Annotated in this window: 91 protein-coding genes; 62 read left to right on the forward strand and 29 right to left on the reverse strand. The window is 70.2% G+C overall.

Translation table 11 applies throughout. From position 1 onward, the window contains the following. Window positions 1-98: 98 nt before the first annotated feature. Window positions 99-905, reverse strand: coding sequence for a TVP38/TMEM64 family protein (locus ACWDR4_RS28880; protein WP_450413020.1), 807 nt, complete (start codon window positions 903-905; stop codon window positions 99-101). A 466-nt stretch (window positions 906-1,371) separates the two neighbouring features. Between ACWDR4_RS28880 and tuf the strand changes: the two genes are divergently transcribed. Both tuf and ACWDR4_RS28890 read left to right on the forward strand, forming a co-directional pair. Further along, entirely contained in the window at window positions 1,372-2,541 is a 1,170-nt protein-coding gene (tuf, locus tag ACWDR4_RS28885; protein WP_450413021.1) for an elongation factor Tu, read from the forward strand. Between the two features lie 154 nt (window positions 2,542-2,695). Then, a complete protein-coding gene (locus ACWDR4_RS28890) occupies window positions 2,696-3,487 on the forward strand; it encodes a spermidine synthase (protein ID WP_450413105.1) in 792 nt (263 codons plus the stop codon). A gap of 28 nt (window positions 3,488-3,515) precedes the next feature. Here the strand turns inward: ACWDR4_RS28890 and ACWDR4_RS28895 are convergent, their stop codons facing one another. Both ACWDR4_RS28895 and ACWDR4_RS28900 read right to left on the reverse strand, forming a co-directional pair. Beyond that, entirely contained in the window at window positions 3,516-4,817 is a 1,302-nt protein-coding gene (locus ACWDR4_RS28895; RefSeq protein WP_450413022.1) for an MFS transporter, read from the reverse strand. Window positions 4,818-4,922: 105 nt separating this feature from the next. Further along, a complete protein-coding gene (locus ACWDR4_RS28900) occupies window positions 4,923-6,035 on the reverse strand; it encodes a hypothetical protein (RefSeq protein WP_450413023.1) in 1,113 nt (370 codons plus the stop codon). Window positions 6,036-6,121: 86 nt separating this feature from the next. On the opposite strand from ACWDR4_RS28900, the gene ACWDR4_RS28905 reads away from it, so the two are divergent. Both ACWDR4_RS28905 and ACWDR4_RS28910 read left to right on the forward strand, forming a co-directional pair. Further along, entirely contained in the window at window positions 6,122-6,559 is a 438-nt protein-coding gene (locus ACWDR4_RS28905; RefSeq protein WP_450413106.1) for a DUF4442 domain-containing protein, read from the forward strand. 51 nt (window positions 6,560-6,610) lie between these two features. After that, the gene (locus tag ACWDR4_RS28910) at window positions 6,611-7,273 is read left to right on the forward strand and encodes a formylglycine-generating enzyme family protein (RefSeq protein ID WP_450413024.1); all 663 of its coding nucleotides are present in this window, start codon (window positions 6,611-6,613) and stop codon (window positions 7,271-7,273) included. Between the two features lie 16 nt (window positions 7,274-7,289). Here ACWDR4_RS28910 and galU read toward each other — a convergent pair whose 3' ends face one another. Beyond that, window positions 7,290-8,240 (reverse strand): UTP--glucose-1-phosphate uridylyltransferase GalU, encoded by a 951-nt coding sequence (gene galU, locus ACWDR4_RS28915; protein WP_450413107.1) that lies wholly within the window; start codon window positions 8,238-8,240, stop codon window positions 7,290-7,292. A 552-nt stretch (window positions 8,241-8,792) separates the two neighbouring features. On the opposite strand from galU, the gene ACWDR4_RS28920 reads away from it, so the two are divergent. The 3 genes from ACWDR4_RS28920 to ACWDR4_RS28930 all read left to right on the forward strand — a co-directional run bounded on the left by ACWDR4_RS28920 (window position 8,793) and on the right by ACWDR4_RS28930 (window position 12,972). Continuing rightward, window positions 8,793-10,715, forward strand: a complete 1,923-nt coding sequence (locus tag ACWDR4_RS28920; protein ID WP_450413025.1) for an RICIN domain-containing protein — start codon at window positions 8,793-8,795, stop codon at window positions 10,713-10,715. A gap of 67 nt (window positions 10,716-10,782) precedes the next feature. Further along, window positions 10,783-11,772 carry a carboxylesterase family protein gene (locus ACWDR4_RS28925; RefSeq protein ID WP_450413026.1) on the forward strand — a complete coding sequence of 330 codons (990 nt, stop codon included), beginning with the start codon at window positions 10,783-10,785 and terminating at the stop codon, window positions 11,770-11,772. Between the two features lie 555 nt (window positions 11,773-12,327). After that, window positions 12,328-12,972 carry a DedA family protein gene (locus tag ACWDR4_RS28930; RefSeq protein WP_450413027.1) on the forward strand — a complete coding sequence of 215 codons (645 nt, stop codon included), beginning with the start codon at window positions 12,328-12,330 and terminating at the stop codon, window positions 12,970-12,972. A 61-nt stretch (window positions 12,973-13,033) separates the two neighbouring features. Here the strand turns inward: ACWDR4_RS28930 and ACWDR4_RS28935 are convergent, their stop codons facing one another. Further along, complete coding sequence (locus ACWDR4_RS28935) at window positions 13,034-13,561, reverse strand: gamma carbonic anhydrase family protein (RefSeq protein ID WP_450413028.1); 528 nt, start codon at window positions 13,559-13,561, stop codon at window positions 13,034-13,036. A 107-nt stretch (window positions 13,562-13,668) separates the two neighbouring features. Here ACWDR4_RS28935 and ACWDR4_RS28940 point away from each other — a divergent pair, with 107 nt between their 5' ends. Then, window positions 13,669-14,436 carry an acyltransferase gene (locus ACWDR4_RS28940; RefSeq protein WP_450413029.1) on the forward strand — a complete coding sequence of 256 codons (768 nt, stop codon included), beginning with the start codon at window positions 13,669-13,671 and terminating at the stop codon, window positions 14,434-14,436. Window positions 14,437-14,542: 106 nt separating this feature from the next. On the opposite strand, the gene ACWDR4_RS28945 is transcribed toward ACWDR4_RS28940, so the two are convergent. Continuing rightward, a complete protein-coding gene (locus tag ACWDR4_RS28945; protein ID WP_450413030.1) occupies window positions 14,543-15,400 on the reverse strand; it encodes an EamA family transporter in 858 nt (285 codons plus the stop codon). 142 nt (window positions 15,401-15,542) lie between these two features. Between ACWDR4_RS28945 and ACWDR4_RS28950 the strand changes: the two genes are divergently transcribed. Beyond that, complete coding sequence (locus tag ACWDR4_RS28950) at window positions 15,543-16,115, forward strand: XRE family transcriptional regulator (protein ID WP_450413031.1); 573 nt, start codon at window positions 15,543-15,545, stop codon at window positions 16,113-16,115. A 43-nt stretch (window positions 16,116-16,158) separates the two neighbouring features. Continuing rightward, complete coding sequence (locus ACWDR4_RS28955) at window positions 16,159-16,716, forward strand: YbaK/EbsC family protein (RefSeq protein ID WP_450413032.1); 558 nt, start codon at window positions 16,159-16,161, stop codon at window positions 16,714-16,716. A gap of 39 nt (window positions 16,717-16,755) precedes the next feature. Here the strand turns inward: ACWDR4_RS28955 and ACWDR4_RS28960 are convergent, their stop codons facing one another. Next, window positions 16,756-17,991 (reverse strand): 4-hydroxybenzoate 3-monooxygenase, encoded by a 1,236-nt coding sequence (locus ACWDR4_RS28960; RefSeq protein ID WP_450413033.1) that lies wholly within the window; start codon window positions 17,989-17,991, stop codon window positions 16,756-16,758. 148 nt (window positions 17,992-18,139) lie between these two features. Here ACWDR4_RS28960 and ACWDR4_RS28965 point away from each other — a divergent pair, with 148 nt between their 5' ends. Both ACWDR4_RS28965 and ACWDR4_RS28970 read left to right on the forward strand, forming a co-directional pair. Beyond that, a complete protein-coding gene (locus ACWDR4_RS28965) occupies window positions 18,140-19,606 on the forward strand; it encodes an alginate lyase family protein (RefSeq protein ID WP_450413108.1) in 1,467 nt (488 codons plus the stop codon). A 217-nt stretch (window positions 19,607-19,823) separates the two neighbouring features. Beyond that, on the forward strand, window positions 19,824-20,339 hold the full coding sequence (locus ACWDR4_RS28970; protein WP_450413034.1) for an SgcJ/EcaC family oxidoreductase: 516 nt from the start codon (window positions 19,824-19,826) through the stop codon (window positions 20,337-20,339). An 88-nt stretch (window positions 20,340-20,427) separates the two neighbouring features. Here ACWDR4_RS28970 and ACWDR4_RS28975 read toward each other — a convergent pair whose 3' ends face one another. After that, window positions 20,428-20,841 carry a CoA-binding protein gene (locus ACWDR4_RS28975; RefSeq protein ID WP_450413035.1) on the reverse strand — a complete coding sequence of 138 codons (414 nt, stop codon included), beginning with the start codon at window positions 20,839-20,841 and terminating at the stop codon, window positions 20,428-20,430. 143 nt (window positions 20,842-20,984) lie between these two features. Between ACWDR4_RS28975 and mftR the strand changes: the two genes are divergently transcribed. Then, window positions 20,985-21,638 carry a mycofactocin system transcriptional regulator gene (mftR, locus tag ACWDR4_RS28980; RefSeq protein WP_450413109.1) on the forward strand — a complete coding sequence of 218 codons (654 nt, stop codon included), beginning with the start codon at window positions 20,985-20,987 and terminating at the stop codon, window positions 21,636-21,638. Window positions 21,639-21,905: 267 nt separating this feature from the next. Here mftR and mftG read toward each other — a convergent pair whose 3' ends face one another. Next, complete coding sequence (gene mftG / locus ACWDR4_RS28985) at window positions 21,906-23,465, reverse strand: mycofactocin dehydrogenase MftG (protein ID WP_450413036.1); 1,560 nt, start codon at window positions 23,463-23,465, stop codon at window positions 21,906-21,908. A gap of 43 nt (window positions 23,466-23,508) precedes the next feature. On the opposite strand from mftG, the gene mftA reads away from it, so the two are divergent. The 9 genes from mftA (at window position 23,509) to ACWDR4_RS29030 (ending at window position 31,308) form a co-directional block, all read left to right on the forward strand. After that, complete coding sequence (gene mftA / locus ACWDR4_RS28990) at window positions 23,509-23,646, forward strand: mycofactocin precursor MftA (protein WP_450413037.1); 138 nt, start codon at window positions 23,509-23,511, stop codon at window positions 23,644-23,646. 8 nt (window positions 23,647-23,654) lie between these two features. Next, window positions 23,655-23,951 (forward strand): mycofactocin biosynthesis chaperone MftB, encoded by a 297-nt coding sequence (mftB, locus tag ACWDR4_RS28995; RefSeq protein ID WP_450413038.1) that lies wholly within the window; start codon window positions 23,655-23,657, stop codon window positions 23,949-23,951. After that, window positions 23,948-25,192 carry a mycofactocin radical SAM maturase gene (gene mftC / locus ACWDR4_RS29000; RefSeq protein ID WP_450413039.1) on the forward strand — a complete coding sequence of 415 codons (1,245 nt, stop codon included), beginning with the start codon at window positions 23,948-23,950 and terminating at the stop codon, window positions 25,190-25,192. The genes mftB and mftC overlap by 4 nt, the downstream gene beginning before the upstream one ends. Next, the gene (gene mftD, locus ACWDR4_RS29005) at window positions 25,185-26,396 is read left to right on the forward strand and encodes a pre-mycofactocin synthase MftD (protein WP_450413040.1); all 1,212 of its coding nucleotides are present in this window, start codon (window positions 25,185-25,187) and stop codon (window positions 26,394-26,396) included. The genes mftC and mftD overlap by 8 nt, the downstream gene beginning before the upstream one ends. Window positions 26,397-26,398: 2 nt before the next feature. Continuing rightward, on the forward strand, window positions 26,399-27,130 hold the full coding sequence (gene mftE, locus ACWDR4_RS29010; RefSeq protein ID WP_450413041.1) for a mycofactocin biosynthesis peptidyl-dipeptidase MftE: 732 nt from the start codon (window positions 26,399-26,401) through the stop codon (window positions 27,128-27,130). Between the two features lie 127 nt (window positions 27,131-27,257). Further along, window positions 27,258-28,655 (forward strand): mycofactocin biosynthesis glycosyltransferase MftF, encoded by a 1,398-nt coding sequence (gene mftF, locus ACWDR4_RS29015; protein WP_450413042.1) that lies wholly within the window; start codon window positions 27,258-27,260, stop codon window positions 28,653-28,655. A gap of 123 nt (window positions 28,656-28,778) precedes the next feature. Then, window positions 28,779-29,960, forward strand: coding sequence for a hydroxylase (locus ACWDR4_RS29020; RefSeq protein WP_450413043.1), 1,182 nt, complete (start codon window positions 28,779-28,781; stop codon window positions 29,958-29,960). After that, window positions 29,957-30,529 (forward strand): flavin reductase family protein, encoded by a 573-nt coding sequence (locus tag ACWDR4_RS29025; protein ID WP_450413044.1) that lies wholly within the window; start codon window positions 29,957-29,959, stop codon window positions 30,527-30,529. The genes ACWDR4_RS29020 and ACWDR4_RS29025 overlap by 4 nt, the downstream gene beginning before the upstream one ends. Before the next feature lie 146 nt (window positions 30,530-30,675). Next, window positions 30,676-31,308: a hypothetical protein gene (locus ACWDR4_RS29030; protein WP_450413045.1), complete on the forward strand. Its 633-nt coding sequence runs from the start codon at window positions 30,676-30,678 to the stop codon at window positions 31,306-31,308. An 80-nt stretch (window positions 31,309-31,388) separates the two neighbouring features. On the opposite strand, the gene ACWDR4_RS29035 is transcribed toward ACWDR4_RS29030, so the two are convergent. The 3 genes from ACWDR4_RS29035 to ACWDR4_RS29045 are packed head-to-tail and all read right to left on the reverse strand — an operon-like array spanning window position 31,389 to window position 34,099. Then, a complete protein-coding gene (locus ACWDR4_RS29035) occupies window positions 31,389-32,156 on the reverse strand; it encodes an SDR family NAD(P)-dependent oxidoreductase (RefSeq protein ID WP_450413046.1) in 768 nt (255 codons plus the stop codon). Between the two features lie 13 nt (window positions 32,157-32,169). Then, window positions 32,170-32,934 (reverse strand): SDR family NAD(P)-dependent oxidoreductase, encoded by a 765-nt coding sequence (locus ACWDR4_RS29040; protein ID WP_450413047.1) that lies wholly within the window; start codon window positions 32,932-32,934, stop codon window positions 32,170-32,172. A gap of 28 nt (window positions 32,935-32,962) precedes the next feature. Further along, a complete protein-coding gene (locus ACWDR4_RS29045; protein WP_450413048.1) occupies window positions 32,963-34,099 on the reverse strand; it encodes an acyl-CoA dehydrogenase family protein in 1,137 nt (378 codons plus the stop codon). Window positions 34,100-34,219: 120 nt separating this feature from the next. On the opposite strand from ACWDR4_RS29045, the gene ACWDR4_RS29050 reads away from it, so the two are divergent. Together ACWDR4_RS29050 and ACWDR4_RS29055 are read left to right on the forward strand one after the other, a co-directional pair. Continuing rightward, the gene (locus ACWDR4_RS29050; RefSeq protein WP_450413049.1) at window positions 34,220-35,392 is read left to right on the forward strand and encodes a thiolase family protein; all 1,173 of its coding nucleotides are present in this window, start codon (window positions 34,220-34,222) and stop codon (window positions 35,390-35,392) included. Window positions 35,393-35,397: 5 nt separating this feature from the next. Next, complete coding sequence (locus ACWDR4_RS29055) at window positions 35,398-36,159, forward strand: enoyl-CoA hydratase-related protein (RefSeq protein ID WP_450413050.1); 762 nt, start codon at window positions 35,398-35,400, stop codon at window positions 36,157-36,159. A gap of 111 nt (window positions 36,160-36,270) precedes the next feature. Here the strand turns inward: ACWDR4_RS29055 and ACWDR4_RS29060 are convergent, their stop codons facing one another. The 3 genes from ACWDR4_RS29060 to ACWDR4_RS29070 are packed head-to-tail and all read right to left on the reverse strand — an operon-like array spanning window position 36,271 to window position 39,802. Further along, window positions 36,271-37,002 carry an ABC transporter ATP-binding protein gene (locus ACWDR4_RS29060; RefSeq protein ID WP_450413051.1) on the reverse strand — a complete coding sequence of 244 codons (732 nt, stop codon included), beginning with the start codon at window positions 37,000-37,002 and terminating at the stop codon, window positions 36,271-36,273. Next, window positions 36,999-37,862, reverse strand: a complete 864-nt coding sequence (locus ACWDR4_RS29065) for an ABC transporter ATP-binding protein (RefSeq protein WP_450413052.1) — start codon at window positions 37,860-37,862, stop codon at window positions 36,999-37,001. The genes ACWDR4_RS29060 and ACWDR4_RS29065 overlap by 4 nt, the downstream gene beginning before the upstream one ends. Further along, window positions 37,859-39,802, reverse strand: coding sequence for an ABC transporter permease (locus ACWDR4_RS29070; protein ID WP_450413053.1), 1,944 nt, complete (start codon window positions 39,800-39,802; stop codon window positions 37,859-37,861). The genes ACWDR4_RS29065 and ACWDR4_RS29070 overlap by 4 nt, the downstream gene beginning before the upstream one ends. Before the next feature lie 220 nt (window positions 39,803-40,022). Between ACWDR4_RS29070 and ACWDR4_RS29075 the strand changes: the two genes are divergently transcribed. Further along, window positions 40,023-41,276 carry an ABC transporter substrate-binding protein gene (locus tag ACWDR4_RS29075; protein WP_450413054.1) on the forward strand — a complete coding sequence of 418 codons (1,254 nt, stop codon included), beginning with the start codon at window positions 40,023-40,025 and terminating at the stop codon, window positions 41,274-41,276. 125 nt (window positions 41,277-41,401) lie between these two features. Here ACWDR4_RS29075 and ACWDR4_RS29080 read toward each other — a convergent pair whose 3' ends face one another. Continuing rightward, window positions 41,402-42,880, reverse strand: coding sequence for an aldehyde dehydrogenase family protein (locus tag ACWDR4_RS29080; protein ID WP_450413055.1), 1,479 nt, complete (start codon window positions 42,878-42,880; stop codon window positions 41,402-41,404). Between the two features lie 205 nt (window positions 42,881-43,085). Between ACWDR4_RS29080 and ACWDR4_RS29085 the strand changes: the two genes are divergently transcribed. Further along, window positions 43,086-44,363 carry an amidohydrolase family protein gene (locus tag ACWDR4_RS29085; RefSeq protein WP_450413056.1) on the forward strand — a complete coding sequence of 426 codons (1,278 nt, stop codon included), beginning with the start codon at window positions 43,086-43,088 and terminating at the stop codon, window positions 44,361-44,363. Between the two features lie 84 nt (window positions 44,364-44,447). On the opposite strand, the gene ACWDR4_RS29090 is transcribed toward ACWDR4_RS29085, so the two are convergent. Together ACWDR4_RS29090 and ACWDR4_RS29095 are read right to left on the reverse strand one after the other, a co-directional pair. Then, window positions 44,448-45,452, reverse strand: a complete 1,005-nt coding sequence (locus tag ACWDR4_RS29090; RefSeq protein WP_450413057.1) for an LLM class flavin-dependent oxidoreductase — start codon at window positions 45,450-45,452, stop codon at window positions 44,448-44,450. Between the two features lie 90 nt (window positions 45,453-45,542). Then, window positions 45,543-46,316, reverse strand: a complete 774-nt coding sequence (locus ACWDR4_RS29095; protein ID WP_450413058.1) for an enoyl-CoA hydratase/isomerase family protein — start codon at window positions 46,314-46,316, stop codon at window positions 45,543-45,545. A 135-nt stretch (window positions 46,317-46,451) separates the two neighbouring features. Between ACWDR4_RS29095 and ACWDR4_RS29100 the strand changes: the two genes are divergently transcribed. The 3 genes from ACWDR4_RS29100 to ACWDR4_RS29110 are packed head-to-tail and all read left to right on the forward strand — an operon-like array spanning window position 46,452 to window position 49,355. Then, window positions 46,452-46,763 (forward strand): hypothetical protein, encoded by a 312-nt coding sequence (locus ACWDR4_RS29100; protein WP_450413059.1) that lies wholly within the window; start codon window positions 46,452-46,454, stop codon window positions 46,761-46,763. Between the two features lie 16 nt (window positions 46,764-46,779). Beyond that, window positions 46,780-48,318 (forward strand): class I adenylate-forming enzyme family protein, encoded by a 1,539-nt coding sequence (locus ACWDR4_RS29105; protein WP_450413060.1) that lies wholly within the window; start codon window positions 46,780-46,782, stop codon window positions 48,316-48,318. 11 nt (window positions 48,319-48,329) lie between these two features. Beyond that, window positions 48,330-49,355, forward strand: coding sequence for a phosphotransferase family protein (locus tag ACWDR4_RS29110; RefSeq protein ID WP_450413061.1), 1,026 nt, complete (start codon window positions 48,330-48,332; stop codon window positions 49,353-49,355). Between the two features lie 68 nt (window positions 49,356-49,423). Here ACWDR4_RS29110 and ACWDR4_RS29115 read toward each other — a convergent pair whose 3' ends face one another. Both ACWDR4_RS29115 and ACWDR4_RS29120 read right to left on the reverse strand, forming a co-directional pair. Further along, on the reverse strand, window positions 49,424-50,170 hold the full coding sequence (locus ACWDR4_RS29115) for an SDR family NAD(P)-dependent oxidoreductase (RefSeq protein ID WP_450413062.1): 747 nt from the start codon (window positions 50,168-50,170) through the stop codon (window positions 49,424-49,426). Beyond that, on the reverse strand, window positions 50,167-51,486 hold the full coding sequence (locus ACWDR4_RS29120; protein WP_450413063.1) for an acyl-CoA dehydrogenase family protein: 1,320 nt from the start codon (window positions 51,484-51,486) through the stop codon (window positions 50,167-50,169). The genes ACWDR4_RS29115 and ACWDR4_RS29120 overlap by 4 nt, the downstream gene beginning before the upstream one ends. A 111-nt stretch (window positions 51,487-51,597) precedes the next feature. On the opposite strand from ACWDR4_RS29120, the gene ACWDR4_RS29125 reads away from it, so the two are divergent. From ACWDR4_RS29125 to ACWDR4_RS29165, 9 genes are all read left to right on the forward strand, one after another. Continuing rightward, the gene (locus tag ACWDR4_RS29125) at window positions 51,598-52,830 is read left to right on the forward strand and encodes a CaiB/BaiF CoA transferase family protein (protein WP_450413064.1); all 1,233 of its coding nucleotides are present in this window, start codon (window positions 51,598-51,600) and stop codon (window positions 52,828-52,830) included. A 58-nt stretch (window positions 52,831-52,888) separates the two neighbouring features. Continuing rightward, window positions 52,889-54,088: a cytochrome P450 gene (locus ACWDR4_RS29130; RefSeq protein WP_450413065.1), complete on the forward strand. Its 1,200-nt coding sequence runs from the start codon at window positions 52,889-52,891 to the stop codon at window positions 54,086-54,088. An 8-nt stretch (window positions 54,089-54,096) separates the two neighbouring features. After that, window positions 54,097-54,573: a VOC family protein gene (locus ACWDR4_RS29135; RefSeq protein ID WP_450413066.1), complete on the forward strand. Its 477-nt coding sequence runs from the start codon at window positions 54,097-54,099 to the stop codon at window positions 54,571-54,573. Then, window positions 54,566-55,723, forward strand: coding sequence for an acyl-CoA dehydrogenase family protein (locus ACWDR4_RS29140; RefSeq protein WP_450413067.1), 1,158 nt, complete (start codon window positions 54,566-54,568; stop codon window positions 55,721-55,723). The genes ACWDR4_RS29135 and ACWDR4_RS29140 overlap by 8 nt, the downstream gene beginning before the upstream one ends. Window positions 55,724-55,843: 120 nt before the next feature. Then, window positions 55,844-57,358, forward strand: a complete 1,515-nt coding sequence (locus ACWDR4_RS29145) for a class I adenylate-forming enzyme family protein (RefSeq protein WP_450413068.1) — start codon at window positions 55,844-55,846, stop codon at window positions 57,356-57,358. Continuing rightward, window positions 57,355-58,647: a MaoC family dehydratase gene (locus tag ACWDR4_RS29150; RefSeq protein ID WP_450413069.1), complete on the forward strand. Its 1,293-nt coding sequence runs from the start codon at window positions 57,355-57,357 to the stop codon at window positions 58,645-58,647. Before ACWDR4_RS29145 ends, ACWDR4_RS29150 begins: the two co-directional genes overlap by 4 nt. Before the next feature lie 2 nt (window positions 58,648-58,649). Next, complete coding sequence (locus tag ACWDR4_RS29155) at window positions 58,650-59,414, forward strand: crotonase/enoyl-CoA hydratase family protein (RefSeq protein WP_450413070.1); 765 nt, start codon at window positions 58,650-58,652, stop codon at window positions 59,412-59,414. A 65-nt stretch (window positions 59,415-59,479) separates the two neighbouring features. After that, entirely contained in the window at window positions 59,480-60,610 is a 1,131-nt protein-coding gene (locus ACWDR4_RS29160; RefSeq protein WP_450413071.1) for a CaiB/BaiF CoA transferase family protein, read from the forward strand. 53 nt (window positions 60,611-60,663) lie between these two features. Further along, window positions 60,664-61,806, forward strand: coding sequence for a thiolase family protein (locus tag ACWDR4_RS29165; RefSeq protein ID WP_450413072.1), 1,143 nt, complete (start codon window positions 60,664-60,666; stop codon window positions 61,804-61,806). A 99-nt stretch (window positions 61,807-61,905) separates the two neighbouring features. Here the strand turns inward: ACWDR4_RS29165 and ACWDR4_RS29170 are convergent, their stop codons facing one another. Then, complete coding sequence (locus tag ACWDR4_RS29170; protein ID WP_450413073.1) at window positions 61,906-63,081, reverse strand: acyl-CoA dehydrogenase family protein; 1,176 nt, start codon at window positions 63,079-63,081, stop codon at window positions 61,906-61,908. 217 nt (window positions 63,082-63,298) lie between these two features. Here ACWDR4_RS29170 and ACWDR4_RS29175 point away from each other — a divergent pair, with 217 nt between their 5' ends. From ACWDR4_RS29175 to ACWDR4_RS29195, 5 genes are all read left to right on the forward strand, one after another. Continuing rightward, on the forward strand, window positions 63,299-64,771 hold the full coding sequence (locus tag ACWDR4_RS29175) for a FadR/GntR family transcriptional regulator (protein WP_450413074.1): 1,473 nt from the start codon (window positions 63,299-63,301) through the stop codon (window positions 64,769-64,771). 102 nt (window positions 64,772-64,873) lie between these two features. Next, on the forward strand, window positions 64,874-66,022 hold the full coding sequence (locus ACWDR4_RS29180; RefSeq protein WP_450413075.1) for an acyl-CoA dehydrogenase family protein: 1,149 nt from the start codon (window positions 64,874-64,876) through the stop codon (window positions 66,020-66,022). Window positions 66,023-66,032: 10 nt separating this feature from the next. Further along, entirely contained in the window at window positions 66,033-66,800 is a 768-nt protein-coding gene (locus ACWDR4_RS29185) for an SDR family NAD(P)-dependent oxidoreductase (protein ID WP_450413076.1), read from the forward strand. Next, on the forward strand, window positions 66,797-67,984 hold the full coding sequence (locus ACWDR4_RS29190) for an acyl-CoA dehydrogenase family protein (protein WP_450413077.1): 1,188 nt from the start codon (window positions 66,797-66,799) through the stop codon (window positions 67,982-67,984). Before ACWDR4_RS29185 ends, ACWDR4_RS29190 begins: the two co-directional genes overlap by 4 nt. Next, a complete protein-coding gene (locus tag ACWDR4_RS29195) occupies window positions 67,981-68,961 on the forward strand; it encodes an NADPH:quinone oxidoreductase family protein (RefSeq protein ID WP_450413078.1) in 981 nt (326 codons plus the stop codon). Before ACWDR4_RS29190 ends, ACWDR4_RS29195 begins: the two co-directional genes overlap by 4 nt. A 38-nt stretch (window positions 68,962-68,999) precedes the next feature. Here ACWDR4_RS29195 and ACWDR4_RS29200 read toward each other — a convergent pair whose 3' ends face one another. Then, the gene (locus tag ACWDR4_RS29200) at window positions 69,000-69,863 is read right to left on the reverse strand and encodes a mycofactocin-coupled SDR family oxidoreductase (protein ID WP_450413079.1); all 864 of its coding nucleotides are present in this window, start codon (window positions 69,861-69,863) and stop codon (window positions 69,000-69,002) included. A gap of 175 nt (window positions 69,864-70,038) precedes the next feature. Here ACWDR4_RS29200 and ACWDR4_RS29205 point away from each other — a divergent pair, with 175 nt between their 5' ends. The 4 genes from ACWDR4_RS29205 to ACWDR4_RS29220 are packed head-to-tail and all read left to right on the forward strand — an operon-like array spanning window position 70,039 to window position 72,472. After that, entirely contained in the window at window positions 70,039-71,184 is a 1,146-nt protein-coding gene (locus ACWDR4_RS29205; protein WP_450413080.1) for an amidohydrolase family protein, read from the forward strand. Further along, a complete protein-coding gene (locus ACWDR4_RS29210) occupies window positions 71,181-71,441 on the forward strand; it encodes a hypothetical protein (protein WP_450413081.1) in 261 nt (86 codons plus the stop codon). The genes ACWDR4_RS29205 and ACWDR4_RS29210 overlap by 4 nt, the downstream gene beginning before the upstream one ends. Window positions 71,442-71,456: 15 nt before the next feature. Next, window positions 71,457-72,269: a mycofactocin-coupled SDR family oxidoreductase gene (locus ACWDR4_RS29215; protein WP_450413082.1), complete on the forward strand. Its 813-nt coding sequence runs from the start codon at window positions 71,457-71,459 to the stop codon at window positions 72,267-72,269. Between the two features lie 14 nt (window positions 72,270-72,283). Further along, window positions 72,284-72,472, forward strand: a complete 189-nt coding sequence (locus ACWDR4_RS29220; protein ID WP_450413083.1) for a ferredoxin — start codon at window positions 72,284-72,286, stop codon at window positions 72,470-72,472. Between the two features lie 55 nt (window positions 72,473-72,527). Here ACWDR4_RS29220 and ACWDR4_RS29225 read toward each other — a convergent pair whose 3' ends face one another. Next, window positions 72,528-73,406 carry a VOC family protein gene (locus ACWDR4_RS29225; protein WP_450413084.1) on the reverse strand — a complete coding sequence of 293 codons (879 nt, stop codon included), beginning with the start codon at window positions 73,404-73,406 and terminating at the stop codon, window positions 72,528-72,530. Window positions 73,407-73,563: 157 nt separating this feature from the next. Between ACWDR4_RS29225 and ACWDR4_RS29230 the strand changes: the two genes are divergently transcribed. Both ACWDR4_RS29230 and ACWDR4_RS29235 read left to right on the forward strand, forming a co-directional pair. Beyond that, window positions 73,564-74,433: an alpha/beta fold hydrolase gene (locus ACWDR4_RS29230; protein WP_450413085.1), complete on the forward strand. Its 870-nt coding sequence runs from the start codon at window positions 73,564-73,566 to the stop codon at window positions 74,431-74,433. A 43-nt stretch (window positions 74,434-74,476) separates the two neighbouring features. After that, complete coding sequence (locus ACWDR4_RS29235) at window positions 74,477-75,085, forward strand: TetR/AcrR family transcriptional regulator (RefSeq protein ID WP_450413086.1); 609 nt, start codon at window positions 74,477-74,479, stop codon at window positions 75,083-75,085. Window positions 75,086-75,140: 55 nt separating this feature from the next. Here the strand turns inward: ACWDR4_RS29235 and ACWDR4_RS29240 are convergent, their stop codons facing one another. Beyond that, window positions 75,141-76,742 carry an FAD-dependent oxidoreductase gene (locus tag ACWDR4_RS29240; RefSeq protein WP_450413087.1) on the reverse strand — a complete coding sequence of 534 codons (1,602 nt, stop codon included), beginning with the start codon at window positions 76,740-76,742 and terminating at the stop codon, window positions 75,141-75,143. A gap of 342 nt (window positions 76,743-77,084) precedes the next feature. Between ACWDR4_RS29240 and ACWDR4_RS29245 the strand changes: the two genes are divergently transcribed. From ACWDR4_RS29245 to ACWDR4_RS29260, 4 genes are all read left to right on the forward strand, one after another. Then, window positions 77,085-77,921, forward strand: coding sequence for a 2-keto-4-pentenoate hydratase (locus ACWDR4_RS29245; RefSeq protein WP_450413088.1), 837 nt, complete (start codon window positions 77,085-77,087; stop codon window positions 77,919-77,921). Then, window positions 77,918-78,910, forward strand: a complete 993-nt coding sequence (locus tag ACWDR4_RS29250) for an acetaldehyde dehydrogenase (acetylating) (RefSeq protein ID WP_450413089.1) — start codon at window positions 77,918-77,920, stop codon at window positions 78,908-78,910. Before ACWDR4_RS29245 ends, ACWDR4_RS29250 begins: the two co-directional genes overlap by 4 nt. After that, window positions 78,907-79,923, forward strand: a complete 1,017-nt coding sequence (gene dmpG, locus ACWDR4_RS29255) for a 4-hydroxy-2-oxovalerate aldolase (protein WP_450413090.1) — start codon at window positions 78,907-78,909, stop codon at window positions 79,921-79,923. The genes ACWDR4_RS29250 and dmpG overlap by 4 nt, the downstream gene beginning before the upstream one ends. 268 nt (window positions 79,924-80,191) lie before the next feature. Continuing rightward, a complete protein-coding gene (locus ACWDR4_RS29260; RefSeq protein WP_450413110.1) occupies window positions 80,192-80,914 on the forward strand; it encodes an IclR family transcriptional regulator in 723 nt (240 codons plus the stop codon). Window positions 80,915-81,011: 97 nt separating this feature from the next. Here ACWDR4_RS29260 and ACWDR4_RS29265 read toward each other — a convergent pair whose 3' ends face one another. Both ACWDR4_RS29265 and ACWDR4_RS29270 read right to left on the reverse strand, forming a co-directional pair. Beyond that, a complete protein-coding gene (locus ACWDR4_RS29265) occupies window positions 81,012-81,782 on the reverse strand; it encodes an SDR family NAD(P)-dependent oxidoreductase (RefSeq protein WP_450413091.1) in 771 nt (256 codons plus the stop codon). A 2-nt stretch (window positions 81,783-81,784) separates the two neighbouring features. Further along, window positions 81,785-83,317, reverse strand: coding sequence for an acyl-CoA synthetase (locus tag ACWDR4_RS29270; RefSeq protein ID WP_450413092.1), 1,533 nt, complete (start codon window positions 83,315-83,317; stop codon window positions 81,785-81,787). A gap of 239 nt (window positions 83,318-83,556) precedes the next feature. Between ACWDR4_RS29270 and ACWDR4_RS29275 the strand changes: the two genes are divergently transcribed. The 3 genes from ACWDR4_RS29275 (at window position 83,557) to ACWDR4_RS29285 (ending at window position 86,658) form a co-directional block, all read left to right on the forward strand. Next, window positions 83,557-84,336 (forward strand): enoyl-CoA hydratase/isomerase family protein, encoded by a 780-nt coding sequence (locus tag ACWDR4_RS29275; protein WP_450413093.1) that lies wholly within the window; start codon window positions 83,557-83,559, stop codon window positions 84,334-84,336. A gap of 107 nt (window positions 84,337-84,443) precedes the next feature. Further along, window positions 84,444-85,502: a zinc-binding dehydrogenase gene (locus ACWDR4_RS29280; protein WP_450413094.1), complete on the forward strand. Its 1,059-nt coding sequence runs from the start codon at window positions 84,444-84,446 to the stop codon at window positions 85,500-85,502. Window position 85,503: 1 nt separating this feature from the next. After that, entirely contained in the window at window positions 85,504-86,658 is a 1,155-nt protein-coding gene (locus tag ACWDR4_RS29285; RefSeq protein WP_450413095.1) for an acyl-CoA dehydrogenase family protein, read from the forward strand. Between the two features lie 73 nt (window positions 86,659-86,731). Here the strand turns inward: ACWDR4_RS29285 and ACWDR4_RS29290 are convergent, their stop codons facing one another. Continuing rightward, window positions 86,732-87,439 carry a TetR family transcriptional regulator gene (locus ACWDR4_RS29290; RefSeq protein ID WP_450413096.1) on the reverse strand — a complete coding sequence of 236 codons (708 nt, stop codon included), beginning with the start codon at window positions 87,437-87,439 and terminating at the stop codon, window positions 86,732-86,734. A gap of 218 nt (window positions 87,440-87,657) precedes the next feature. On the opposite strand from ACWDR4_RS29290, the gene ACWDR4_RS29295 reads away from it, so the two are divergent. Next, the gene (locus ACWDR4_RS29295) at window positions 87,658-89,661 is read left to right on the forward strand and encodes an alpha-ketoacid dehydrogenase subunit alpha/beta (RefSeq protein WP_450413097.1); all 2,004 of its coding nucleotides are present in this window, start codon (window positions 87,658-87,660) and stop codon (window positions 89,659-89,661) included. A gap of 70 nt (window positions 89,662-89,731) precedes the next feature. Here the strand turns inward: ACWDR4_RS29295 and ACWDR4_RS29300 are convergent, their stop codons facing one another. Next, window positions 89,732-90,778, reverse strand: coding sequence for a cyclase family protein (locus tag ACWDR4_RS29300; RefSeq protein ID WP_450413098.1), 1,047 nt, complete (start codon window positions 90,776-90,778; stop codon window positions 89,732-89,734). 162 nt (window positions 90,779-90,940) lie between these two features. Here ACWDR4_RS29300 and ACWDR4_RS29305 point away from each other — a divergent pair, with 162 nt between their 5' ends. Together ACWDR4_RS29305 and ACWDR4_RS29310 are read left to right on the forward strand one after the other, a co-directional pair. After that, complete coding sequence (locus ACWDR4_RS29305) at window positions 90,941-91,339, forward strand: nuclear transport factor 2 family protein (RefSeq protein ID WP_450413099.1); 399 nt, start codon at window positions 90,941-90,943, stop codon at window positions 91,337-91,339. Window positions 91,340-91,450: 111 nt separating this feature from the next. After that, a complete protein-coding gene (locus ACWDR4_RS29310) occupies window positions 91,451-91,858 on the forward strand; it encodes a nuclear transport factor 2 family protein (protein ID WP_450413100.1) in 408 nt (135 codons plus the stop codon). Between the two features lie 76 nt (window positions 91,859-91,934). Here the strand turns inward: ACWDR4_RS29310 and ACWDR4_RS29315 are convergent, their stop codons facing one another. Next, window positions 91,935-93,593, reverse strand: a complete 1,659-nt coding sequence (locus ACWDR4_RS29315) for a flavin-containing monooxygenase (RefSeq protein ID WP_450413101.1) — start codon at window positions 93,591-93,593, stop codon at window positions 91,935-91,937. A gap of 185 nt (window positions 93,594-93,778) precedes the next feature. On the opposite strand from ACWDR4_RS29315, the gene ACWDR4_RS29320 reads away from it, so the two are divergent. The 3 genes from ACWDR4_RS29320 to ACWDR4_RS29330 form a co-directional block, all read left to right on the forward strand. Next, window positions 93,779-94,171 (forward strand): carboxymuconolactone decarboxylase family protein, encoded by a 393-nt coding sequence (locus tag ACWDR4_RS29320; RefSeq protein WP_450413102.1) that lies wholly within the window; start codon window positions 93,779-93,781, stop codon window positions 94,169-94,171. A gap of 83 nt (window positions 94,172-94,254) precedes the next feature. Next, on the forward strand, window positions 94,255-94,995 hold the full coding sequence (locus ACWDR4_RS29325) for an SDR family NAD(P)-dependent oxidoreductase (protein ID WP_450413103.1): 741 nt from the start codon (window positions 94,255-94,257) through the stop codon (window positions 94,993-94,995). 158 nt (window positions 94,996-95,153) lie between these two features. Continuing rightward, window positions 95,154-95,364 (forward strand): FAD-dependent oxidoreductase (locus tag ACWDR4_RS29330; protein WP_450413104.1); only part of this gene is annotated, 211 nt, incomplete at its 3' end.

Below are 95,364 nucleotides of genomic sequence, written 5' to 3' on the forward strand. Positions count from 1 at the left end.
CCGCCGCGCCATGGCCACACCCCACAGAACACGGGAACACATACACCTCCACCGTGCCACAGCGAGATCATTCTGCAAGGACTCTTAAGGGGCGCCTTTTAGAGAGGTTGCGAGGGTGCTCCGTGGCCGCGCAGGTGATGCCGCTTGCGCCAGGCCACGACGGTGCCCGCGACGGCCGGTACGGCGATGAAGGCCATCGCGATCAGGAAGGCGGGGGAGGTCGGCGACGAGGCGCGGGCGCCCGCGACGACGTACGCGGCGGTGTTGGGGATGGACCCGAGGGCGGTCGCGAACAGGAACGGCAGCCAGCCCATGCGGGAGACGGCGGCGCAGTAGTTCGCGGCCCAGAAGGGCACTCCGGGGAACAGTCTCGCCGCCATCATCGAGCGGAAGCCGTGTCGGCTGAGCTGGCCGTCCGCAGCCTGGAGCCAGCGGGCGCGCAGCAGCGGGCGCAGCGCGTCCTGGCCCAGGACGCGGCCCAGGCCGAAGGCGGCCCCGGCGCCCAGGACCGTGCCCGCGAGCGCGGTGGCGAGGCCCACCTGGGAACCGAACAGCGCGCCCGCCGCGAGATTCAGCAGCGGGCGTGGCACGAACGCCACGGTGCACACTCCGTACGCCGCTCCGAAGACGACCGCCGCCGCGGCACCGCCGACCTGGGGTGGCCAGCCGTCGGCCAGCAGCCGCTGCGGTTCGAAGAGCAGGACGCACGACGCCGCGGCGCCGAGCAGGGCCACGAGGAGCGACAGCCGTGACCACGGCGAGAGCAGTGCTCTCGTGCAGCGCGCGGTGAGGCCGCCGGGTGGGGCGACGAGGACTGCGGCCGTGGAGAGCGGGGGAAGCTCCGTGGCGATGGCCGGGGGAGTGGCCGTGGCGGTGCCCCCAGAACGGGTGGTGGCATCGAGCATTGGCCGAGGCTATCCGAGGAGTATGTGTGATCGCCGTATGGTTCGGCTCAACGGGGGAACAGTGAGCGGAACTCTCGGTGAGTCGGGTGACACGTGCGCCCACACCCTGCGGAAACGGCACACCGGTGACATGCGCCACTGCGGCGGCGGTCCCTGCCCTCGTCGGAGCCCTCGTCGCCGGAGCCGGCGGAAAACCATTCGACGTGGCGTGACGCGTCGGCGATGATCGGCCTCATGTTCCGGTACGCCTTCCCTCTCGCAGCATCCGCGGTCGCGGATGCCCCGAAGGCTGCCGTCCCGATCATCGTGGCCACCGTAGACGGCGCCCGAAGCTGACCCTTCCCGGATCGTCCGGCGGACCCCGCAGGGGGAGGGTCGGCGAACTTCCTCGGGGTCCCCGTCCCGGCCGCGTTCTCCGCGCCGGGGCCTTCACTCAGTACCGCTGGAAAAGGCTTCGAGGTACCCCATGCCCAAGACGGCATACGTCCGCACGAAACCGCATCTCAACATCGGCACGATGGGCCACGTCGACCACGGCAAGACCACCCTGACCGCCGCCATCACCAAGGTGCTCGCCGAGCGCGGCTCCGGCACGTTCGTCCCGTTCGACCGGATCGACCGCGCCCCGGAGGAGGCCGCGCGGGGCATCACCATCAACATCGCGCACGTCGAGTACGAGACCGACACCCGCCACTACGCGCACGTGGACATGCCCGGCCACGCCGACTACGTCAAGAACATGGTCACCGGGGCCGCGCAGCTCGACGGGGCGATCCTCGTCGTCTCCGCGCTCGACGGGATCATGCCGCAGACCGCCGAACACGTCCTGCTGGCCCGGCAGGTGGGCGTCGACCACATCGTCGTCGCCCTCAACAAGGCCGACGCGGGCGACGAGGAGCTGACGGACCTCGTCGAGCTGGAGGTCCGCGACCTGCTCACCGCGCAGGGCTACGGCGGCGACGCGGTACCCGTCGTACGGGTGTCGGGGCTGAAGGCGCTCGAAGGCGACCCGCGCTGGACGGCGTCGATCGACGCGCTGCTCGACGCGGTGGACACGTATGTGCCCATGCCCGAGCGGTATCTGGACGCGCCGTTCCTGTTGCCGGTCGAGAACGTGCTCACCATCACCGGCCGGGGGACGGTGGTCACGGGCGCGGTCGAGCGGGGCACGGTTCGCGTGGGCGACCGGGTCGAAGTGCTCGGCGCGGGGCTGGAGAGCGTGGTCACGGGGCTGGAGACGTTCGGCAAGCCCATGGAGGAGGCGCAGGCCGGGGACAGCGTGGCGTTGCTGCTGCGCGGGGTGCCTCGGGACTCCGTCCGGCGCGGGCATGTGGTCGCGGCGCCGGGCAGTGTTGTCCCGAGCCGTCGCTTCTCCGCGCAGGTGTACGTGCTGTCGACACGGGAAGGTGGGCGTTCGACGCCCGTCTCCACCGGGTACCGGCCCCAGTTCTACATCCGTACGGCGGATGTGGTCGGGGACGTGGACCTGGGGGAGGTCGCCGTGGCGCGGCCGGGGGAGCGGGTTTCCATGACCGTCGAACTCGGGCGCGAGGTGCCTCTGGAGGCGGGGCTCGGGTTTGCCATTCGTGAGGGTGGGCGGACTGTGGGGGCGGGGACCGTGACTGCCGTCGAGTGAGGGTGGTTTGGGTGCGTGGGGGGCTGCCGGCCGAGTGTGGCTGGTCGCGCAGTTCCCCGCGCCCCTTCCCGGCGCTCCTCCCAGGCACAATGAGAAAGTGAACGACGAGCCCATACCCGTCACCCGAGCCGTCGACCACGGCGTTGCCAAGCTCATGCCTGACATCGACCGGAAGCGTGCCTGGTTGCTTACCGTCGACGGGGCTCCTCAGTCCTATGTCGATCTGGATGAGCCGACGTATCTGGAGTTCGAGTACGCGCGGCGGCTCGGGCATGTGCTGGACACCGTCGCGGAGGCGGGGCGGGCGCTGGACGTGGTGCATCTCGGTGGGGGTGCGCTCACGCTGCCCCGGTATGTCGCCGTCACCCGGCCCGGATCCCGGCAGGATGTCGTCGAGGCCGATCGGGGGCTGCTCGATCTGGTCGTGGAGCATCTGCCGCTGCCTGTCGGCGCGGGCATCGCCCTGCACGCGGCCGATGCCCGTGCCTGGCTCGAAGGCGCTCCCGACGACTCCGCCGACGTGCTCGTCGCCGATGTGTTCGGCGGGTCGCGTGTTCCGGCGCATCTGACGTCTCTCGCGTACGCCGAAGAGGCCGAGCGGGTGCTGCGCGGTGACGGGGTCTACCTCGCCAACCTGGCCGATGGTGCGCCCTTCGCCTTTCTGCGGTCCCAACTCGCCACGTTTTCCGTGGTGTTCGAGGAACTGGCGCTGATCGCCGAGCCGGGTGTCCTGCGGGGGCGGCGGTTCGGGAACGCGGTACTCGTCGCCGCGCACCGGCCCTTGGAGGCGGCTGCTCTTGCCCGTCGGGTTGCCTCCGACGCCTTTCCGGCCCGTCTTGAACACGGGCCCGCGCTACGGGACTTCATCGGAGGCGCCGCACCCGTACGGGACGAGGAGGCGGTGCCGTCACCGGAGCCGCCGGAGGGGGCCTTCGGTATCGGCTGAATGTCGGTGGGCGTGGGCGGTGGGCGGATCAGCCACCGGTGCTCTCCAACTCGCCCTTCACCGGGGCCTCCTGAGCCGGGTCCCGGGTGACCTTCGTTGTGCGCCGGGTGAGGTTCCGCACGTCCGGTACGCACAGGGCCGCCGCCGTCACCAGCACGACCAAGGCCGCGCAGCCCCACAGGGACGGGGCGCGGCCGAAAGTGTGTTCCGCCGGGCCCGCCAGGGCCATGGCGAGGGGGAGCATCGCGACCGAGCCGAACCAGTCGTACGCGGCGACACGGGAGAGCTTGTCCTCGGGGATCTCCTGATGCAGCGCGGTCATCCAGCTCACGCCGAACACCTCGATCGTCAGGCCCGTCACGAACATCACCGCGCAGAGCACGGCCACCGGTACCGGTACGGCGAGCGCGGCTGCGGGCAGGGCCAGGGGGAACACGCAGAGGGTGCCGGCGAGGAGCAGACGGCGTGGTTTCCAGCGCATCATCAGCGCGGCACCGGCGACCGTGCCGCCCCCGAACACGGCCAGCGCCAGCCCCCAGGGCCCCGCCCCGCCGAGGCTGTCGCGGGCCACGAGCGGGCCGTAGACCGACTGGGCGGCACCGATCACCGCGTTCGCGACGGCGAACTGGACGACGATCACCCACAGCCACGACCGTCCGGCGAACTCCCGCCAGCCCTCCCGCAGATCGGAGAGCATCCCGCCGCCCGGTTCGCGTGCCGGGATGTGACTCACGTCGAGGAAGGAGCGCATCGCCCCGGCGACCGCGAACGCCGCCGCGTCCACCGCGAGGACCCAGCCGGGCCCGAGTGCGGCGACCATCGCACCGCCGAGGGCCGCGCCGCCCATCGCCGCGCTCTGCATCGCGATCCGGAACACCGCGAAGGCACGGGCGGCCTGTTCGCCCTCGACCGAGGAGAGCAGCATGCCCTCGGCCGCCGGGCTGAAGAACGCGTGCGCGGTGCCGCCGAGCGCGGTCAGGAGCATCATCTGCCACAGTTGGGGCTCGCCGGCCAGGACGAGCACCGCGAACGCCGCCTGCGAGAGGCAGTTGAGGGCGTTGGCGGCGACCATCACATGGTGCCGGGGGAGCCGGTCGGCGACCGCGCCGCCGATCAGCAGGAACAGCACCAGCGGCAGGGTCCGTGCCGCCGCCACCAGCCCCACGTCACCGGCGTCGCCGCCCGCCTCCAGCACGGCGAACGCGGCGGCGACCAGCGCCCCGTTGCTGCCGAGGTTCGTCACGCCCGCCGCGGCGGTCAGCAGGACGTAGTTGCGGCCTGCCCAGGAGGGGCGCCGCGGGCGGATGGCGGGGGAGTCGGCGGAGGTCACCGGGCGACTATCGCGGCCCGCCGCCGACTTGCCAATCCGTTTTCCGACCCCTCGTGACCGGGACGGCCGGTTTCAGCCGGTCGTCGCCGCCCCAGCACCCGCCCCTCACGCCCCGGTGGGGTCCCCGTGCAGCCGTACCGTGCTCAGGATCTGCATGATCGTCTTTTCGGGGACCTCGCCGGTGACTCCCGTGGCGCCGTACAGGCTCCACGCCACGTAGTCGCCGGCCGAGTTCTTGAAGCCGAAGGTGACGGCCTTGCCGTCGCTCGCGCACTTGCCCGTCTTGGGCGTGTTCTTCGAGTGGGCCCGGGCGAGGCTCCCCGTGATGCCGGACTTCGTCGTGTACGGCGTCGCCTTCTCGTCGAAGACCAGGCTCTTCTTGTCCGGCTGTGTGTAGCCGCCGTAGACCCACCAGGGGACCTGGTTCAGCGCGACCTCGTCGGCGTTCTTCGCGCCGCTCGCGCCCTTGGTGCCCACGGCCGAGAGCGCGGTGTCCGACGTACGGCCGTCCTTGTCGTCGTCCGACACGCACCACTTCGGCTTGTAGTACGCGGGCGCCGACATGGTGATGAGCGGCTTGGCGCCGGCCTTGGCGTCGGTGTCCTCGAAGCCGATCAGCGTGCCCGGCGACTTCACCTCCCACTCCGCCGGTACGTCGAAGGCCGTGCCCCACTTCGGATTCACGACCACCTTCCAGCCGGCGACGGTCGGCTGCTCGGCCTGCGAGTCCCGCGGGTTGTCGTCCGGGGCCGTCGCGGAAGCGGACGCGGAGGCCGAGTCGCCGGGGTCCGTGGAGGCCGACACGGACGTCGAGGCGGGCGCCGACTGTCCGGACTGCTTGCCGTTGCCGCCCGAGTTCGCCGTCTCCTCCTTGTCACCGCCCAGGACGAGGAACCCGGTCACCCCGGCCGTGATCACGACGGCGGCGGCTGCGACGATCGCGGTGATCTTCGTCCGGTTCCCGCCGCCGTCTCCGCCCGACGGCGGCTGCGGAGTGCCCATCGGCGCCGGAGCGCCCCATCCGGGCTGGGGATAGGGATTGGGACCGGGATTGGGCTGCGGATACCCGGTCTGTTGGTATCCGGGCTGCTGGTACGGGTTCGGCTGCTGATAGCCCGGCTGCTGGTAGGGATTGTGCGGCGGGACCTGCGCGTGCTGCGGGCTGTGCGGGTCCTGCGGGTTCTGCTCGCCCCCGGGCGGCTGCTGTTCTGGCCACATGGCCGGTAACGATACGGGGATCGACCCGCCGCATCTGGTCAGAATTGGCTACCCATGGGTAACATGCGGTCATGAGCGCAGACCAGATGTCGATCGGCGAACTTCTCACCGCCACGGTGCCGATGGTTCGTACGCTGAACCTCGAATACCTGGAGACCACTCCGGAGAAGGCCGTCCTGGCTCTGCCCGACCAGGGCGAGTACCGCAACCATGTCGGCGGACCGCACGCCGGAGCCATGTTCACGCTCGGCGAGTCGGCCAGTGGCGCGATCGTGCTCGCCGCCTTCGGCGATCAGCTCTCCCGGGCCGTGCCGCTGCCCGTCACCGCCGAGATCGCGTTCAAGAAGATCGCGCTCGGCCCGGTCAAGGCCACCGCGACCCTCGGCCGCTCCGCCGCCGAGGTCGTCGCCGAACTCGACGAGGGCAAGCGCCCCGAGTTCCCGGTGACCGTCGCCATCCAGCGCGAGGACGGCGCCGTCACGGGCGAGATGACCGTCATCTGGACCCTCCGCCCGAACAGCTGACGGCCCCTCAGAAGCCGTTCGTGGGGCGGTCCTTGATACGATCGGCCGCTCATGGACGTCAGCCCGGAACCCGAGATGATCGCTGTCCCGCCGGGACGCGTGGCGCTGTCCGACCGGCGCACGCAGCGCAGTTGGCCGGTCGACCTTTCCCCTTACCGCCTCGCGGCCTGTCCGGTCACCCGGATCCAGTACGAGCGGATCGCCGGCCACCCGCCGAGCACCGCGCCGGGCGACGGGCTGCCTGTCGAGAGCGTCTCCTGGCTGGACGCGGTCCGGTTCTGCAACGCGCTTTCCCGGAGTGAGGGACTGGCCCCCGCGTATCGGCTGAGCGCCGCCGACGTCGCATGGGACACCTCGGCCGACGGGTATCGGCTGCCCACCGAGGCCGAGTGGGAACACGCCTGCCGGGCCGGTACGGACGGCGCCCGCTACGGCCCGCTCGACGACATCGCCTGGCATCGCGGCAACTCGGACGGGCGGCTCCGCGCGGTGGGGGGCCGACAGGCCAACGCGTGGGGTCTGTACGACATGCTGGGCAATGTGTGGGAGTGGTGCTGGGACCTCTACGACGCAGAGGTCTACGGCACCTACCGGGTGCTGCGCGGCGGCGGGTGGTTCGACGAGCACTGGAGCTGCCGGGCCTCGGTACGCCGCCGAAGCCACCCGACCTTCCGTGTCGACGACGTGGGCTTCCGCGTCGCACGGTCCGGCTGAGCCGGTCCCCGACCTCTCAGGCCGCGATCACACCCGCACGGTCGGCGTCCGTGGACGGCCCGCTCGCGCTGCCGAGGCCCGCCACGAACTCCTTGAGCCAGGACACGAATTCGGGACCCAGGTCCGGGCGGTCGCAGGCCAGGCGGACGACGGTGCGCAGGTAGTCCGCCTTGTCGCCGGTGTCGTATCGGAGGCCGTCGAAGACGACGCCGTGGACCGTGCCGCCCGTGGCCAACTCCTGTAGGGCGTCGGTCAGTTGGATCTCGCCGCCACGGCCCGGCGGGGTGCGCTCCAGGACTCCGAAGACGGCCGGGTCCAGGACATAGCGGCCGATGACGGCGTACCGGCTCGGCGCGTTCTCGTGCGACGGCTTCTCCACCAGGCCCGTGACGCGCACGACCCCGTCCTCGCCGGTCGGCTCCACGGCCGCGCAGCCGTAGAGGTGGATCTGCGCCGGGTCGACCTCCATCAGCGCGACCACGCTGCCGCCGTACCGGGCCTGAACGTCCAGCATCGAGGCGAGCAGGGTCTCGCGCGGGTCGATCAGGTCGTCGCCGAGGAGGACCGCGAAGGGCTGGTCGCCCACGTGGTTGCGGGCGCAGAGCACCGCGTGGCCGAGGCCCAGTGGATCGCCCTGCCGGATGTGGTGGATGTTCGCCAGGCGGGCCGGATCGCGTACCGCGTCCAGCCGTACGGTGTCGCCCTTCGCGGCCAGCGCCTGTTCGAGTTCCGCCGCGTTGTCGAAGTGGTCCTCGATGGCCCGCTTGTGGCGTCCGGTGACCATCAGGATGTCGTCCAGCCCGGCCGCGGCGGCCTCCTCGACGACGTACTGGATGGCGGGCTTGTCGACGACCGGCAGCATCTCCTTCGGCGTCGCCTTCGTCGCGGGGAGGAAGCGGGTGCCGAGACCGGCGGCCGGGACGACCGCCTTGCGGACGGTCCTGGGTGAGGTGTGGGGGACGATCATGCGGCTCATGCTGGCCCACCGGGATGAGAAACCCCCGAAGGAATGGTGGGCGCGGCCTGTGGGCCTGCCGTGAGTCGTTCACAGGTCGGCCTCGGTGACCTACATCGGTGACCTACACCCCTCGCCGGGCCGGAAGTTGAAGATTGTGTGTGCCATCGGGGTGCTCATGCACACAACTTGACTCCTGTCCGGGGTGCGATTTCGAAAGCCGGTGCGGATACCGGTGGTAACACATCTGAATTCGCTTCGTTTTGAACTTCGGTCACTCGAACTGCTTGTTTCCTGTGAGACGGGTGTGCGAGTGTGAGCCTCCTCGCGCGGGGGCAGAGGTCAGACCCCCTTTTCCCTCCGCTCGGGATTCCGTGCCGGTCGACCCGAAGTCCCACAGGTGACGAGTCGTAGGTACGCACCAATCAGGCACCTGCTTTCCGGTGGATGTGCAATTCGCTCGCGCCGTCCTGCGGCTTGGAAGGAATTGGTTCTGTGCAATCCCCTCACCCACCGCGCCCGCCCTACCCGCCTCGTCCTGGCGCGAGCCCGGGGGAATCCGACATGAACCTCGCCGCGCGACTGCGCGGACGGGCGGAGGGCGAGAGCGCGTACGCCGTCGCACTGCTGCTGGCACGGCACTGGCAGGCGGCATACGACTACGCGGCCATCTGCCTCGCGGCCGAGGGGGACCTCGCGACCATGGCGGCCACGTCGGCCTTTCACCGGGTGTTCGGGCGGCTGGAGCGCGGGGAGTCGAATCGGGCGCTGCGGCCCCAACTCCTCGTGGCAGTACGGGAAACGGTCCGGGAGTGGTCCGCCGAGGACGGAATTTCGGTGCTGCTTCCGGAACTCCGCAAACCCACCGGTGCGCGTGGTCTACGCGCGGCGAGGGCCCGGACATCCGAAAAGCGGCAACTGGCCGAGCGGTCATTCGGCATCCTGCCGAGAGCGGCCCAGTGCCTCCTCTGGCACACCGAGGTCGAGGCCGAGCCCATATCCGTACCGGCCGGTCTGCTGGGGGTCGACTCCGGAAGCGCTTCGACAGCGTTGGAGCAGGCACGTGAGCAATTCCGGATCGCTCTTGTACACGCTCATCGCGAACTCGCGCCGACCAAGGAATGCCGCTTCTACAACCGTCTCCTCGACGTCCCGATCCGACGCGGCGGCGCTCTGCTGCCCGATGTCGAACAGCATCTGCTGACGTGCCGTCACTGCCGGCACGCGGCCGAGCAACTCAGCCATTTCGACGGCGAACTCGGCACGCTGCTCGCCGAGGCGGTGCTCGGCTGGGGAGCCCGCCGCTATCTCGACTCCCGCCCGGGCCGCGGCGGCCCGGGCACCTTCCCCCGCAAGCAGACCGGCCGGGGCGGGCGTCCCGGCAGCGGTGGCCGCCATCGCCTCATGGCCCATCTCCCGCTGCCCGACGAGCGGTTCGGTCCCCCGAGGCGGCGCACGCGCGCCGTGGCCGTCGGGGTCGGTGTCCTGTCCTTCGCACTGCTCGCGACCGTGCTCACCGCCCGTGGCTGGTCGGACGAGAGCACCGTCCCGATGGCCACCTGGGGCGCGGCGAGCGGCTACTCGTCCGACCCGGGCTCCACGTCCCCGGGCTCCACCGCCCCGGGGCGGGACTCCCGGCCGCCGAGCGGTGACACGCCCTCGGCCACCGCCGCCGCCTACCCCGGCATGGCCGAACGCGGCAGGCTGCGCCACCTCGCGACGGGCCTGTGCCTGGACGTCCAGGGCGGCCGGGTCGTGGCCGGCGCCGGTACCCGGCTGGCCGTGTGCTCCTCCGCCGCGACCCAGCGGTGGTCGTACGAGTACGACGGCCTCCTGCGCAGCCTCGCCGACCCCAGCCTGTGCCTCGACTCGCACGCCCCCGACGGAGACGTCGTCCTCGCGGGTTGCGTCGGGTCCGACGCGGCGGAGGCCGACGAGGTCCGCTACGACCTCACCGTCCAGGGCGAACTGCTGCCCCGCTGGCGCGAGGAACTGGTCGTCGCGCCCGTCTCGCTCCGCGCCGGCGCGGACGTCGTGGTCAGAACGAGATCCGGGGCCGCGGGGGAGACCTGGACGCTCGCCTCCGAGCCGTCCACGCCCGACGACTCCACCGCCGGGACGGGTGACCGGCCGGGGAGCGGCGCGGCAAAGGACGACAAGGGGACGAAGGACGGGGAGTCCGAGCAGCGGGAGAAGGATCAGCAGGGGCCCAAGTCCGATGCCGGTGACGGGAGTTCGGTACCGGCCGGGTCGCCCGTGCCCACACCCGCACCCTCACCCGAGTCCACTTCTGACGAGCAGTTCGAGACTCGCTACGTCGTGGACGACTGCTGCGACGAGCCCGCGCCTGCGCCCGCCCCTGCCACGGCCGCGCCGCCGCAGCCGCTGGACGCGGTGGGCGCCGTGGAGCCGGTCATCGTCTCGGTCGTGCAGACGGTCGGGTCGGTCACAGGGGCTGTCGGGTCACTCCTGCGCCCAGGTGATTGACACGAGTCACTGTCGGTCCTGGTTTCCCCGGCGCGATCACCTTCCCCCACAGAAGGAGCGACGGCCGATGACCGACATCGATCACCGGGGTGAACAGGGCGTACGGGGTGCACGGGGTGAACAGGGTGGAGGCGGTCGCGCGCTGCGTCGGCTGGCGGTCGGGCTCCTGGCCGTCGTCGCCCTGTTCGTGGCCCCCGTTCCGGCGGCGCAGGCCGCGAGGGACGGGGCCCTCGTCCGTACCGACGCGGGCTGGGTACGGGGTGAAGTCACCGCCGAGGGACGGCAGTTCCTCGGCATCCCCTACGCCGAGCCGCCCGTCGGTGCCCTCCGCCGGCGGGCCCCGCGGAGGGTCGAGCCGTGGCAAGGGGTGCGTGCCGCAGGGGAGTTCGGCAACAGGTGCGTACAGACGTCGAGTTGGGACCCCGGCTACGAGCAGCCGAGTCACACCGAGGACTGTCTGGACCTCAATGTGTACGTCCCACCAGGCGCCGTACGCACTCCTGTGCTGGTCTGGCTGCACGGCGGCGGGCTCACCGCGGGCGCCGGCGAGGATGTCGTGCCGGACACCTTCGCCCGGCGTACCGGGGCGGTCGTCGTGACCGTCAACTACCGCCTCGGAGCGATGGGGTTCCTCGCCACGGGCGCCCTCGACGGCGAGGCGCGCGACGGGGTCTCCGGCAACTTCGGCATGCTCGACCAGCAGGCGGCCCTGCGCTGGGTACGGGCCAACATCGGCCGTTTCGGGGGCGATCCGGGCCGGGTGACCATCGCCGGCGAGTCGGCCGGCGGCCGTTCGGTGTGCACACAGCTGGCCTCGCCGACCTCAACGGGCCTGTACCGGGCGGGAATTGTGCAGAGCGGCGCGTACAACGACTGCGCGGCGCGTCCGCACACGTCGGCGACGGCACAGGGCGCGGCCTTCGCGGAGAAGCTGGGCTGCACCGGTGCCGACGCTGTCGGCTGCCTGCGGTCCAGGTCCGCCGCCGAGATCCTGGCCGCGCAGGGCGGCTTCGACTGGGCCCCGGTGACCGGCGGGGCCTTCCTGCCCGCGCCCTAGCTCGCTGTCGAACGCTTGCCCAGTGGTCCACCCTTCAGGGTGGAGGGGGTAGGGCATTTTCGCCATCGCGGCCTGGAGGGGTGCGGTGCCAGGGCTAGGATCGCCTTGTCGGACAACGGAGTTGTCCGGCCTACCGCCGGGCGGGCGTTCACGCAGACGAGGGCGTCAACCGCTGTCGGCGTGCCCCTCACCGAGCATCGCCCACGGCACCGCCCAAGGCGACGGACTGTTCGCCTGCCCCGCGCCGCGGCTCGATACGGTGCTGGCGAAGCGCGGTCCGGTCTGCACGTACGAGTTCGCCGACCGGACCTCGCCGCCCTTCGCCTCGCTACGGAACCCTGGGTACGGACTTCGACAGTCGCCGTTCGACGCCGATCGGCGGGTGCTGTCGCCGCAGATGGTCGAGTACCGGGGGCGGGAACGTCCTGAGTGCCGCTACTGGGCGGGAACACCAGTGCGACCTGTGGGACTCGGAGGCGGCCTCGGTGTCACCGTGACCCGGTAGGCTTCCCGCAGACTTACCCGGCGTACGGCGAGATCGGAAGGAAACCGGCGTTGCACGTGCAGGAATGGCTGGAGACGATCCCGGCGGTCAGTATCTACGCGCTGGTGGGACTGGTCATCGGGCTGGAGAGCCTGGGCATTCCGCTGCCGGGCGAGATCATCCTGGTCTCCGCCGCGCTGCTCGCCTCCCAGCACGGGGAGATCGACCCGTTCGTCCTCGGTGCGTGCGCGAGCGCCGGCGCGATCATCGGTGACTCGATCGGCTATGCCATCGGGCGCAAGGGTGGCCGGCCGTTGCTGGCCTGGCTCGGCGGGAAGTTCCCCAGGCACTTCGGCGAGGGGCACATCGCGACTGCGGAGCGGTCGTTCGAGAAGTGGGGCATGTGGGCCGTCTTCTTCGGCCGCTTCGTTGCCTTGCTGCGGATCTTTGCGGGGCCCCTCGCGGGGGTGCTGCGGATGCCGTACTGGAAGTTTCTGATCGCCAATGTGCTGGGTGGGATCGTTTGGGCGGGTGGGACGACTGCCGTCATCTACTACCTGGGGATCGTCGCCGAGTCGTGGCTGAAGCGGTTCTCTTGGCTGGGGCTGGTGTTGGCGGTGTTGTTCGGGCTTACGTCGATGCTGGTGCTGAAGCGCAAGGCCAAGAAGGCGCAGGAGGTTGTGCGGGACGTTGAGACCGTGGGGGCTTCTGAGTGACTTCGGGCGCGGGGCCGTTGTGGCTTGTCGCGCAGTTCCCCGCGCCCCTGGGGTGGCCGGTCTAGCCGTGGATTTCTTTGTGGGCCTTGGCCAGCTGTGCGTAATGCGTGCCGTTCAAGGTGACTCCCTGTTGCTCCTCGTCCGTCAGGTTTCTGCGGACCTTTGCCGGTACGCCTGCTACGAGTGAACCTGGCGGGATCTGCATGCCCTGTGGGACCAGGGCCTGGGCTGCTACCAGGGAGCCTGTGCCGATTACCGCGCCGTTGAGGACTGTTGCGCCCATGCCGATGAGGCAGTCGTCCTCGACCGTTGCGCCGTGGACGACCGCGTTGTGGCCTACGGAGACGCGTTCGCCGATCGTGACCGGGAAGCCCGGGTCGGCGTGCAGGGTGCAGTTGTCCTGGATGTTGCTGTCGGCGCCGACCGAGATTCGCTCGACGTCGCCGCGCAGGACCGCGCCGTACCAGACGCTCGCGCCCGCCTCCAGAGTCACGTCTCCGATCACCGTGGACGTGGGTGCCACGAAGGCTTCTTCGTCCACTTTCGGTTCCCTGTCACCGATGCCGGTGATCAACGCCCTGTGCGCCATCTCGCCTCCTGGTCCTGGATTACCCCAGACCGTACGCCACCTCCGTGGGGTGAAGATCACAGGTCCTGCGCATGCTGGGGCCTGCCCGCCGTGAGTACGGTGAGCGGGTGTCCAAGCCCAAGAACACGTTCTCGTCATGGCGGCGTCGGCTGGCCCAGCGCGCGGTGCACGCGGGCTGGGCCTGGGTGCAGCGCACGGGTTCCGTGACCGCCGAGAACCCCGGGCGGCTGGCCTTCCGGGCGATGGGAACAGGTACCAGGCTCGCCTTCCCGCTGGGCACGGTCTTCGGCGAACCCTGGATCGAGCTGGGCTCGCACTGCATCGTCGGCGAGCAGGTGACCCTGACGGCCGGGCTGATGCCCGACCTCGACATGGGCCCGGACGCGATCCTGCGCATCGGCGACGGAGTCGTCCTCGGCCGGGGCAGCCATGTCATCGCCGACACGACGGTCACCATCGGCAGCGACTGCTACTTCGGGCCGTACGTCTATGTGACGTCCACCAATCATTCGTACGACGATCCGCACGAGCCCATCGGCAAGCAGTGGCCGCGTATGGAGCCGGTGGAGATCGGTCCGGGCTGCTGGATCGGCACCGGTGCGGTGATTCTGCCGGGGGCGCGGATCGGGCGGAATGTGGTGGTCGCGGCGGGTGCGGTGGTGCGCGGGACGGTGCCGGACCACGCCGTGGTGGCGGGGGCTCCGGCCAAGGTCGTGCGCCGGTGGACGCCGGACGGTGGATGGCGGCCACCGTTGCGGACTCCGGCGCCGATTCCGATCCCTGACGGGATCACTCCGGAGCAGTTGCGGGCGTTGGCGGAGTTGGATGCGGGGGCTGCGGCGCGGCTTGCGGAGCTGGATGCCGGGGAGTACTGACGCTGTGGGTTCGGTGTGAAGTTGCGGGTGCGTCGTGGCTGGTCGCGCAGTTCCCCGCGCCCCTGGAGAGGCGCCCCTTCGGGGCTGCCTCTCCAGGGGCGCCCGTTCAGCCCGTTGCCAGTAGGAGTGTGCCTACCAGGGCCAGGCCCGCGCCCGCCGCTTGCACCGCGCGTAGGCGTTCGCTGAGGAAACCGCGTGCCGCCAGGGCCGTGACCACCGGGTAGAGGGACGCGAGTACGGCGGCCACGGTGACCGGGCCGTGCTGGGCCGCGATCGAGTAGGTGCCGTTGGCGGCGACGTCGGCGAGGCCGACGAAGGCGAGCGCCGGAAGGGACTGCCAGGGGAAGCCGCCCGCCGGGAGGGCCGCGCCGCCCCGGCGGACCGAGACGTACAGCGCGGCGCCGCCGACGGCGACGTTCGTCACGCGCTGGACGAAGAGCGCGAGGAACAGGCCGGTGAGGGTGGTCGACGCCTCCGCGATCAGGGCGAACACCGTGCCGAAGCCGAACGCCGCGAGCAGGGTGAGGAGGATCGCCTGCCGCTGCACGGGCGCGCCCCTGAGCTGCGGTCCGCCCGCGAGGACGACCCCGACGACGGCGACCGCGATCCCCGCGAACTGGATCAGCCCGGGACGCTCGCCGAGGAAGAGCCCGACGCTGATGGGGACGGCGACGCCGAGGGAGCCGAGCGGGGAGACGACCCCCATCGGGCCCAGGGCGAGCGCCTTGTAGAAGGAGAGCAGGGCCACCGGTCCGGCGAGGCCCGCGGCGAACGCGAACCACAGCCGTGGACCGGCCTCGCTCCAGCCGCCCGTCAGGACCACGATCGCGCCGAGGACGACCGCCGCGATCGACTGCGAGACCACGACCACCGTCAACGCGGACATGCGTCGGGTCAGCAGTCCGCCGCCGAAGTCGGCCAGCCCCCAGAGGAGGCTGGTGGCCAGGGCGAAGAATGCGGTCATCGGGACGCCTCGCAGTACAGTGGAGTGAACGATTCGGTTCACCACACCGTAGTGCAGTGAAGTGAACTCTGTCATTCAGAATTTTGTACCAGTAGTCTCGTGTTCAGTCTTGTGCTCGGAATCTTGTCCTCAGGGTGGAACGTTGTCGGATCTCGACCTGCTGACCCAGTCGCTGGCGCGCAGCGTGAAGCGCTGGCGCGCCGAGCGCGGCTTCACCCTGGAGACGCTCGCCGCCCGGGCCGGGGTCAGCCGCGGGATGCTCATCCAGATCGAGCAGGCCCGCACCAACCCCAGCCTCGGCACGGTCGTGAAGATCGGCGACGCCCTCGGCGTCAGCATCACCACCCTGCTCGACTACGAACAGGGGCCGAAGGTCCGCATCGTCCCTGCCGACCAGGCCGTACGGCTGTGGCACACCGACGCCGGCAGCTACAACCGGCTGCTCGCGGGCGCCGAGGCGCCGGGCCCGCTGGAGCTGTGGGACTGGCGGCTCATGCCCGGCGAGAGCAGTCCGTCCGACCCGCACCCCGCGGGCACGGTCGAGCTGCTCCATGTCACGGCGGGCGAACTGACGCTCACGGTTGACGGCGTCGAGCACCGGGTCCCGGCGGGCGCGACCGCCACCTTCGAGGCCAACGTGCCTCATACGTACGGCAACGACGGCGACGTACCGATGGAGATGATGATGTCGGTGTCGGTCCCGCCGGTGAGCTGAGGCGCCCGGCCGGGTGGCCTTCCGCGGCTGTTAGCGTGCCGTCATGCGTGCACCCATCGGAGACTTCGCCACGGCCATCCCCGCTCCCGACTGCCTCGACGAACTCGTCGGTCCGGTCGCCGGCGCCGTACACCGGTGGACCGGTAGCGTGCCCGCCGACCAGATCCTGTACGTCGACACCGACCCGAAGTGGGCCGACACCGCCGTCTTCCTGGAGCACTACGGGCCGGAGCTGCTCGAACAGTCGGCGAACTGTGTGGTCGTGGCCGGGAAGCGCGGCGGCGAGACCACCCTCGCCGCGTGTCTCGTCCTCTCCGCCACCCGGGTCGATGTGAACGGGGTGGTGCGTCGCCAACTCGGCGCCCGCAAGGCCTCGTTCGCGCCGATGGACACGGCCGTCGGGGAGAGCGGGATGGAGTACGGGGGCATCACGCCCATCGGACTCCCGGAATCCTGGCCCCTGTTGGTCGACTCGGCCGTCGTCGACCTTCCCTGGGTGCTCGTCGGGAGTGGTCGTCGGCGCGGCAAGCTGCTGGTGCCGGGGAAGGCGTTCGCCGGGCTGCCGGGTGCGGTGGTGCTGGAGGGGCTGGGCGTCAACTGACCTCAGGGGGCCGTCTGGTGAGCCGGTGTCAGTGGTCGGTCAGTGGTCGGCGTCCCTGCCGATGTACACGTCGGCGAACGCGGCTGCCGCCGCAGGGGAGTTGAGGATGCGGCGGAGGCGGGCCAGGGTCGTGCCTGAGCGGAACGGGTCGCCCGACGACGCCCCGTGGTAGATGTCCGACAGCCACAGGGAGAACTCCTGGTACTGCCAGACGCGGCGTAGACACGCGTCCGAGTAGCCGTTCAGGCCGTCGGGGTCGCCCTTCGTGAGGTAGTCGACGAGTCCGTCGCCGAGCAGGAAGGCGTCGTGCAGGGCGAGGTTCATGCCCTTGGCGGCGATGGGCGCGGTGAGATGGGCCGCGTCGCCGGCCAGGAACAGCCGCCCGAACTGCATGGGTTCCACCACGTAGTTGTGCATGTCGAGCACGCGCTTCTCGATCAGGCGGCCCTCGTTGAGCGGGGGCGCCCCCAACGCGCTCAGCCGTTCGCGGAGTTCGGCCCAGACGCGGTCGTCCGGCCAGTTCTCCGGGTCGTCGCCGGGCGGGCACTCCAGGTAGTAGCGGGTGACCTCGGAGCCACGGGCCATGTGCCCGGCGAAGCCGTTCGGGTGGATGCCGAACATCACGCAGTCGTTGGACGGCGGCGCCTCGGCGAGGAGGGCCAGCCAGCCGATGCCGTAGTCGTGGCGCGCGACGCGGGCGTGCGCCGCTGGAATCGCCGTACGGGTCACACCACGCGCCCCGTCGCAACCGGCGATGAACTCGCCCTGTACGTACTCCCGTTGGCCCGTCTCGGCCGAGACGTACGACACCGAGGGCAGGTCGGTGTCGAGGTCGTGCACGAGGACGTCCTTGGCGCTGAACCGGATGTCCCCGCCGCGTACGTCCGCGTACTCGCGCACCAGGTCCGTCACCAACAGCGGCTGGGGATAGGCGAAGTGGCGATGGCCCGACAGTTCGGCGTACTCGAAGCGATGGCGTCGGCCGCCGAACCGGAACTCGCACTTCGTGTGCGTACCGGCCCGCTCCAGCAACGTGTCGGCCAGGCCCCGCTGTTGGAGCGCGCGGACCGCCCACTCCTCGATGAACCCGGCCCGGGGGTGCTGCTCGATGAACGCCCGGCTCTCCGTCTCCAGCACCACACAGTCGATACCGGCGGCCCGCAGGATGTTCCCGACGGTGAGCCCGGCGGGTCCGGCGCCCACGATCACGACCGGAAAGCGTTGCGCGGACGGGGAGTTGGGCGTGGGGCCGGGGGGAGGTGAGGCGAAGGTCACTCCGTCATTATGTCGACCGCTTGCCTTGGTTGGGTAACCCGCACTTTTCGTTATCGGTGGTCCTGGGGCGCGTCTCCTCTCCGTACGCGCCTCACCCCCCTCCAAATCAAGGACCGCAGCTTTGAACACACAGATCAGCCGTCGCGGCATGCTGAAGTTCACCGGCGTGACGGCGGGCGCCGTCGCCCTCGGTACGACCGTCGCCGCCCCGCAGGCCACGGCGGCCGGCGCGAGCCTCGTACACCCGGGTCTGCTGCACACACGTACGGATCTGGACCGGATGGCGAAGAAGGTGAAGGCCGGGGCGGCGCCGTACACGGCGGGCTTCGCGCGGCTGACCGCCAACCGGCATGCGCAGAGCGGCTGGACGGCCAATCCGCAGGCCACGGTCTACCGGGGCTCGGGCTCGCCGCAGAACTACGCGATCCTCTACAACGACATCCACGCCGCCTACCAGAACGCCCTGCGCTGGCATGTCACCGGTGAGAGCGCGTACGGGGACACCGCCGTCGCGATCCTGAACGCCTGGTCGGCGAAGCTGACCTCGCTGCAGGGTTCCGCCGACCGGTTCCTCGCGGCGGGCCTGTACGGCTACCAGTTCGCCAACGCGGCCGAACTCGTCCGCGAGCACGCCGACTTCGACCTCGCGCGCTTCCAGAAGATGATGCTCGACGTCTTCTATCCGCTCAGCGAGGACTTCCTGGCGGACCACAACGACGCCGTCGTCACCAACTACTGGGCCAACTGGGACCTCACGGCCATCGCCTGCGTCCTGGCCGTCGGCATCCTCTGCGACGACCGCGCGAAGATCGACCGGGCCGTCGAGTACTTCAAGCACGGCGCCGGGATGGGCTCGGTCAAGAACGCCATGCCCGTCGTGTACGAGGATGAGGGCCTCGCCGAGTGGGTCGAGGCGGGCCGCGACCAGGGCCACGCGCTGCTCGGCGTCGGCCTGATGGGCACGATCTGCGAGATGGCCTGGAACCAGGGCATCGACCTGTACGGCTACGACGACAGCCGGTTCCTCAAGGGCGCCCAGTACGTGGCCAAGTGGAGCATGGGCGCCGAGGTGCCGTACACGGCGAACACCCGCAGGAAGGGTGCGGTCAACGGCTGGTCGGGCAGCGAGACCGCGACCGCTGCCGCCGCCGTGGACCCGGCGATGACCCGCCCGATCTGGGCCATGATCGCCAACCACTACACCAAGCGGCGGGGCCTGTCCGCGACCTATCTGACCCGTATCGCCGCCCAGGCGTCCCCCGAGGGCGGCGGCGGTGACTACGGCCCGAACAGTGGCGGATTCGACCAACTGGGCTTCGGGACACTGGCGTTCAGTCGGGATCGGGCGAGTGCGAGTGCGAGTGCGGGGGCGAGCGCAAGTCCGAGTCCTGCTGCCAGTGGCAGTGCCAGTGCGGTTGCGAGTGGTGGTGCGAGTGTGAGTTCGAGTGCCAGTCCGGTTGGGGGTGTGACTCCTCAGGGTGGCAAGGGTGATGATCTCGCCGCGACCGGGACGACGGATGTCGTCGCCTGGACCGCCGCGACCGGTGTCACCGCGCTCGCGGGCGGACTTCTGCTGCTGCGCAGGCGCAATCGATCCGGCGGCACTGCACAGTAAGGGCGCCGAAAAGTCGAACTTTGGTCAACTCGTAGAGGAATTTGGAGTGATTGAGAGGGATTTCTGCTCTGTCCCTCGGTATCCGCATGATCGCTGTCCGTTATTTGGAACTTCCTTGTCCATTTAGAGGACATGTGATGGCCCGGTCTTTACCGCGGCTCCGTGAAAGTGACAACCATTCCTGCCCCCAACAGGAGTCCCTCGAACAGGAGTTGTGATGAAGCATCACCTGCGCGGCCGTGCCGCGATAGCCACCGCCGCAGCGCTCGTTGCTGCGGGCACCATCACGGCCGGCGTCAGTGCCGCGTCGCCCGAGCACCAGGCGTCCAAGCCGAAGCACGCGCTGCCGAGCAAGGCGGAGATCGCTGGTCTCTTCGACCACTGGAACGCCGCGCTCCAGACCGGTGACCCGGAGAAGGTCACCGCTCTCTACGCGCCGAACGCCGTGCTCCTGCCGACGCTCTCGCCGAAGATCCGCACCACGCACGCCGAGATCGCGGACTACTTCGTGAGTTTCCTGAAGAAGAAGCCCGTGGGCGAGAAGCTCGAGACGATCGTCAACATCCTCGACGACAACTCGGCGATCGACACCGGGCTCTACGAGTTCCACGTCACCGACCCGACGACCGGTGCGAAGTCGACGGTCGAGGCTCGCTACACGTACGAGTACGAGAAGATCGGCGGCAAGTGGCTCATCCAGAACCACCACTCGTCGGTTCTGCCCGCGGAGTGAATCTCGGGGAGTGAACTCGTGGGGTGAACTGGCCCCAGTGTCACCTGAGCCCGGCCCACCGGTCCTGCCGGTCGGCCGGGCTCGTGCGTCAGCCGAGGCGGGGGATCTCGATGGCGGGGCAGCGGTCCATCACCATGTCGAGCCCGGCGGCACGGGTACGGTCGTACGCCGCCTCGTCGATCACGCCGAGCTGGAACCAGACGGCCTTGGCGCCGATGGCGGCGGCCTCGTCGGCGACCGGACCGGCGAGGTCGCTGTTCACGAACACATCGACGACGTCGATGTCGATGTCGGAGGGGATGTCGGCCAGCGAGGCGTAGCCCTGCTCGCCGTGGACCGTCTCGGCCTTCGGGTGGACGGGGATGATGCGCTTGCCGTAGCGCTGGAGGACCCTGGCCACGCCGTACGCGGCCCGCTGCTCGTTCGACGACAGGCCCACGATCGCCCAGGTGTCGCCCGCCTCGGTCAGGATCTTGCGGATGGTCGCTGGGTCGCCGTACACGCCCGGCCTCCTTGGGGTTCGTACAGCGGGGTTCGTGCAACGGGATTCGTTCAGCCGCTGTTGTGCGCGACAACAGTGGTCGGCCTGCGATGATTCCCCGCGTTGCCGCCGGGGCGGGGTGTCCGGGGCTCGGCCGATGCATGATGTGCGGTGTGGTTGCTGACACGGGACGGCGGGAGAGTGTGGCGGGCGGAGCGGCGGGGGTGAGCCGTACGGGTCGGCCCCGGGTGACCTCGCGGGCCGCGCTCGAACAGCTGGGCTTCGAACTGTTCGCCCGGCAGGGGTTCGACGCCACGACCGTCGATGACATCGCGGCTGCCGCCGGCATCGGCCGACGTACCTTCTTCCGCTACTTCGCGTCCAAGAACGACCTCGTGTGGGGCGACTTCGAGGATCAGCTGCTGAGGTTCGAGCAGTTGCTGGCGGGGACCGATCCGGGCGCTCCGCTGATGGACGCGTTGCGTGGTGCAGTGGTCGAGTTCAATCGCTTCGATCCGGCGGTGGTGCCGTGGCATCGGCAGCGGATGACGTTGATCCTGCGGGTGCCGACGCTTCAGGCGGACTCGACCGTGCGGTATACGACGTGGCGGGCGCATGTCACTGCGTTTGCGGCTCGGCGGATGGGGCTGCCGGTGTCCGATCTGCTGCCTCGGCTGTTGGGGCATGCGGCGTTGGCTGCGTGTATTGCTGCGTATGAGCACTGGCTGAGTGATGAGGAGGCGAGTTTGGGGGCGTTGTTGGATCAGGCGATGCGGCAGCTTGCGGTGGGGTTTGAGGGGGCTGTCGGGAGGGGGTGAGGGGGGCGGTTGGTGGTTGGGTGCGGCGCCGTTGTGGCTGGTCGCGCAGTTCCCCGCGCCCCTAAAAGATCCGGCCGTCCCGAGTCGTTTGGCTGCGGGGCGGTGGGGGCTGGTCGCGCAGTTCCTCGCGCCCCTAAAAGCGAAAGACCTGGCCCTGCGGGCCTGAAAAGCATGGGGCGCAGCCCCTGCTTTTCAGGGGCGCGGGGAACTGCGCGACCAGCCCCCACCGGGCCCGCGTCCGACAACGAACCGCCCAACCAACGGAGTTCACCGCATCGCGGCTGCGATCAGTTCGCCTATGAGGACCGCGGTCGCCGCCGGGCCGCGCAGGGGAGCTGACGGCAGGATCGATGTGTCCGCGACCCGTAGGGCGCGTACGCCGTGGACCCTGCCGTGGGGGTCGACCGCGGGGCCCATCGGGACCGTCGCGCAGGTGTGGTGGGACGTGCCCAGGTGGGTGTGGATCCAGGTGTCGAGTGAGCGGTCGTCGTCCAGCGTCTCGGGGAGCGACTCGATCAGTCCTGCGGACACCTTGTCGAAGGCGGGGGTGGTGAGCAGCGCGGCGGTCGTGCGGATCGCCTCGCGCATTCGGCGGCTGTCCTCGGGGGTTCGTAGGTAGTTGTAGTCGAGGCGCGGAGGTACGGCCGGGTCGGTGGACCGGGTGCGCATGCGGCCCCCGAGGGTGGGGGACTGGACCGACACCAGGAATGCGAGGGGGGCGAGCGGCTCGCCCGGGACGGTCACCGTGCCGCCGGTCAGGCCGGGGAGGGGGACTAGCGACTGAAGGATCTCCAGGTCGCCGTCCGGGTGGGCGCCGTCCGACGACGGCAGGTGCAGGGCGCCGCCGAGCCAGGAGTCGGCCGGTTCGGGGAGGGGCGAGCGGGGCGTCCACTCCAGGACGACCTGGGGGTGATCGCCGAACCGGACCCCGACGGCGGGTGCGTCCCTGATGACCGGGATGCCGAGGCGGTCGAGGTCGTCGCGCGGTCCGATGCCCGAGAGGTGCAGCAGCTGCGGGGAGCGCAACGCCCCGGCGCACAGGACGACTTCGCCGCAGTTCACGGTCTCGCGGTGTCCGTCGCGCTCGACGATCACGCCGGTCGCCCTGCCGTGCTCCACGATGATCCGGTGGACCGTACTGCCGCCCCTCACCGTCAAGTTGGGCCGGTCCAGCGCCGGCAGCAGATAGCTGACGCCGGTGTTGAGGCGTACTCCGTCGACCGTGTTGCAGGGGACCGGGCCGAACCCCGGTGCTTGCTGGGCGTTCTTGTCGGGCTCCGGGGGGAAGCCCAGGTGGTGGGCCGCCTCCCGGAACGCGACGGCGGCGGGGTGCCGTAGATCCGTACGCCGGACCCGGATCGGGCCGCCCGCCCCGTGCAGCTCGTCGGCGCCGTGGTCGAGGTCGGTCTCCAGAGCCTGGAGGAAGGGCAGTACGCCGTCGTACGACCAGGCCGCGCCGCCCGCCGCCGACCACCGGTCGAAGTCCTCGCGCCGGGCCCGGACGAAGTACCCGCCGTTGACGGTGGTGGAGCCGCCTAGGAAGCGGCCCCGGACGACCGTGTACGGCCGGTGGGGTGTGAGGTGCGCGGGGTACGGCTGGACCGCGGGGTTTCCGGGCTGGGCGCCGGGCACGAGCCGGGCGTCCAGGAACTCCGGTGGGAACGACGAGAGTTGCTGTGGCACGGGGCCGGACTCCAGTACCAGCACGGTCCGTTCGGGGTCCTCGGTGAGTCGGGCCGCGAGTGCCGCGCCGCTGCCGCCGGCCCCTATCACGATGACATCGGGGTGCAGTCGTACGGCCTCTTCACTTTCGGCACTTGGTGCCATTAGTCTCCAGGGGTCCGATGGGAGCGTTGCCAAGGAGAGTCGCATGAGCCAGCTTCACGCCACCTCGCCCGTCCCGGCCACCGAGATCCAGGACGAGGAGAACGCGGACGAACAGTCACTGATCGAGGCGGACGACCTGATCGAAGAGGTCTCCATCGACGGCATGTGCGGCGTCTACTAGGCCCCGCCATGACCACGACGGACTCCGCGACGACCGCCATGGACCTCGACCGTGCCTGGGACCTGCATCCGCAGGTCTCCGTGCGCCCCGAACCCTTCGGTGCGCTGCTCTACCACTTCGGCACCCGCAAGCTCTCGTTCCTCAAGGACCGCAGGCTGCTGGCCGTGGTGCAGGCCCTCGCCCACGCGCCCACGGCCCGCGCCGCCTGTCTGGCCGCGGGCCTCGGTGAGAACGAACTCCCGCGCTACGGGCGGGCGTTGGCCGTTCTCGTCCAGTCATCGATGGTCGTCGGAAGGACCCCATGACCGCGCCCACGGCACCGCCGCTGGTCGACCTGTTCGAGCACGGGCTCGACGCGCCGATCTGCCTCACCTGGGAGCTGACCTACGCCTGCAACCTGGCCTGCGCCCACTGTCTGTCCAGCTCCGGCCGGCGCGACCCGCGTGAGCTGAGCACGGCCGAGGCCAAGGCCGTCATCGACGAACTGGAGGCCATGCAGGTCTTCTACGTCAACATCGGCGGCGGCGAACCGACCGTCCGCGCCGACTTCTGGGAACTCCTGGACTACGCCACGGCGCACCACGTGGGCGTGAAGTTCTCCACCAACGGCGTCCGCATCACCCCCGACGCCGCCGCGCGCCTCGCCAGCAACGACTACGTCGACGTCCAGATCTCCCTCGACGGCGCGACCGCCGACGTCAACGACGCGGTACGCGGGGCCGGTTCGTACGCGACGGCCCTGCGTGCGCTGGAGAATCTCGCCGCCGCCGGAATGCGCAACTTCAAGATCTCCGTGGTCTGCACCCGGCACAACATCCCGCAGCTGGACGACTTCAAGGCCCTCGCCGACCGCTTCGGCGCCCAACTGCGTCTGACCCGGCTGCGGCCCTCCGGACGCGGCGCCGACGTCTGGGACGAGCTGCATCCGACGGCCGCGCAGCAACGCGAGCTGTACGACTGGCTGTTGGCCCACGGCGAGAACGTGCTGACCGGGGACTCCTTCTTCCATCTCTCCGCGTACGGCGAGGCGTTGCCCGGTCTCAACCTGTGCGGTGCCGGACGCGTCGTCTGTCTGATCGACCCCGTCGGTGACGTGTACGCCTGCCCGTTCGCCATCCACGACGAGTTCCTCGCGGGCAACGTCCGTACGCCGGGGGGCTTTTCGGGAGTCTGGCGCGACTCCGAGCTGTTCCGGCGGCTGCGGACCCCGCAGCACGGCGGGGCCTGTGCCTCCTGCGCGTTCTACGACACCTGCAAGGGTGGCTGCATGGCCGCCAAGTTCTTCACCGGGCTGCCGCTGGACGGGCCCGACCCCGAGTGCGTCCAGGGATACGGCGAGCAACTGCTGGCCCGGCGTGGTGACGGGACTCGGGTGCCCAAGCCGTCCGGGGACCATTCCCGCAGGAGCAGGACGACGGTGGACCTCGTCCTCACCCGTCGAGAAGCAGTCGAGCAACGGGTGAGGCCTCCCGTCAGCGACTGCGCCGAACACCCGCTCGCCGGGCTGGACCTGACGCCCACCGGAAAGGACACGGCACATGCCTAGGAACCCCTGGTTCGAGACGGTCGCCGAGGCGCAGCGCCGGGCCAGGAAGCGGCTGCCGAGGTCGGTCTACGGCGCGCTCGTGGCGGGCTCCGAGCGCGGTCGTACCATCGACGCCAACCTCGCGGCCTTCGCCGAACTGGGCCTCGCCCCACGGGTCGTCGGCCACCACGCCGAGCGCGACCTGTCGACGACCGTTCTGGGCGTGCCCACCGCGCTGCCCGTGCTCATCTCGCCGACCGGGGTGCAGGCGGTGCACCCGGACGGGGAGGTGGCCGTCGCCCGGGCCGCCGCGAACCGGGGCGTCATCATGAGTCTCAGCTCGTTCGCGAGCAAGCCGGTGGAGGAGGTCTCCGACGCCCAGCCGGACCTCTTCTACCAGCTGTACTGGAGCGGCACCCGCGACACGATGGTCCAGCGGATGGACCGGGCCAGGGCGGCCGGCGCCAAGGCCCTCATCGTCACCCTGGACTGGTCGTTCTCCCACGGCCGCGACTGGGGGAGCCCTTCCATACCGGAGAAGCTCGACCTCCGGACCGCCCTGCGGTTCGCCCCCGATGTGCTGCCCCGGCCCGGGTGGCTCTGGCAGTACGCCCGGTCCGGCAGCCTCCCCGACCTCAGCGTGCCCAACCTGCGGGCCCCTGGCGGTCAGTCGCCCACCTTCTTCGGCGCCTACGGCGAGTGGATGCAGACCGCGCCGCCGACCTGGGACGACGTCAAGTGGCTGCGCGCCGAGTGGGGCGGCCCCTTCCTGCTCAAGGGTGTGACCAGGGTCGACGACGCCAGACGGGCGGTCGACGCCGGGGTGACGGCCCTGTCCGTGTCCAACCACGGTGGGAACAACCTGGACACCACCCCGGCCACGATCCGCGTGCTCCCCTCCGTCGCGGAGGCGGTAGGCGACCAGGTCGAAGTCCTCCTGGACGGCGGCGTCCGACGCGGCAGCGACGTCGCGAAGGCCCTCGCCCTCGGCGCTCGTGCGGTGCTCATCGGCCGCGCTTACCTGTGGGGCCTGGCCGCCAACGGACAGGCCGGCGTGGAGAACGTGCTCGACATCCTGCGCGGCGGCCTCGACTCGGCCGTACTGGGCCTCGGCCACTCCTCCGTCCACGAACTGTCGCCCGAGGACCTGGTGATACCGCCCGGCTTCCCGCTGACCCTGGGCGGCGGGGACGTACCGGCCGCCCCGGCTGCCCCGGTCGTCTGACCATGGCGCCGCACGTCCTGGCCGACGCCGTCTGGCCCGCCGTACCGTCCGGCGCGCTGGTCCTCGTCCCCGTCGGGTCCACCGAGCAGCACGGCCCGCATCTGCCGCTCGACACCGACACCGTCGTCGCGCGTGCCGTCGTACAGCGCACGGCGGATGCCCTGCCCGAGTCCTGGGTGGCACCGCCGATCGCCTACGGCGCCAGCGGCGAGCACGCGCACTTCCCGGGCACCGTCTCGATCGGGCACGAGGCGCTGCGCGCGGTGGTTGTGGAACTGACCCGCTCCCTCTCCCTGTGGGCGGGCCGCATCGTGTTCGTCAACGGCCACGGCGGCAACACCGCCACTCTCGACACGGCCCTCGGTCAACTCCGTGCCGAGGGCCACGACATCGCCTGGACCGCCTGCGAGACACCCGGCGGCGACGCCCACGCCGGCCGCACAGAGACCTCCCTGATGCTGCACCTGGCTCCGGAGCACGTACGGCTCGACGCCGCCGTCGCCGGTGACACGCGCCCCCTGCCCGACCTCCTCCCGGACCTCATGGCCCACGGAGTCCGCGCACTCTCGCCCTCCGGCGTCCTCGGCGATCCGGCAGGAGCCTCGGCGGAGGAGGGCCGTCAGACGATGGACGCGATGGTGTTGGCCACCGTCCGGCGGATCAGCGCGTGGACGGTTGACGGCCAGGGGCGCCTTGCCGATCCTGCCCGGCGGTCCGGGATGGTGCGCCGATGAGGCTTCCCTTCGGCAGCGGGTCTCCGGCGGCGAGGTGCGTGAGGGTGTTGTCGGACGTGGGCCGGTGGATCGTCGGTGGCCGTGGTCGGCGTACGGGCCCGGCCCGGCAATCCGGGGCCGTACGCCGATGACGCTTCCCGTCGGTGCAGGCGTCGTCGTTGCGTTCGACCGGCACACCCGGGTCGTCGACGGAGGCCGTGCCCTCGTCGGTGGGTTTCCGACCCGGCTGCTGCGGTTGACGCCCCGCGCCCGCAAGCTCCTTGTCGGGCGGACGGTTCCCGTGCGGGACGCGGCGAGTGCGCTTCTCGCGGACCGGTTGGTCGACTGCGGTATGGCCCATCCCGTCGTCCGATCGCTTCCCGTACCGCCCGATTCCCGGTACACGGTCGTGATCCCGGTCCGTGACCGTCCGCGTCAACTGGAGCGGCTGCTGGGCAGTGTTGGCGTCGGCCATCCCGTGATCGTGGTCGACGACGCCTCGCGGCAGCCGGCGTCCGTGGCGGCCGTCGCCGCCCGGTACGGGGCCCGGCTGGTCGTCCTGGACACGAACGTCGGACCCGCCGGTGCGCGCAACGCCGGGCTCCGACTCGTGAACACCCCGTACGTGGTCTTCGCCGACTCCGACATCGTGCTGGACCCCGACACGGTGCCGACCCTGCTCCGGCACTTCGCCGACCCCAGGGTCGCCATGGCCGTACCCCGCATCACCGGGCTGACCGGCGCCGCCACGACCTGGATCGAGCGGTACGAGAACACCCGGTCCTCCCTCGATCTCGGTGCCCACCCGGCCCCGGTGCGCCCCGGTACGCCCGTCTCCTGGGCGCCGACTGCCTGTGCGGTGGCCCGAGTTGACGCCCTGCGGGACGTGGGCGGGTTCGACGAGGGCATGCGGGTCGGGGAGGACGTCGACCTGTGCTGGCGGCTGGTCGGGGCGGGGCTGCGGGTGCGGTACGAGCCCGCCGTCCGGGCTTCGCACGAGCACCGGGCGCGGCTGGGGGACTGGTTCGTGCGCAAGGCCGTGTACGGGACCGGGGCGCAGCCGCTCGCCCTACGGCACCCCGAGAACATCGCGCCGGCCGTGTTCGCGCCCTGGAGTGCGGTGTTCGCCGCCGCGCTGCTCGCCCAACGGCGCTGGTCGGCGCCGGTCGCGGGGGCCGTCCTCGGGGTCGTCGTCGTGCGGATCGGCCGTAAGTTCGACGGCACCCGGCATCCGTACCGGCTGGCCGTGCCGCTCGCGGGCAACGGTGCTGTCGCCACCCTGGCGCAGACCTCCGCGCTGCTCACCCGGCACTGGTGGCCGCTCACCGCCGTCGGCTGTGTGGTGTCCCGCCGGATACGCCGGGCCACAGCGGTCGCAGCCTTGGCCGATATCGCACTTGAGTACCGGCGCGGGGACGACTCGCTGGACCCTCTTCGGTACGGCGTCGCCCGCCGCCTCGATGACCTCGCCTACGGCGCCGGCGTGTGGCTCTCCGCCCTCAAAGGCCGCTCCACAGCGGCGTTGCGACCCCGCGTCACCCGCTGACGAGGACAGTCCCGGTCAGCGGAAACCGCGCAGCGGGCCCTGGGCCGTATCACGACACTGAGGACATCCCGCCGCCGGGACGCGCGGCGCATGCGATGGATCAGTCACCAGGAGGTGTGCGGCGTGACGCATGAAGTGGTCGGTCGTGTCGAAGAGCTGGGTTCCGAACTGGCCGCACTCGCCGACGAGAACGAGTCACTCGGCAAGCTGAGCGACCGGACCGTCGAACTGCTCAAGTCCGCAGGGGTCATCCGGCTTCTGCAGCCCAAGGAGTTCGGCGGATTCGGTGCCCATCCCAGGGACTTCGCCGAAGCGGTGATGGCGGTCGCCCGGTACGACGGTGCCGCGGGCTGGGTGAGCGGCGTCGTCGGGGTGCACCCCTGGGAGATGGCCCAGATGGATCCCCGTATCGCCCACGAGGTCTGGGACGACAACCCGGACACCTGGATCGCCTCGCCCTACATGCCCAACGGCATCGCCGAGCCGGTGGAGGGCGGCTATGTCCTCAGCGGACGCTGGCCGTTCTCCTCGGGCAGCGACCACTGCGGCTGGGACTTCCTCGGCGCGTTGCTCGGGGACGGAAAGGGGAAGCCCGCCGGTCCCATCACGGTGCTGCACGTCGTACTTCCCCGCTCGGACTACGAGATCATCGACGGCACCTGGGACGTGGTCGGGCTCTCGGGCACCGGCAGCAAGGACGTCGTCGTCGACAAGGCGTTCATTCCCGAACACCGCGTCATCAAGCAGGAGGCGGTCCAGGACGGCGCCGCCGCCGAGGCGGTCGGGCTCACCGACACCCTGTACAAGCTGCCCTTCAGCTCGATGTTCCCGCTCGGGATCACCGCGGCGGTCATCGGCATCTGCGAGGGCGCCCTCGACCTGCACCTGTCCCAGCAGAAGGACCGCGTCGCCGTGACCGGCGTCCAGGTGCGCGACGACCCGTACGTGCTCTACGCAGCCGGCGAGGCCGCGGCGGAGATCGCCGCCTCCCGGGTGCAACTGATCGACGGCATCAGTCGGTTGTACGACCAGGTCGAGGCCGGCAAGCCCATCACCATCGAGGACCGGGCGAACGTACGACGGAATCAGGTCCGCTGTGCGTGGCGGGCCGTCTCCGCCCTGGACGAGATCTTCGCGCGGTCCGGCGGGAACGCGATGCGGCGCAGCAACCCGATGCAGCGGTTCTGGCGGGACGCGCACGCGGGACTGGGGCACATGATCCACGTCCCCGGCTCGGCCTATCACGCGAACGCCCTGGCCCAGATGGGGCTCGAACTGCCCGAGTCGATGCGCATCCTGATATGAGCGAGGGCGCGACGCACTCCCGTACGGCGGACGCGCACGCGATCGACGGGCGCCAATTCCGTGACGTACTGGGCAACTTCCCGACGAGCGTGGTCGCGATCACCACCACGGACGGCGAGGAACGGCCGCACGGGATGGTCGTCGGTACCTTCACCTCGGTGTCGCTGGACCCGCCCCTGGTGTCCTTCCTGGCGGACCGCTCCTCCACGACCCTGCGGACGATCAGGGCCGCGGGACGCTTCTGCGCGAACGCGCTGGCGGGCAACCAGGAACGGCTGTCGCGGCAGTTGGCGACGGGTCCGGCCGGGCAACGGTTCGAGGGTGCCCCGTGGCAGGCGTCGGACCTGGGCAATCCCGTGCTGGACGGGATCGTCGCCTGGGTCGACTGCACGGTGGAACAGGTCGTCGAGATCGGCGATCACCTGTTGGTCGTCGGGCGGGTCCGGGACCTGCGCGTCGAGTCGATGAAGACCCCGCTGCTGTTCTTCCGGAGCGGATACGGCGACTACCTGTCGAGCACGAGCGTGCTCATGGACAGGCTCGTCGGCTGGGACGAGATCGGTCGGTAGACACCGGTGGAAACCGGTCGGCACACAAGGGAGCCGCAATGAAGAAAGACCTCCATATAAGACTTCAGAGAGTTTCGGCGTGGTGTGGCGTCCTCCTCTTTGTGGGATTCCTCGTCGCGTACTCCGTCGGCCATCTCATTCCGCCGATGAGCCCGACGGAGAGCCCCGATGACGTCGTCGCCTTCCTCAAGGACAACCGCACGGGGATCCTCACCTGCGTCGCCCTGATGGTTCTGCTCGTCCCGTTCGAGTACCCGTACGTCGTCGTGACGAGCATGCAGCTGCGCCGGGTCGAGGGCGGCTGGGGACTGCTGTCCATGATCCAGCTCACCACGGGCGTGGTGGCGCCGATCGGGTTCTTCTTCCCGCTCGCGATCCTCGCCGCCGCGGCCTACCGGCCGGAAGCCCACTCCGTCGACGTCCTGACCGCCATGGTCGACACCTTCTGGCTCATGTTCGTGGGCAACGCCTGCATCTTCGTCCTCCAGGTCTGGTCGATCGGATACGCCGCGTTCATCGACCACACCCGGGCGAAACCGCTCTTCCCGCGCTGGTACGGCTGGCTCAGCATCGTGCTGGGAGTGACGCTCATCCCGGGCGCCTTCGTCTTCCTCAACCAGGACGGGCCGCTCGCCTGGAACGGACTTCTCGCGAACATCATCCCCTCGGTCGCGTACGCCGTGTGGAAGATCGCCACACCGTATGTGCTGCTGAAAGCGATCACGGACGAGGAGAAGGAGCTGGCCGACAAGCCGGCGAACGAACCGGTGACCGTGTAGGAAGACGACTGGAACGGCCGGAAAAGCTGTGGCCCCGCGACCAATGTCGTGGGGCCACAGGCGTGTTGTGTCGGAGGGGACTAGACCGAGAGCGCGAATCCGCCCGTCACGCGCAGCGTCTCGCCGGTGACGAAGGACGCCTTCGACGAGACCAGGTACAGCAGCGCCTCGACGATGTCCTGCTCCCGGCCCTCCTGCGGCAGGATCTGCTCGCCGAGGACGCGTTCGGCCTCGGCTGTGGACAGTTGGGCCCGTACGGCGTCGGTGAAGATCAGGCCCGGTGCGATCGCGTTGACCCGGATGCCGTCGGCGGCGAACTCCCGCGCGAACGACACCGTCAGGCCCCGTACGGCCAGCTTGGACACGCCGTAGATGCTGCGGTTCGCGTACGCCGCCGACGACGAGATGTTGACGATGGAGGCGCCGGGCCGGCCCCGCATGGCCTGCTGGGCCGCGAGTGTGCAGATGACGGTGCCCATGACGTTGACGTCGAGGACCCGCCGCACCTTGGCCAGGCCAAGTTCGGTGAACGGCTTGTTGTAGGCGGCGTGCAGGCCGGCGTTGTTCACCAGGATGTCCAGCCCGCCGTGGCGTTCGACGATCCCGTTCACGACCGCGCCGACCTCGTCCTCGTCGGCGACGTCACAGGTGACCCCGGTCGCGCCGAGGCCCTTCGCGGTGAGTTCGGCGGCCGTCTCGGTGGCGGCGGCGCCGTCGATGTCGGCGAGCACGACATGCGCGCCGAGGGCCGACAGGGCCTCCCCGAACGCCTTGCCGAAGCCCCGGCCGCCGCCGGTGATCAGGGCGACCTTGCCCTGGTGTTCGGCGTCTTGAGAGATGTCCGGCATCAGGTTCTCGACCTCACTTCGGGCCGAACCGCTGGCCCGCGTCGAGACGCAGGCACTGGCCGTTCAGCATCGGGTTGTCGACGACGGCGAGCGCGAGCTTGGCGTACTCCTCGGGGCGGCCCAGGCGCCGGGGGAACGCGGCGTCCTTGACCAGCGCGGCCCGTACGTCGGCGGGGATCTTCTCGGTGGCGCCCGTCTCGAACAGGCTGGGCGCGATGGCGACGACGCGGATGCCGAGCGAGCCGAGATCGCGGGCCATGGTGAGGCTCATCCCGGCGATCGCCGCCTTGGCGGCCGAGTAGGCGACCTGGCCGATCTGCCCCTCGAAGGCGGCGATCGACGACGTGTTGACGATGACGCCCCGCTCGCCGTCCGGCTCCTCGGGCTCGTTGCGGCTCATGTGCGCGGCGGCCAGCCGGCTGATGTTGAAGGTGGCGACGGCGTTGAGGTCGAGCACCCGGCGGAAGGTCTCCAGATCGTGCGGCCCGTCCTTGCCGAGCGTGCGCCGTACGCTGCCGCCGCCCGCCGTCGTGACTGACACATGCAGCCCGCCCAGGGCTTCCACGGCGGCGCCCAACGCGCTTTCCGTGGCCTCGAAGTCGGTCACGTCGACGGGATGGAAACTCCCGCCGAGCGCGCCGGCGACCTCGGCGCCCGCCGACGCCGGACGGTCGAGTACGGCAACCTCGGCACCACGCGCCGCGAGCAGCTCGGCGGTGGCCCGGCCCATGCCGGACGCGCCGCCGAACACCACGGCCTTCTTGCCCTTGATCTCCATGGGGAACCTTTCGGGTCTCTTCAGCGGCTCAGGAGTCGGCTGTGGGGGACGGGCGCAGGAGCGTGCACAGCCGGTCGCGGTGGACGGCCGCGTCGCCGTACAGCACGCTGTCGGCCCTGGCGCGGCGCAGAAAGAGGTGCAGGTCGTGCTCCCAGGTGAAGCCGATGCCGCCGTGCAGTTGGAGCGCCCGGGCCGCGACCTCGCCGGCGCCCGCCGAGACGTACGAGGCGGCGGCACAGGCCGCGCGGGCCGCGTCGTCGGTGTCCGCGTCGGCGGCCATCGCCGCGTAGTGGGTGGCGGCGTGGGCGCCGTGCACGAGGAGTGCCATGTCGGCGGCGGAGTGCTTGACGGCCTGGAAGGCGCCGATCGGCTGCCCGAACTGCACGCGGGTCGTGGTGTGTTCGACGGTCAGCTCCAGCAGACGCCGCATCACCCCGAGCGCGTCGGCACACCGCAGCACCGACGCCTCGTCGAGCAGCCGCTGGATCCCGCCGGGCCCGGCGCCGAGGCGGCGGTCGTCCGGGACGTGTACGCCGTCGAGGCGGACCTCGTGGAACGCGCGTGTCGGATCGAGGGTCCGCTGGCGCCGGACGGTGACACCCGGGGCGGCACGTTCGACGAGGAACGACGCCGGAACGCCGTCGTGCAGTGCGGTGACGAGGAGCCAGCGGGCACCACCGGCGTCCTGTACGGCCGTCTTCACGCCGTCGAGGACGAACGCGCCCCCGTCGACGCGGGCGGTGGCACGGACACCGTCGAGGGACCAGGGGGCCCGCGGTTCGGCGAACGCCCAGGTGGCCCAGGCCGATCCGGCGGCCAGCTCGGGCAGCACCTCGGACCGCAGGCCGGGCGAGCCCGTGGCGGTGAGTGCCCGGCCGACGATCGCGGTGGGCGCGAACGGCCCCCGCCCGAGGGCACGCCCCATCTCCTCGGCGACGAGCGCCAGTTCCACCAGACCCTGGCCGCTGCCGCCGTACTCCTCGGGCAGCCCGAGCCCGGGCCAGCCGAGATCGGCGGTCAGCCGCCACACCTCGGGGTCGACGTCCCCGTCGTCTCCGTCGCGGTCCATCCACGCCCGTACGTGCTCGATCGGGGCCCGGTCCGACAGCAGGTCGCGCGAGGCTTCGCGCAACATGCCCTGCTCCTCGCTGAGCTGGAAGTTCACCCGAACAAGGTATCCTCTTTTAGGGGTTGGGTCGAGGCGATCTGCTGATGAATGGCTGATGGTGGGCTGAATTCCTGGGTGGCCTGTTGATCCCTCCTGGAGTTAAGTACTCTGAATTGCATGGTTGATGCCGTGCTTCTCTCCGCGTGCCGTACCGCGATCGGAACCGCCCGCCGGGGAACCCTGCGGGACACCAGCGCCTTCGATCTCGCGACCCTCGTCGTACGCGAGGCCGCGTACCGCAGCGGTCTGCCGCTGGACACGATCGACGACGTCGTCCTCGGCGAATCCCTCGCCGGGGGCGGGGACATCGCCCGGTACGCGGCAATCCAGGCCGGGCTGACCCACGTACCGGGTCTGGCGCACAACCGGCACTGCGCCTCCGGGCTGGCCAGCGTGGCGACCGCCGCCGGGAGTGTGCGGGCCGGTATGGACCGCGTGGTCGTCGCGGGCGGCACCCACTCCTCGTCCACGGCACCGGTGGCCCGGTGGCGGACCCCGGGCACCGACGACTGGCAGGACCCCTGGATGGCGCCGACCCATGTGCCGACGCCCGAGGCCCCCAACAACGACATGGGCGTCCTCGTCGGCTGGAACACCGCCCGGCTGGCCGGCCTCACCCGCGAGGAGATGGACGCGTGGGCGCTGCGCTCGCACGAACGGGCCGTACGGGCCATCGACGAGGGCCGGTTCACCGATGAGATCGTGCCGGTGAAGGTCACCGGCCGGGACGGCGTGACCACGGTCTTCGACACCGACGAGCATCCTCGGCGCGACACCACCGGGGAGAAGCTGGCGGCGCTGAAGGTGCTGCACCCCGAGATCGAGGGCTTCTCCATCACCGCGGGCAACTCCAGCGGGGTCAACGACGGCGCGGCGGCAGTCGTGGTCGCCGGGTCGGACATCGCCGCCGCGCACGGACTCACCCCGCTGGCGACGATACGGTCCTGGGCGAGCGTCGGCGTCGACCCGGTCGAGACGGGGCTGGCGCCGATCGCCGCGATCCGCAAGGCACTCGACCGCGCCGGGCTCGGCGTCGACGACGTCGACCTCTTCGAGGTCAACGAGGCCTTCGCCGCGGTGGCCGTCGCCACCACCCGTGAACTGGGCCTCGACCCGGAGCGGGTGAACCCGTTCGGGAGCGGGTGCAGCCTGGGGCATCCGATCGCGACCACCGGGACTCGCATGGTGGTGACGCTGGCGCACGAGTTGCGTCGTCGGGGTGGGGGGACCGCGGTCGCGGCCATGTGCGCGGGCGGTGGCATGGGGTCGGCCATGGTCCTGACGGTCTGACGGCCGTGATCGCGGTCGGGGCCGAGGGGCTGAGATGCCATTGGGCGGACGGCGTGCTGTGGCTGACACTGGCCCGTCCGCAGGCGCGCAACGCGATGACGATCGCGATGCGGCGGGGACTGATCGAGGCGGTGCGGGCGGCTGACGCCGATGTGGGGACCCGGCTGGTTGTGGTGACGGGTGCGGATCCCGCGTTCTCTGCGGGTATCGACCTGAAGGAGGCGCTGGGGAACGGGTCGGGGTCGCCTCGTGGCGCGCGTACGGATCCTGCGGAGGTGGTGCGGGCCGCTCGTACGCCGGTGCTCGGTGTGATCAACGGTGCTTGTTATACGGGGGCGTTGGAGTTGGCGCTGTCCTGTTCGTTTCTCATTGCGTCTGATCGGGCCGTGTTTGCTGACACGCATGCGGCTATCGGGCTGACGGCGGGGTGGGGGATGAGTGCGTTGTTGCCGCGGGCGGTCGGGGTACGGCTTGCTCGGCGGATGATGCTGACGGGTGAACCGATCGATGCGGAGCGGGCGTTCGGGGCGGGGTTGGTGACCGAGGTCGTGGCGCACGATCAGTTGATCGTGCGGGCGCATGAGATCGCTGCGCAGGTGTGTGCGGCGGATGTCGGTGCTGTGGGGGAGACGCTTGCGCTGCTTTCTGCGGGGGAGGGGGCGAGTCTTGCGCATGCGCTTGGGTTGGAGGCGCAGGCGAAGTTGGGGCGGCGGCGGGATCTGGGGGATGTGGTTCGGCGGTTTGGTTTGCGGGTGGATGGCGGGTGAGGGGGGGTGTTGTTCGTGGGCGGGTGCGGGTTCGTTGTGGCTGGTCGCGCCGTTCCCCGCGCCCCTAAAGAAAAGGAGAGCGGCTTCGCCGCCTCCCTTTCTTTAGGCAGGTCAGGCTGCTGTTGCCTCTCCCAAGTAGCGGCGTAGTAGTTCTGGGGCGGCCTCCGTTGTTGGGCCTGACCAGGCTGTTTGGCCTCGTTGGAGGAGTAGGCAGGTGTCTGCGAAGGTCAGGGCTCGGGTGGCGAACTGTTCGATCATGATGACGGCCACGCCTGCCGAGCGGGCCCGGTGGAGGCTTTCGAAGACCACGTCGACCATCTTCGGGGCGAGGCCCAGGGAGAGTTCGTCGGCGATCACGAGTCGGGGGTCGATCATCAGGGCGCGGGCCAGGGACAGCATCTGCTGCTCGCCGCCGGACAGGGTGCCTGCTGCCTGGCGATGGCGGTCCCGTAGTGCGGGGAAGATCTCGAAGGCCCTGTCGATGGCCGCCGGTCTGCCGCGTCGGTCGCCCGCGGTGGCCAGTCGTAGGTTCTCCATGACCGTCAGCGAGGGGAACACGCCCCGGCCCTCGGGAAGATGGACGAGACCGGCCCGGCGGATCGTGTCCGGGGGACTGCCCGTGAGGTCGCGGCCGTCGAGCACGATGGAGCCGGTGACCGGCGGGACCAGGCCCGAGAGGGCCCGCGCCAACGTGCTCTTGCCGGCGCCGTTCGCGCCGAGTACCGCCAGCGCGCTGTTCGGCGGCACGGTGAAGGACACGTCGCGCAGCGCCTGGGCGGTGCCGTACCGGACGGTCAGGTTCTGGACGGTGAGCAGGGGAGACGGCGTGACGGTGACGGTCATGCGGAAGCCCTTTCCTCGTCCTCGTTCTTGTCCCTGTCCTTGTCCTCTTTGGCTTCGGCTTCGGCTTCGTTGTGCTCCGTGCCCAGGTACGCCGCGCGTACCGCCGGGTCCGCCCGTACCTCGGTCGGTGTGCCCTCGCTGATCTTGACGCCGAAGTCGAGGACATGGACGACGTCGCTCATCCCCAGGACGAGTTCGACGTCGTGCTCGACCAGGAGGAGGGACACCCCGTGGTCGGCGACGAGATTGGAGAGTGTTGATGCCAGCTCGTCGGTCTCCCGCGAGTCCAGCCCGGACGACGGCTCGTCCAGCAGCAGGACGTGGGGATCCACCGCCAGTGCTCGCGCGATCTCCAGCAGGCGGCTTGTCCCCAACGGGAGTCCCGACACCGGGAGATGGATGTGCGGGGTCAGTCGCAGGGCCGCGAGAATTCCGTCGACCCGCTTGTCCTCCTCGGCGCCCGCCCGTCGGAAGCCGCCCGCGGTGACGAGGTCGGTCCAGATCCGCCGCCGAGCATGCCGCAGCCGGTACGCCAGCACCACGTGCTCACGCACCGTCAGCCCCGGGAACAGCTCCGGATGCTGGAACGTACGGGCCAGCCCACGCCTCGCCCGTGCCTGCGCACTGACCGAGGTGACATCCCGGCCGTCCATCAGCACCGCGCCCGAGCCGGGCCGCAACAGCCCCGACAGTACGGCGAACAGCGTGCTCTTGCCCGCGCCGTTCGGCCCGACCAGCCCCACCACCGCACCCTGCGGCACCGCCAGATCCACCGAGTCGAGGGCGACGAGCCCGCCGAAGCGGACAGTCACGCCCCGGGCCTCGATGCGCGGTGGCGTCGTACCGGCGAGGGCGGTCATACGAGTTCTCCCTGGGGAGTCGCAGTCGAGGACTTCTCGGGGGCGGGCGCGCGTCGGCCCCGCCACCATCCGCTCACCGCGCGCACCTGCCGGCCGTGCATGGCGAGGACGCCCTCGGGATCGCGGGCCAGCATGACCGCGCCGAAGCCGAACATGATGACCGGGATCTCCGCCCACCGCGTCGGCAGATACGTCTGGAAGACGCTGGGCAGTACGGCGAACGCCAGACCGGCGACGAGCGCCCCGACGACCGGCCGGGCGCCTACGGTCACCAGGACGGCCAGCCAGACCAGGCCCGTGAACGGGCTGAACGAGTCGGGCAGCGCGGACTGGTAGGCCAGCGCGAGGAAACCGCCGCCGACCGCGGCGACGAACGTTGCGACGGCGGAGATGAGTACCTTGACCGGCACTACGCCAAGGCCCAGCGTGCGGGAACCGGTCTCGCTCCAGCGGACCGCCGTCACCGCCAGCCCGGCTGTCGAGCGCCGCAGGTTGACGACGAAGACGCCAAGTGCGCAGAAGACCGCCAGTGTGAGGAGAGCGAAACTCCTGTTGTCCAGGGCCCATTCGGGGCGGGGCATGTAGATGCCCTGGCCCGAGTTGTAGAAGCGGTCCCGCATGAAGACCAGGTTCTGGGCCAGTAGACCGAAGGTCAGGGTCACCAGGGCGACGTACAGATTGCCCAGCCGGATCGTCAGCAACCCGAGGATCACACCGATCGGTACGACACACACCGCGCTCACCAGGACCGCCGCCAGCGGGGGCCATCCGGAGTTCGCGGCGAGGTCGGCGGCGAACAGGGCGCCCAGTCCCGCGAAGGTGATCTGGCACAGCCAGATCATGCCGCCCTCACCGGTGACGAGCGTGCAGGACAGCAACGCCGTCGCCAGAGCGATGCCCGTCGCCACGAGGCCGGTCCAGAAGTCGTCGAGGACGAGCGGCAGACACGCGACGACGGCGATCGTCACCAGGGGCGCGACGAATCCCGACCCGGTGGTGGCGGTGGGCGCGGCCGTGTTCTCCGTGTGGATCGCCCGGTCCAGCACCCCGCCCGTGGGCGCGTCGCCCGCCCGGCCGCGCAGGGCGTGGGCCAGCAGGAAGGCGAGCATGAACAGGAACGGCACACTGGGCACGATCTGCGCCGACAGCGCGCTCTCCGGATCGAGGTAGCGCTGGATCACGCTGGTGACGACACCCATCGCGAGGGCGACCCCGACGGCCGTCGGCAGGCTGCGCAGCCGGGCCGCCACCACCGCCGCGAACGCTGCCGCCATGAGGAAGGTCATGCCCTCGACCGACAGTCCGGCGGTCGGCGCCACCAGCACTCCGGCGAGCCCGGCCAACAGCGCGCTGAACGCCCACACCCCCAGGGACACCCGTGCGGGGCTGACCCCCGACATCGCGGTGAGAGCGGGGGAGTCGACCAGCGCGCGGACCTTCAGCCCGGTGTCGGTGAACCGCAGGAGCGCGGTGCCGACGACCAGGACCAGGGCCAGTCCGACGTACGTGATCAGCTGGTTCATGTCGACGACCGTGCCGAACGGCCGGAACACCGCGACCGGTTGGGGCGCCAGGCCCGGAGCCGTGACGTTCACCAGCTGGCCGAGGGCCAGGTTGACCAGGGGCGGCAGCGCGACCGACAGACCGATCGTGGCGGCGATCTTCACGAGTGGTGAGCGCAGCCGCAGATGACGGAACAGCACCGCGTACAGCAGCACGCCCAGCGCCGGACCGAACAGGCCGATCGCGACGACGGCCGCGAGCGGCAGCGGCCAGCCCTGCTCGATGTACAGGAAGTAGTAGAAGCGGGCGACGGCGAACGCCATGGCGCCGAACGCGAAGTTGAAGACGCCCGACGACACATGGGTGACGACGAGCGAGGCGGCGGCGATGGCGTAGATGGCCCCGAGAGCGAGGCCCGCGACGACGTAGGAGAGCAACGACGGCCTCCTGGAGAGTGATGCCCGGGAGAGAGACGGATGGGAGACGGGAGGGGGAGCGGATACGGATTAAAGTGCGCTCATATGGTGTCCCCGTCAACCCTGAGGGGCGATATCGCCGCTTCAACCGGTGACAAAGGATACTTAATATGCTGCACTGTGCCTCGCGGACCACCTGTCGGAACCGTCGTGCGACGGGCCGAGGACGTCAGGAGTGCACATGGGAAGAGTCAGTGCCATCGCCACCTGGACCAGCGCCGCGGTACTCCTGCTCGCCGGGTGCGGCAGCGGCGGTTCCAGCGGGGTGGACAACACGAGCGGACCGGTCAAGGTCGGCGTCCTGACCGCGCTGAGCGGAGCGGCCGGCGCGCACTACGCCGGTACGGAGAGCGGTGTCGAGGCCCGGTTCGCGGCCTACAAGGCGGCGGGCGGCAAGTGCGCGGCGCGCGGCTTCGACGTGGTCATGGCCGACGACCAGTCCACCCCGCAGGGCGCGCTCACCGCGGCCCAGCGCCTGGTGCAGCAGGAGCACGTGTACGCCGTACTGCCCGTGAGCACGTACTTCTACGGCGCCGGACAGTACGCCGGTACGGGCGGTGGCGGCACGCCGTTCCTCGGGGGCGCGTTCGACGGCGGCGAGCAGTGGTTCAACCCGAAGTACGACAACCTCTTCCCGGCGATGTCCGGCACCGACTACGACCGGACCGCCACCACACTCGGCGCGTACTGGAAGAAGCTCGGCGGGACCAAGGTCGCCGTCGTCTCCTCCAACACACCGAGCGCCGCCAAGGCCGCCGAGGGAGCCGCGCTGTCGGCCGAACACGCCGGACTGGCCCGTGGCTACGTCAACGAGCGCGTCCCGTTCGGGAGCAGCGACGTCGGCGCGATCGTCCTCGGCATCAAGAAGTCCGGAGCCGACGTGCTGTACGCCCCTGTGATCCCCGAGACCGGGTTCGCGCTGGCCACCGGACTGCGCCGGGCCGGCGTCGAGATGAAGTCGATCCTGCTCGCCACCGGCTACGGCGCCGACCTGCTGAAGTCGCCGCCGACGCTCAAGGTCGCGCAGGGGGTCGGCTTCATGACGTCGTACTCACCGGTCGAGATGGACACCGAGGCGACCCGCACCTGGTCCGCGGCGCTCAAGAAGTACGCCAAGTCGGCGTCCGGCATCCCGTCGTTCTCCCAGGCCGTCGGCTGGATCAGCGCGGACCTGCTCATCTACGGCCTGGAGAAGGCCGGTTGCACCGCCAGTCAGGAGAAACTGATGGCCGCGCTGCGCGCCGACAAGACCTGGACCGCCGGCGGCCTCTTCCCGAAGCCCACCGACTTCGCGAACAAGGGAACCTATTCGGTCGGGGGCCCCGGCGACTGCACCTTCGTGTCCATCTTGAAGGACGAGAAGTTCGTCCCCGACCCGCAGGGATCACCTGCCTGCGGCGAGCAGATCCCCGACGTGAAGGTAACCGTCAAGTAGCGCGGCGAGGGCTGGTGTTGGCGAACGGGGGGCGCAACGCGCCCCCCGACAGGGGCGCGGGGAACTGCGCGACCAGCCCCACCGGGCCCGCAGCCAAAACACGACGCATCCAGCGAAGCGAACCGCTAGCGAGCCGCCCAACTGACCGTCTTCGTCTGTAGATACTCCTCCAGCCCGAACTCCCCCCACTCCCTCCCCAGCCCACTCTGCTTGTACCCACCGAAAGCCGCCCGCGGATTAACCCCAGCACTACCACCATTGATCGCCACCCCACCGGCCCGGACACGGGACGCGATCCCGAGGGCGGCCACTGGATCCGCGCTCCACACAGCCGCAGCGAGCCCGTACGGACTGTCGTTCGCGATCCGTACCGCCTCCTCGTCGTCGGCGAACGGGATGACGACACCGACCGGCCCGAAGAACTCCGTACGCGCGATGGTCATCGCGTTGTCGACGCCGGTGAACAGGGTGGGTTCCACGTACCAGCCACGGTCGAGGCCCGCCGGGCGCCTGCCGCCGAGGACGAGCCGCGCCCCCTCCTCCTCGCCGATCCGGATCAGCTTCTCGACCTTGTCGCGCTGGGCCTCGCTGATCAGCGGGCCCATGGTGGTGGCCGGGTCGGCCGGGTCGCCGACCCTGATCGCGGCGAGGCCCTCGCTCAGCCGGGCGACCAGTTCGTCGTGGACGGACTCGTGCACGAGGGTGCGGGTCAGCAGCGAACAGCCCTGGCCGGCATGGGTGGTGATGCCGATCAGCGCGGACCGTACGGCGCCGTCGAGGTCACCGTCGGCGCGGACGATGCTCGCCGACTTGCCGCCGAGTTCGAGGACGACCTTCTTGAGGGAGGCCGCTGCCTGGGCGTAGACCGTGCGCCCGACCGTGTCCGAGCCGGTGAAGCTGACCAGGTCGACCATGGGGTGGGTGGTCAGCTCGCGGCCGGCCTCGATGTCGCCGGTCACGATGTTCAGCACGCCCGGCGGCAGCCCGGCGGCGTCGGCGAAGTCGCCGATCAGCAGGGACTCCAGGGGAGTCGCGGGCGCCGGCTTCAGTACGGCGGTACAGCCAGCCGCGAGGGCCGGGATCACCTTCATCATGCTGAGGAAGAAGGGGAAGTTGTAGGCGGAGATCAGGGCGCACACGCCGAACGGCTCGCGGCGCAGCACCCCTTGGGAGATCCCGATGCCCGGCGCGACGGTCGGCTCCATCGGGCGCTCCCAGACGAAGGCCGGCATCACCCGTTCCGCCATGTCGCGCAGATGCGCCACCGGGACCCGGGTCTGCAGACTCTCCGCGAGCGCGCGGACCGACCCCGCCTCGGCGATGTTGACGGCGACGAGGTCCGGGAGCCGGCGTTCCATCTCCTCGGCCATGCGCAGCAGCACCGCGGCCCGCTCGGCGGGCTTCAGCCGGGGCCACGGACCCTCGTCGAAGGCCCGGCGCGCTGCCTCGACGGCGCGTCGCACATCCGTGGGCGAGGACTGGGGAACCTCGGCGATCGGTTCCTCCGTCGCCGGATTGCGCACGACCAGGGACGCGTCCGCATCGCCGTCCGTACGGCGCCCGTCGATGTAGAGCTGCGAAGAGAACGAGTAAGCCGTCTTCATGAAGTTGAGTGTACTTAATTGGGGGCGTCAGGGAAGGGGGTGCGTTGATCGCCCCTGGGTCAGGCGTCTGTCAGGATTCTTGACGTGGGTCGGGCGGTCAATCCGGACGCTGAATCGTTGACTAGACCGATCGGTACAGGTAACTTCGGCTTCATCCGCGGGGTGGATTCTGCGCGAACGACGATGTTCGAAAGAGGTACCGCCTGTGTTCAAGGAATTTGTCGTCTCCGGTGACTCGCACATCATCGAGCCGGTCGATCTCTTCAAGACCCGGCTCCCCAAAAACCTGCGTGAACGAGCCCTCTGGGAAGAGGAGTTCACGCTCGACGAGCCGATCGTGCCGGGCGGGCACACGGAGTTCAAGAAACTGCACACCATCGGGTTCGACGGCTGGACGATCTCCAAGTACCGCCAGACCGGCGGGGAGACCCCGGACGGCGATCCCGAGCACATCATCCGGGACATGAACATCGACGGCGTCGACGCCTCGGTGATGTTCCCGAACCTCTCGCTGTTCGTCCTGTTCACGGACGACCACGAGCTGTCCATGGCCCACGCCCGGGTGTGGAACGACTACGTTGTCGAGCGGTACCTCCCCTACAAGGACCGGCTGCGCCCGACGGCGGCGATCCCGCTCACCCACATCCCCGACGCGGTCGCCGAGATCGAGCGGGTCGCGCGGCTGGGGATCGGTGCGATCCTGCTGCCCGACGTCCCGCCCGACCTGCCGTACTGGTCGAAGGAGTACGACCCGGTGTGGGCGGCGGCCGAGGCGCACGGGACGCCGGTGTTCTTCCACGTCGCGACCGGCGGGGTCAAGGTCAAGGAGAGCAGCTCCGCGACGGCGACCACGGTCCGGGGCATGGTGTCGTCCATGAACATGGGCAAGGGGCAGCTGACGGACGCCATGGTGGCGAGCAGGACCATGAGCGCCGGTGGCAGCGGGGCGGCCGGTCCGCAGGGCATCATCGCCGACCTGGTGGCCGGCGGCGTCTGCGAGCGCTTCCCGAACCTGCACTTCAACCTGATCGAGTACAGCGCGGGCTGGCTGGTGTCCTACATGGGCTTCATGGACAAGCTCTGGAAGACCGGCACCGGCCAGGACCCCGACTGGTGGCTCGGGTTCTGGGACGACAGCCGCTCGCCGAAGGACCAGCCGACCATGGGGCGGATGTTCGCCGTCAACCAGAGGTGGCCCTGGCCCCTCAAGCCCAGCGAGTACGTCCGCCGTCAGATCCACGTGCAGTTCGCCGACGACCCCACGGCCGTCAAGTGCCGTAACATCACCGGGCTGTCGACGATCATGTGGGGCAACGACTACCCCCACGCGGAGGGCACCTTCCGCGACAGCGCCGAATGTATCGCGGAGAACTTCGTGGGCGTTCCCGACGCGGACCGCGCGGCCATCCTCGGCGGCACGCTGGCCGACATCGTGCACTTCGACAAGAGCAAGAAGCTCGCACCGCTGCCCCAGGACGCCTGACCCGGCTCCGGCAAGCGGCTGATCCCGGACGACCGGCCCCGGAGCATTCACGCTCCGGGGCCGGTCGCTTCCGTACCGGGTGCGTCACCCGCGGTCCCGTACGTCCGGCACTGCCCCGATCAGTGCGAGGGCGGCCCGGGCGTACGCGGCCCGCCGCCTCGGGCTCACCAGGAAACTCGGGGGCGCGAAGTAGCCGACGTCGCGGGGGAGCGAGCCGGCGCGGCGGACGAGGGCGTCCTTCGCCTCGGCGGTCGTCCCGCAGACGGCGATCTCGGTGACCATCTCGTCGGTGACCGCGCGGGCCATGGCGTCGGTGTCGCCCGCCCGGAACGCGGCACGCAACCGGGCGACCGGCTCCTCCCAGCCGTGGTGGGCCACATAGGGGTCGTACGTCTTCACCGTGAGGTAGAAGGCGATCATCCGGCGGGCGTCGGCGACGGCACGCTCGGGCGCGGAGTCGTCGACGGCCGTGATGACCCAGCCGTGTTCGAGGAAGCGCGTCTCCGGGTCGCCGTCGCTCGCGCCGCGCTCCACTGAGGGCCGTACGACGTCGTTCCACCAGGAGGAGGTGAACAGCCCGTGCCCGATGACACCGTCGGCGACCCGGCCCGCGGTGGCGGCCATCCCGGTGTTGAACGCGGCGAGCAGGACGGGGATGTCCAGCCGGCCGAGCACCGGGGCGCGGACATCGGCGTCGAGCGAGTAGAACTCACCGGAGTAGCGGACCTTCTCGCCGTTCTCCGCGTGCAGCCAGGCCCGCACCGCGCCGACGGTCTCGGCGATCCGGGCCACCGGGCGCTCACCGGGTACGCCCAGCCAGTCCCGGTTGATCCGGAAGGCGGCGCTGCCCAGCCCGAGGAACAGCCGCCCCGGCGCCTGGGCGTGCAGCTGGCGCAGGGCGGTGGCATGCGCATAGGGGGTGCGGGCGAACGCGTAGGCGATGGCGGGGCCCGCCAGGGCGTGCTCGGTGTTCGCCACGATGTCGGCCACGGTGAGGTAGGCGTCGTGGTCGGCGAACTCCCCGGCGCAGAAGGCACCGACACCGGCCTGCTCGGCCTCCCGCGCGACGTCCCGGCCGGGCCAGGGCATGCCGAACAGCATAGGGAGCCTCCCCTTGTAGAGCTGATGGACCTTGCAGAGGATATAAAGTGCACTCTTTTTATGCAGGCTAGGGGAGTGTCAGCGCAGTGTCCACTGCCTCCGGGGTACGGCGGACCGGTCGACCTCGGCCTTCCCGATCGGGTTGCCGAGCTGGGTGTACGACAGTCCGGTGCGCAGCGCCTGGGTGCGCGTCGAGTCCAGCGACTCCCATATCGCCCGGACGGTGCCCTGGATCGCCGCGGGCGGTTTGGCGGCGATGATGCGGGCGACGTCGTCGGCCCGGTCCCACAGCTCCTCGCGCGGGAGCACCTCGCTGACCAGGCCGATCTGCAGGGCGCGCGCCGCCGACACCCGCTCGTCCAGGCCGAGCAGCGCGATCCGCAGCGCCTCGCCGAGGGGGATGCGACGGGCGAGGCCGATCGGCTCCAGGGCCGCCGTGAGCCCGTAGCTGACGTGCGGGTCGAAGAACGTGGCGTCCTGGGAGCAGATCACGATGTCTGCCTCGTTCAGCCAGTAGAAGGCGCCGCCGGCGGCCATCCCGTGCACCGCGCAGACCAGGGGTTTCCACACCTGGTTCAGCTTCGGCGAGAGGTACTCGCCGGGGTCGGTCTGCGACCAGACGTTGGGGTGACGGTCGATGCCCTCCTTCACGTCCATGCCCGTGCAGAACGCCCGCTCGCCCGCGCCCCGCAACACGACGACGTGCACGTCGTCGTCGGTCTTCACGGTCTGCCAGATGGTGGCGAACTCCTCCAGCATCTCCTGGTTGAAGCCGTTCATGACCTCGGGCCGGTTCAGGGTGATCGTGGCGACATGGTCGGCCACCTCGAACAGGACGGTCTTGAGTTCCATCCGGCACTCCGTTCGTCACGTTGCCTTGCCGTCACGTTGCCTTGGTTCGTCATCTCGACGTGATCGAGGTAAGTAGTATACTTTTTTCTGGTCTTAGGGCGCCGGAACGGAACAAGATCCGCGGAGGAACCTGCGATGAGGCCACGTGTGGGGCAGATGCTCGCCAGTACGGTCGATGCGACGGCGGTGGTCGTCGTCCGCTGCCCGGACAGCGAGTTGGACATCACCTGCGGCGGGGCGGCCATGACGGAGGCGAACGGACCGGGACCCGCCGCCACCGGCACCGCCGACCCCGACCAGATGGGCGGTTCCCTGCTCGGCAAGCGGTACGCCGACGAGGACCTCGGCCTCGAACTGCTCTGCACTAAACCGGGGCAGGGCACGCTGGCACTGAACGGCGTACCACTGCCGCTGAAGAGCGCCAAGCCGCTCCCGGCCTCGGACTGAGGGGCGGGGCGACCCGATGAACATATCGATGCTGCTGGACATGGCCGCCGAGGGCTTCGGCGACCGGATCCTGATCGGGCGCACGGACGACGGACTGACCGCCCCGCGCCTACGCGAACTGGCTGTCGGTGGGGTGCACTTGGTGCGCGAGGCCGACGCCGACGCGATCGTGTACCTGGCGGTGAACGGCCCGGCCCTCCCGGTCGCGCTGTTCGCCGCCGCGCATGCCGGAGTCCCGCTGATCCCGGTCAACTACCGCCTGGGCGAAGCCCAGTTGGACGCGCTGCTCGCGAACCACCCCCGCGCCCTGGGCATCGCCGACCCGGAACACGGCGAGGCGCTGCGCAGGGCAGGCCTGGCGGTACGAAGCCCGGAGGAGTGGCTCCAGCAGGCGGCCAAGGCCACAGCCCCCGCCCCGGGCGACGACGAGCCGACGCAGGAGCCCTCCGACTCCCCGGCGGTCCTCATCTACACGAGCGGCACGACCTCGACGCCGAAGGGCGTGGTCCTGCGCCACCACAACCTCGTGTCGTACGTGCTCGGCACGGTGGAGTTCGCCGGCGCCGACCCGGACGAGGCGGCCCTCGTGAGCGTCCCGCCGTACCACATCGCCGCCGTGTCCAACATCCTCACCAACCTGTACGCGGGACGCCGCGCCCTGAGCCTCGACCAGTTCACGCCCGAGACCTGGCTGGACCTCGTACGCCAACAGGGCGTCACCAACGCGATGGTGGTGCCGACGATGCTCGCCCGCATCATGGACACGGACGGCCTGGACCGCTCGGTGCCCTCGCTGCGCGCACTCGCCTACGGCGGCGCCAGGATGCCCGTACGGGTGATCGAGACCGCGCTGCGCACCTGGCCGCACATCGACTTCGTGAACGCCTACGGCCTGACGGAGACCTCGTCCACCATCACGATCCTGGGCCCGCAGGAGCACCGCACGGCCGTCGCCAGCGACGATCCCGCCGTACGGGCCCGGCTCGGGTCGGCCGGGCTCCCGGTGCCGGGCGTCGAACTGGAGGTCCGCGACGCGTACGGCGCGGTCGCCGCTCCCGGCGAGACGGGCCAGATCTGGGTACGCGGCGAGCAGGTCTCGGGCGAGTACGCGGGACAGGGCTCGGCGGTCGACGAGCGCGGGTTCTTCCACACCCGCGACCAGGGCCGGGTCGACGCCGACGGCTACCTCCACATCGAGGGCAGGGCCGACGACACGATCATCCGGGGCGCCGAGAACATCGCGCCCGCCGAGATCGAGGACGTCCTGCTGCGCCACCCGGACGTGCTGGACGCGGTCGTCGTCGGCGTACCGGACGAGGAGTGGGGCCAGCGGATCGAGGCTGTCGTCGTGGTCCGCGACGGCGCGGAGATCGACGCCGGCGACCTGCGCGCACAGGTACGCGGCACCCTGCGCGGCTCGAAGACACCCGAGCGCATCACCCGCTGGCCCGAACTGCCCCGCACCCCGACCGGGAAGCTCGTGCGCCGCGACATCGTCGAGGCGCTGACCGCAGACCGACGAACGACTGTCAGGCCCGTCGGCCGACAAGGATGAGAGACCGGTCCATGAGCACCGTCGCCAACAGCACTGATCCAATAGCGGAGTTGACGCAGCGCACCGCCGTCGCGCTGCGCGGCTGGGCCCCCGAGGGCAGGGTGGAGTCGGTCGAGCCGCTCACCGGCGGCACATCGAGCCTCACCTACGTCGCCGTACTGTCGGGCGTCCCCGCCGGACACGAGCGCGTCGTCCTCAAAGTGGCCCCGCCCGGCCTGGAACCGGTCCGCAACCGCGATGTCCTGCGCCAGGCGCGGCTCATGCAGGTGCTGGCGGGCGTGCCCGGCGTACGGGTGCCGAAGGTGCTGTTCTGGGAGAAGGGCCGGCCGCCGGTCCAGCAGCCGTTCGTGGCCATGGAGTTGGTGCCCGGGGACTGTGTGGAACCGGTGCTCGTGCCGCGCGGCACCCTGCCCGCCGCACAGGTCCGGGCCCGTGCCCTCGACGCGGCCAGGATGCTCGCCCACCTCCACCGCGCGGACCCCAAGCGAACTCCCCTCGCCGTGGAGCCGGTTGTCACGCCCGGCGCCGAGATCGACCGCTGGACCCGGGCGTTCACGACGGTCCCCGAGGATCTGCGCACCGGCTACGAGGCGGTGGCGGAACGCCTGCGCGAGACCATGCCACCGGCGATGATGCCGGTGTTCACCCACGGCGACTACCGCCTCGGCAACACCCTGTGCGACGCGGACTCGGTCAACGCGGTCATCGACTGGGAGATCTGGTCCCTCGGCGACCCCCGCGTCGACATCACCTGGCTGACCTTCTTCACCGACGAGGCCCACCATCCAGCAGCACCGTCGGGAGAACCGACCGGGATGCCGACCAAGGCCGAACTCATCGACGTGTACGAGGAGACCCGGGGCGAACACCTCCCGGACCTACGCTGGTTCGAGGCCCTGACAAAATACAAGGAGTCGGCGGCCACGGCCCTACTGATCAAACGGGGCAGAAAAGCAGCCCACTTGACAGACATGCACCAGCGAATGCTGCCAGCACTACCGATCCTCCTGGCAGAAGCAACGGAACTGCTGGACTGACGGTGGGGGAAACGCGCCCCTTCAGGGGCGCGGGGAACTGCGCGACCAGCCCCCACGGCCCCGCAGTGTCAATACAACCCACCGTCCACCCGAATAAGCGCCCCAGTCGTATAACTGGACGCATCACTGGCCAGATAAAGCGCCGTACTGACGATCTCCTCGGGCCGCCCGGGCCGACCCACCGCACTGCGCGTACTCTCCCGCTTCTCCTCGGACCAAGCCTTGGAGATGTCCGTCAGAAACGGCCCCGCCGAGATCGTATTGACCCGCACAGTAGGCCCGAACTCCAATGCGAAGACAGTAGTCAGCGCATTCAACGCAGCCTTCGCCCCCGCATAAGGCCCAAACCGAGGCTGCGGAAACAACGCCCCCGACGACGACACATTGATGATCGACCCCCCACCCCCCTCCGCCATCCGCTCCCCGATCAACGAGGCAAGCCGAAACGGCCCCTTGAAGTTGACCCCGATGACCTTGTCGAACAGTTCCTCACTGGTCCCGGAAGACGACGGCGCCAAAGGCGACATCCCCGCGTTGTTGACGAGGACGTCGACCTTCCCGAACTCCCCGTACGCCGCGTCGACGAGCAGCCCGAGATCACCCCAGTGCCCCACGTGCGCCGCGACCGGCAACGCACGCCGCCCCAGCTCGCGCACCTCCTCCGCCACCGCCTCGCACGCGTCCATCTTCCGGCTGGCGATCACCACATCCGCCCCGGCGGCGGCAAACGCCCGCACCATCTCGCGCCCCAGCCCCCGGCTGCCCCCGGTGACGAGGGCAACCTTCCCGGACAGGTCGAACAGGTCGCCGCTCATACGTCCGCCCGTCCCGCGAGGCTGTCGTCCTCCACGATGTGCGCGTACCGCTTACGCGCAGCCTCCCGCTTCGGCGGGATGTGCTCGCTGGGGAACAGCCCCTCCGCCGGCCGGTAGTTCTTCAGCAGCCGCTTCGCGATCGTCGTCCGGTGCACCTCGGTGGGGCCGTCGGCGAGGGCGAGGTTCGGTGCGGCCATCCACCACTTGGCGAGCGGGAGTTCGTTGGTCGTGCCGAGCGAACCGTGCAGATGCAGGGCCCGCTGGATGACGTCGTGCAGCACCTTCGCCGTCTGGACCTTGCACATCGCGATCTGGGTGCGGGCCGCACCGTGCGGCTGGGTGTCGATGATCCACGCGGTGTGCAGCACGAGCAGCCGGAACTGCTGCAACTCCACCCAGGAGTCCGCGATGAACTGCTGCACCGCCTGCTTCTCCGCGAGCAGGGCGCCCTGCGTACGACGGGACAGCGCCCGTTCGCACATCATGTCGAAGGCGCGCGTGCACTTGCCGACCGTACGCATCGCGTGATGCACCCGGCCCCCGCCCAGCCGCGCCTGGGCGACCTTGAAGCCCTCGCCCGGGCCGCCGAGCATGGCGTCGAGCGGGACGCGGACCTGGTCGTAGCGGATGTAGGCGTGGATGCCCTCGTCGAGGTTGTCGCGTTCGTCCATGGTGCCGACGTTGCGCCTGATCTCGATGCCCGGTGTCTCGGCGGGCACGATGAACATCGACATGCGGGCGTGCGGCGGGGCGTCCGGGTCGGTGACGGCCATGACGATGAGGAAGGCCGCGTACCGGGCGTTGGACGAGAACCACTTCTCGCCGTCGATCACCCACTCGTCCCCGTCGCGCCGGGCGCGGCAGAGGAACTCCTTGGGGTCGGCGCCCGCCTGCGGCTCGGTCATCGAGAAGGTGGAGACGATGTCGCCGTCGAGCAACGGCCGCAGATAGCGGGCCTTCTGCTCCTCGGTGCCGAACATGGCGAGGATCTCGGCGTTCCCGGTGTCCGGGGCGGCGGTGCCGAAGACCGTCGGGGCCCAGTAGGAACGGCCCAGGATCTCGTTGAGGTACGCGAGCTTGACCTGTCCGTACCCCGCGCCGCCCAGTTCAGGGCCGAGATGGCAGGCCCACAGCCCTTGCTCCCGTACCTGGTCCTGGAGGGGCCGCAGGATCGCGCGGGCCTTCTCGTTGCGGGTGTCGTACGGGTCGCCCCCGTGCGGGAACAGAAGGTCGAGGGGCTCGACCTCCTCGCGTACGAAGGTCGTCGCCCAGTCCAGCTTGGCCTGGAAATCGGGTTCGATCGAGAAATCCAGCATGGCGAAAACAGTATACTTTTTACGACCCTCGGTCCATACTGGAGCGCGTTCTTCGTTGATTGGGTATGCGCAATAGCGTTCAGGAGCGTTCAGCTCGGAGGAGTTGGTCCGATGCAGAGGCCCATGGAAGGTGTGCGGGTTCTCGAGGTCGCACAGTTCACCTTCGTCCCGGCGGCGGGCGCCGTGCTCGCGGACTGGGGCGCCGATGTGATCAAGATCGAGCATGCCGAACGGGGTGACGGCCAGCGCGGTCTGGTGCGGGTGCTCGGGTACGACGCTGTCAGCAAGGATTCGTCGTTCTTCCCCATCGTGGAAGGCCCCAACCGCGGGAAACGGAGTGTCGGCCTCGCTCTGGAGAAGGCGTCGGCGCGACGCGTGCTGGACGACCTGATCCGCACCAGCGATGTGTTCCTGACCAACTTCCTGCCCGACGCGCGGGCCAAGCTGCGCATCGACGTCGAGGACGTCCGGGCGGTCAACCCGGACATCATCTACGTCCGGGGCAGCGGCTTCGGCGCCCGTGGGGAGGAGGCGGGCAAGGGCGGCTACGACAGTACGGCCTTCTGGGCGCGCGGTGGCAGCGCCGCCGGTGTCACCCCGGCCGGCGCGGAGCGGATGATCCGGATGCCCGCCGGTGCCTACGGCGACTCGATGGGCGGCATGACCATCGCCGGAGGCATTGCCGCCGCGCTCTACTCCCGCGCCACGACCGGCGAACCGTCCGTCGTGGACGTGTCGTTGATCGGCGTGGGCGCCTGGGCGACGCAGTTCACGGTCAACATGGCGCTGATGAACGGCGGCCCGCTCCCGGTGAACACCCAACCCCGGTACGGCTCGGCCACCAACCCGCTCATCGGCGCCTTCCGCACCTCGGACGGCCGCTGGATCGAACTGTCGATGCTGCAACCCGGCCGGTACTGGGCCGAGTTCTGTAAACTGGCCGGCCGCGAGGAACTCGCCCGCGACGAACGCTTCGACAGCACCGAGAAGTTGATGGCGAACGCCGCCGAGGCCGCCGAGATCGTCGCCGGGCTCATCGCGTCCCGCCCGTACGACGAGTGGGTCGGGATTCTCTCCAGGGGCGAGGGCCAGTGGGCGGCCGTACAGAGCGCCTGGGAGGTCGGTCAGGATCCCGCGCTGCGTGCCAACGGCCTCATCGCCCCCGTCGTGGACGCCGACGGCGTCGAGCGTGAACTCATCGCCAACCCGGTGCAGTTCGACGAGACCCCGGCCGGTCTGACCCGGGCACCCCAGTTCGCGGAGCACACCGACGACGTCCTGCGCTCGCTCGGGCTCAGCGAGGAGGAGCTGATCGCGCTCAAGATCGAGGGCGCGGCGACCTGACCCCCGTAGGACACCTGACCTCGTGCGACGTGACGGACGTACGACGAGAGGAGCCGTGATGAGTACGACGCTCGAACCCGACGGAACCCACGACGGAGTCCCCGCCTACCACTTCGACAACCGGCTCAGCGGGCCGGTCCTCAGTCACCAGCGGCGCTGGGACGAACTGGCCGGCACCCACTCGGGGTTCCGGAGCACCATCGCGCAAGGGTACTGGGTCGTCACCGAGAGCGAGGCGATCCAGCGGGCGCTCCAGGACTGGCGGACGTTCTCCAGCGAGTCGGTGACGGTCCTCAACCCGAATCCGAAGTTCCTGTGGATCCCGGAGATGCTGGATCCGCCCCACCACACCGAGTGGCGACGGCTGCTGGGCAAGCACTTCTCGCCGAAGGCCGCCGCCGCAGACGAGCCGAAGTACCGCAGGATCGCCGGCGAACTCATCGACGGCCTGAAGGACGCCGGCAGCGCCGATGTCCTCGACGCCTTCGCCCGCCAGTTCCCGACCCGGATCTTCATGGACCTGATGGGGCTGCCCGAGGCGGACCTCGGCCAGTTCCTCCACTGGACACACGATCTGCTGCACCTGACCTACGACGAAGACCCCGACGGACAGCGGCAGTTGGCCGCCATGACCGCCGTGTCGGACTACTTCGACGAGCAGATCGCCCTGCGCCGCGAGACCCCCCGCGACGACCTGCTCTCGCGGGCGATGACCTGGACGATCGACGGCGAGAAGATCAGCGACCGGGACATGCACGCGTTCTGCGTCCTGTTCTTCCAGGCCGGCTTCGACACCGTCCCGATCTCGGTCGGCTGGTCGTTCTACCACTTCGCCACGCACCCGGAGCAGCGTGCGGCGATCGTCGCCGACCCCTCGCTCATCTCCACCGCCGTGGAGGAGATCCTGCGCGTCTACTCGCCCGTCGTCCCGGCCCGCAAGGCCACCCGCGACGTCGAGGTCGGCGGCTGCCCGGTCCGGGCCGGCGACATGGTGATGCTCCCGGTCGCCGTCACCAACCGCGATCCCGGACGGTACGACAATCCGCTGGAGGTGGATCTGCACCGCGAGACCACCAACCACATCGCCTTCGGCTCGGGCCCCCACCGCTGCCTCGGCTCGCACCTCGCCCGCCTGGAACTCAACGTGGCGATCGAGGAGTGGCACCGCCGCATCCCCGACTACGAGATCGAGCCCGGCCAGGACCTCGAAGCGCACGGCAACATGTACGGCGTCAAGCAGCTGCGGCTCACCTGGTGAGCGGCGCGGTGACTCATATCCTGAGCGCGGCCGACCTCTACCACACGGGGATCGTGGTCCGGGACGTCGACGAGTGGAAGGCCCGGCTGACCGAGGTCGCGGGCTACCGGTGGACCGAGACCATGACCGCCGAACTGCCGGTGCGCATGGTGGACGGGGAACGCGTGCTCGGCCTGTGCTGGACGTACTCGCTCGACGCCCCGCACATCGAACTCACGCAGGAGATCCCGGGAACGCCCTGGACGGCGACCGGGCACATGGCCACGCACCACCTCGGCTACTTCTGCGACGACGTTCCGACGACCTCGAAACGGCTGGTGGAGGCGGGCTTCCCGCTGGAGGCCTGTGCCGTGATCGACGGCGAGCCGTCGATCTTCGCCTACCACCTGGCGCCCAACGGCATCCGGATCGAGATCGTGGACCGCGCCCGGATGCCGGACTTCGCCGCCTATCTGCGGTCGAAGTCACCCCGCAGAGATGGATGACGCACACGTGGCACCGACCTCCACCACGTCCACCACGTCCACGACCTTCACCGAGGAGCACGAGGCACTCCGTTCGACGCTGCGCCGCTTCCTCGCGGACAAGGCACCGAGCGAGGCGGTGCGCCGCTCGATGGAGTCCGACGAGGGCCACGACCCGGCGCTCTGGCGGCAGATGGCGGACCAACTCGGCCTGCACGGCCTCGCGTTGCCGGAGGAGTACGGCGGTTTCGGCGGCGGTCCGGTCGAGTTGGGCATCGTCCTGGAGGAACTGGGGCGGGTCCTGCTGCCCTCCCCGTACTTCGCCACGGTCGCCCTCGCCGGCCAGGCCCTCGCCGTGTCCGGCGACGACACGGCGAAGGCGCGCTGGCTGCCCGCCATCGCCGACGGTTCGCTGACCGGCACCCTGGCGCTGGCCGAGGCGGACGGGTCGTGGCGCGTCGAGGACGTGGCCGCCTCGGCGACGCGCGACGGCACGGGCTGGCGGGTGTCGGGCACGAAGATGTTCGTGATCGACGGCCACAGCGCCGACCTGCTCCTCATCGCCGCCCGCGCCGACACCGGCCCCGGCCTGTTCGCCGTGGACGGCACCGCGCCCGGGGTGACCCGCACCCGGCTGGAGGCGCTCGACCCGACGCGGCGCCTTGCGCGGGTCGACCTCGACGGTGCTGCGGCGATACGGGTCGGCCCGGAGGGAGACGCCACGGAGTACCTCCGTACCGTCGTCGACCGGGTGGCCGTGGCGCTGGCCGCCGAGCAGGTCGGCGGGGCGCAGGCCTGTCTGGACGCGGCGGTGGAGTACGCGAAGGTCCGGGTCCAGTTCGGCCGTCCCGTCGGGTCGTTCCAGGCGGTCAAGCACAAGTGTGCCGACATGCTGCTCCAGGTCGAGGCGGCCAGGTCGGCGGCCTACCACGCGATGTCCGTGGCCGCCGGGGAACCGGGCGAACTGCCGGTGTCCGCCGCGCTCGCCGCCGCGTACTGCGCGAACGCCTTCACCCATGCCGCCAAGGAGAACATCCAGATCCACGGCGGCATCGGCTACACGTGGGAGCACGACGCGCATCTGTACCTGAAGCGCGCGAAGTCCTCGGAGCAGCTCTTCGGCAGCCCGGCCGCGCACCGGGCCCGGCTGGCCGACCTGGTCGGAATCTGAGCAATTTCAGGTCACTGAATCACGTGGTTCTTGTCACTCAGTGCCTGAATCCATGCGTCCGGCGGTAAGTGATCATCAATTCAGTGTACTTTATAGGCCTGGTGACGAAAGGCTGCTCCCGTGGGAATTCGCGACCGCCTGTCCCGGCTGCTGACCGAGGCCCCCGCCGACGCCGAGGCGATCGAGTACGAGGGCGACTGGTGGACCTGGGGGCAGATCCAGGAGACCGCGCGTGGTGCCGTCGACGCGCTCGACGCACTGGGACTGCCCGCCGGTGCTCGCGTCGGAGTCGTCCTGGAGAACCGGCCCGAGCACGTGGCCGTGGTCGCCGCGGTGATCGCCTCCGGGCGCTGCCTGGTGATGCTGAGCCCGTTGCAGCCCGCGGCACGCCTCGCCGACGACATCGCGCGCTGTGCGCCACCCGTCCTCGTCGCGGGCGCCGAAGTCCTGGCCCGCGAGGGCGTGTTGAGCACGGTGACCGCGCACGGCGCGGCGCTGGAGACCGGCACCGACGGCATCATCAAGCTCGCGGGCGGTACGCCGTCCCCCGGGGCGCCCGCCGCCGGCCCGGACGTCGTCGTGGAGATGCTCACCTCGGGCACCACCGGCCCCCCGAAACGCGTGCACCTGCGCATCGGCCAACTCGACCAGGCCCTCGTCTCCGGTGGCCAGACCCCGAAGGACGCGCGGCTGCTGTCACGGTCGGCGGCGCTGGTGGCCACCCCGCTCGTGCACATCAGCGGCCTGTGGCGGGCGCTCGCCTGTCTCGCGACCGGGCGTCGCATGCTGCTGATGCCCAGGTTCGCCGTCGAACCCTGGGTGGGCGCGGTGGAACGGCACCGGCTGCGGGCGGCGAGCCTCGTACCGGCCGCCATCCGTGCCGTACTCGACTCCGGCGTCCCGAAGGACCGGCTGGCGAGCCTCCAGGTCGTCACCTCCGGCACCGCGCCCTGCCCGGCGGAACTCGCCGACGCGTTCTTCCGTACGTACGGCATCCCCGTACTCATGACCTACGGGGCCACCGAGTTCGCCGGAGCGGTGGTCGGCTGGACGCTGCCGCTGCACGAGCGGTGGTGGCAGCGGAAGGCGGGCAGCGCCGGACGCGCCTTCGACGGCGTCGAGTTGAGGGTGACCGGTGAGGACGGCGCCGAACTGCCCGTCGACAGGCCCGGCCGCCTGGAGGTCCGTACCGAGCAGAGCACCGGGGGCGGCCGGGCCTGGACGCGGACCAGCGATCTCGCCCGGATCGACGCCGACCGGTTCGTCTGGATCGAGGGCCGCGCCGACGACGCCATCATCCGGGGTGGCTTCAAGGTGCAGCCGGAGACCGTCCAACGCGTCCTGGAGACCCACCCCGCCGTCCGCGAGGCGGCCGTCGCGGGACTGCCGGACCCGAGGCTTGGCGAGATACCGGTCGCGGCGGTCGAGACCGAGCCCGGCCTGACCGCCCCGGACACCGCCGACCTCGTCGCCCTCTGCCGGTCCCGGCTCACCCCGTACGAGGTGCCGGCGCACATCGTCGTCGTCGACGCGCTGCCCCGGACCCCGTCGAGCAAGGTCAGCCGCGTGGACCTGCTGGAACTGGTCCGTGTCCGGCTCGCACAGCAGCAGCGCGTCAAGGAGGAACAGCGATGACGGGTACGGGAGTTACGGACACGGCGGGGAAGCCCGCCGAGCGGTTCGGCGTCCTCACCGACGAGGCGGTCGAACGCTCCCGCCGCCGCCTCGGCGTCCCGCAGCCCCAGCACAACCCCCCGCACAACTACGAGGTGACCTGGGACGGCGTACGCCACTTCGCGTACGGCTACGGCGACGACAACCCCCTGTACTGCGACCCGGACCACGCGGCCCGCACCCGCTGGGGCTCGCTCGTCGCACCGCCCACCTTCCTCTACACGATGGGGGAGGACGCCGCCCCGAAGCCCGACCCGGAGACCAAGGCGCTGCTGAAGGGCGACCCCTTCGCCGGGCTCGGCTCCTACCAGGCCGTGATGGAGTTCGAGTGGTGGCGTCCGCTCCAACTGGGCGACCGCTGCCGCGTGTTGCAGACCCAGGTGGGCGTCCACCTCAAGCCCAGCAGCTTCGGCGGGCGCACGGCACACGTCGTCCGCGACTACCTGTACGCCAACGGGCGGGGCGAGATGCACGCCCTGCGCCGAGGCACCTGGATCAACGCCGAACGGCACACGTCGAAGAAGCGGGCGAAGGAGCACCTGGCCCAGGAGCCCTACACCGTCGAGCAGTTGGCCGAGATCGACGCCGCCTACGCGGCCGAGACCCGGCGCGGTGCCGAACCCCGCTACTGGGAGGACGTCGAGATCGGCGACGAACTCCAGCCCCGGGTGAAGGGGCCGCTGACCACCACGGACGTGGTCGTCTGGCATCTGGGCTGGGGTATGCAGCTCACCCCGCCCGGCGCCTTCGGGATCGCCGCACGCGTCCGGCGCAAGGCCCCGGGACTGTATCCGCCGAACCCCATGAACATCCCGGACACCGTGCAGCGGCTGCACTGGGAACCCGCGCGGGCGAAGGAACTCGGGCTGCCGAACCCGTACGACTACGGCGGGATGCGCGAGACCTGGCTGTGCCATCTGCTCACCGACTGGATCGGCGACGACGGCTGGCTGTGGCAACTCCGCTGCGAGCACCGCAAGTTCAACTATCTCGGCGACACCACCTGGGTACGCGGCACGGTCGTCGACAAGCGCCGGGTGGCCGGGCGGGCCGAGGTGCACATCGAGGTGCGGTGCGAGAACCAGCGCGGTGAGGTGACCACACCCGGTACGGCGGTCGTCCTGCTCCCGACCCGCGACCGCGCCGTCGACCTCCCGGCACCGCCCGCGGAGGACCTGGACGGCATGGTCGCCCATGAACTGGCCCAATTCGCCGTGACCGGCGATCAGTTGCACGATTCGAGGAGGTAGGCGTGTCGGACGAGGTGCTGGTGGAGCGCCGAGGCGCGGTCCAGGTCATCACGATCAACCGCCCGGCGGTGAAGAACGCGCTGGACGCCGGGGTGGCCGCCGGAGTGGCGGCAGCCGTGGACGAACTCGACGAGTCGGACGAACTGCGGGCCGGCGTGCTCACCGGGGCCGGCGGCACGTTCTCGGCGGGCATGGACCTCAAGGCGTGGCTGCGGGGCGAGTCACCCGCGATCGAGGGCCGAGGCCTGTGCGGGATCACCCTGACCCCGCCGCGCAAACCGCTGGTCGCCGCGGTGGAGGGCTGGGCCCTGGCCGGCGGCTTCGAACTGCTGCTTGCCTGCGACCTGGTGGTCGCCTCCCGCACGGCACGGCTCGGCGTCCCGGAGGTTCGGCGGTCCCTGGTCGCCCGCGCCGGCGCGGCCCTCCACCTCCCGCGCCGCATCCCGTACGCCATCGCGCTGGAACTCCTCCTGACCGGCGAACCGATCAGCGCCGTACGGGCGGCCGAGGTCGGCCTGGTCAACCGGCTCACCGAAGAGGGCGGCGCGCTCGACGGAGCCCTCGCACTCGCCGCGACGATCGCGGCCAACGGCCCGCTCGCCGTCGCGGCCACGAAGGGGATCGCGAGCCACGCCACGGACTGGACGCTGGAGGAGGGATGGGCGCGGCAGTTCGAGATCGCCGCTCCGGTGTTCCAGTCGGAGGACGCCCGAGAAGGGGCCGCCGCGTTCGCGGAGAAGAGGGCGGCGGTCTGGAAGGGCCGCTGACCACACCGTACGCAAGTCTGCGGAAATTGAGTGTCCGTAATTCGAGTGGGCTGGGAGGGGTGACCATGACGACGGGAACGGGACCTCTCGCTGGCTGCCGGGTGGTCGAACTCGGTGGCATCGGACCGGGGCCGTTCGCCGGGATGCTGCTGGCCGACCTCGGGGCGGAGGTCGTCCGGGTGGACCGGCCCGGGCGGGCGGACGAACCGGACGCGGGCGGACCGGCGGATGTCCTCAACCGGGGGAAACGGTCGGTCGTACTCGACCTCAAAGACCCGGCCGGAGCCGCCGCGCTCCTCCAACTCGTCGAGCGCGCCGACGCGTTGATCGAGGGGTTCCGCCCCGGAGTAACCGAACGCCTCGGCATCGGACCGCACGACTGTCTGGCCCGCAACCCCCGCCTGGTCTACGGCCGGATGACGGGCTGGGGCCAGGAGGGCCCGCTGGCCGCAGCCGCCGGACACGACATCACCTACATCGCGCTGACGGGCGCGCTCGGCGCGATGGGGGAGGCGGGCGGTCCGCCACAGATCCCGCTCAACCTCGTCGGCGACTTCGGGGGCGGCGGTGCCTACCTCGTGATCGGCGTCCTGGCCGCCCTGCACGCCGCCGCGCGCACCGGCGAAGGACAGGTCGTCGACGCGGCCATCGTCGACGGCACCGCCCACCTCCTCGCCAGCACCTTTGCCAAGCTCGCGCGCGACGAGTGGAGCGACGAACGAGGCGTCAACCGCTTCGACGGAGGCTGGCCCTTCTACGCCGTGTACGAGACCCGGGACGGCCGCCATGTGGCCGTCGGCGCGCTGGAGCGCAAGTTCTACCGCCGACTGGTCGAGCTGCTCGACCTGGGCGTCGACCCGGAACGCCAGCACGACCGTTCGGCCTGGCCGCAGCTCCGGCAACTGCTGGAGAAGCGGTTCGCGGAGCGCACCCGGGACGAGTGGGCGGAACTGTTCGAGGGGACCGACGCCTGCGTGGCCCCCGTACTGAGCCTCACCGAGGCGGCAGCCCATCCCCATCTGGCCGCGCGCGCAAGCCTGTTCACGCGGGACGGAGTGGTCCAGCCCGCCGCAGCACCCCGCTTCTCGGCGACGCCTTCAAGCCCGGGCCGGGTGGCCCCGGCAGTCGGCGCGGACACCCGAGAGGTGTTCCAGGACTGGGGCGTGCGTTTCCCCGGAACAACCCGAGTGACCTGAAGAGACCAACTAGCCAGAGATACCCAACTAACCCGACTGACCAGGGAGTTGTCATGCGAGACGCCGTCATCGTCGACGCCGTACGCACCCCGATCGGCAAGCGCAACGGCTCGCTGGCATCGGTGCACGCGGCGGATCTGTCGGCCGAGGTGCTCAAGGCCCTCGTCGAACGCACCGGCATCGACCCCGGCACGGTCGACGACGTGGTCTGGGGCTGTGTCACCCAGATCGGCGACCAGTCCAGCAACGTCGGCCGCTTCGCCGTACTCGCCGCCGGCTGGCCCGAACACGTCCCGGCCGTCACGGTCAACCGGGCCTGCGGCTCCAGCCAACAGGCGGTCGACCAAGCCGCGCACGCCGTCATGGCGGGGCAGTACGACATCGTGGTCGCGGGCGGCGTCGAGACCATGAGCAGGGTGCCGCTCGGCTCGCACCGGACCACGGGACAGCCGTACGGACCGGCCGCCATCGCCCGCTACGACGGCTTCGAGTTCAGTCAGGGCGTCGGAGCCGAACTCATCGCCGAACGCTGGAAGTTGAGCCGCAACCGGCTCGACGAGTTCGCCTCGGCGTCGCACGCGAAAGCGGCGGCGGCGATCGACGCGGGCGTCTTCGACGACCACATCGTGCCGATCGAGGTGGACGGCACCAAGTTCACCACGGACGAGGGCCTGCGGCGCGGCACGACCCCCGACACCCTGGCCAAGCTCAAGCCGTCCTTCAAGGAGGACGGCGTGATCCACGCCGGCAACGCCTCCCAGATCTCCGACGGCGCCGCGGCTCTGCTCATCACCACCCCGGAACGCGCCCGCGACCTGGGCCTCACCCCGATCGCCCGCTACCACACCGGAGCGGTGAGCGGCGCGGACCCGATCACCATGCTCCTGGGCCCGATCCCCGCGACGGAGAAGGTCCTGCGCCGCTCCGGCCTGACGATCGAGGACATGGGCGTCTACGAGGTCAACGAGGCCTTCGCCCCGGTCCCGTTGGCCTGGCTGGCAGAAACGGGAGCCGACCCCGAGCGCCTCAACCCCCTGGGCGGCGCAATAGGCGTAGGCCACCCCCTGGGCGGCTCCGGCGCCATCCTGATGACAAGGCTGCTGGCAAGGATGCGCCAACAGGGCTTGCGGTACGGCCTCCAGACGATGTGCGAAGGAGGCGGCACAGCAAACGCAACGATTATCGAGCTGATCTGATCCAGAAGGGGGCGCCTGGAGTTTTTAGGGGCGCGGGGAACTGCGCGACCAGCCACGACGGCGCAGCAGCCAAAAAACAACCCACCGCGGCACGACCAACTAGCGGGGCAACCCCAACCCCCGCTCAGCAACCTGCGTACGCAACACCTCGTTAGCCCCACCAGCAATGGTGAACGCCCGCGAGTACAGATGCGCATCCTGCCACCACCCACCCGCCAAAACCCCCGCATCCCCCTCGACAAGCAACCCATCAGTCCCCTGTAGCCGCACACCGAAGTCCGCAAGGTCATGATTCAGCTCACTGAAGAAGATCTTGCCCAACAGGGCGTCCCCAACTTCCTCCGTACCGTGCAGCATCCGCGACTGCGCCAGCGAAATCATCGCCGCATTCACCTGCACCCGCGCAGCCAACTCCCCGACAGCCTGCCGGGGCGCGGAGTCCTCCAACGCGGCCCCCGCGAGCCGCACAAGATCATCCAGTACGGCGAACAACTCGGCCCCCCGCGCGGCAACCCCGGACCGCTCACGCCCGAGGCTGCTCATCGCCACCCGCCACCCGTCGTTCACCCGCCCGATGACGTTCGAGGCCGGAATCCGAACCCCGTCGAGGAACACCTCGTTGAAGTCGGTGGTCCCGGTTATCTCCCGCAACGGCCGGACATCAACTCCCGGACTGCGCATGTCCAGCGCGAACGCCGTGATCCCCTTGTGCTTGGGCACGTCACCGTCGGTACGGGCGAGCAGGTACCCCATATCGGCATGCTGCCCGTTGGTCGTCCACACCTTCTGCCCGTCGACGACGTACACCGCGTCGTCGCCCTCGCCCTCACCTTCCCTGCGTGCCCGAGTCCGCAGCGAGGCAAGGTCGCTGCCCGCCTCCGGCTCGCTGAACAACTGGCACCACACGTCCTCGCAGGCCCGGATACGGGGCAGAAAACGCGCCCGCTGGTCGTCGGTGCCGAAATCCAGCAACGCACCCGAGGCCAGCGAGGCCGCGCCGACCGGCGGCCAGGTGCGGGCGCGGGCGATCTCCTCGGCGACGACGAACGGTTCGAGGGGATGCGCGTCGGGCCGGCCCCCGTACTCGGCGGGCCAGTCGATGCCGAGAAAGCCCGCCCCGTACAGCTTCGCGGTCCACTCCCGGATCGCCGGCATCAGCGCGGGCTCGGGGGCCCGTACACCGGAGTGGGTCTTGACGCCGGGCGCGTGTTCCGCGACGAAGGCCCGCACTTTCCTGCGGAACGCTTCGAGTTCGGGTGTGGACTCCAGTCGCATCGCTGCCGGCTCCTTAACGTCGTCGTCATGCGCACGATCTCGAAATGAGGGTACTCTAACGGGGTCGACTGGCTCCCGCCAGAGACCAGGAACAAGTAGCAGCGAGAACGGGTAACACCGACCCGATCTCGGCATAACGGGCCCGACCTGCACGTCACCCGCGCCACCGGCGAATAGACTTGGGGATCCGCAATACCCCCTCTGAGGAGTTGGCCCCATGGCGACTGCCGTCGATCGCGAACCCGCCGACGGCGAGGCCGGTGTCCCGGTCGGCAAGCTGGCCGCGCAGACCGCGCAGCGCATCGAGGCGACCGTGATCCGCCAGGGCTGGCCCGTCGGCGAGTCCCTGGGCTCCGAGGTCGACCTGCGTGAGCGCCTCGGTGTGAGCCGTGCGGTGCTGCGTGAGGCCGTGCGGCTGGTCGAGCACCACCAGGTCGCCCGGATGCGGCGCGGCCCGAACGGCGGCCTGATCGTCTGCGCCCCCGACGCGGGACCGGCGACCCGGGCCATGGTGATCTACCTCGAATACGTCGGCACCAGCGTCACGGACCTGCTCCAGGCCCGCCAGCTCCTCGAACCGATCGCCGCCGGCCTGGCCGCCGACCGCATCACCGAGGAGGGCATCGCCACCCTCCGTGCCACGCTCGACAGCGAACTCGGTCACTGGGACGACCCGTCGGTCCACTCGCAGGACCCCCTGCACCCGGTGCTCGGCCAGCTGTCCGGAAACCCGGTGCTGCACCTGTTCATCGACGTGCTCACCCGCCTCACCGCCCGCTACGCGCACACCTCCCGCCGGGTCACCAAGGCGGAGATGCACGCGGCGAAGGAGACCTCGCACCGGGCCCACCGCGCTGTCGTCGAGGCCGTGATCGCCGACGACGGCGCCCGCGCGCAGACCGAACTCACGGCCCATCTGGAGTCGGTCGCCGCCTGGATCGAGAAGCACCGGGTGCGGCGCGGGCAGCGCATCGCGGGGAACGTGATCGAGCCCGAACTGGTCGAGGGCCTGCGGGCCAAGCTCGCCGAGGTGGTGGCCTCCCGTATCCACGACGACATCGCCGCGCGGGGCTGGCAGATCGGCATGGTGCTCGGTTCGGAGGCCGACCTGCTGGCCCGCTACGGCATCAGCCGGGCCGTGCTGCGGGAGGCCGTCCGGCTCCTGGAGTACCACTCGGTCGCGCGGATGCGCCGGGGCCCCGGCGGTGGACTCGTCGTCACCGCGCCGGAGCCGCAGGCCAGCATCGACACGATGGCGCTCTTCCTCGAATACCAGGGCGTCACCGCCGACGACCTGCGGATCGTGCGCAACGCCATCGAACTCGGCATCATCGCCAGGGTGACCGCCCGCCATGCGGCGGGCGACGCCGAGGTCGTCGAGCGCCTCACGAAGGCCGTCCGGTGGGCCACCGAAGGCCCCGCCGACGACCTGCGCAAGGCCGACCTGTTCCACTCCGAACTGGCGGCCCTGTCCGACAACCCGGTGCTGTCGCTCTTCCTCGCCATCATCACCGAACTGTTCCGCCGCCACGCCTCCGGCCATGACCGTCCCCTGCCCGGTGACACGGCGGCCGAAGAGGTCCAGCACGTGCACCAGCGCATCCTCGACGCGATCGTGCAGGGCGACGCCGGGGTCGCCCGCCACCGCATGGGCCGTCATTTGGATGCACTCATTCCCTGGTGGCACTGAGACAGATCGAGGTGGCGCGAGACTGAGCTGCCACTTTCCTGATCGCCCTGGACCGAGAGAGGTAATTACGTATACTGAATAGGGTCCACCGAAGGAGCTTCGATGCGTCGGACCCTGTTCGCACAGGATCACGAGGACTTCCGTCTCCTGGTCCGTGACTTCCTCGCCCGCGAAGTGCTCCCGGTGTACGAGGACTGGCGCCGCGCCGGCCTCGTCCCCCGTGATCTGTTCACCGCACTGGGCAAGCTCGGCATCATCGGCACGGCGATCCCCGAGGAGTACGGCGGGGGCGGTCAGGACGACTACCGCTTCAACGTCGTCATCCAGGAGGAGTGCGCCCGCGCCGGCGTGACCCTGGGCGGTCTGCGCACCCATCTCGACGTCGTCGTCCCGTACTTCACCGGGCTGGCCAACGCCGAGCAGCGCGCCCGCTGGTTCCCGGGGCTGGCCTCGGGCGAGCTGTACACCGCCGTCGCGATGAGCGAACCGGGGACCGGCTCGGACCTGGCCGGCGTCACGACGAAGGCCGTCCGTGAGGGCGACTTCTACGTCCTCAGCGGGGCGAAGACCTTCATCACCGGCGGTCACCACGCCGACCTGGTGATCGTCGTGGCCCGCACCGCCACCGACCCGGACAACCGACGCGCGGGGCTGTCCCTGCTGGTGGTGGAGAAGGGCATGCCCGGGTTCACCGTCGGGCGCAAGCTGGAGAAGATCGGACTCCAGGTCCAGGACACCGTCGAGCTGTCCTTCGACGGCGTCCGCGTCCCCGCCGCCAACCTGCTCGGCGAGGAGGGTGCCGCCTTCTCCCTCCTCGGCCGCAACCTGGCGCAGGAACGGCTGGCGATCGCGGTCGGCGCCGTCGCCCAGGCCCGCGCCGCGATCGACCTGACCGTCACCTACGTACGCGACCGGACCGTCTTCGGGAAACCGGTCGCCCACTTCCAGAACACGAAGTTCGAACTCGCCGCCCTGGACACCGAGTTGACGGCCGCTCAGGCCCTGCTCGACGCGGCGATCACCGCGCTCGTCGCCGGTGAGCTGAGCCCCGTCGACGCGGCCAGGACCAAGCTGTTCTGCACCGAGACACAGGGCCGCGTCGTCGACCGCTGCCTCCAACTGCACGGCGGCTACGGCTACATCCTCGAATCGCCGATCGCCCGGCTGTACACGGACGCCAGGGTGACCCGCATCTACGGCGGCACCAGCGAGGTCCTCAAGACCATCATCAGCAAGTCCCTGGGCCTGTAAGGAGTTTGATGTGAACATCGACGGATCGTCGGCGCTGGTCACCGGAGGCGCCTCCGGCCTCGGCCTGGCCACCGCCCGCCGGATCATCGAGCGCGGCGGCAAGGTCGTCCTCGCCGACATCTCCGAGGAACAGGGCGTCAAGGCGGTCGCCGACCTCGGTGATACCGCCCGCTTCGTCCGCGCCGACGTCACCGACGAGACCGCGGTCACGGCCGCCCTCGACACCGCGGCCGAACTCGGCCCGCTGCGCTTCGTCGTGCACTGCGCGGGCCGTGGAGGAGACCGCACCCGGATCATCGACCGCGACCGCAACCCCGGCGAACTCGACACGTTCGCCGAGGTCGTACGGGTCAACCTGATCGGCACCTACAACGTGCTGCGCCTGGCCGCCGCCCGCCTCTCCGGCAACGAGGTCGTCGACGGCGACCGGGGCGCGGTCGTCCTGACCGCGTCGGTCGCCGCGTTCGACGGCCAGATCGGCCAGACCTCCTACACCGCTTCCAAGGCGGGCGTGCACGGCATCACCCTGGTCGCCGCCCGTGACCTGGCCAGCTGGCAGATCCGGGTGAACACCATCGCCCCCGGCGTCATGGACACCCCGATGCTCGGCCGGCTCCGTGAGGACATCCGCGACGGACTCGCCGCGTCCGTCCCGCACCCCAAGCGGCTGGGCGACCCGGACGACTACGCGCGCCTCGCCGTCGAGATGCTGGAGAACCCGTACCTCAACGGCCAGACCGTCCGCCTCGACGGCGCCATCCGTATGGCTCCGCGGTGACCGACGCGCGCTTCCGCGCCGAACTGCGCGACTTCCTGACGGACCATCACCCCGGTCGCCGCCCCAAGGACCGTGCCGAACGCCTCACTTGGCAGAAGAAGTGGCTGGCCACCCTGTACGACGCCGGCTTCGCCGGACCGAGCTGGCCACGGGAGTACGGCGGCATGGGCCTGCCCTTCGCCCACCAGGTCATCTACCAGGAGGAGTACGCGCGCGCTCGAGTGCCGGGACCGCTCGGCACCGGGCTCGGCATCGCCGCGCCCACCCTCATCACCTACGGCAGCCCCGAGCAGAAGGAGCGCTTCCTGCGCCCCATGCTGCGCGGTGACGCGGTCTGGGCGCAGGGCTACTCGGAGCCGGAGGCGGGCTCGGACCTGCCCGCGCTGCGGACGACCGCCCGCCGCGAGGGCGGCGGCCCCGACGACTCCGGTGCCGTGTACGTCGTCAACGGGCAGAAGGTGTGGAACAGTTCGGCCGACATCGCCGACATCCTCTTCACCCTGGTCCGCACCGGACCGCCCGACTCCCGCCAGGACGGCATCAGTTACCTCCTGATCGACGCGCACGCCCCGGGCGTCACCATCAGGCCGCTGCGGGACCTGACCGGGGACGCGCACTTCTGCGAGATCTTCTTCGACGACGTACGCGTGCCGGTGGCCGACCGGATCGGCCCGGAGAACGGCGGCTGGCCCCTCGTACGCACGAGTCTCGGCCATGAACGCGCGGCCGGTGCGATGAACCAGGCGGCGCTGTACCGGCGCGTCCTCGACGAACTGGTCGAACTGGCCCAAGAGCGCGGCGCGACGGCGGACCCGCTGGCCCGCGACCGGCTCGCCGACTTCGAGATCCGGGTCCGGATCATGCGGCTCACCGGGATGCGCACCATCGCCGACATCCTCGCCAGGGGCGAACCCGGCCCGGCCTCCTCGACCTCGCGACTCTTCATCGCCCTGTTCGAGCAGGACCTGCACGAGTTCGCCGTCGACCTCCTGGGCCCCTACGGCATCCTCGGTCGCCGCGATCCGCACGCCGTCCAGCGTGGCCGCTGGGTGTGGGGCTTCCTGCGCACCCGGGCCTCCACGATCGGCGCGGGCACCGCCGAGATCCAGCGCAACACCATCGCCGAACAGGTACTGGGCCTGCCCCGTGACCCGGCGATGCCCACGACGGAGAGGACGCGATGAGAGCCGCACGCTGTACGGAGTACGGGCCCCCGGCAGGCCTGGGCGTCGTCGAACTCGACGACCTCGAACCAGGCCCGGGAGAGGTGCTGGTCCGGGTCCACGCCGCGGCCGTCAACTTCCCCGACGTCCTGCTCGTGGCGGACCGCTACCAGGTCCCCGCGCCCCTGCCGTTCACGCCCGGCAGCGAGTTCGCCGGCGTCGTGGCCGCGCTGGGGCCTGGGGTGTCCGGCCCGCCGGTGGGCTCACCCGTGGCCGGGGCGGTGCTGACCGGCGCCTTCGCCGAGCAGGTCGTGGTGCCGGTGGCAGGGCTGCGCCCGGTCCCTGAGGGGCTCGACATGGTCCACGCCGCCGCGTTCCACGTGACCTACGCGACCGCCTACCACGCCCTGACCACCGTGGGGCAGGGCACGGCGGGGGAGTGGGCGGCGGTGCTCGGTGCGGCGGGCGGGGTCGGCTCCGCGGCCGTCGACGTCGCGACCCGGCTCGGGATGCGCGTGGTCGCCGCCGCGTCGAGCGAGGAGCGGCTCGCGGTCGCCCGCAAACTCGGGGCGGCGGCAGGCGTGGACTACGTCCGCGAGGACCTGAAGACCCGGCTGCGTGAACTGACGGACGGCGGCGTCCACTTGGTGGTCGACCCGGTCGGCGGCGACCATGCCGAGGCCGCCCTGCGCGCACTGCGGCGGGGCGGTCGGTTCGTCACGGTGGGCTACGCCGACGGGAAGATCCCCCGGATCCCGCTCAACCTGGTGCTGCTCAAGGACGCGGTCGTACGGGGCTTCGAGATCCGGATGCTGCGCCAGTACGCCCCGGACGCGGTGGCCGCCGGCGACCGGGCGCTCGCCGGGATGGTCCGCGACGGGATGCGCCCGCTCGTCTCCCGCGTCCACCCGCTCGCCGACGTGGCCGCCGCCCTGACCGACGTCGCGGAACGCCGGACCACCGGGAAGGTCGTCATCGACATGACGGGCGAGGGCTGATCCCCTTCCGGGTGAACCCCGTGTGCGGCGAACGCCGGTCAGAAGGTGGGCAGTTGGGGCCGCCGCTTGACGTACCCGCCCGCGTCCACCCGCATCTGCATCCCGGTGACGTAGCGGGACTCGTCGGAGACGAGGAAGAGGACGGTGTCGGCGATGTCCTCGGGCTCGACGTAGGGGATGCCGAAGCCGGTCGTCGCCGGGAAGCTGGGCAGCGCGTCCTCGCGGGTTGGGTTCTCCAGGTCGGGGCGGAACGAGCGGTACATGAGGTCGCTGTTGAGCATGTCCGTGTTGACGTTCGTCGGGTGGAGAGCGTTGACCCGGATGTGCCGGGACACCAGCACGGTCGCCAAGTCGTGCACGAACGCGGCCACTTGGCGCTTCGCGAACGAATAGCCCAGGCCTCCCGGTCCGTTGGCCGGGTTGTCGACGGTCGCCGGGATCAGCCCGGCGATGGACCCGGTCGCCACGATCGAGGCGCCGTCGGGCAGATGCGGCAGTGCCGCGTCGACGGCGTGTACGACCCCGTTGAAGTCGACGGTCACGGCGTCCAGGAAGGCCTGTGCGGTCTGCCCGGGGCCCAGCGGGCAGATCCCGGCCTGGGCCACCACCGCGTCGAGCCGCCCGAGTTCGGCCACCCCGTCGGCCACGGCCGCCTTGAGCGCCGCCGGATCGCGTACGTCGGCCTTGCGGGCGACGATGCGGCGCCCGAGCTTCTCGACCTGACGCACCGTCTCGTCCAGGTCGGCCTCGGTGGCCAGCGCGTAGCCGTTGGTGGCGATGTCCTCGCAGAGGTCCACGGCGATGATGTCGGCGCCCTCGGCGGCGAGCCGGATCGCCTGGGCCCGGCCCTGGCCGCGTGCCGCCCCGGTGATGAAGACGACCTTGTCCTGCACTCGACCCATGGGGTCTCCTTCCGTCGGATAAAAGAGTAGCCTGAATCTCGATGGATGGATCTGGCTCACCTCCATGATCCGCGAGAAGCCAGGGGTTTCATCACCTTCTTCCACTGAGTGGGACCCGATCAGTACACGCAATGTGCCGATGCTGGAGAGTCTCCGAGACCGAGGGAGCGCAAGGATGCCGTTGCAGCCATGGATGAAGTTGCTGTCGACCGACGACCACCTGATCGAGCCCCCACGACTGTGGACCGACCGCCTGCCCGCCAAGTACCGCGAGGCGGGCCCGCGCAGCGTCGAGCAGTCGCGCGGGGAGGGCCAGTCGCCCGCCGAGGTGTGGGTCTACGAGGACCGGATCTACCCCTACATCGGCCTCAACGCGGTCGCGGGCAAGAGTCCTGAGGAATTCGGCCTCGAACCGACGCGCTACGACGAGATGATCCCGGGCTGCTACGACCCGAAGGCCCGTCTGCGCGACATGGACCTCGACGGCGTCTGGGGCGCCCTGTGCTTCCCGTCCTTCCCCGGCTTCTCCGGCCACGTCTTCCTCGACGGCAAGGACCGTGAACTCGCCCTGCTGTGCGTCCAGGCGTGGAACGACTTCGTCCTCGACGAGTGGTGCGCCACCGCGCCCGGCCGGCTCATCCCGCTGGTCATCATGCCGATGTGGGACGTCGATCTCTGCGTCGCCGAGATCCACCGCACCGCCGCCAAGGGAGCGAAGGCGATCTCCTTCCCGGAGAACCCCGCCCCGCGCGGCCTGCCCTCCTTCCACACCGACTACTGGGACCCGATGTTCTCCGCGGCCGAGGAGACCGACATGCCCCTGTGCCTGCACTTCGGCACCTCGGGCAAGCCGCCGAAGACCGCCGAGGAAGCCCCGTTCGCGGTGACGATCACTCTGTTCGGCACCAACGCCATGTACGCCACCGCCGACCTGCTCTTCTCCTCGGTGCTCCACAAGCACCCCAAGCTGAAGATCGGGCTGTCCGAGGGCGGCATCGGCTGGATCCCGTATCTGCTGGAGCGCGCCGACGGCACCTGGGAGCGCCACCGCTTCTACCAGAACGTCAACCAGAGCGTGAAGCCCTCCGAGCTGTTCCACAAGCACTTCCACGGCTGCTTCATCGACGACCGCTTCGGCGTCCAGGTCCGCCACCACGTCGGCATCGACAAGATCACCTGGGAGTGCGACTACCCCCACTCCGACTCGTACTGGCCCAAGAGCCGCGCCTACGCCGCCGAGGTCCTCGCCGACGTACCGGACGACGAGGTGCACAAGATCGTGGAGCTGAACACCCGCCGCCTCTACAACCTCCCCGCATGAGCGGGCTCCCGGAGTCCGAGCGCTCCGACTGGACCGACCTCGACCTGCTCACCCGCGAGGAGGCCCACGGCAGGCTCCTCACGGAGATCGCCGACACGGACGTACGCCTCGCGGAACTCGGCACCGACGACGAGGCCGAAGCCGAGCGCGACCTCCTCCAGCGACGGCTGAGGGCGCTGCGCGAAGCCGCCGAAGACCTCGTAGCCCCGACTGGCCAGACCGGCCGGACCGGCCCGACCGACCACTCGAAGAACTGAAGAACTGAGGCTGCCATGGGGCGAGTCGAGAACAAGGTCGCACTCATCACGGGAGCGGCGCGCGGTCAGGGCCGCTCCCACGCCGTGCGGCTGGCGGAGGAGGGCGCCGACATCGTCATCACCGACGTCTGCCGGGACATCAGCGACGCGCTGCCCTACTCGCTCGCCGCGAAGGAACAGCTGGACGAGACCGCCGAGTTGGTGCGCGCCACCGGCCGGCGGTGCGTCGCCGTGCAGGCCGACGTCCGCTCGATCACCGAGATGCGGGCCGCCGTCGACGCGACGTACGAGGAGTTCGGGCGGCTCGACGTGGTCGTCGCCAACGCGGGCGTCATGAGTTCGGGTTCCGCCTGGCAGCTGACCGAGGAGGCGTGGGACGTCGTCGTCGACGTCAACCTCAAGGGCGCCTGGAACACGGCACGGGCGGCGCTCCCGGGGATGATCGAGGCGGGCGCCGGCGGCTCGATCATCATGATCAGCTCGGCCGCCGGAATCCGCGGCCATGTGCCGTACGCCCACTACGTGGCCGCCAAGCACGGAGTGGTCGGCCTGATGAAGGCCCTCTCCAACGAACTAGGCACCCACCGCATCCGGGTGAACACCGTCCACCCCACCGGCGTCAGCGACACGGGCATCACCGTGGGCGTACCGATCGAGGAACTCGCCGAGCGCGAGCCGATGTTCGCCCTCGCCGCGATGAACACGCATGCCCCGTACGTCGAACCACGGGACGTGTCGAACGCGGTCCTGTTCCTCGCGTCGGACGAGGCGAGGTACGTCACCGGCCTCCAGTTCACCGTGGACGCGGGGTCGACCAACAAGCCGTAGAACAGGAGTGGTTCGTGAAGATCAGCATCGACAAGACGTCCTGCTCGGGACACGCCCGGTGCGCGGTGGCGGCACCCGAACTCTTTCGTCTCGACGACGACGGTTACGCGCTGCCCTTCGACGGAGAGGTCCCGGAAGGCCTCGAAGGAGCGGCCCGGGACGGTGAACGGGCCTGCCCGGAACGGGCGATCACCGTCGAATGACCTGACAGAGCCCCACGGTCCAGGGACCGTGGGGCTCAGCCATGTGCGGGCGCGCTCAGCCGGCGGTCGGCGGCATCGGCGGCGGAGTGAAGTGGTGGCCCCAGAACGCGCCGTCCGTGATCTCGTACACGGGCACCGGCTCGGGCACCTGGAGGCCGTTCCAGCCGAACTCGACGGCGTAGTTCTCCGGCGACCAGACGTAGAACGACACCATGTGGTCGTTGGTGTGCTTGCCCAGCGAGTGCATCATCGGGACCTCGTACTTCCCGGCCCGGTCGAGCGCGCGCCCCACGTCGTCCAGGGTCGCCCCCTCGACCATGAAGTGCAGCAGCCGCCCCGGACCCGGCATCGGCGTCACCCCGAGGGTGTGGTGGCGGGGGTTGCAGCCCATGAACCAGGTCGTGCCGCCCGGTGAGCGCATCGTGTTGCGCTCGATGAAGCCCAGGACGTTGACGTAGAACTCGAACGTCGTCCGCGCGTCCTCGGCGGAGATGATCGCGTGCCCGAAGCCCATGTCGCCCGTGACGAACTTCGACACCAGCGGGGTCTGCACCGGCACATGGTCGAGGGTCGTGCCGTAGAACAGCTCGACCGGGTTGCCGCCCGGGTCGTTGAACTTGACGAAGCCCGTGACCTTCCGCGCCGCGGCCTCCGCCTCGGTACCGGCGGTCACCTTGATGCCGGCCTTCTCGACGTCCGCGACCAGGCCCGCCAACTCCCGCTCGTCCAGGACCTCGAAGCCCAGCGCCGTCATCCCGGGCTGTGCCCCCGGAGAGACCACGATGCGGGCCGGATAGTCGTCCATCCGGTAGTGGAGCGACTCGGGATCACCGCCCTCGACGGGCATCAGACCGAGGAAGTCGCCCCCGAAGGCCTTCCACTTGTCGATGTCGTTGGACTCCAGACGCAGGTACCCGAGTGAGCGAACACCCATCAGGTCCTCCCCTCGCATTGGTCAGGTCCGGCGGCCCGAGAGCCCCCGGTACGGCTATGTCCCCGACGCTAGACAGCCCGCGCCGCCCCCGCCGGGACCGTCCCACTGATCGGGAGCCCACCGGCGAGGGCCGCCGTCCCGATGCCACGGTGCTGTCATGACACTCACCTCTCTGACGTACGAGGACACCCTGCGCGAACTCCCCACGGACGAGGGCGTGTTGCGCTACCACGAGGCCGGCGACGGGCCGCCGCTGCTCCTGCTGCACGGGTCGGGGCCCGGGGTGACCGGCTGGCGCAACTACCGGGGCAACCTGCCCGTGTTCGCGCAGCACTTCCGCACCCTGGCCCTGGAGTTCCCCGGCTTCGGTGTGAGCGACCCGACCGACGAGAACCCGATGGCGGCGGCCCCGAAGGCCGTACTGCGCTTCCTCGAAGGCCTCGGGCTCGACCGGGTGGACGTCGTCGGGAACTCCATGGGCGGATTCGTGGCCGTGGGGCTCGCGGTCGCCCACAAGGACCTGTTCCGCCGGGTCGTGACCATCGGCGGGGTGGGCCGCAACATCCTGTCCCCGGCGCCCAGCGAAGGGCTCAACCTGCTGGTGGAGTTCACCGAGAACCCCACCCGGGAGAACCTCGTGCAGTGGCTGAGGTCGATGGTCCACGACCCGGCCCTGCTCACCGACGAACTGATCGAGGAACGCTGGGTGAGCGCCACCGACCCGGCCACGCTGGAGGCGTCCCGCCGCATCTACGGCCGGCAGGCGATGGCCGCGATGATGGCCGCCCAGGCCCACTCCGACCAGCCCATCTGGGCCGCCCTCCACAAGATCACCGCGCCCACCCTGCTGACCTGGGGCCGCGACGACCGGGTCACCCCGCTGGACAACGCGCTGCTGCCGATGCGCACCATCCCCAAGGCGGAACTGCACGTCCTCCCGGACTGCGGGCACTGGGCGATGATCGAGCAGAAGGCGGCCTGGGAGAGCGCGGTCCTGGCCTTCCTGACCCGCCCCGAGACCACCTGAGGGACAATGCGGGGCGGCGACTCGACGACATGGGGGCGACGACGTGGCGAGACCCGCAGAGGTACGGCAGCCCGCCGCTCCGATGTCGAGCCGCCAGGCCGCCCGCCGGGTCCGTATCCTGCGCGCCGCCTCCGAACTCGGCGCGCGCGAGGGCCTCGCCCGGGTGCAGATGCACGACGTGGCCAAGGAGGCCGGCGTCGCGATCGGCACCCTGTACCGCTACTTCCCGTCCAAGCCCTACCTGTTCCTGTCCGTCCTCGAATGGCACATCGACCAGTTCCTCGGCGGCCGGGACAGCGGTCCGCCCGCCCACGACGGGAACGACCCGGCGACGGAGGTGGCCGAGACGCTCATCGCGCTGAGCGGAAAGCTGCTGGCCAGCCCGCTCCTCGCATCGGCGGTGGCGCTGTCGTCGTTCACCGAGTACGCGAACGCCGTCCCGAGCCGCTTCGACATCGTCGAGAGAGCTCTGGGACAGCGGCTCCTGCACCTCCTCGGCGCCCGCGGCGACCCGGAGACCGCGCGCAGCAGGGTGCGGCTGCTCGTCTACAGCTGGTGGGGCCTGTTCGTGGCCCTGCTGACCGAGGAGATCACCACCGAACAGGCGGAGGCGGACCTGCACCTGGCCGCACGGCTGATCGCCGCGCGCTGAACGGACGTACGGCTGTGCCCGGGACACGACAGGCGTCCCGGGCACAGCCGTGAGGTCAGTCCTTCGCGCCGGCGATGTCCAGTGCCGCCAGGTAGGAGAAGGCGACACTCGAACCGATCGGGGTACCCGCACCCGGGTACACACGTCCGGACATCGCGGCCATGGTGTTCCCGCTCGCGTAGAGCCCGTCGATCGCGCTCCCGTCCGGCCGCAGCACCCGTGCGTGTTCGTCGGTCTTCAGACCGCCCTTGGTACCGATGTCGGACGGAAGGATGGTCGCGACGTAGTAGGGCGGGGTGTCGAGCGGAGGCAGCAGCGGGTTCGGCCAGTCGGTCGTCGGCGGTGCCGGGAAGCTCAGCTCGGGATGGGCGGGGAAGCCCAGCACGTAGTTGGCGATCTGGTCCCAGGGCGTCTCGCCGCGATGGAACCTCTCGTCGACTCCGGTGGGCGCGTAGTTGTTGAACTCCTCGATGGTCTTGCGCAGGGTTTCGAGCGGTACGTCGATCAGCTCGGCCAGCTCCTCAAGGGTGTCGGCCTTCTTCAGCGAGCCCGACTCGAACCACTCGGGGCCCACCGGCTGGTCGGCCGGGCCGCCGAAGCCGTCCCGGTCGAGCTGCCGCTGGTCGAACACCCAGTGGGCAGGGATGTGCGAGACGCCCGTGGTCCTGTGCAGGCGGAGTATCTCCCGCCCGGCCTGGTCGTAGGGAAGGTTCTCGTTCATGAAGCGCTCGCCCGCGGCGTTGACCCAGATCCCGCCCCGGGTGCCCGTGTGGAAGAGCGGGAGACCGTCCGGCCAGACGAGCCCCGGCACGCACCATGCCTGGTCGAGCAGCTCGGTGGCGGCACCGACCGCCATCCCCGCCAGCAGGGCGTCGCCGGTGTTCTCCGGGGCACCGTTGGACCACTCGCCGGTGAGGGGCGGCTGGTGTTTCGCGCGCAGTTCGGGATCGCGTTCGAAACCGCCGGCGGCGAGGATCACGCCCCGCCCGGCGCGGATCCGGACGCGCTCGCCCTCGCTGACGGCATCCACGCCGACGACCCTGCCGTCCTCGACGACAAGGCTCTCCAGCGCGGTGTTGAGCCGGAGCGCGCCGTTCCCGGTCTCCAGGAACGCGGCCAGCGCCCTGCCGATCAGCGCGCGGCCACCGTTGAGCACCGGACCCTGGTCACGGCCCCACCGTTCCATCGGGAGGGGGTCGCGCACGAGCCGGGCGTGCTCGCCGAGTTCGGCGGCGGGAATCTCCGCCGGGAAGATGGTGTGTCCCGCGGGGGAGGCGCCGGGGGCCGCCGCGTAGTACTCCGGCACAGGGCCGTACACGAAGGACCCGAACCGCGGGTTCCGCTCCAGCTCGTCGATCACCTGTGCGCCGGCCCGCAGATAGGCGTCCTGGAGCCGCTCCCGGGAACTGTCGTCGACGACACCGCGCAGATACGTCCGCGCCTTCTCGACGTCGTTCTCGACACCGGCCCGCTCCAGCGGCGCGGAGCCCGGGAACCAGAGCCCGGCGCCGGAGTAGGCGGTGGTGCCGCCCACCCGGTCGGTCTTCTCGATGACGAGCGTGCGCAGGCCGCGCGAAGCCGCCACATACGCCCCGACCAGACCTCCGCCGGACCCTACGACGACCACGTCGTAGACATCTTCGTTGATGCTCACCATGGACCTCCTCATGCATGCCGACGCTCTTGGTGGGGGGATCGGGGGGACTGCGAGGGCCTCCCGCCCGCCGACGGTAACGAGCCGTCACGCCCCCGCTGTTCGGCCATCTCGCTCACCGAGACCCCCCGACCCACACCCCAGTCCCGCTGAGCGGAACACACACACCTGCGGCACACCGAGGCAGCTCAGGCTGGGTATCCGAACGGTTCTGACGCGCCCCTCTTGAGGGGCGCGGGGCTGTGTCGATCTGCGGCTCCGCCGCGGGGCGCGACAAGCCACAACGAACCCGCAGCCGAACAACCGCCCTCCTAGCGGAGCGCACCGCAAAAGTTGAGGATGCGAATGACAGACACCGGGAAACCGACGCCCGTCGCCGAGGCAGCCGCGAGACTGACCAACGCGGCCCACGCCGGAAAACCCTGTGCCCCCGTACGGGACCTGCTGGGCACCACCGACATAGCCCTCGCCTACGCCGTCCAGCAACACGTCATCGCCGACCGTCTCACCGCCGGCGCACGCGTCGTAGGCCGCAAGATCGGCCTCACCTCAGAGTCCGTCCAACGCCAAGTAGGCGTCGACCGCCCCGACTTCGGCGTCCTCCTCGACGACATGGACGTCTCCGCGCTGCCCGAAGTACCCAGCGGGCGCCTCCTCCAGCCCAGGGTCGAGGCGGAGATTGCGTTCGTGCTCGCCGCCGACCTGGACGACGACGACCTCGACATCGAGCGGGTCCGCGCGGCGGTCGGACACGCCGTGGCCGCGCTGGAGATCGTGGACAGCAGGGTCGCCGACTGGGACATCGCGATCACGGACACCGTCGCCGACAACGCCTCCAGCGGCCTGTTCGTCCTCGGCGACGAGCAGATCACCCTCAAGGAGTTCGAACCCCGGGACGTGACCATGCGGTTGTACGCCGACGGCGCGCTCGCGTCCGAGGGCACGGGCGCCGCCTGCCTGGGCGACCCCCTGGCGGCACTCCTCTGGCTCGCCCGCACCGCCCGGGAGTTCGGCGACCCGCTGCGCGCCGGCCAGGTCATCCTCTCGGGTGCCCTGGGCCCGCTCGTCCCCACCCCGCCAGGCACCACCGTACGGGCCGAGATGTCGGGCCTGGGAACGGTGACAGCGACCTTCTCCGGCAAGGAACGCAAGGAACGCCAGGAAGCCAAGGAGCACGGATGACCAAGACCAAGGTGGCCGTTATCGGCTCCGGCAACATCGGCACCGACCTGATGATCAAGGTGCTGCGCCTGTCCGACACGCTGGAGATGGCCGCGATGGTGGGCATCGACCCGGACTCGGACGGGCTGGCACGCGCCGCCCGCCTCAAGGTCCCGACCACGCACGAGGGCGTGGACGGACTGATCGCCCTGGACGGCTTCGACGAGATCGACATCGTCTTCGACGCGACGTCGGCGAAGGCCCACGTCGAGAACGCCAAGAAGCTGGCCCCGTACGGCAAACGCCTTGTCGACCTCACCCCGGCGGCGATCGGCCCGTACGTCGTACCGCCGGTGAACCTCGACGAGCACCTCGCGAACGCCGACAACGGCGACAACGGTGTCGACAACCTCAATATGGTCACCTGCGGCGGCCAGGCGACGATCCCGATCGTCCACGCGGTCAGCCGGATCACCCCCGTGCCCTACGCCGAGATCGTCGCCTCGATCGCGTCCAAGTCGGCCGGGCCCGGCACCCGGGCCAACATCGACGAGTTCACGGAGACGACCTCCGGGGCGATCGAGAAGGTGGGCGGCGCCCGGCGCGGCAAGGCGATCATCGTCCTGAACCCGGCCGAACCGCCGCTGATCATGCGGGACACGGTGTACTGCCTGATCGGCGACGCCGACCACGACGCGATCCGCGCCTCCGTGGAGGAGATGGTCGCGGCCGTCGCCGAGTACGTACCCGGCTACCGCCTGAAGCAGCAGGTCCAGTTCACGCCGGTCCCCGACGGCGACCCGGTGCACACTCTCTTCACCGGCGACCGCTCCGAGGCGACCACGAAGGTCTCGGTCTTCCTCGAAGTGGAGGGCGCCGCCCACTACTTGCCCGCCTACGCCGGCAATCTCGACATCATGACCTCGGCCGCCCTGCGCGTCGCCGAGCGCATGGCCCAGCGTTTCTCCACCAAGGCGACGGCCAAGGCGACCAGCGAGGTGACCAAGTGACCGCCAGTCCAAGGCTCTACGTCCAGGACGTCACCCTCCGGGACGGCATGCACGCCATTCGGCACCGGATCACCCCCGAGTTCGTGGCGAAGATCTCCAGGGCGCTCGACCAGGCGGGCGTGGACGCGATCGAGGTCGCCCACGGTGACGGTCTGGCCGGCGGCAGTCTCAACTACGGGCCGGGCAGCAACACCGACTGGGAGTGGATCGAGGCGGCGGCGGACGTCATCGAGCGCGCCACCCTCACCTCACTCCTCCTGCCCGGCATCGGCACGATCGTCGAACTCAAGCGGGCCTACGCCCTGGGCGTCCGCTCGGTCCGCATCGCCACCCACTGCACGGAGGCGGACGTCGCGGCCCAGCACATCACCACGGCCCGCGAACTCGGCATGGACGTCTCCGGGTTCCTGATGATGGCCCACATGGCGCCCCCGGAAGTCCTCGCCAAGCAGGCGAAGTTGATGGAGTCGTACGGCGCGCACTGCGTGTACGTCACCGACTCCGGCGGCCGGCTGACCATGGACGGGGTGCGCGACCGTATCCGCGCCTACCGGGACGTGCTCGACCCGGAGACCCAGATCGGCATCCACGCCCACGAGAATCTCTCCCTCTCGGTGGCGAACTCGGTGGTCGCGGTGGAGGAAGGGGTGACCCGGGTCGACGCGTCGCTCGCCGGACAGGGCGCCGGCGCGGGCAACTGCCCGATCGAGCCGTTCGTCGCAGTCGCCAACCTCCAGGGCTGGAAGCACGACTGCGACCTGTTCGCCCTCCAGGACGCAGCCGAGGACCTGGTCCGCCCGCTCCAGGACCGTCCTGTCCGGGTCGACCGCGAAACCCTCACCCTCGGCTACGCTGGCGCCTACTCCAGCTTCCTGCGCCACGCCGAGGCCGCGGCGGAGCAGTACGGCCTCGACGCCCGCACGATCCTCCAGGAGGTCGGCAGGCGCGGGCTGGTCGGAGGCCAGGAGGACATGATCGTGGACATCGCCCTGGACCTCACCGCCCAGGCCTGACGCGGACCCGGACCGGTACCCGGACGTACCGTTCCCCGGAAGATTCCTTCCGGGGAGCGGCACTTTTTTGCGTCCGCCATAGAATAGACCGACCACCCCAATTAATCGGTGCACGACCCTTTCTCTGCGGCCTGAGGCATTGGTACCTTGACGCCGAAGCCGAACTAGAATTGATTTCAGTTTGAGCAGAGAGGCACCGACGATGACGTCTGCCCTTCGCCTGGACTCGCGACCCTCCGAGGTCGTCGGGCAGGTACTGCCTCCGTCGATGATGGAGCGCGTAACGCTGATCATGGACCTCTTCGAACGTCCGCAGACCCACCTGACCCTGGAGACGGTCTCGCGCCGGACCCATCTCCCGCGCTCGACCACCCACCGCATACTCGACCAGCTGGTCCGCCTGGACTGGCTGCGTCACTCGGTGGCCGGCTACACGCTGGGACAGCGGGCGCTCGGCCTCGGCGGCCGGGAGATCGGCCACAGCGCGCTCCGCTCGGCCGCCGCGCCGCACCTCCTCGACCTGGCCGTCCGTACGCGCATGGTCGTTCACCTGGCGGTGCTCGACGGCCCGGAGATCTACTACCTGGACAAGATCGGCGGCCGGGCGGCGGTCGACATCCCCTCCAAGGTCGGCGGCCGGGCCATCGCCCACTGCACCGGCCTCGGCAAGGCCATGCTCGCCTGGCTGAGCCCGGAGGAGATCGACGCGCGCTACGCCCAGCTCATCGAGCGCCGCACCGAACACAGCATCGGCCACCTCGACCACCTGCACCGCGAACTCCGCACGGTCCGCCGCCGCAACGGCCTGGCGATCGACCGCGGCGAATGCTTCCCCGACCTGGGCTGCGTAGGCCTGGCCCTACGCGGCCCCGAGGGCCCGATAGGCGCGATCTCGGTGGTAGGAGACGGCAGCTCGTCCCTGGAGCTGGTGGCCCCGTTGGTGGTGAACACGGTAAAAGCAGTCTCGGAGGACCTTTTCGGCACGGGCTGAGGAGGACGCGCCCGACAGGGGCGCGGGGAACTGCGCGACAAGCCCCCACCGGGTCCGCGGCCAAGAAACCACCCAAGCCACGCAGCCCCCCACCCACCTACCAGGCAGTCCATCCCCCATCCACAGTCACAGTCGTCCCCGTAACAAACCGAGCCGCATCAGACGCAAGAAACACCGCCGCACCCCCGAGTTCCTCGACGGAGCCCACCCGCCCCAAAGGCGTCCCCCGGACAATCCGCTCACCCCACCGACTGTCCAACAGCCCGGAACTGAGATCCGTACGGAAATAACCGGGCGCCAGCGCATTCACCCGCACCCCCCGGTCCGCCCACTCCACCGCCAGCGACTTGGTGAGCGCCTCGACCCCACCCTTGCTGGCCGCATACGCCGCGATCCGCTCGAACCCGGTACTCGCGTGCACCGACGAGATATTGACGATCGACCCGGACCCCTGCTCCAGCATGACCCGCCCGGCCTCGCGGCAGCAGTAGAAGGTCCCCTGAAGATTGACGGCGAGAACACGCGACCAGTCCTCGTCGGTGACCCACTCGCTACGGCTGAAGTGCGGACTGACCCCGGCGCAGTTGATCACCACGTCCAGCCGCCCCGACCACTCGACGACACCCTCCACCATGCCCCGTACGGCGGCGGAGTCGGCGACCGAGCCGGGCAGCACCAGTGCCTTGCCGCCGTACTCGGCCAGTTCCGTGCCGAGGCTGTCGAGGTCCGCCGCCGTACGGGCGGTCACCGCGACGTTCGCCCCGGCCTGGGCGAGGGCGATCGCGATGGCCCGCCCGAGGCCCTTCCCGGCACCCGTCACCCAGGCGGTACGGCCGTCCAGCCGCAGGTCGGTGTTCACGTCGGCCATGGTCAGCTCTCCGCGGGGATGTCGCGCAGGGTCCGCTTGAGGACCTTGCCCGAGGGCGTACGGGGGAGTTCGTCGACGATGTCGAACCGGGCCGGCACCTTGAACTTGGCGAGACGCTCCTGACAGAACCCGCGCAGCTCCTCCGCGCCCGCTTCCACGCCGGGCCGGAACACCACGAAGGCACGCGGGACCTCGCCCCAGCGCGGATGGGTCAGCCCGACGACCGCCGCTTCGAGAACGGCGGGGTGCTCGTACAGCACGCGCTCGACCTCGGGGGTGGCGATGTTCTCGCCGCCGGAGACGATCATGTCCTTCTTGCGGTCGTCGATGTAGAGGAAGCCCTCCTTGTCGACGTGTCCGATGTCGCCGGTGTGGAACCAGCCGTCCCGCAGGGCCGCGGCCGTCGCCTTCTCGTCGCGCCAGTAGCCCGCGAAGACCTTCGGGCCGCGCAGCGTGATCTCGCCGAGTTCGCCCACCGGAGCCTCGGCGCCGGTGTCGTCGACGATCCGGATCCGGGTGTGCGGCACGGGCCGCCCGACCGAGCCCAGCTTGGAAAGGCAGTGCTCGCGGTCGAGGAAGGTGTCGCCCGAGACCGTCTCGGTCAGACCGTAGGCGTCGGCGAACCAGGCGTTCGGGAACGCGGTCATGATGCGCCGCAGCACCGGCTCCGGGGTCTTCTCGCCGCCGCCCACGATGAAGCGCATCGAGGTCGTGTCGTACGACTCCCGGTCCGGGACCTCCAGGACGGCGTTGACCATCACCGGCGCCAGCCACGCGTTGGTGACCCGGTGCTCCTGGATCGCCCGCAGCACGCCCGGCGCGTCGAACTTCCGCTGGAGGACCACACCGCCGCCCGCGTACAGCACCGCGAGGGCGGGCATGTCCAGGCCGCCGACGTGGTAGAGCGGCCCGGCCACGAGCGTGGTGTCCGCCGCGGTGAGGCCGAAGTGGACGATCTGGGACACGTTCTTCGCGTGCAGATTGCCGTACGTGATGCGCACGCCCTTGGGGCGTGAGGTGGTGCCCGAGGTGTACATCAGCCGCTGGAGATCCTCCGGGCCGACCTCCACGGGGTCGACGCGGGCACCCTCGTGCCGGGCGAGCAGCGCCTCGTAACCGGTCCACTCGTCGGACCCCGGCTCACCGTCCACCAGGATGCGGTGCTCCAGGTCGGACAGTTTCCCGGCGATGCGGTCGGCCGCCCGGACGAACTCCGGCTCGGTGATGATCGCCTTTGCCTGGGAGTGGCCGAGAATGTACGCCCATTCCTCCTCGGACAGCCGGTAGTTCAGCGGGAGAAAGACCGCCCCGATCCGGTTGGCCGCGTACACCAGTTCCAGGAACTCCGGCCGGTTGTAGAGGAGCAGCCCGACGACGTCGCCGCGCCGTACGCCCAGTTCCGTCAGGCCGGCGGCCAGCCGGTTGACCCGGTCGTGGAGTTCGCGCACCGTCAGGCGGCGGTCCTCCTGCGTGACGGCCACGGCTTCGGGCCGCTGGGTCAGGTGGTAATCGAGGATGCTCGCGAAATTGTGCACGGGTCTCTCTCGCTCTGTGTCTGCGCGGCGAATGCTTCTTGCCACCGCTCATACGGAAAGGCGGGTTCCGGCCGGTTGGTTGCCCGCTCCCATGATTTAGTGTACCTCTTGGTCTATAAAACTTGTCGCCGAACTGTACGACGACGTGAACGCATCGACAACCATCTGCGCGCCGATGAGTTCACGTCGTTTCCCTCGCTGAACTCGACGACCTCGATGACCTCGATGAGGAGGCTCTGGTGCCGCGCATCCGTCTCGACACGGACGGACCCGTTGTCACGGTCCGCCTCGACCACCCGCCGTTGAACGCCTTCGACACCCTCCAGCGCGACGAACTGGCCGCCCGCGTGCGCCAGCTGGCCGACTCTCCCCATGTACGGGCCGTCGTGCTCTACGGCGGCGAGCGGCTGTTCGCCGCCGGGGCGGACGTCAAGGCGCTCGCCGCGATGGACATCGACGAGGTGCGGGGCTGGAACCGGGCCCTGCAGCGCACTTTCGACGAGGTGGCCCAGCTGCCCATGCCGGTCGTCGCGGCGATCACCGGGTACGCGCTCGGCGGCGGCCTCGAACTGGCCCTCGCCGCCGACTACCGGGTCGCGGCCGACGACGCCCTCCTCGGCCAGCCGGAGGTGCAGCTCGGGATCATCCCCGGCTCGGGCGGCACCCAGCGCCTGACCCGCCTGATCGGCCCGTCCCGCGCCAAGAACCTCCTGATGACCGGCCGCCGGGTGGACGCGGCCGAGGCCCTGAGCCTGGGCCTCGTGGACGAGGTCGTCCCCGCCTCCGAGGTCCACACGGCCGCCTTCCACTACGCCCGCAAGCTCGCCCAGGGCCCGGCGGCAGCCCTGGAGGCCATCAAGGAGGCCGTGAACCACGGCACCGACACCTCCTTGTCGACCGGCCTGGCCCTCGAACGCTCCCTGTTCACCGGGGTCTTCGGCACAAGGGACGCAACCACGGGCATCGAGTCCTTCCTGACCAAGGGCCCGGGTAAAGCCCGCTTCGAGGACACCCCCTAAGGGGCGCGGGGAACTGCGCGACCAGCCCCCACCGGACCCGCAGGTACGCACAAAGCCGATCACCCACGAACCGACACGAACGGCACGAACCGAAAGGAGGGCGGACCATGCAGGCACTGCGCTGGCACGGCGCCCGAGACCTGCGCCTGGAGGAGGTCCCGGACCCGCCCGCCCCCGCCCCCCACGAGGCCACCGTGGAGGTCACCTGGTCCGGAATCTGCGGCACAGACCTGCACGAGTTCCTAGAAGGCCCCCACATGATCCGCGCCAGCCCCCACCCCCTCACCGGGAAAGCCCCACCCCTCGCCCTGGGTCACGAACTCAGCGGCACAGTCCTCGCGTTGGGCACCGAGATACCCGGCATCACCGTCGGCGACCGCGTCACCGCCGACCCCGTCTGGCACTGCGGCGTCTGCTTCTGGTGCGCGCGCGGCGAGTACCACATCTGCCCCAAGAGCGGCTCCGTCGGCCTCGCCTCACCCGGCGCCTTCGCCGACCGCGTCACCGTGCCGATAGCCGGCCTCACCCGCCTGCCCGACAACGTCAGCGACGAGATGGCGGCCGTGGCCGAACCCCTCGCGGTCGGCCTGCACGCCGTCACCCGCGCCGGAGTACGGCCGGGCGACAACGTCCTGGTCGTCGGCGGCGGCCCGATCGGCGTAGCCGTGGTCCTCGCGGCCCGCATCGCGGGCGCCGCCGGCCTCTACGTGAGCGAACCCCTCGCCGGGCGCCGCGAGTTGCTGCTCAAACTGGGCGTCACCGAGGCGTACGACCCGCGCGAGACGGACGTACGCCGTGAGGTGTTCGTGCGCACCGGGCGCATAGGCCCGGACGTGGTCATCGACGCGACCGGCGTACCCGCGCTCGCCGGGCAGGCCGTGAGCACGGTCCGGCGCGGCGGACGGGTCGTGCTCGCCGGTGTCGGGCACGGCAGCGTCGAGTTCGACATGGGGCAACTCGTCTTCTACGAGCGCTCGGTGGTCGGCACGCTCGGCTACAACTTCGACATCCCCCGCGTGATCGACCTGATGAGCGCCGGGCGCCTGGACGCCTCCGCTCTGGTCACCGGACGTTTCTCGCTCGCGGACGGGGCCGAGGTCTTCGCCGACCTGGCCGCCGACCGGGCCCGGCACCTCAAGGTGCTGCTCACTCCGAAGGGACTGTGACATGGATTTCGACCTGCCGGAGGAGACCCGTGATCTCCAGGACATGGTCCGCGAGTTCGCGGCGAAGGAGATCACGCCGAACGCCGCGGAGTGGTCCGAGACCGAGACCTTCCCGACCAAGATCTTCACCAAGCTCGGCGAACTCGGCCTGATGGGCATGCTCGTGCCCGAGGAGTACGGCGGCGCCGGCTCCGACACGGTCTCCTACGTCGCGGTCATGGAGGAACTCGGCGCCGCCGACCAGTCGGTCGCCTCGTCCTGGAACGCGCACTCGACCATCGCCACCCTGCCGCTGCTGACGTACGGCACCGAGGAGCAGAAGCAGCGCTGGCTCGCCCCACTGGCCCGGGGCGAGGCCATCGGGGCGTTCGGTCTGACCGAGCCCGGCGCCGGGTCCGACGCGGCCGGTATCACCACCACGGCCCGCCGGGCGGACGGCGGTTGGGTGATCAACGGCACCAAGATGTTCATCACCAACGCCGGCACCGACATCAGCCAGGGCGTCACCCTGCTGGCCACGACCGGGAAGAACGAGGACGGGCGGAAACGCTTCGCCACCTTCTACGTCCCGACCGGCACGCCCGGTTACAGCTGCGGCGCCAAGCTGAAGAAGCTCGGCTGGCACGCCATGGACACCCGGGAACTGGTCTTCGAGGACTGCTGGATCCCCGAGGACCATCTGATCGGCGAGGAGGGCAACGGGCTGCGCCAGTTCCTCTCCGTCCTCGACAAGGGCCGTATCAGCGTCGCCGCGCTGGGCCTGTCGCTGGCGAAGGCGGCGCTCACGCTCGCCGTCAAACACGCCACGGAACGCCACCAGTTCGGCCGCCCGCTGTCCGCCTTCCAGGCGGTCGCCCACAAGATCGCCGACATCGGTACGGAGTTCCAGGCCGCCCGCTGGATGGTCTACCGGGCCGCCTGGCTCGCCGACCAGGGACGCCCGTACGGCACGGAGGCCGCCATGGCCAAGCTGTACGCCTCGGAGGTCGCCAACCGCGCCGCCTCCCAGGCCGTGCAGATCCACGGCGGGTACGGCTATGTGCGCGAGTCGGAGATCTCACGGTTCTACGCCGACGCCAAGATCCTGGAGATCGGCGAGGGCACGAACGAGATCCAACGCGACGTCATCGCCCGGGCGTTGCTGAAGCAGGTGTGACACGAGCAGGCCGGTGCGACAAGCGAAAGGGCCCGCGGCGGATGCCGCGGGCCCAGGGCTCCCGGGACCGGGATCAGCTCGCCAGTGCGGCCTGCTGCCACGCGGACTCGGGGTCGAGCGGCAGCTCGGGCCGGTCGCGCTTGAAGGCCGCTGCCTCCTCCTCGACGTCCGGCAGGGCGGCGCCGGGCGCTCCGAACCCCCGCAACAGGGTGTCGCAGTACTCGCTGGACAGGTACGAGGCGTCCCATTGGCCGCCCGGCTTCACCCATTGGTAGGTGTGGTTGTGCAGATTCAGGAACTGCAGGGTGGCCAGGTGCGGTTCGACCGCGCGGAAGGTGCCCGCCTCCACGGCCTCCGTGAGCAGCCCCCGGACCAGTTGCTCGAACTCCGCGCGCTGGCCGAGGAGCGTGTCGAGGTAGTCGCCGGTGAGGCTGCGGTAGTCGTGCTCGTAGACCCAGATGTGGTCGAGCCTGCGGAAGATGATCGTCAGCAGCGACTCCGACAGCAGCCGCAGCCGTACCAGCGGATCCGCGTCGAGGCCGGCGATCTCCCGGGCCCGGGACAGCAGCGGGTCCATCACCCGCGACTGGATCTCGATCAGCAGGTTCTCCTTGGACCCGATGTAGTAGTACAGGGCGCCCTTGGCGAGCCCGACCGCTCGGCCCAGTTCGTTGATCGAGGTCGCCGCGTAGCCATGACGGGCGAACAGGGTGGCCGCGGTGTCGATGATCTTCTGACGTCGGACCTCGTAGTCCGGCCCGTGGCCCGGTGGTCGTGGCATGTGGTTCTCTCCCCGCCTGATGTGTCGACATTTCGACTGACCGATGAGACATGACCTCGGGCCCGCATCCGGACGGCCGAGTGGCACATCCGGGGGGAAGCGGGCCCGGGACCTCGTTCTATTGTGCTTGACCAGTTTGCTAGACCAGACGGTACATTAAAAGATGGACTCCGGCGGCGCGGCCTTGTACCGCCCGCGCGAGCAATGCGAGGACGCGCATGACGACCGAGGCACCCCACCAGACCAAGACCGGTTCCGCCGTTTCCGCACACGCGGAACAGCTTCTGGAAATGTACCGCCGGATGCGCCGTATCCGACGCTTCGAGGAGCGGGCCTCCGTGCTGTACAAGGCGACGGAGATCCCCGGATTCCTGCATCTGTCGATCGGCCAGGAGGCCAGTGCCGTCGGCGCCTGCTGGCCGCTCGGCCCCCGGGACGGAATCACCTCCACCCACCGCGGCCACGGCCACGTCCTGGCCAAGGGCCTGGACACGGCGTCCATGATGGCCGAGCTGATGGGCAAGGAGGCCGGGACGAACCACGGCCGCGGCGGCTCGATGCACATCGCCGACCCGCGCCTCGGCATCTACGGCGCCAACGGCATCGTCGCCGCCGGGCTGCCGATCGCCGCCGGGGTGGCGACCGCGGCCAAGCTGCGCGCCGCCGGTGACGTGGTGGTGGCGTTCTTCGGGGACGGCGCGGTCGCCCAGGGCATGTTCCACGAGGCCGTCAACCTGGCCGCCGTATGGGACCTGCCCGTCGTCTTCCTGTGCGAGAACAACCACTACTCCGAGTTCTCGCCCGCGTCCGAACAGCACCGCGCCACCCTCTCCGCCCGCGCCGCCGGATACGGCATCGACTACGCGCACGTCGACGGCAACGACGTCCTCGCGGTGGCGGGCCTGATGAACGACGTGGTGGAACGCCTGCGCGGCGGCGCCGGACCCGTCCTCGTCGAGGCCGAGACCTACCGCTGGCACGGCCACTACGAGGGCGACCCCGAGCGCTACCGCCCCGCCGAGGAGGTCGCCGCCGCCAAGGAGCGCGACCCGCTGCTGGTGGCCCGCAAGCACCTGGCTGCGGCCGGTGTCCCGGCCGTGCTGGCCGATGCCATCGACGAGGAGATCGACAAGGAGATCGAGGCGGCGGTCGAGTGGGCCCGGAGCCTGCCCGAGCCGGCCCCCGAGACCCTGCACGACTTCGTCTCGGCGCCCCGCTCCGAGATACCCGAGCCGGCCCCCGCCGCCGGCGAGGTCTTCCGCTCGATGGACGCCGTACGCCTCGCCCTGGAACACGAACTCACCGCCGACCCCGAGGTGTTCATCGCCGGTATCGACGTCGGCGCGGGCGGCAACGTCTTCGGCCTCACCCGTGGACTGGCGGACGCCTTCCCGGGCCGGGTCCGCGACACGCCGATCAGCGAGAGCGCCGTCCTCGGCGCGGCGGTCGGGGCGGCCATGGCCGGGATGAAGCCGGTGGTGGAGATCATGTACATGGACTTCATCGGCGTCGCCTTCGACATGCTGCTCAACCAGGCCGCCAAGCTGCGCTTCATGACCGGCGGCCGGGCCTCCATGCCGCTCGTCGTCCGCACCCAGTTCGGCGCGGGCCGCTCCTCGGGCAGCCAGCACTCACAGAGCCTGGAGGCCCTGCTGGCCCACATCCCGGGCCTGACCGTGGTGATGCCGTCCAACCCGGCCGACACGTACGGCCTTCTGCGTGCCGCCATCCTGGACCCGAACCCGGTGATCTTCGTGGAGAACCGGCTCCAGTACGGCCTCAAGGGCCCGCGTCCGCCGGCCGACCACCTGATCCCGCTGGGCAAGGCCAAGGTGGTCCGCGAGGGCACCGACATCACCCTGGTCTCCTGGTCGCGGATGGTCCAGGACTCCCTGGCCGCCGCCGAGTCGCTGGCCGCCGAGGGAATCAGCGTGGAGGTGATCGACCTGCGCACGATCGCCCCGCTGGACCGCGCGACCGTCCTCGCCTCCCTCGCCAAGACCAACCGCCTGGTCATCGCCCACGAGGCGGTACGGGACTTCGGCGTCGGCGCCGAACTGTCGGCCCTCGCCGTCGACGAGGGGTTCTGGCACCTGGACGCTCCGGTGACCCGGGTGGCCCCGCCGCATGTTCCGGCGCCGTACGCGCCCTCGCTGGAGCGGGTGTGGCTGCCGTCGGCGGACACGATCGCTCAGACACTGCGGCGGATCGCGGCGGTCTGACCGGGGAGACGGACAAGGGAGGGGCCCCAGGACCGCGGTCCTGGGGCCCCTCCCTCTGTCGGTGTCCGTGTCAGACGGTGGCCACCGGAGTCAGCGGGCTGCCCTGCGTCCCCGGGAGGTTCAGTGGGGGAGCGGTGAGCAGGAAGCGGCTGCGGTTGTGCTCGCGCAGCCAGGAGGCGAGCTTGTCGAGGTACCACAGCTCGCCGAGCGGAACGCCCAGCTTGAACAGGCAGAGGTGGTGGATCGGCAGCAGCGAGTGCGGGCCCGTCTCGTTGCCCACGCCCACCCCCTCGACCGCGTAGTTGTCCGCGACCAGGCCCGCGAGCTGCGAGTCGGTGATCCACTGGAGGATCTCCGGGTCGTGGGCGTCCAGGTAGGCGGCGGTCTGGTGGATGGCGACCGGGTCCGGGTTCTTCTCCCAGGCGAGGATCTGGGTGGCGAAGCCGGTGTGCAGCAGGACGATGTCGCCGGGCTCCACGACGACGTTGTCGGCGTCCATGATCTCGCGCAGCTGCCGGTAGTTGACCGCCTGATAGCCGGTCCCGAGGTGATGGGCGATGTCGATGAGAACACCGCGCCCCTGGACCCCGTGCTCCGCCATGTGCTCCAGACCGAGGTGACGCGCGAAGCCGAGACTGCCGCTGCCGTCGCCCTTGGCGTCCTCCTGCGGTCCGACGAGGTCGGTGCCCGCGCGGTAGCCGTTGTAGTACACCGCCTCGGCGACCCCGTCGGAGTCCGCGTCGAACTCGGCCCCCTGGTGGGCGAGAGCGTCCCACTGGGTCGAGTACTGGAGCCACAGGGTGACCACGTCGTCGGACCAGACGTCGATGAGGTCGGGGGAGAAGTGCTCGCTGGCCTTGATGTTGTAGAAGACGTCCTGGTTGTGCTGGAGGTCCTCGGTGGGGCGCAGGATCGGTGGGTAGCGGCGCTGGTTCATGGCTGAACCGCCCGGGTAGTCGAGCGGCAGACTGAGGCTGAAGGCGATGCCGTGCTCGACCTCGCGCACACCCTGGAGGACCTTCTCCTTGGTGAGCAGGTTGATCCGGCCCAGCTCGTCGTCCTCGCCCCAGTCGCCCCAGGTCGAGCCCGGCGGACGCTGCTTCCAACGCTTCGTCATGACTAACGCCTCCTCAGGCGACGGTCCCCGTTGACGGTCGGCGGCATGCTATTTGGATTATACCGGTCGGTCAACAACTAGAACTGCTTCGGTGCAGGCCTTTATATTGGCTTGCGTTCAGCAATAGACTCAGTGGTCGAAACATCGACTGTTGGGGAGATGATGAGCGAATCCACACAGGCGTGGGTGGCTGCCGGAGTACGTGCCGTGATCGGGACGCACACGCAGGCCCAGGACGCCGGCCGCACCGACGAGATCGTCGCGCTGTACACACCCGACGGAGTCCTCGAACTGCCGGGCACGGACCCCCTCCAGGGACACGACGCACTCCGCGCGGCCTTCAAGGGGTGGGCACCGGAACTGCCGCAACTGCACCTGGTCACCAACACGGTCGTCACCTCCTCCACCCCCGACGAGGCGACGGCCACGAGCGACGTGGTCTTCCTCCAGCGCGGCGAGGCGGGCTGGGCGGTCCAGGTGGTCGGCCACTACGAGGACGACCTGACCCGAACGGACGGCACCTGGCTGCTCCGCCGCAGGAAGACGACGTACCAGGTCTAGGAGAAGCGCCCCAAAGGGGCGCGGGGAACTGCGCGACCAGCCACAACGCACCCGCAGCTTGTCCACGACCTGTCCACCCCATGCACGAAGACCTTTAGACCTTGGAGAGAGATGCCCACCACTTCCCCCGACACCGAGGCGTCGGTCGCAGCCGGCGTACAGGCAGCCATCGCCGCCTACGCCCAGGCCCTGGACACCGGCCGCAACGACGACGTGGCCGACCTCTTCCTCCCCGACGGCATCGCCGAGATCGCCGGCATCGCCACCTTCGAGGGCCGCGACGCGATCCGCGAGGGCTACGCGGCCTTCGCGCCCACCCAGCCGCAGCTGCACCTCGTGGCCAACACGGTGGTCACCTCGTACACCGAGGAGGAAGCCACCGCGGTCAGCAACCTCGCGTTCTTCCAGCGCGGCGAGGCGGGCTGGGCCGTACAGATGGTCGGCCGCTACGACGACACGCTCCGCCACCACGACGGCGCGTGGAAGTTCCAGCGGAGGGTCACGACCTTCCTGCCGTAACGCGCGCGCGTCACGGAATGCCGACGCTCGTGCCACCCGAACCGCCGGGTGGCACGAGCGTCGGCTTTCCGCCTGGTCAGGCCTTGGGCTCCGGCTCCGTCGCCTTGGAGAAGGCGAACGCCGGGAAGTCGTTCGCGACCGCCTCGCGGATCAGCTCCTGGAGGTTCCAGCGGCCGGTCGGGTTCAGCAGCTGCTTGATCGGCTTGCCGGGGATGTTGCCCCCGGAGAAGTAGCTGCTCTCCAGGAAGGAGGACATCGTGCTGGAGTTCACACTGTCCGTCCACTCCTCCTCGGCGGCCTCGGTCACCTCGATGACGTCGTGACCGTGCTCGCGCGCGTGGACGATCGCGTCGGTGACGAACTCCACCTGGTCACCGGCGTACCGCGGGTTGTTGCCCGTGGCGCCGTGCGGCCCACCGGGGAAGAAGAAGTTCGGGAACCCGGCCGTCGCGACCCCGAGGTAGGTGAGCGGGCCGTCCGACCAGTACTCCTTCAGCGGGAGGCCCTGACGGCCCTGCACGCCCAGCCGGTTGAGGGCGCCGGTGCCGAAGTCGTAGCCGGTCGCCCAGATGATGATGTCGAACTCCTCGACACCCGCGGTGGTCTCGATGCCGTCCTCGGTGATGCGGGTGATCGGCGTCTCGTTGATGTCGACGAGCGAGACGTTGGGCTTGTTGTACGTCTCGTAGTAGCCGGTCCCGAAGGGGGGCCGCCGGCCGCCGTAGCCATGGGCCTTGGGGATCAACTTCTCGGCCGTCGCCGGGTCCTTGACGATGCTGCGGATCTTGTCGGCCATGAACGCGCACCACTCCGCGTTCACGGTCTCGTTCGAGAGCATGTCGTAGTAGTGCTCGGTCAGCTTGGTGAAGCCGGGGCCGTTCCACCGCTCCTCGTAGAACGCCTGGCGGTCCTCCGGGCTGTCTTCGAGGCCGGACCGCATGACGATCTGGTGCAGGAACCCGCTCGGCGAGGTGTTCAGCGTCTCGCGGATGGACTCGAAGTCGGCCTTCAGCGCGGCCTGTTCCTCGGGCGTGATCGGCCCGTTGTTGAGCGGCGTGAGCCAGTCGGCGTCCTTCTGGAAGACCGTGAGCTGGGCCACGTCGTCCGCGATCGCGGAGATGATCTGCACACCGCTGGAACCGGTGCCGATCTGGGCCACCCGCTTGCCGGTGAAGTCGATGGGGGTCTTCGGCCAGCGGCTGGTGTGGTGCTGCGCGCCGCGGAAGTCCTCGCGTCCCGGGATGCCCGGGATGAACGGCACCGAGAGGTTGCCGGTCGCCGCGACCACGAAGCGGGCCCGCACCTCGGTGCCGTCACTGCCCCGCACGCTCCAGGTCCCGGACGCCTCGTCGAAGACGGCCGCGGTCACCTTGACGCCGAAGGCGATGTCGCGCCGCAGGTCGAACCGGTCGACGACATGGTTGAAGTACCGCTCGATCTCGGGCTGGCCCGCGAACTTCTCCGACCACTCCCACTCCTCCCACAGTTCCTTGGAGAAGAGGTAGCCGTAGGTGTAGCTCTCGGAGTCGAAGCGCGCCTCGGGATAGCGGTTCCAGTACCAGGTGCCGCCGACTCCGGTGCCCGCCTCCAGCAGCTTCACCGACAACCCGGCCTCCCGGGCCAGGTACAGCTGGTAGATGCCGGTGACACCGGCGCCGATGACCAGTACGTCGACAGCGCTGTCCGCGCCGCCCGCTCCGACCTGGTCCGGGCCCGGCTTCGTCGTGTCGCTCATGTGCTCTCCCGCGTGAGCCTGATTCATTTTGTCGACCGGTCGGTCGAATACTCAGTGAGAAGTGAGAGTAGATGAGGCGGCGGGTCCGGGCAATGGATGTGAATCTCGCCCGGGTCATTGATTGTACCGACCGTCTGATCTAACTTTCGCTCAAGGACGTGAAACCGCGCAACGGGAGTACAGGCATGAGCGACAATGATGTCGAAGAGACCGCCGATCTGCGGGCCGCGGGCTGGAAGGCCATGCGCGCCGCACTGCCGGGTGTGTTCCCCGAGGGCGACATCGATCTGAAGGACGGCCGCCTCGGCGAGGACCTCGTCGACATCGGCCTCCTCAGTGTGTGGGGCGGACTGTGGGGCCGCGACGGGCTGGCTCCGCGCGACCGCAGTCTGGTGACGCTGGGCATCCTCATCGCCCTCGGTGCCGAGACCGAACTGAAGACCCATGTCCGTATCGCCCGGACGAACGGCCTGACCGAGGACGAGATCGCCGAGGTCATCTACCACTCCAGCGGCTACACCGGCTTCCCCCGGGCCGTGGCCGCCCGCACGGCGGCCCGCGAGGCCCTGGAGGGCTGACCGAAAGCCCCCTGCATCCCCTGTATCGCCGCCGACCGGGCGTGAGCCGTCGGCATCCACCCCACATCACACGAGGAGTACCCATGTCACTGCAGGGAAAGGTCGCGGTCGTCACCGGCGGCGCCCGGGGGATCGGCCGCGGTATCGCGACCGTGCTCGCGGCCAAGGGGGCCGCGGTCGCCGTCTGGGACCTGAACGTCGAGGGCGCCGAGGAAACGGTCGCGCTGATCGTCAAGGAGGGCGGTACGGCTATCGCGGTGGGCGGTGACGCGGCCGACGCCGAGGCGGTCGCGGCCTCGGCCGCCCGTACCCGTGCGGAACTCGGGCCGGTCGCGATCCTGGTCAACAACGCCGGGACGACCGCCTACGAGCCCTTCACGAGCATCAGCGAGGCGTCCTGGGACCGCATGATCGGGATCAACCTGAAGGGCCCGTTCCTGGTCACCAAGGAACTGGTGCCGGACATGGTCGAGGCGGGCTGGGGCCGGATCGTCAACATCTCGTCCTCCTCCGCGCAGACCGGCGCGCCCTCCATGGCGCACTACGCGGCCTCCAAGGGCGGTGTCATCGGCCTCACCAGGGCGCTGGCCGTCGAGTACATCGAGAAGGGGATCACGGTCAACCACGTCCCGCCCGGGTTCATCGACACCCCGCTGGTGCGCCAGGGCCCGGTCGACGTCGACGCGGTCGCCTCCATGATGCCGATGAAGCGCGCCGGCACCCCGGAGGACATCGCCTACGCGGTGGCCTACCTGGCCTCCGAAGAGGCGAGCTACGTGACTGGTCAGACGCTCAGCGCGAACGGTGGCCGCTATCTGGCGTGAGCGGTTGCCGCCGAGGCGCCGCCGCCGGATCTCTTGTTCCCGTGTTTTATGTACCGACCGGCAGGTATAATTTTCGGCGAGGCATTGGGCCCCGGCTGCAATGGAGCACGTATGAGCATCGACGACGACGTCAGAAACGGCACCCGTGGGGTGACCGCATGACGGCCCGCGTCCTGGTGGTGGGCGCCTCCGCGTCCGGTTTGTCGACGGTGGAGGCGTTGCGGCGTAAGGGTTTCGTGGGTGGGATCACGGTGCTGGGTGATGAGCCGCATGTTCCGTACGATCGTCCGCCGTTGTCCAAGCAGGTGTTGTCGGGTGCCTGGGAGCCGGGGCGGGCGGCGTTGCGCAGTCAGGAGCAACTGGCTTCGC

The organism is Streptomyces sp. NPDC000878 (assembly GCF_053599695.1).

Coding starts and splice junctions, on each gene's coding strand:
- ACWDR4_RS28880 (WP_450413020.1), bottom strand. CDS start 905: ATGCTCGATGCCACCACCCGTTCTGGGGGCACCGCCACGGCCACTCCC.
- tuf (WP_450413021.1), top strand. CDS start 1,372: ATGCCCAAGACGGCATACGTCCGCACGAAACCGCATCTCAACATCGGC.
- ACWDR4_RS28890 (WP_450413105.1), top strand. CDS start 2,696: ATGCCTGACATCGACCGGAAGCGTGCCTGGTTGCTTACCGTCGACGGG.
- ACWDR4_RS28900 (WP_450413023.1), bottom strand. CDS start 6,035: ATGTGGCCAGAACAGCAGCCGCCCGGGGGCGAGCAGAACCCGCAGGAC.
- ACWDR4_RS28905 (WP_450413106.1), top strand. CDS start 6,122: ATGTCGATCGGCGAACTTCTCACCGCCACGGTGCCGATGGTTCGTACG.
- ACWDR4_RS28910 (WP_450413024.1), top strand. CDS start 6,611: ATGGACGTCAGCCCGGAACCCGAGATGATCGCTGTCCCGCCGGGACGC.
- galU (WP_450413107.1), bottom strand. CDS start 8,240: ATGATCGTCCCCCACACCTCACCCAGGACCGTCCGCAAGGCGGTCGTC.
- ACWDR4_RS28920 (WP_450413025.1), top strand. CDS start 8,793: ATGAACCTCGCCGCGCGACTGCGCGGACGGGCGGAGGGCGAGAGCGCG.
- ACWDR4_RS28925 (WP_450413026.1), top strand. CDS start 10,783: ATGACCGACATCGATCACCGGGGTGAACAGGGCGTACGGGGTGCACGG.
- ACWDR4_RS28935 (WP_450413028.1), bottom strand. CDS start 13,561: ATGGCGCACAGGGCGTTGATCACCGGCATCGGTGACAGGGAACCGAAA.
- ACWDR4_RS28945 (WP_450413030.1), bottom strand. CDS start 15,400: ATGACCGCATTCTTCGCCCTGGCCACCAGCCTCCTCTGGGGGCTGGCC.
- ACWDR4_RS28955 (WP_450413032.1), top strand. CDS start 16,159: ATGCGTGCACCCATCGGAGACTTCGCCACGGCCATCCCCGCTCCCGAC.
- ACWDR4_RS28965 (WP_450413108.1), top strand. CDS start 18,140: ATGCTGAAGTTCACCGGCGTGACGGCGGGCGCCGTCGCCCTCGGTACG.
- ACWDR4_RS28970 (WP_450413034.1), top strand. CDS start 19,824: ATGAAGCATCACCTGCGCGGCCGTGCCGCGATAGCCACCGCCGCAGCG.
- mftR (WP_450413109.1), top strand. CDS start 20,985: ATGTGCGGTGTGGTTGCTGACACGGGACGGCGGGAGAGTGTGGCGGGC.
- mftG (WP_450413036.1), bottom strand. CDS start 23,465: ATGGCACCAAGTGCCGAAAGTGAAGAGGCCGTACGACTGCACCCCGAT.
- mftA (WP_450413037.1), top strand. CDS start 23,509: ATGAGCCAGCTTCACGCCACCTCGCCCGTCCCGGCCACCGAGATCCAG.
- mftB (WP_450413038.1), top strand. CDS start 23,655: ATGACCACGACGGACTCCGCGACGACCGCCATGGACCTCGACCGTGCC.
- mftC (WP_450413039.1), top strand. CDS start 23,948: ATGACCGCGCCCACGGCACCGCCGCTGGTCGACCTGTTCGAGCACGGG.
- mftD (WP_450413040.1), top strand. CDS start 25,185: ATGCCTAGGAACCCCTGGTTCGAGACGGTCGCCGAGGCGCAGCGCCGG.
- mftE (WP_450413041.1), top strand. CDS start 26,399: ATGGCGCCGCACGTCCTGGCCGACGCCGTCTGGCCCGCCGTACCGTCC.
- mftF (WP_450413042.1), top strand. CDS start 27,258: ATGACGCTTCCCGTCGGTGCAGGCGTCGTCGTTGCGTTCGACCGGCAC.
- ACWDR4_RS29025 (WP_450413044.1), top strand. CDS start 29,957: ATGAGCGAGGGCGCGACGCACTCCCGTACGGCGGACGCGCACGCGATC.
- ACWDR4_RS29030 (WP_450413045.1), top strand. CDS start 30,676: ATGAGCCCGACGGAGAGCCCCGATGACGTCGTCGCCTTCCTCAAGGAC.
- ACWDR4_RS29035 (WP_450413046.1), bottom strand. CDS start 32,156: ATGCCGGACATCTCTCAAGACGCCGAACACCAGGGCAAGGTCGCCCTG.
- ACWDR4_RS29040 (WP_450413047.1), bottom strand. CDS start 32,934: ATGGAGATCAAGGGCAAGAAGGCCGTGGTGTTCGGCGGCGCGTCCGGC.
- ACWDR4_RS29050 (WP_450413049.1), top strand. CDS start 34,220: ATGGTTGATGCCGTGCTTCTCTCCGCGTGCCGTACCGCGATCGGAACC.
- ACWDR4_RS29060 (WP_450413051.1), bottom strand. CDS start 37,002: ATGACCGTCACCGTCACGCCGTCTCCCCTGCTCACCGTCCAGAACCTG.
- ACWDR4_RS29065 (WP_450413052.1), bottom strand. CDS start 37,862: ATGACCGCCCTCGCCGGTACGACGCCACCGCGCATCGAGGCCCGGGGC.
- ACWDR4_RS29075 (WP_450413054.1), top strand. CDS start 40,023: ATGGGAAGAGTCAGTGCCATCGCCACCTGGACCAGCGCCGCGGTACTC.
- ACWDR4_RS29080 (WP_450413055.1), bottom strand. CDS start 42,880: ATGAAGACGGCTTACTCGTTCTCTTCGCAGCTCTACATCGACGGGCGC.
- ACWDR4_RS29090 (WP_450413057.1), bottom strand. CDS start 45,452: ATGCCCTGGCCCGGCCGGGACGTCGCGCGGGAGGCCGAGCAGGCCGGT.
- ACWDR4_RS29095 (WP_450413058.1), bottom strand. CDS start 46,316: ATGGAACTCAAGACCGTCCTGTTCGAGGTGGCCGACCATGTCGCCACG.
- ACWDR4_RS29100 (WP_450413059.1), top strand. CDS start 46,452: ATGAGGCCACGTGTGGGGCAGATGCTCGCCAGTACGGTCGATGCGACG.
- ACWDR4_RS29105 (WP_450413060.1), top strand. CDS start 46,780: ATGAACATATCGATGCTGCTGGACATGGCCGCCGAGGGCTTCGGCGAC.
- ACWDR4_RS29110 (WP_450413061.1), top strand. CDS start 48,330: ATGAGCACCGTCGCCAACAGCACTGATCCAATAGCGGAGTTGACGCAG.
- ACWDR4_RS29115 (WP_450413062.1), bottom strand. CDS start 50,170: ATGAGCGGCGACCTGTTCGACCTGTCCGGGAAGGTTGCCCTCGTCACC.
- ACWDR4_RS29120 (WP_450413063.1), bottom strand. CDS start 51,486: ATGCTGGATTTCTCGATCGAACCCGATTTCCAGGCCAAGCTGGACTGG.
- ACWDR4_RS29125 (WP_450413064.1), top strand. CDS start 51,598: ATGCAGAGGCCCATGGAAGGTGTGCGGGTTCTCGAGGTCGCACAGTTC.
- ACWDR4_RS29130 (WP_450413065.1), top strand. CDS start 52,889: ATGAGTACGACGCTCGAACCCGACGGAACCCACGACGGAGTCCCCGCC.
- ACWDR4_RS29140 (WP_450413067.1), top strand. CDS start 54,566: ATGGATGACGCACACGTGGCACCGACCTCCACCACGTCCACCACGTCC.
- ACWDR4_RS29150 (WP_450413069.1), top strand. CDS start 57,355: ATGACGGGTACGGGAGTTACGGACACGGCGGGGAAGCCCGCCGAGCGG.
- ACWDR4_RS29160 (WP_450413071.1), top strand. CDS start 59,480: ATGACGACGGGAACGGGACCTCTCGCTGGCTGCCGGGTGGTCGAACTC.
- ACWDR4_RS29165 (WP_450413072.1), top strand. CDS start 60,664: ATGCGAGACGCCGTCATCGTCGACGCCGTACGCACCCCGATCGGCAAG.
- ACWDR4_RS29170 (WP_450413073.1), bottom strand. CDS start 63,081: ATGCGACTGGAGTCCACACCCGAACTCGAAGCGTTCCGCAGGAAAGTG.
- ACWDR4_RS29175 (WP_450413074.1), top strand. CDS start 63,299: ATGGCGACTGCCGTCGATCGCGAACCCGCCGACGGCGAGGCCGGTGTC.
- ACWDR4_RS29180 (WP_450413075.1), top strand. CDS start 64,874: ATGCGTCGGACCCTGTTCGCACAGGATCACGAGGACTTCCGTCTCCTG.
- ACWDR4_RS29195 (WP_450413078.1), top strand. CDS start 67,981: ATGAGAGCCGCACGCTGTACGGAGTACGGGCCCCCGGCAGGCCTGGGC.
- ACWDR4_RS29200 (WP_450413079.1), bottom strand. CDS start 69,863: ATGGGTCGAGTGCAGGACAAGGTCGTCTTCATCACCGGGGCGGCACGC.
- ACWDR4_RS29205 (WP_450413080.1), top strand. CDS start 70,039: ATGCCGTTGCAGCCATGGATGAAGTTGCTGTCGACCGACGACCACCTG.
- ACWDR4_RS29210 (WP_450413081.1), top strand. CDS start 71,181: ATGAGCGGGCTCCCGGAGTCCGAGCGCTCCGACTGGACCGACCTCGAC.
- ACWDR4_RS29215 (WP_450413082.1), top strand. CDS start 71,457: ATGGGGCGAGTCGAGAACAAGGTCGCACTCATCACGGGAGCGGCGCGC.
- ACWDR4_RS29225 (WP_450413084.1), bottom strand. CDS start 73,406: ATGGGTGTTCGCTCACTCGGGTACCTGCGTCTGGAGTCCAACGACATC.
- ACWDR4_RS29230 (WP_450413085.1), top strand. CDS start 73,564: ATGACACTCACCTCTCTGACGTACGAGGACACCCTGCGCGAACTCCCC.
- ACWDR4_RS29240 (WP_450413087.1), bottom strand. CDS start 76,742: ATGGTGAGCATCAACGAAGATGTCTACGACGTGGTCGTCGTAGGGTCC.
- ACWDR4_RS29245 (WP_450413088.1), top strand. CDS start 77,085: ATGACAGACACCGGGAAACCGACGCCCGTCGCCGAGGCAGCCGCGAGA.
- ACWDR4_RS29250 (WP_450413089.1), top strand. CDS start 77,918: ATGACCAAGACCAAGGTGGCCGTTATCGGCTCCGGCAACATCGGCACC.
- ACWDR4_RS29260 (WP_450413110.1), top strand. CDS start 80,192: ATGATGGAGCGCGTAACGCTGATCATGGACCTCTTCGAACGTCCGCAG.
- ACWDR4_RS29265 (WP_450413091.1), bottom strand. CDS start 81,782: ATGGCCGACGTGAACACCGACCTGCGGCTGGACGGCCGTACCGCCTGG.
- ACWDR4_RS29280 (WP_450413094.1), top strand. CDS start 84,444: ATGCAGGCACTGCGCTGGCACGGCGCCCGAGACCTGCGCCTGGAGGAG.
- ACWDR4_RS29285 (WP_450413095.1), top strand. CDS start 85,504: ATGGATTTCGACCTGCCGGAGGAGACCCGTGATCTCCAGGACATGGTC.
- ACWDR4_RS29290 (WP_450413096.1), bottom strand. CDS start 87,439: ATGCCACGACCACCGGGCCACGGGCCGGACTACGAGGTCCGACGTCAG.
- ACWDR4_RS29295 (WP_450413097.1), top strand. CDS start 87,658: ATGACGACCGAGGCACCCCACCAGACCAAGACCGGTTCCGCCGTTTCC.
- ACWDR4_RS29300 (WP_450413098.1), bottom strand. CDS start 90,778: ATGACGAAGCGTTGGAAGCAGCGTCCGCCGGGCTCGACCTGGGGCGAC.
- ACWDR4_RS29305 (WP_450413099.1), top strand. CDS start 90,941: ATGAGCGAATCCACACAGGCGTGGGTGGCTGCCGGAGTACGTGCCGTG.
- ACWDR4_RS29310 (WP_450413100.1), top strand. CDS start 91,451: ATGCCCACCACTTCCCCCGACACCGAGGCGTCGGTCGCAGCCGGCGTA.
- ACWDR4_RS29315 (WP_450413101.1), bottom strand. CDS start 93,593: ATGAGCGACACGACGAAGCCGGGCCCGGACCAGGTCGGAGCGGGCGGC.
- ACWDR4_RS29320 (WP_450413102.1), top strand. CDS start 93,779: ATGAGCGACAATGATGTCGAAGAGACCGCCGATCTGCGGGCCGCGGGC.
- ACWDR4_RS29325 (WP_450413103.1), top strand. CDS start 94,255: ATGTCACTGCAGGGAAAGGTCGCGGTCGTCACCGGCGGCGCCCGGGGG.